The sequence below is a fragment of the Amycolatopsis lexingtonensis genome (genome assembly GCF_014873755.1).
In the GTDB taxonomy this organism is placed as follows: Bacteria; Actinomycetota; Actinomycetes; order Mycobacteriales; family Pseudonocardiaceae; genus Amycolatopsis; species Amycolatopsis lexingtonensis.
Genome location: NZ_JADBEG010000001.1, coordinates 6392611 through 6504617 on the forward strand (window position 1 = coordinate 6392611; position 112007 = coordinate 6504617).

The 112007-nt window shown below is 70.7% G+C and carries 113 protein-coding genes and 1 tRNA gene (2 of these 114 only partly in view); 56 read left to right on the plus strand and 58 right to left on the minus strand.

Annotation, left to right across the window (positions count from 1 at the left end; genetic code table 11):
* A protein-coding gene (locus H4696_RS28890) for an FAD-dependent monooxygenase (RefSeq protein WP_086857146.1) crosses the window boundary here: on the minus strand, nucleotides 1-411 show its beginning. The gene continues 774 nt to the left of window position 1, outside the view; 411 of the gene's 1185 nt are visible here — the first part of the coding sequence; it begins with the start codon at nucleotides 409-411; the stop codon falls past the left edge of the window.
* Between the two features lie 73 nt (nucleotides 412-484).
* Between H4696_RS28890 and H4696_RS28895 the strand changes: the two genes are divergently transcribed.
* Nucleotides 485-1057: a TetR/AcrR family transcriptional regulator gene (locus H4696_RS28895; RefSeq protein ID WP_086857145.1), complete on the plus strand. Its 573-nt coding sequence runs from the start codon at nucleotides 485-487 to the stop codon at nucleotides 1055-1057.
* Here the strand turns inward: H4696_RS28895 and H4696_RS28900 are convergent.
* The gene (locus H4696_RS28900) at nucleotides 1054-1617 is read right to left on the minus strand and encodes a flavodoxin family protein (protein ID WP_086857144.1); all 564 of its coding nucleotides are present in this window, start codon (nucleotides 1615-1617) and stop codon (nucleotides 1054-1056) included. The two genes, H4696_RS28895 and H4696_RS28900, sit on opposite strands and share 4 nt — an antisense overlap.
* Nucleotides 1618-1695: 78 nt before the next feature.
* On the opposite strand from H4696_RS28900, the gene H4696_RS28905 reads away from it, so the two are divergent.
* From H4696_RS28905 to H4696_RS28925, 5 genes are all read left to right on the plus strand, one after another.
* Entirely contained in the window at nucleotides 1696-2112 is a 417-nt protein-coding gene (locus H4696_RS28905; RefSeq protein ID WP_086857143.1) for a MarR family winged helix-turn-helix transcriptional regulator, read from the plus strand.
* A 31-nt stretch (nucleotides 2113-2143) separates the two neighbouring features.
* Nucleotides 2144-2935, plus strand: a complete 792-nt coding sequence (locus tag H4696_RS28910) for an SRPBCC family protein (RefSeq protein WP_086857142.1) — start codon at nucleotides 2144-2146, stop codon at nucleotides 2933-2935.
* Nucleotides 2936-2970: 35 nt separating this feature from the next.
* On the plus strand, nucleotides 2971-4077 hold the full coding sequence (locus tag H4696_RS28915) for a sensor histidine kinase (protein ID WP_086857141.1): 1107 nt from the start codon (nucleotides 2971-2973) through the stop codon (nucleotides 4075-4077).
* The gene (locus tag H4696_RS28920; RefSeq protein WP_086857140.1) at nucleotides 4074-4721 is read left to right on the plus strand and encodes a response regulator; all 648 of its coding nucleotides are present in this window, start codon (nucleotides 4074-4076) and stop codon (nucleotides 4719-4721) included. Before H4696_RS28915 ends, H4696_RS28920 begins: the two co-directional genes overlap by 4 nt.
* An 86-nt stretch (nucleotides 4722-4807) precedes the next feature.
* Nucleotides 4808-5482 (plus strand): hypothetical protein, encoded by a 675-nt coding sequence (locus tag H4696_RS28925; RefSeq protein ID WP_086857139.1) that lies wholly within the window; start codon nucleotides 4808-4810, stop codon nucleotides 5480-5482.
* On the opposite strand, the gene H4696_RS28930 is transcribed toward H4696_RS28925, so the two are convergent.
* The gene (locus H4696_RS28930) at nucleotides 5479-6264 is read right to left on the minus strand and encodes a GNAT family N-acetyltransferase (RefSeq protein ID WP_086857138.1); all 786 of its coding nucleotides are present in this window, start codon (nucleotides 6262-6264) and stop codon (nucleotides 5479-5481) included. The genes H4696_RS28925 and H4696_RS28930 overlap by 4 nt on opposite strands.
* Nucleotides 6265-6319: 55 nt before the next feature.
* Here H4696_RS28930 and H4696_RS28935 point away from each other — a divergent pair, with 55 nt between their 5' ends.
* Both H4696_RS28935 and H4696_RS28940 read left to right on the plus strand, forming a co-directional pair.
* The gene (locus H4696_RS28935; RefSeq protein WP_086857137.1) at nucleotides 6320-7957 is read left to right on the plus strand and encodes an acyl-CoA carboxylase subunit beta; all 1638 of its coding nucleotides are present in this window, start codon (nucleotides 6320-6322) and stop codon (nucleotides 7955-7957) included.
* Nucleotides 7954-8172 carry an acyl-CoA carboxylase epsilon subunit gene (locus H4696_RS28940; protein WP_192782597.1) on the plus strand — a complete coding sequence of 73 codons (219 nt, stop codon included), beginning with the start codon at nucleotides 7954-7956 and terminating at the stop codon, nucleotides 8170-8172. The genes H4696_RS28935 and H4696_RS28940 overlap by 4 nt, the downstream gene beginning before the upstream one ends.
* On the opposite strand, the gene H4696_RS28945 is transcribed toward H4696_RS28940, so the two are convergent.
* The 5 genes from H4696_RS28945 to H4696_RS28965 all read right to left on the minus strand — a co-directional run bounded on the left by H4696_RS28945 (nucleotide 8169) and on the right by H4696_RS28965 (nucleotide 11970).
* Nucleotides 8169-9554 carry a hydrolase gene (locus H4696_RS28945; RefSeq protein WP_086860998.1) on the minus strand — a complete coding sequence of 462 codons (1386 nt, stop codon included), beginning with the start codon at nucleotides 9552-9554 and terminating at the stop codon, nucleotides 8169-8171. The genes H4696_RS28940 and H4696_RS28945 overlap by 4 nt on opposite strands.
* 70 nt (nucleotides 9555-9624) lie before the next feature.
* Nucleotides 9625-10077: a MarR family winged helix-turn-helix transcriptional regulator gene (locus H4696_RS28950; RefSeq protein ID WP_086861000.1), complete on the minus strand. Its 453-nt coding sequence runs from the start codon at nucleotides 10075-10077 to the stop codon at nucleotides 9625-9627.
* A 9-nt stretch (nucleotides 10078-10086) separates the two neighbouring features.
* Nucleotides 10087-10980 carry an LLM class flavin-dependent oxidoreductase gene (locus H4696_RS28955; protein WP_086861001.1) on the minus strand — a complete coding sequence of 298 codons (894 nt, stop codon included), beginning with the start codon at nucleotides 10978-10980 and terminating at the stop codon, nucleotides 10087-10089.
* Between the two features lie 58 nt (nucleotides 10981-11038).
* Entirely contained in the window at nucleotides 11039-11284 is a 246-nt protein-coding gene (locus H4696_RS28960) for a hypothetical protein (protein ID WP_211299694.1), read from the minus strand.
* Nucleotides 11285-11346: 62 nt separating this feature from the next.
* Entirely contained in the window at nucleotides 11347-11970 is a 624-nt protein-coding gene (locus H4696_RS28965; protein ID WP_086861003.1) for a nucleotidyltransferase domain-containing protein, read from the minus strand.
* A 238-nt stretch (nucleotides 11971-12208) separates the two neighbouring features.
* On the opposite strand from H4696_RS28965, the gene H4696_RS28970 reads away from it, so the two are divergent.
* The 6 genes from H4696_RS28970 to H4696_RS28995 all read left to right on the plus strand — a co-directional run bounded on the left by H4696_RS28970 (nucleotide 12209) and on the right by H4696_RS28995 (nucleotide 18688).
* A tRNA-OTHER gene (locus H4696_RS28970) sits at nucleotides 12209-12277 on the plus strand.
* 104 nt (nucleotides 12278-12381) lie between these two features.
* Nucleotides 12382-13965, plus strand: a complete 1584-nt coding sequence (locus H4696_RS28975; RefSeq protein WP_086861004.1) for a TROVE domain-containing protein — start codon at nucleotides 12382-12384, stop codon at nucleotides 13963-13965.
* A gap of 139 nt (nucleotides 13966-14104) precedes the next feature.
* Nucleotides 14105-14731, plus strand: a complete 627-nt coding sequence (locus tag H4696_RS28980) for a PadR family transcriptional regulator (protein WP_086861006.1) — start codon at nucleotides 14105-14107, stop codon at nucleotides 14729-14731.
* Nucleotides 14712-16325 (plus strand): DHA2 family efflux MFS transporter permease subunit, encoded by a 1614-nt coding sequence (locus tag H4696_RS28985; protein ID WP_086861008.1) that lies wholly within the window; start codon nucleotides 14712-14714, stop codon nucleotides 16323-16325. The genes H4696_RS28980 and H4696_RS28985 overlap by 20 nt, the downstream gene beginning before the upstream one ends.
* Before the next feature lie 281 nt (nucleotides 16326-16606).
* Entirely contained in the window at nucleotides 16607-17236 is a 630-nt protein-coding gene (locus H4696_RS28990) for a Maf family protein (protein WP_086861010.1), read from the plus strand.
* A 99-nt stretch (nucleotides 17237-17335) separates the two neighbouring features.
* Nucleotides 17336-18688 (plus strand): dicarboxylate/amino acid:cation symporter, encoded by a 1353-nt coding sequence (locus H4696_RS28995; protein ID WP_169735004.1) that lies wholly within the window; start codon nucleotides 17336-17338, stop codon nucleotides 18686-18688.
* 77 nt (nucleotides 18689-18765) lie between these two features.
* Here the strand turns inward: H4696_RS28995 and H4696_RS29000 are convergent, their stop codons facing one another.
* The gene (locus H4696_RS29000; protein WP_086861014.1) at nucleotides 18766-19500 is read right to left on the minus strand and encodes a hypothetical protein; all 735 of its coding nucleotides are present in this window, start codon (nucleotides 19498-19500) and stop codon (nucleotides 18766-18768) included.
* A gap of 129 nt (nucleotides 19501-19629) precedes the next feature.
* On the opposite strand from H4696_RS29000, the gene H4696_RS29005 reads away from it, so the two are divergent.
* From H4696_RS29005 to H4696_RS29030, 6 genes are all read left to right on the plus strand, one after another.
* Nucleotides 19630-19905 carry an SAV_915 family protein gene (locus H4696_RS29005; protein WP_086673790.1) on the plus strand — a complete coding sequence of 92 codons (276 nt, stop codon included), beginning with the start codon at nucleotides 19630-19632 and terminating at the stop codon, nucleotides 19903-19905.
* A gap of 106 nt (nucleotides 19906-20011) precedes the next feature.
* Nucleotides 20012-21805 carry an acetyl/propionyl/methylcrotonyl-CoA carboxylase subunit alpha gene (locus tag H4696_RS29010; RefSeq protein WP_086861017.1) on the plus strand — a complete coding sequence of 598 codons (1794 nt, stop codon included), beginning with the start codon at nucleotides 20012-20014 and terminating at the stop codon, nucleotides 21803-21805.
* A gap of 58 nt (nucleotides 21806-21863) precedes the next feature.
* Complete coding sequence (locus H4696_RS29015; RefSeq protein ID WP_086861019.1) at nucleotides 21864-22397, plus strand: DUF1707 SHOCT-like domain-containing protein; 534 nt, start codon at nucleotides 21864-21866, stop codon at nucleotides 22395-22397.
* Between the two features lie 7 nt (nucleotides 22398-22404).
* Nucleotides 22405-22791, plus strand: coding sequence for a DUF1707 SHOCT-like domain-containing protein (locus H4696_RS29020; RefSeq protein ID WP_086861021.1), 387 nt, complete (start codon nucleotides 22405-22407; stop codon nucleotides 22789-22791).
* Between the two features lie 74 nt (nucleotides 22792-22865).
* Entirely contained in the window at nucleotides 22866-23885 is a 1020-nt protein-coding gene (locus H4696_RS29025) for a hypothetical protein (protein WP_086861023.1), read from the plus strand.
* A gap of 48 nt (nucleotides 23886-23933) precedes the next feature.
* Nucleotides 23934-24464, plus strand: coding sequence for a GNAT family N-acetyltransferase (locus tag H4696_RS29030; RefSeq protein WP_086861025.1), 531 nt, complete (start codon nucleotides 23934-23936; stop codon nucleotides 24462-24464).
* Nucleotides 24465-24726: 262 nt separating this feature from the next.
* Here the strand turns inward: H4696_RS29030 and H4696_RS29035 are convergent, their stop codons facing one another.
* Nucleotides 24727-26460: a glycerol-3-phosphate dehydrogenase/oxidase gene (locus tag H4696_RS29035; RefSeq protein WP_086861027.1), complete on the minus strand. Its 1734-nt coding sequence runs from the start codon at nucleotides 26458-26460 to the stop codon at nucleotides 24727-24729.
* Nucleotides 26461-26695: 235 nt separating this feature from the next.
* On the opposite strand from H4696_RS29035, the gene H4696_RS29040 reads away from it, so the two are divergent.
* Nucleotides 26696-27445, plus strand: a complete 750-nt coding sequence (locus tag H4696_RS29040) for an MIP/aquaporin family protein (protein ID WP_192782598.1) — start codon at nucleotides 26696-26698, stop codon at nucleotides 27443-27445.
* Nucleotides 27446-27476: 31 nt separating this feature from the next.
* A complete protein-coding gene (gene glpK, locus H4696_RS29045) occupies nucleotides 27477-28991 on the plus strand; it encodes a glycerol kinase GlpK (RefSeq protein ID WP_086861029.1) in 1515 nt (504 codons plus the stop codon).
* A 45-nt stretch (nucleotides 28992-29036) separates the two neighbouring features.
* Here the strand turns inward: glpK and H4696_RS29050 are convergent, their stop codons facing one another.
* The 5 genes from H4696_RS29050 to H4696_RS29070 form a co-directional block, all read right to left on the minus strand.
* On the minus strand, nucleotides 29037-29840 hold the full coding sequence (locus H4696_RS29050; RefSeq protein WP_086861031.1) for a VOC family protein: 804 nt from the start codon (nucleotides 29838-29840) through the stop codon (nucleotides 29037-29039).
* An 86-nt stretch (nucleotides 29841-29926) separates the two neighbouring features.
* Nucleotides 29927-30586 (minus strand): class F sortase, encoded by a 660-nt coding sequence (locus tag H4696_RS29055; protein WP_086861033.1) that lies wholly within the window; start codon nucleotides 30584-30586, stop codon nucleotides 29927-29929.
* A 192-nt stretch (nucleotides 30587-30778) separates the two neighbouring features.
* Nucleotides 30779-31291, minus strand: a complete 513-nt coding sequence (locus H4696_RS29060; protein ID WP_086861035.1) for a hypothetical protein — start codon at nucleotides 31289-31291, stop codon at nucleotides 30779-30781.
* A 142-nt stretch (nucleotides 31292-31433) separates the two neighbouring features.
* Nucleotides 31434-31925, minus strand: coding sequence for a hypothetical protein (locus H4696_RS29065; RefSeq protein WP_249027021.1), 492 nt, complete (start codon nucleotides 31923-31925; stop codon nucleotides 31434-31436).
* 49 nt (nucleotides 31926-31974) lie between these two features.
* Entirely contained in the window at nucleotides 31975-33375 is a 1401-nt protein-coding gene (locus H4696_RS29070) for an NAD(P)H-quinone dehydrogenase (protein ID WP_086861037.1), read from the minus strand.
* Between the two features lie 128 nt (nucleotides 33376-33503).
* Here H4696_RS29070 and H4696_RS29075 point away from each other — a divergent pair, with 128 nt between their 5' ends.
* Nucleotides 33504-33956, plus strand: a complete 453-nt coding sequence (locus tag H4696_RS29075; RefSeq protein WP_191984024.1) for a gamma-glutamylcyclotransferase family protein — start codon at nucleotides 33504-33506, stop codon at nucleotides 33954-33956.
* Between the two features lie 298 nt (nucleotides 33957-34254).
* On the opposite strand, the gene H4696_RS29080 is transcribed toward H4696_RS29075, so the two are convergent.
* The 5 genes from H4696_RS29080 to H4696_RS29100 form a co-directional block, all read right to left on the minus strand.
* Nucleotides 34255-35556, minus strand: coding sequence for an amidohydrolase (locus tag H4696_RS29080; RefSeq protein ID WP_192782599.1), 1302 nt, complete (start codon nucleotides 35554-35556; stop codon nucleotides 34255-34257).
* Between the two features lie 197 nt (nucleotides 35557-35753).
* Nucleotides 35754-36059, minus strand: a complete 306-nt coding sequence (locus H4696_RS29085; protein WP_086865288.1) for a hypothetical protein — start codon at nucleotides 36057-36059, stop codon at nucleotides 35754-35756.
* Nucleotides 36060-36108: 49 nt separating this feature from the next.
* A complete protein-coding gene (meaB, locus tag H4696_RS29090; RefSeq protein ID WP_086865289.1) occupies nucleotides 36109-37104 on the minus strand; it encodes a methylmalonyl Co-A mutase-associated GTPase MeaB in 996 nt (331 codons plus the stop codon).
* Between the two features lie 3 nt (nucleotides 37105-37107).
* Complete coding sequence (gene scpA, locus H4696_RS29095; protein ID WP_086865290.1) at nucleotides 37108-39276, minus strand: methylmalonyl-CoA mutase; 2169 nt, start codon at nucleotides 39274-39276, stop codon at nucleotides 37108-37110.
* The gene (locus H4696_RS29100; RefSeq protein ID WP_192782600.1) at nucleotides 39273-41117 is read right to left on the minus strand and encodes a methylmalonyl-CoA mutase family protein; all 1845 of its coding nucleotides are present in this window, start codon (nucleotides 41115-41117) and stop codon (nucleotides 39273-39275) included. The genes scpA and H4696_RS29100 overlap by 4 nt, the downstream gene beginning before the upstream one ends.
* 139 nt (nucleotides 41118-41256) lie before the next feature.
* Here H4696_RS29100 and H4696_RS29105 point away from each other — a divergent pair, with 139 nt between their 5' ends.
* On the plus strand, nucleotides 41257-42996 hold the full coding sequence (locus H4696_RS29105; protein WP_192783083.1) for a protein kinase domain-containing protein: 1740 nt from the start codon (nucleotides 41257-41259) through the stop codon (nucleotides 42994-42996).
* Here the strand turns inward: H4696_RS29105 and H4696_RS29110 are convergent.
* Nucleotides 42993-43631, minus strand: a complete 639-nt coding sequence (locus H4696_RS29110) for a MerR family transcriptional regulator (RefSeq protein WP_420831517.1) — start codon at nucleotides 43629-43631, stop codon at nucleotides 42993-42995. The genes H4696_RS29105 and H4696_RS29110 overlap by 4 nt on opposite strands.
* 108 nt (nucleotides 43632-43739) lie before the next feature.
* Here H4696_RS29110 and H4696_RS29115 point away from each other — a divergent pair, with 108 nt between their 5' ends.
* Genes H4696_RS29115 through H4696_RS29125 form a run of 3 tightly spaced genes read left to right on the plus strand, consistent with a single transcriptional unit; the run spans nucleotide 43740 to nucleotide 45873 of the window.
* Entirely contained in the window at nucleotides 43740-44681 is a 942-nt protein-coding gene (locus H4696_RS29115; RefSeq protein WP_086858249.1) for a hypothetical protein, read from the plus strand.
* Nucleotides 44678-45097, plus strand: a complete 420-nt coding sequence (locus H4696_RS29120; RefSeq protein WP_086858291.1) for an ABA4-like family protein — start codon at nucleotides 44678-44680, stop codon at nucleotides 45095-45097. The genes H4696_RS29115 and H4696_RS29120 overlap by 4 nt, the downstream gene beginning before the upstream one ends.
* Nucleotides 45094-45873, plus strand: a complete 780-nt coding sequence (locus H4696_RS29125) for a purine-nucleoside phosphorylase (protein ID WP_086858250.1) — start codon at nucleotides 45094-45096, stop codon at nucleotides 45871-45873. The genes H4696_RS29120 and H4696_RS29125 overlap by 4 nt, the downstream gene beginning before the upstream one ends.
* A gap of 59 nt (nucleotides 45874-45932) precedes the next feature.
* Here the strand turns inward: H4696_RS29125 and H4696_RS29130 are convergent, their stop codons facing one another.
* Nucleotides 45933-47093, minus strand: coding sequence for a glycosyltransferase (locus H4696_RS29130; protein ID WP_086858251.1), 1161 nt, complete (start codon nucleotides 47091-47093; stop codon nucleotides 45933-45935).
* A 30-nt stretch (nucleotides 47094-47123) separates the two neighbouring features.
* Between H4696_RS29130 and H4696_RS29135 the strand changes: the two genes are divergently transcribed.
* The 9 genes from H4696_RS29135 to H4696_RS29175 all read left to right on the plus strand — a co-directional run bounded on the left by H4696_RS29135 (nucleotide 47124) and on the right by H4696_RS29175 (nucleotide 55941).
* On the plus strand, nucleotides 47124-48758 hold the full coding sequence (locus H4696_RS29135) for a phospho-sugar mutase (RefSeq protein ID WP_086858252.1): 1635 nt from the start codon (nucleotides 47124-47126) through the stop codon (nucleotides 48756-48758).
* Entirely contained in the window at nucleotides 48758-49210 is a 453-nt protein-coding gene (locus H4696_RS29140; RefSeq protein ID WP_086858253.1) for a flavodoxin family protein, read from the plus strand. Before H4696_RS29135 ends, H4696_RS29140 begins: the two co-directional genes overlap by 1 nt.
* A 304-nt stretch (nucleotides 49211-49514) precedes the next feature.
* A complete protein-coding gene (locus H4696_RS29145) occupies nucleotides 49515-49919 on the plus strand; it encodes a helix-turn-helix domain-containing protein (protein ID WP_086858254.1) in 405 nt (134 codons plus the stop codon).
* A complete protein-coding gene (locus H4696_RS29150; protein WP_086858255.1) occupies nucleotides 49916-50437 on the plus strand; it encodes a hypothetical protein in 522 nt (173 codons plus the stop codon). Before H4696_RS29145 ends, H4696_RS29150 begins: the two co-directional genes overlap by 4 nt.
* Entirely contained in the window at nucleotides 50434-51549 is a 1116-nt protein-coding gene (locus H4696_RS29155; protein WP_086858256.1) for an MAB_1171c family putative transporter, read from the plus strand. The genes H4696_RS29150 and H4696_RS29155 overlap by 4 nt, the downstream gene beginning before the upstream one ends.
* A 1-nt stretch (nucleotide 51550) precedes the next feature.
* Nucleotides 51551-52720: an amidohydrolase family protein gene (locus H4696_RS29160; RefSeq protein ID WP_086858257.1), complete on the plus strand. Its 1170-nt coding sequence runs from the start codon at nucleotides 51551-51553 to the stop codon at nucleotides 52718-52720.
* Between the two features lie 178 nt (nucleotides 52721-52898).
* A complete protein-coding gene (locus H4696_RS29165) occupies nucleotides 52899-53288 on the plus strand; it encodes a hypothetical protein (RefSeq protein ID WP_086858258.1) in 390 nt (129 codons plus the stop codon).
* A 26-nt stretch (nucleotides 53289-53314) separates the two neighbouring features.
* Nucleotides 53315-54604, plus strand: a complete 1290-nt coding sequence (gene hisS, locus H4696_RS29170) for a histidine--tRNA ligase (RefSeq protein ID WP_086858259.1) — start codon at nucleotides 53315-53317, stop codon at nucleotides 54602-54604.
* Nucleotides 54605-54636: 32 nt separating this feature from the next.
* Complete coding sequence (locus H4696_RS29175) at nucleotides 54637-55941, plus strand: hypothetical protein (RefSeq protein ID WP_249026925.1); 1305 nt, start codon at nucleotides 54637-54639, stop codon at nucleotides 55939-55941.
* Here H4696_RS29175 and H4696_RS29180 read toward each other — a convergent pair whose 3' ends face one another.
* The 8 genes from H4696_RS29180 to H4696_RS29215 form a co-directional block, all read right to left on the minus strand.
* Entirely contained in the window at nucleotides 55942-57141 is a 1200-nt protein-coding gene (locus tag H4696_RS29180; protein WP_086858260.1) for a sensor histidine kinase, read from the minus strand.
* Nucleotides 57138-57785 carry a response regulator transcription factor gene (locus H4696_RS29185; protein WP_086858261.1) on the minus strand — a complete coding sequence of 216 codons (648 nt, stop codon included), beginning with the start codon at nucleotides 57783-57785 and terminating at the stop codon, nucleotides 57138-57140. The genes H4696_RS29180 and H4696_RS29185 overlap by 4 nt, the downstream gene beginning before the upstream one ends.
* A 64-nt stretch (nucleotides 57786-57849) precedes the next feature.
* Nucleotides 57850-59130 (minus strand): cation:proton antiporter, encoded by a 1281-nt coding sequence (locus H4696_RS29190; RefSeq protein WP_086858262.1) that lies wholly within the window; start codon nucleotides 59128-59130, stop codon nucleotides 57850-57852.
* Nucleotides 59127-60392, minus strand: a complete 1266-nt coding sequence (locus tag H4696_RS29195; RefSeq protein ID WP_086858263.1) for a cytochrome P450 family protein — start codon at nucleotides 60390-60392, stop codon at nucleotides 59127-59129. Before H4696_RS29195 ends, H4696_RS29190 begins: the two co-directional genes overlap by 4 nt.
* A complete protein-coding gene (locus H4696_RS29200) occupies nucleotides 60389-61459 on the minus strand; it encodes an alpha-hydroxy acid oxidase (RefSeq protein ID WP_086858264.1) in 1071 nt (356 codons plus the stop codon). The genes H4696_RS29195 and H4696_RS29200 overlap by 4 nt, the downstream gene beginning before the upstream one ends.
* Nucleotides 61459-63000, minus strand: a complete 1542-nt coding sequence (locus tag H4696_RS29205) for an NAD(P)-binding domain-containing protein (RefSeq protein ID WP_169734915.1) — start codon at nucleotides 62998-63000, stop codon at nucleotides 61459-61461. The genes H4696_RS29200 and H4696_RS29205 overlap by 1 nt, the downstream gene beginning before the upstream one ends.
* A 79-nt stretch (nucleotides 63001-63079) precedes the next feature.
* On the minus strand, nucleotides 63080-64003 hold the full coding sequence (locus tag H4696_RS29210) for an aldo/keto reductase (RefSeq protein ID WP_225957424.1): 924 nt from the start codon (nucleotides 64001-64003) through the stop codon (nucleotides 63080-63082).
* A gap of 50 nt (nucleotides 64004-64053) precedes the next feature.
* Nucleotides 64054-64455 (minus strand): MerR family transcriptional regulator, encoded by a 402-nt coding sequence (locus H4696_RS29215; protein ID WP_086858267.1) that lies wholly within the window; start codon nucleotides 64453-64455, stop codon nucleotides 64054-64056.
* Nucleotides 64456-64539: 84 nt separating this feature from the next.
* On the opposite strand from H4696_RS29215, the gene H4696_RS29220 reads away from it, so the two are divergent.
* Entirely contained in the window at nucleotides 64540-65157 is a 618-nt protein-coding gene (locus H4696_RS29220; protein ID WP_086858268.1) for a TetR/AcrR family transcriptional regulator, read from the plus strand.
* On the opposite strand, the gene H4696_RS29225 is transcribed toward H4696_RS29220, so the two are convergent.
* From H4696_RS29225 to H4696_RS29245, 5 genes are read right to left on the minus strand one after another with little or no spacing between them, the layout of a single operon-like run.
* A complete protein-coding gene (locus H4696_RS29225; protein WP_086858269.1) occupies nucleotides 65130-66383 on the minus strand; it encodes a hypothetical protein in 1254 nt (417 codons plus the stop codon). The two genes, H4696_RS29220 and H4696_RS29225, sit on opposite strands and share 28 nt — an antisense overlap.
* Nucleotides 66380-66949 (minus strand): RNA polymerase sigma factor, encoded by a 570-nt coding sequence (locus H4696_RS29230; protein ID WP_086858270.1) that lies wholly within the window; start codon nucleotides 66947-66949, stop codon nucleotides 66380-66382. The genes H4696_RS29225 and H4696_RS29230 overlap by 4 nt, the downstream gene beginning before the upstream one ends.
* A 33-nt stretch (nucleotides 66950-66982) precedes the next feature.
* Nucleotides 66983-67891, minus strand: a complete 909-nt coding sequence (locus H4696_RS29235) for a pentapeptide repeat-containing protein (protein ID WP_086858293.1) — start codon at nucleotides 67889-67891, stop codon at nucleotides 66983-66985.
* Nucleotides 67892-67925: 34 nt separating this feature from the next.
* Nucleotides 67926-68549: a uracil phosphoribosyltransferase gene (upp, locus tag H4696_RS29240; protein WP_086858271.1), complete on the minus strand. Its 624-nt coding sequence runs from the start codon at nucleotides 68547-68549 to the stop codon at nucleotides 67926-67928.
* 5 nt (nucleotides 68550-68554) lie between these two features.
* Nucleotides 68555-68977 (minus strand): protein-tyrosine phosphatase family protein, encoded by a 423-nt coding sequence (locus H4696_RS29245; RefSeq protein ID WP_086858272.1) that lies wholly within the window; start codon nucleotides 68975-68977, stop codon nucleotides 68555-68557.
* An 85-nt stretch (nucleotides 68978-69062) separates the two neighbouring features.
* On the opposite strand from H4696_RS29245, the gene H4696_RS29250 reads away from it, so the two are divergent.
* Nucleotides 69063-69677: a DUF1707 SHOCT-like domain-containing protein gene (locus H4696_RS29250; protein ID WP_192783084.1), complete on the plus strand. Its 615-nt coding sequence runs from the start codon at nucleotides 69063-69065 to the stop codon at nucleotides 69675-69677.
* 3 nt (nucleotides 69678-69680) lie between these two features.
* Here the strand turns inward: H4696_RS29250 and H4696_RS29255 are convergent, their stop codons facing one another.
* Nucleotides 69681-70253 (minus strand): Uma2 family endonuclease, encoded by a 573-nt coding sequence (locus H4696_RS29255; protein WP_225955838.1) that lies wholly within the window; start codon nucleotides 70251-70253, stop codon nucleotides 69681-69683.
* A 272-nt stretch (nucleotides 70254-70525) separates the two neighbouring features.
* Between H4696_RS29255 and deoC the strand changes: the two genes are divergently transcribed.
* The 4 genes from deoC (at nucleotide 70526) to H4696_RS29275 (ending at nucleotide 74415) form a co-directional block, all read left to right on the plus strand.
* Nucleotides 70526-71500, plus strand: a complete 975-nt coding sequence (gene deoC / locus H4696_RS29260; protein WP_086858273.1) for a deoxyribose-phosphate aldolase — start codon at nucleotides 70526-70528, stop codon at nucleotides 71498-71500.
* Complete coding sequence (locus H4696_RS29265; protein ID WP_086858274.1) at nucleotides 71500-72933, plus strand: aldehyde dehydrogenase family protein; 1434 nt, start codon at nucleotides 71500-71502, stop codon at nucleotides 72931-72933. The genes deoC and H4696_RS29265 overlap by 1 nt, the downstream gene beginning before the upstream one ends.
* The gene (locus tag H4696_RS29270; RefSeq protein WP_086858275.1) at nucleotides 72926-73792 is read left to right on the plus strand and encodes an aldehyde dehydrogenase family protein; all 867 of its coding nucleotides are present in this window, start codon (nucleotides 72926-72928) and stop codon (nucleotides 73790-73792) included. The genes H4696_RS29265 and H4696_RS29270 overlap by 8 nt, the downstream gene beginning before the upstream one ends.
* An 86-nt stretch (nucleotides 73793-73878) precedes the next feature.
* Complete coding sequence (locus H4696_RS29275; RefSeq protein WP_086858276.1) at nucleotides 73879-74415, plus strand: hypothetical protein; 537 nt, start codon at nucleotides 73879-73881, stop codon at nucleotides 74413-74415.
* On the opposite strand, the gene H4696_RS29280 is transcribed toward H4696_RS29275, so the two are convergent.
* Both H4696_RS29280 and H4696_RS29285 read right to left on the minus strand, forming a co-directional pair.
* Nucleotides 74412-75110, minus strand: coding sequence for a GH12 family glycosyl hydrolase domain-containing protein (locus H4696_RS29280; RefSeq protein WP_249026926.1), 699 nt, complete (start codon nucleotides 75108-75110; stop codon nucleotides 74412-74414). The genes H4696_RS29275 and H4696_RS29280 overlap by 4 nt on opposite strands.
* Nucleotides 75111-75336: 226 nt before the next feature.
* Complete coding sequence (locus H4696_RS29285; protein ID WP_192782601.1) at nucleotides 75337-75975, minus strand: TetR/AcrR family transcriptional regulator; 639 nt, start codon at nucleotides 75973-75975, stop codon at nucleotides 75337-75339.
* Between the two features lie 180 nt (nucleotides 75976-76155).
* Here H4696_RS29285 and H4696_RS29290 point away from each other — a divergent pair, with 180 nt between their 5' ends.
* From H4696_RS29290 to H4696_RS29300, 3 genes are read left to right on the plus strand one after another with little or no spacing between them, the layout of a single operon-like run.
* On the plus strand, nucleotides 76156-77379 hold the full coding sequence (locus tag H4696_RS29290) for a cytochrome P450 (protein WP_086858278.1): 1224 nt from the start codon (nucleotides 76156-76158) through the stop codon (nucleotides 77377-77379).
* 10 nt (nucleotides 77380-77389) lie between these two features.
* Nucleotides 77390-78589 (plus strand): cytochrome P450, encoded by a 1200-nt coding sequence (locus H4696_RS29295; RefSeq protein ID WP_086858279.1) that lies wholly within the window; start codon nucleotides 77390-77392, stop codon nucleotides 78587-78589.
* Between the two features lie 38 nt (nucleotides 78590-78627).
* Entirely contained in the window at nucleotides 78628-78822 is a 195-nt protein-coding gene (locus H4696_RS29300; RefSeq protein ID WP_086858280.1) for a ferredoxin, read from the plus strand.
* Nucleotides 78823-78882: 60 nt separating this feature from the next.
* Here the strand turns inward: H4696_RS29300 and H4696_RS29305 are convergent, their stop codons facing one another.
* Genes H4696_RS29305 through H4696_RS29320 form a run of 4 tightly spaced genes read right to left on the minus strand, consistent with a single transcriptional unit; the run spans nucleotide 78883 to nucleotide 82970 of the window.
* On the minus strand, nucleotides 78883-79710 hold the full coding sequence (locus H4696_RS29305; protein ID WP_086858281.1) for a carbohydrate ABC transporter permease: 828 nt from the start codon (nucleotides 79708-79710) through the stop codon (nucleotides 78883-78885).
* On the minus strand, nucleotides 79707-80639 hold the full coding sequence (locus H4696_RS29310) for a carbohydrate ABC transporter permease (protein WP_086858282.1): 933 nt from the start codon (nucleotides 80637-80639) through the stop codon (nucleotides 79707-79709). The genes H4696_RS29305 and H4696_RS29310 overlap by 4 nt, the downstream gene beginning before the upstream one ends.
* Entirely contained in the window at nucleotides 80639-81973 is a 1335-nt protein-coding gene (locus H4696_RS29315) for an ABC transporter substrate-binding protein (RefSeq protein ID WP_086858283.1), read from the minus strand. The genes H4696_RS29310 and H4696_RS29315 overlap by 1 nt, the downstream gene beginning before the upstream one ends.
* A complete protein-coding gene (locus H4696_RS29320; protein WP_086858284.1) occupies nucleotides 81966-82970 on the minus strand; it encodes a zinc-dependent alcohol dehydrogenase family protein in 1005 nt (334 codons plus the stop codon). The genes H4696_RS29315 and H4696_RS29320 overlap by 8 nt, the downstream gene beginning before the upstream one ends.
* 129 nt (nucleotides 82971-83099) lie before the next feature.
* On the opposite strand from H4696_RS29320, the gene H4696_RS29325 reads away from it, so the two are divergent.
* Both H4696_RS29325 and H4696_RS29330 read left to right on the plus strand, forming a co-directional pair.
* On the plus strand, nucleotides 83100-84086 hold the full coding sequence (locus H4696_RS29325; RefSeq protein WP_086858285.1) for a sugar-binding transcriptional regulator: 987 nt from the start codon (nucleotides 83100-83102) through the stop codon (nucleotides 84084-84086).
* 120 nt (nucleotides 84087-84206) lie between these two features.
* Complete coding sequence (locus H4696_RS29330; RefSeq protein ID WP_249026928.1) at nucleotides 84207-84857, plus strand: hypothetical protein; 651 nt, start codon at nucleotides 84207-84209, stop codon at nucleotides 84855-84857.
* Here H4696_RS29330 and H4696_RS29335 read toward each other — a convergent pair.
* Nucleotides 84748-85071, minus strand: coding sequence for a winged helix-turn-helix transcriptional regulator (locus H4696_RS29335; RefSeq protein ID WP_086858286.1), 324 nt, complete (start codon nucleotides 85069-85071; stop codon nucleotides 84748-84750). The two genes, H4696_RS29330 and H4696_RS29335, sit on opposite strands and share 110 nt — an antisense overlap.
* A gap of 68 nt (nucleotides 85072-85139) precedes the next feature.
* On the opposite strand from H4696_RS29335, the gene H4696_RS29340 reads away from it, so the two are divergent.
* A complete protein-coding gene (locus H4696_RS29340; RefSeq protein WP_086858287.1) occupies nucleotides 85140-85721 on the plus strand; it encodes an NAD(P)-binding domain-containing protein in 582 nt (193 codons plus the stop codon).
* 3 nt (nucleotides 85722-85724) lie between these two features.
* On the opposite strand, the gene H4696_RS29345 is transcribed toward H4696_RS29340, so the two are convergent.
* The 3 genes from H4696_RS29345 to H4696_RS29355 form a co-directional block, all read right to left on the minus strand.
* Nucleotides 85725-85871, minus strand: coding sequence for a hypothetical protein (locus H4696_RS29345; protein ID WP_169734916.1), 147 nt, complete (start codon nucleotides 85869-85871; stop codon nucleotides 85725-85727).
* 69 nt (nucleotides 85872-85940) lie between these two features.
* Nucleotides 85941-86984 carry a C45 family autoproteolytic acyltransferase/hydrolase gene (locus H4696_RS29350; protein WP_086858288.1) on the minus strand — a complete coding sequence of 348 codons (1044 nt, stop codon included), beginning with the start codon at nucleotides 86982-86984 and terminating at the stop codon, nucleotides 85941-85943.
* A gap of 38 nt (nucleotides 86985-87022) precedes the next feature.
* Nucleotides 87023-89527 (minus strand): DEAD/DEAH box helicase, encoded by a 2505-nt coding sequence (locus tag H4696_RS29355; RefSeq protein WP_192782602.1) that lies wholly within the window; start codon nucleotides 89525-89527, stop codon nucleotides 87023-87025.
* Nucleotides 89528-89674: 147 nt separating this feature from the next.
* On the opposite strand from H4696_RS29355, the gene H4696_RS29360 reads away from it, so the two are divergent.
* Entirely contained in the window at nucleotides 89675-90934 is a 1260-nt protein-coding gene (locus tag H4696_RS29360) for a primosomal protein (protein WP_086865651.1), read from the plus strand.
* A gap of 644 nt (nucleotides 90935-91578) precedes the next feature.
* On the opposite strand, the gene H4696_RS29365 is transcribed toward H4696_RS29360, so the two are convergent.
* On the minus strand, nucleotides 91579-92787 hold the full coding sequence (locus H4696_RS29365) for an MFS transporter (protein ID WP_086861793.1): 1209 nt from the start codon (nucleotides 92785-92787) through the stop codon (nucleotides 91579-91581).
* A 111-nt stretch (nucleotides 92788-92898) separates the two neighbouring features.
* Nucleotides 92899-93993 carry an adenosine deaminase gene (locus tag H4696_RS29370; protein ID WP_086861792.1) on the minus strand — a complete coding sequence of 365 codons (1095 nt, stop codon included), beginning with the start codon at nucleotides 93991-93993 and terminating at the stop codon, nucleotides 92899-92901.
* 213 nt (nucleotides 93994-94206) lie between these two features.
* Here H4696_RS29370 and H4696_RS29375 point away from each other — a divergent pair, with 213 nt between their 5' ends.
* Nucleotides 94207-95331 carry a coiled-coil domain-containing protein gene (locus H4696_RS29375; protein WP_086861791.1) on the plus strand — a complete coding sequence of 375 codons (1125 nt, stop codon included), beginning with the start codon at nucleotides 94207-94209 and terminating at the stop codon, nucleotides 95329-95331.
* 132 nt (nucleotides 95332-95463) lie between these two features.
* Here H4696_RS29375 and H4696_RS29380 read toward each other — a convergent pair whose 3' ends face one another.
* The 6 genes from H4696_RS29380 to H4696_RS29405 all read right to left on the minus strand — a co-directional run bounded on the left by H4696_RS29380 (nucleotide 95464) and on the right by H4696_RS29405 (nucleotide 102307).
* Nucleotides 95464-96747: a thymidine phosphorylase gene (locus tag H4696_RS29380; RefSeq protein WP_086861790.1), complete on the minus strand. Its 1284-nt coding sequence runs from the start codon at nucleotides 96745-96747 to the stop codon at nucleotides 95464-95466.
* Complete coding sequence (locus H4696_RS29385; protein ID WP_086861789.1) at nucleotides 96744-97142, minus strand: cytidine deaminase; 399 nt, start codon at nucleotides 97140-97142, stop codon at nucleotides 96744-96746. Before H4696_RS29385 ends, H4696_RS29380 begins: the two co-directional genes overlap by 4 nt.
* Nucleotides 97142-98371, minus strand: a complete 1230-nt coding sequence (locus H4696_RS29390; protein ID WP_420831571.1) for an ABC transporter permease — start codon at nucleotides 98369-98371, stop codon at nucleotides 97142-97144. The genes H4696_RS29385 and H4696_RS29390 overlap by 1 nt, the downstream gene beginning before the upstream one ends.
* 47 nt (nucleotides 98372-98418) lie before the next feature.
* The gene (locus H4696_RS29395) at nucleotides 98419-99516 is read right to left on the minus strand and encodes an ABC transporter permease (RefSeq protein WP_086861787.1); all 1098 of its coding nucleotides are present in this window, start codon (nucleotides 99514-99516) and stop codon (nucleotides 98419-98421) included.
* Nucleotides 99513-101084, minus strand: a complete 1572-nt coding sequence (locus H4696_RS29400; protein WP_086861786.1) for an ABC transporter ATP-binding protein — start codon at nucleotides 101082-101084, stop codon at nucleotides 99513-99515. Before H4696_RS29400 ends, H4696_RS29395 begins: the two co-directional genes overlap by 4 nt.
* Before the next feature lie 80 nt (nucleotides 101085-101164).
* Nucleotides 101165-102307, minus strand: coding sequence for a BMP family lipoprotein (locus tag H4696_RS29405; RefSeq protein ID WP_086861785.1), 1143 nt, complete (start codon nucleotides 102305-102307; stop codon nucleotides 101165-101167).
* A gap of 623 nt (nucleotides 102308-102930) precedes the next feature.
* Between H4696_RS29405 and sdhC the strand changes: the two genes are divergently transcribed.
* From sdhC to H4696_RS29430, 5 genes are all read left to right on the plus strand, one after another.
* On the plus strand, nucleotides 102931-103374 hold the full coding sequence (gene sdhC / locus H4696_RS29410; RefSeq protein ID WP_086861784.1) for a succinate dehydrogenase, cytochrome b556 subunit: 444 nt from the start codon (nucleotides 102931-102933) through the stop codon (nucleotides 103372-103374).
* Between the two features lies 1 nt (nucleotide 103375).
* Entirely contained in the window at nucleotides 103376-103789 is a 414-nt protein-coding gene (locus H4696_RS29415) for a succinate dehydrogenase hydrophobic membrane anchor subunit (RefSeq protein ID WP_086861783.1), read from the plus strand.
* Nucleotides 103790-103808: 19 nt separating this feature from the next.
* Nucleotides 103809-105563: a succinate dehydrogenase flavoprotein subunit gene (gene sdhA, locus H4696_RS29420; RefSeq protein WP_086861782.1), complete on the plus strand. Its 1755-nt coding sequence runs from the start codon at nucleotides 103809-103811 to the stop codon at nucleotides 105561-105563.
* Nucleotides 105563-106333 (plus strand): succinate dehydrogenase iron-sulfur subunit, encoded by a 771-nt coding sequence (locus H4696_RS29425; RefSeq protein WP_086861781.1) that lies wholly within the window; start codon nucleotides 105563-105565, stop codon nucleotides 106331-106333. The genes sdhA and H4696_RS29425 overlap by 1 nt, the downstream gene beginning before the upstream one ends.
* Before the next feature lie 333 nt (nucleotides 106334-106666).
* On the plus strand, nucleotides 106667-107461 hold the full coding sequence (locus H4696_RS29430) for a hypothetical protein (RefSeq protein ID WP_338078705.1): 795 nt from the start codon (nucleotides 106667-106669) through the stop codon (nucleotides 107459-107461).
* A 69-nt stretch (nucleotides 107462-107530) separates the two neighbouring features.
* On the opposite strand, the gene H4696_RS29435 is transcribed toward H4696_RS29430, so the two are convergent.
* Nucleotides 107531-108925, minus strand: a complete 1395-nt coding sequence (locus tag H4696_RS29435) for a S8 family peptidase (RefSeq protein ID WP_169734920.1) — start codon at nucleotides 108923-108925, stop codon at nucleotides 107531-107533.
* Between the two features lie 63 nt (nucleotides 108926-108988).
* Nucleotides 108989-109222 (minus strand): SCO4848 family membrane protein, encoded by a 234-nt coding sequence (locus H4696_RS29440; RefSeq protein WP_086858365.1) that lies wholly within the window; start codon nucleotides 109220-109222, stop codon nucleotides 108989-108991.
* Nucleotides 109223-109265: 43 nt separating this feature from the next.
* Here H4696_RS29440 and H4696_RS29445 point away from each other — a divergent pair, with 43 nt between their 5' ends.
* A complete protein-coding gene (locus tag H4696_RS29445) occupies nucleotides 109266-110513 on the plus strand; it encodes a serine hydrolase (protein ID WP_192782603.1) in 1248 nt (415 codons plus the stop codon).
* Here the strand turns inward: H4696_RS29445 and H4696_RS29450 are convergent.
* Nucleotides 110510-110947, minus strand: coding sequence for a winged helix-turn-helix transcriptional regulator (locus tag H4696_RS29450; RefSeq protein ID WP_086858363.1), 438 nt, complete (start codon nucleotides 110945-110947; stop codon nucleotides 110510-110512). The genes H4696_RS29445 and H4696_RS29450 overlap by 4 nt on opposite strands.
* Nucleotides 110944-112007, minus strand: partial view of an acyl-CoA dehydrogenase family protein gene (locus H4696_RS29455; protein ID WP_192782604.1) — the 3' portion only. 43 nt of this gene lie beyond the right edge of the window; 1064 of the gene's 1107 nt are visible here — the last part of the coding sequence; its start codon lies off the right edge, out of view — the gene reads right to left on this strand; it ends in the stop codon at nucleotides 110944-110946. Before H4696_RS29455 ends, H4696_RS29450 begins: the two co-directional genes overlap by 4 nt.

The following is a 112007-nucleotide window of genomic DNA, read 5'->3' on the forward strand; positions in this document are numbered from 1 at the left end:
GAAGGTCACCGTGATGCCGTCGCCGCGCTCGGTGATGCCGGTGATCGAGTCACCGAAGACGTACTCGACGTCGTCCTTCGTGGCGTCGTACAGGATGCGCGAGAGATCGCCGCGCAGGATCTCGAGTTCGCCGCTCTGGTACGTCGGGGGCGTGACGACCAGCGGCCGGTCTTGACCGTCCACATAGGTCACTTCGCCCATCCGCGTCGCGGCCGCTTCGACCGCGCCGAGCAGGCCCATGCGGTCGAGGACGTCCAGCGACGCACCGCGGAAGTCGACCGCGTAGCCGCCGTCACGCAGTTCGGGTGCGCGTTCGACGACCGTCGGCGTGAAGCCGTACCGGCGGAGCCAGAAGGCGAGGGCGGGGCCGGCGACGCTCGCGCCGGAGATGAGGACTCGGTTGCTCGTCATGACGGGAACGGTAACCCCGATTTGGGCGATCGCGCAAGACGTTCGCCTAAGGCGTTCGTGCTAGGCTCGCGGCATGGGAAACCGGGAAGCGCTCCTGACCGGGGCGAAGCAGTGCCTGAACGAGAAGGGCTACGCCCGCACCACCGTCCGGGACCTGGCCTCGGCGGCGAACGTGAGCATGGCCGCGATCGGGTACCACTTCGGCTCGCGCGAAGCGCTGCTCAACGCGGCGTTGATCGAGGCGAACGAGGAATGGGGCGAGACCCTGGCCAAGACGCTGCGGGTCGAAGCACCCGCGACCGCCTCGCCCGCCGAACGGTTCGAGCTGATCTGGCAGCGCGTCATCGAGTCGTTCCCGGAGCACCGCCGGATGTGGGCGATGACGTTCGAGGCGTACTCGCAGCCGGATCTCGACGAAACCGTCCGCGCCCAGCTGGCCGGCGCGCTCGAACTGGCCCGCCACGGCTTGGCGAACCTCTTCCAGGGCCTCGACGACGGCAGCGCCGAAGCCCGGGCCGCCGGCACGGTGCACCAGGCCCTCCTCTCGGGCGTGATGCTCCAGTGGCTGATCGACCCGGACCACGCGCCGTCGGGCGCCGACCTGCTCGACGGCCTGCGCCGGATAGCGCAGGCCGTCCTCGACTAGGCGGTGACCAGGTCCGCGCCGGTGAAGAACGCCGGTGCGGCCGCCATCGCGGCGTCGTCCAGGAGCACGTCACCGGGGCGGCTGCCGTTGCCGAGGAGCACCCCGCCCCAGTTCATGCCCAGGTACTCGGCGCACAGTTCCAGCGTGCCGATCAGCGGCTGGGCCTCGCGCGCGGTTTCGCTCAGCACGCTGACGCCCCACAACGACTTCCCGCGCATCCGCGGCTTGAACTCCACCGGCAGGCGCATCCACCCGGACCAGTAGTCGAGGTAGAGCTTCACGCTCGCCGCGACCGAGTACCAGTACACCGGGGACACGATCACGATGTCGGTCGCGGCGAAGGTCGCGTCCATCAGCAGCTGCTCGTTCTCCCCCGGCTCGGGGTGCGAACCGGCGCCGTGGCGGCGGTCCTCGAACGGCGGCAGCGGCACCTCCGGCAGCCGGATCCAGCGCTGCTCGACGTCCGCGGGCAGCGCCTTCGCCGCCCGCCGGGCCAGCATCTCCGTGTTGCCGCCGGCCCGCGCGGCACCCACCAGGAACAGGAAGCTGCGGTCACTCATCTCGGAACCCCTCCAGTTACTTGCATGTACATATAAAGACTGCCCATGGACTATCCTGGCGTCAAGAGGAGGCGTGAAATGACCGTCGACGAACAGGCCTGGGGACGCGTACTCGTGCTGCACGCCCGGATCGAGCAGGACCTCGCGAAAGCCCTGCAGCGACGCCACGGGCTCGGCCTGTCCGAGTACCGCGCGCTCGGCAAGCTGGTCGCCGGACCGCGGGGCGGCTTGCGGATGCAGGAGCTCGCCGACGCGATCGGGCTCAACCAGAGCTCGGTCAGCCGGATGTGCGCCCGCCTCGAGGACGCCGGCCTGACCATCCGCGACCTGTGCGAAGACGACCGCCGCGGCGTCTACTCGGTGATCACCGACGCCGGCCGCAAGCGCTACGCCGAAACCGAGCCGACCTACTGCGCGGTGCTGCGGACGGCGCTCGACAAGGCCGCGAGCGACCCGGAGCTCGCCGGCGCGGTCGCCGCCGTCCGCGGCGCTTGACCCTTATATGCCTCAGTGGTTATATACAGGCATGCCCGCGAAACTGCAGACCATCGAGGAACGCCCGGTGCTCAGGCTGGAACGCCGGCTGAAGCACGCACCCGAGCGGGTCTGGCGCGCCATCACGGACCCGGCCGAGCTCGCGCACTGGTTCCCGGCGAAGGTCGACGTCGAGCTGCGCGACGGCGGCGCGATCCGGTTCACCTTCCCCGGCGAGGACACGTCGACGACCGGACAGGTCGTGACCGCCGACCCGCCGCGCGAGTTCACCTTCGTCTGGAACGACGACACCCTGCGCTGGCTGATCTCCCCGGACGGGGAAGGCAGCCTCCTGGAGTTCACGCACACCTTCGGCCGCGGCGACCCGGCGATCGCGAAGCTCGCCGCGGGCCGCAACGCCGCCGGCTGGGACGTCTGCCTCGACGCCCTCGACGCGCGCCTGGCCGGACGGGATTTCGAGCAACCACGGGAATGGCACGACCGGATGGCGTCCTATGTGGACGAATTCGGCCTCGGCGAGGGCGAGGTCCTCGCCGACGGCACCATCCGCTTCCGCCGCGACCTGGTCTGGAAGCCGGTCGACGAGGTCCGGGCGCTGCTGCCGGACGAACCCGGCTGGGACGTCGTCCAGGATCCGGAGGACGGCACCCGCGTCGAGCTCACCGAGGCGGCCGAAGCCGACGTCGCCGCCCAGCTGACCCGGCGGCACGAGCAGCTCGACAAGCTGTTCGCCGCCACCCACGACGTCAAGCTGCCGGACTGGCCGCCGGACCGCGTCGAGGCCGTGCGCAAGCACTACGCGGAGCGTCCGACCCAGGGTTGACGCGCGCCGCCGGGGCCCGGCATTACGTTCGGTTCATGCGCATCCGCGTGGTTCTCGACGTGCTGGCGGTCCTCGTGCTGGCGATCGGCGCCGGCGGCAACCTCGCCGCCGGCGCGTGGGCGCTGCCGCTGTGGCTGCCCACCTGGCTCGGCTGGACGATCCTGCTGACGAGCGTGACGCCGATCCTGCTGCGGCGCTGGTGGCCGCGGCCCGCCTACGTCCTGTCCCTGGTGCTGACCGCGGCGGCGGTGCCGATCGGCGGGCCGGTGCTGGCGGTCGCCGTGGTGGCCGCCGGGTGCGCGCTGTACACGTTCGTCGTGCACCGCGGCAGCCGCGCCTCGCGGATCGGGTTCGCGGCCGGGCTGCTCGGGGTCGGCCTCCTCGGCATCGTGGTGCCGAACCCGAGCACCGCGACGACGGTGAACTTCGGGGCGTCGGCACTGATCGTCGGGTTCGCGCTCGGCATCGCCGTCCACGGCCGCCGCGAGTACGCCGCGATCGAGCGGGAAAACCACGCGCGGGAAGCGGTTTCCGCGGAACGGCTGCGGATCGCGCGCGAGATGCACGACGTCGTCGCGCACAGCATGAGCCTGATCGCGGTGAAGGCCGCGGTCGGCAACCACGTCGCGCTCGAACAGCCCGACCAGGCACGGGAAGCGTTGCGGGTCATCGAAGACACGAGCCGCGAGACGCTGGCCGAACTGCGGCGCGTGCTGGGCGTGCTGCGCGACGGCACCGGCGTCCCGGCGCTGGCGCCCGCGCCGACGCTCGCCGACCTGCGCGCGCTCGCCGACCGCGCGCAGCTGACGGGCCTGTCGGTCGACCTCGCCGTCGAGGACCTCGACGAACTGCCGGCCGGCGCCGGCCAGTCGGTGTACCGGATCGTGCAGGAGGCGCTGACCAACGTGGTCAAGCACGCGGCCGCGACGACGTGCCGCATCCGCGTCACGGGCAGCGACGGCGAAGTGGCCATCGAAGTCCGCGACGACGGCCGCGGCGGCGCCGTCGTGACCCCGGGCCACGGCCTGATCGGGATGCGCGAGCGCGTGGCGGTCTACGGCGGCGAGTTTTCCGCGGGCCCGTCCGACGACGGCTTCCGCGTGTTCGCGCGGCTGCCCTACGAAACGGCGGCGGCCCGGTGACCCGCGTCCTGATCGCCGACGACCAGGCGCTCCTGCGCGGCAGCTTCCGGGTGCTGGTCGACAGCGCACCGGGCCTGGAGGTCGTCGGCGAGGCGTCCGACGGCGTCGAGGCGGTCGCCCTGACCCGGCGCGAACAGCCGGACGTCGTGCTCATGGACGTCCGGATGCCGGAAATGGACGGCATCGAGGCCACCCGCCGGATCTGCGCGGAGACCGCGGTCCGGGTCCTGATGCTGACGACGTTCGACCTGGACGAGTACGTCTACGCGGCCCTGCGCGCGGGCGCGAGCGGCTTCCTGCTGAAGGACACCCGCCCGGCGGACCTCCTGGCGGCGATCGAGGTGGTGGCGTCCGGGGACGCACTGCTGGCGCCTTCGGTGACGCGCCGCCTGGTCGCGGAATTCGCCCGGCTGCCGACGGGCCCGGTGACGCGCTTGGCCGGCGTGACCGCGCGGGAGCAGGAGGTGCTGACGCTGATCGCACGGGGGCTGTCGAACGACGAAATCGCCGCCCGCCTGCACCTGGGGATCGCGACGGTGAAGACCCACATCGGCCGGCTGCTGCACAAACTGGCGGCGCGGGACCGGGCGCAGCTGGTGATCGCGGCTTACGAATCGGGATTGATTCGGCCGTCGGCGCAATAACGGTTCAGGTATCAGCGGCGCGCACACCGTAACCGCGATCGCGCCGCGGGCGACTCACCGGCACACGAGATTCCGAGGTGCCGGCCATGAACAATCCACCGAACAACGAAACCCTGCGGACCTACATCGCCAAGACCTACTACTCCCTCCGCTGGGGAATGGCGGGAATCGCCTTCCTGCTCCCTTTTTTCCTGCTCTTCGTCGGCCCGCTGGCCGACACCGGCCCGCAACCGGACTCGATCAGCGGTTACTACCACACGCCGTTGCGAGACGTGTTCGTCGGCGCCCTCGTCACCACGGGAACGTTCATGGTCCTGTACAAGATCTTCACCCCGCTCGAGAACTGGCTGCTGAACATCGCGGGGGTCAGCACGATCCTGGTCGCCATGCTGCCGTGCGCGGTGCCCGAGGGCAGGCCGCCCGCCGACTTCACCTTCCCGGCCGGCCACGCGGTCTTCGCGATCATCACCTTCGTCGGCATCGGCTTGACCGCGATTTTCTGCGCGAAGAAGACCCTCACCCTGCTCCCGGAAGACAAACAGAAGATCTTCCGCGTCACGTACCGGACGATCGGCTGGCTGATGATCGGGCTCCCCGTCTTGGTCGGCCTTTTCGACTGGGCGGGGTGGGTCAACCTATTCTGGGTGGAAGCCGCCGGGCTGTGGGTGTTCAGCGCCTACTGGATCGTGAAAACGATCGAATTCGGCATCACGGGCGCCGAAAAGAAAGCGATCACGGGAACACCCGAACCGGTTGCCTAACCCACCGCCCGCGTGAACGGGGCGAACCGCTTCCCCGCGTCGCCGGGGAGCGGCCGCCCGCCGAGGACCAGGCGCGGCGCCAAGGCGCCCGGCGCCAGCCCGCGCTCCCGCACCCACGCCGTGAGCGCCGGGAACCGGAACTCCGGGTCCACCCGGACCTCCCCCGGCGCCGTCCGCGCCACCCCGCGGATCAGGGCCTTCGCCTGCTCCTCCGTCTCCGCCACCACCGGGCCGATCACGGTCACGTGGCCGATGTCCACTCCGAACGCGAAGCCGCCATCGACCACGAACGGCGTGCCCAGCCGCTCCAGCAGCGCCCTCCGGTCCACGCCGTGCGCCGCGCGGTCCAGCGGTAAGACGTCCGACAGCGTCCCTGGCGCCGCGCCCGGTCCCCCGTCGTCGACAAATCGACCCACGTGCCCCTGGCAGCCGCCGTCGAGGAGGAAGCCCATCGACTCGTACAGCGGGCGGCCGGCCCGGGACGCGTGGAGCCACACCACCGCCTCGCCCGCCGCCGCGACCGCGTGGGCCGTGATCGCGCGGCCCAGCCCCCGCCGCTCGTAGCGGGACGCGACCAGCACCATCGAGATCGACGCCACCGATCCGAACGCCACCAGCACGGCGGTGGCGGCCAGGCCCGCGCCGTCCGGAGCCGGCACGCCGAACACGCGCCCGACCTGGTGCAGCAGCTTCCACTTCGGCGGCTCGCGCGGCCACGAGCGGGATTCGGCCAGGTCGGAGCACGCGGGCAGGTCGGCCGCGCCGAGGGTCCGGATGTCCATGGACGTTGCCTACGCCACACGCGAAGTGACCGGCAAGTAGCTAAGCTCCCGTGGCATGAGCAGTGCGACGGAGCCGCTCGGGACGCCGCCCGAGGATGAACCGGACATCCACACCACGGCCGGCAAGCTGGCCGACCTGTACCGCCGGTATGACGAGGCGGTGCACGCGGGCTCGGCCCGCGCGGTGGAGAAACAGCACGCCAAGGGCAAGAAGACCGCACGGGAGCGGATCGAGCTGCTGCTCGACGAGAACTCGTTCGTGGAGCTCGACGAGCTGGCCCGGCACCGCTCGACCAACTTCGGCCAGGAGAAGAACCGGCCGTACGGCGACGGCGTCGTCACCGGGTACGGCACCGTCGACGGCCGCCCGGTCTGCGTGTTCAGCCAGGACGTGACCGTCTTCGGCGGCAGCCTCGGCGAGGTCTACGGCGAGAAGATCGTCAAGGTCATGGACCTGGCCATCAAGACCGGCCGCCCGATCATCGGCATCAACGAGGGCGGCGGCGCGCGCATCCAGGAAGGCGTCGTCTCGCTCGGCCTGTACGGCGAGATCTTCAACCGCAACGTCAAGGCGTCCGGCGTGATCCCGCAGATCTCGCTGATCATGGGCGCCAACGCGGGCGGGCACGTCTACTCCCCCGCGCTGACCGACTTCATCGTGATGGTCGACGAGACCTCGCAGATGTTCATCACCGGCCCGGACGTCGTCAAGACGGTCACCGGCGAGGACGTCACCTTCGAGGAGCTCGGCGGCGGCCGCACCCACAACACGAAGTCCGGCGTCGCGCACTACCTCGGTTCCGACGACGAGGACGCCATCGCCTACGTCAAGGAACTGCTGTCCTACCTGCCGCAGAACAACCTGTCGGACGCGCCGGTCTTCGAGCCGTCGGACGCGCCGGCGGGCTTCTTCGACGACGTCACCGACTCGGACCGCGAGCTCGACACGATCATCCCGGACTCGCCGAACACGCCGTACGACATGCACGAGGTCATCAACCGCGTGGTCGACGACGGCGACTTCCTCGAGGTCCACGAGCTGTTCGCGCCGAACATCATCGTCGGCTTCGGCCGAGTCGACGGCCAGAGCGTCGGCGTCGTGGCGAACCAGCCGACGCAGTTCGCCGGCTGCCTCGACATCGACGCGTCCGAGAAGGCCGCGCGGTTCGTGCGCACCTGCGACGCGTTCAACATCCCGGTGCTCACCTTCGTCGACGTCCCGGGCTTCCTCCCGGGCACCGACCAGGAGTGGAACGGCATCATCCGCCGCGGCGCGAAGCTCATCTACGCCTACGCGGAGGCCACGGTCCCACTGGTCACGATCATCACGCGCAAGGCGTACGGCGGCGCGTACGACGTCATGGGCTCCAAGCACCTCGGCGCCGACATCAACCTGGCGTGGCCGACCGCGCAGGTCGCGGTGATGGGCGCCCAGGGCGCGGCGAACATCGTGCACCGCAAGACCCTGGCGAACGCGGCCAATGAGGGTCGCGATGTGGACGCCCTGCGGGCCGAGCTGATCCAGGAGTACGAGGACACGCTGCTGAACCCGTACGCGGCGGCCGAACGCGGTTATGTCGACTCGGTGATCGTCCCCGCGCACACCCGCGGGCACGTGGCGCGGGCGCTGTCGCTGCTGCGGAACAAGCGCGAGTCGCTGCCGCCCAAGAAGCACGGGAACATCCCGCTGTGAGCGACGAAACGCGTCCCCTGCTGCGGGTGGTCCGCGGGAACCCGAGCGACGCCGAGCTGGCGGCGCTGACGGCGGTCGTCGCCGCGGCGTCGGCGGCTCCGCCCGCGAAGAAGCCGAAGCCGCGTACTTCGTGGTGGGGCGATCACGCGGCTTCGCTGCGTAGACCGCTCCACCCCGGCGAAGGTGCTTGGCGCGCTTCGGGCTTCCCCAGCTAGCTCACGGCAACGGCGGTGTCGTCGACGACGAAGGACGTCTGCAGCTGTGAGCCTTCGACGCCGCTGAAGCTGAGCGTCACGGACTGGCCCGCGTACGCGGACAGCGAGAAGCTTCGCTGCTGATAGCCGCTGGCGGCGTTGAGGTTGCTGTACGTCGCCAGCGTCGTGCTGCCCGCCTTGACCGTCAGCTTGTCGTACGCGGTCGTACCCGTCTCCGCCGTGTCGATGTGCAGCCAGAACGAGAACGTGTACGCCGAACACCCGCTCGGCAGCGTCACGGTCTGGCTGACGGTGTCCGTGTGCGCGGAGCCGTAGCCGTCGAGCCAGGCGCTCCACGTCCCGGTGCGGGCGGGTTCGTCGGTGCCGTGCTGGCCGATCACGCTCGTGGACGCCGACCACGCCGTGGCGCCCGACTCGAAGCCCGGGTTGGCGAGCAGCTGCCCGGCCGTGCACCCGCCCGGCGGCGGCGTCGTGGTGCCGCTGCCCGCGAGCCACGCCGTCGCGTTGAGACCGAGGGCCGCGTTGTCGGCCGTCGAGTCCGTCCAGCCGTTGTAGAGCGTGTTGCCGGACTGGCCGGTGCCGTCGTCGGCCGGCGAGCTGTCACCCCAGATCGCGACGCGGCCGGAGCCGAAGGTGCTGGTCACGAAGAAGGCGTTGGAGTTGCCCGGCGACGACGTGCTCAGGTACGCGAGGCCTTTGACGTTCGCGTTGTCGGCCGGCTTGAGGGTGAACGTCGTGCCGTTGGCGATCAGGCTGTGCTTGACCGTGCCGAACGCGCCGTTGAGCACGGGGTTCGTGGAGTCGCTGATGGCCACCGGGTGGTCGCTGGAGATGTTCTTCAGGTCGACCGAAAAGCCGAACGGGTCGGTGTTGTCGACGCCGTTGTTCGTCATCAGGTCGTTGATGATCTCCGGGGAGTCCCAGCCGTCGTTGTTGCGGTCGCTGCCGGTGTGGTCGGAGATGAGGAACAGCCCGCCGCCGTTCTGGACGAACCGCATCACGGCGGTCTTTTCGGACGCGCTCAGCACGACGTTCGGTTCGGGCAGCACGAATTCGTCGAAGTTCTGGAGGTCCAGCGCGCCGCCGGTGCCGTAGGTGATGGTGTTGCCGGCCGGCAGCGTCTTGATGCTGTACTGCCCGGTCTTCTGCAGCGCGACACCCCACGCCGAAAGCGCGCCGGTCCAGTCGGTTTCCTTCTGCGGCGCGGAGTTCTGCACCGTCGGGTCGGGCTGGGCGGTGCCGACGATCCAGTCGGCGTTCCCGGCGGTCTCGGCCTTGGTGTTGTCGAACAGGACGCGGTGGACGGTCGCCGCGTGCGCGGGCGCGGCGGCGAGCAGACCCGCGGCGAGCGCGGCGACGGCAACGGGGATCAGGCGCTTCATGGTGCTCCTCGGCGAAGGGGAACCTGGGCGCTCCCACTGTCACCCGGCCACGGCCCGACGAAAGTCGGGATCAGATGACGTCGAGGAAAACAGTCGGGGCCTCGTTGTCGGCGACGATCCGCCCCAGCAGCCCGGCCAGCCGGTCGCGGTCCGGTGCGGGCAGGCCCGCGGCCAGCTCGTCTACGCGCCGGCACGTCGCCGCGTAGAACTCCTCCACCAGGTCGCGCCCTTCCGCCGTGAGCACGACGTGCACCGCGCGGCGGTCGTCCGGGTCGGGCTCGCGGCGGACGAGCCCGCGCCGGACCGCGCGGTCGACCAGGCCGGTGAGGCTGGACTTCTCCAGGCCGAGCGTCGCGCCGAGCTCGCCCATGCCGTACGGCTGCGCCATCAGCACGCACAGCAGCTGCCCCTGCTGCACGGTCAGCCCGTACTCGCGGGCCGACTCGGCGTAGACGGCGTTCACCAGGAACGACGCCCGCACGAGCCCGGCCACGACACCGAGGTCCTCCCCGCGTTTCCCCATCGCACCAGCCTACTTCGCGACGGCTTCCCGCACGGCGGGCACGATCTCGCCCGCCCAGCGCGCGGCGGACACCGCGTCGGGCGTGCTGCCGCCGGGACCGAACAGGACGAACCCGGCGGCGTCGTGCTCCAGCACCGCGCCGGTCAGCTCCTCGATCCACTGCTCCGGCGAGCCGCCGATCCAGCGTCCGTCTTCGGCGCGCGTCTTCGGCAGCGGCTGCTCGGTGATGCGGCCGGGGAAGTTGTAGACGGTGGCGATGTCGGCGGGATCCCGCCCGGCGTCGACGGCGGCCGCGTCGATCAGCGGCCGCGAGGTGCGAAAGCGCTCGCTGAGCCAGTCCGCGGCGTGGCCGGGCATCCACCCGTCGGCGACCCGCCCGGTGACGGCGAGCGACTTCGGCCCGACGGACCCGGTCCACACCGGCGGCATCTCTTCTTCTGCCGGTGCCAGATCGGTGACCTGGTGGAACTCGCCGTCGAAGGTGACGGGGTCGCCGCCCCCGCCGAGCATCTTTACCAGCCGGATGCCCTCTTCGAAGGCGCGGACGGCCTGCCCGGGGGTCAGTTTGGTGAACCCGAGCCGCGCGATGTCGTCCCAGAGGCCGCCGACCCCCATCCCGAGCACGATCCGGCCGCCGGTGAGCGCGGAGAGGCTCGTGATGGTGCGCGCGAGCATCGGCGCCGGGCGCGTCGGCAAGTTGGTGACGCTGACCAGGCCGGAGATCCGTTCGGTGCGCCCGAGCAGGACGCCGAGTTCGGCGTACGCGTCGAGCCGGTCGGCGTGGTACGGGTGATCGGAGACGGTGAGCAGGTCGAGACCGGCGCGGTCGACCTGGACGGCGAGTTCGAGGGTGCTCGGGACGGCGGCGACCGCGGTGGAGACGCCGATGCCGAAGTGCGTCATGATTCCTCCCAGTGGTAGTTCGTGCTACGAACTTACTATATATAGTTCTTAGCACGAACTACTGTCGGCGTGCTCGCATCACCAACGCTTCGGCACTCCGACCGGCCCGCTTGAAGTCTTCGGCTGTGGCGGACGTGTGGCTGTAGCCCGCCTTGGTCTTCAACGAGAGGAGCGCCCGCAGAGCCCGGCTCGCATCCTTGTCCACCTTGGCGAGAAGCTCGACCGCGTCGCTGTGGTTTTCACCCTGCGCGTGCTCACCCAGCCCCGCGCAGCAGAGCGCGTCGGCGGCGATCCCCGCGTGCACATTGCTCCGCCTTCGCCAAGCGACCGCGCAGGACGTCGGGACTGCATCTTTTCGTTCGCACTTCAGCTCTTTCTCTTCCGGATCTGCCCGGCCAGCCAGGCGTGCCGGCCGGCCACGGTGAGGCCGTCGCGCACCACGTCGCTCAACACCGGCTCGTCGCGGCCGCGAGCCGCGACCTCGGCCACGGTGAATTCGAGGATCCGGGCGTCGTTGCCCGTCCACCGGGAAACATCGGCAGCCAGACCGTCGACCTGAAGGCCCCAACGATCTTCGTCGGCGTCGTCCGGCCGGACCAGCAGGAGATCGATATCGCTCTCGGCGGTCATCGAACCGCGTGCGGCCGAGCCGAACACCGCCGCGTAGCGCGGCCGCGGTTTCCAGGCCGTCAAAGTGGTTTCGATCCGGTCGAGCAGCTTCGCACGCAGACCCGCCAGCCCGGCGATGTGCTCCGCGGCGAGGTGGTCCCGGTTGAACCGGTAGGCGAAAGCGTTGCCCACCCGGTCGGCGTGCACGACACCCTGGCGCACCAGCCGCTGCAGGACTTTCCGGATTCCTTCTTCGGAATGCCTGCCGAGCACCCGGTGCAGCTGACCGGTTGTGAACGTCCCGTCGAAGCCCGCCAGAACAGCGAGCACGTCGCCGTCCAGCGTCGGGGTCACCGTGGCCAGCGGCCGGTTCAACTCCATCGCCGCACCTGTACTTTAGTACGCATACACCAACTATAGTACGCATACTGAAGCCGGTAAAATCGGTTTCCGCTTCTCGTTCCCCTTGCTAACGTCTTCTTCGCCCGGTGCGGCGGTGAGGGTTACTTCTCTGGTATCCCTTGGGTTCGACTCCCGAAAGCCTTCACCACTTCGATCTCGGGCGACCAACGCACTCCCGGTGCGAGCAAGACCTCGGGAGTCACGGCTTCACCGATGCCCGGTGCGCAGGCGAGGGTTACTTCCACTTCTAATGGGCAGGTCGGGGGTTCGAATCCCTCCCGGACCACGTGGTCCGGTAGCTCAGGTGGCAGAGCAGCAACGTACCTTCACCGACTTCGATCTCGGGCATCGCTGAAGCCGTGACTCCCCCACCAAAAATCAGGGGGAGAAATGAGCAAGTTCAACACCGCACGCGCGCCCGCCGCGACCTCTCCGGTCCGTGGTGAGGCCACGCCGTCCGGGGTCACCTACGAGGGTGGCGCCGGTTACGCGCGCGACGCCCGGTCCGAGCTCTTCCTGCTCGCCGTCACCAACATGGTCGGTGAGCACACCTTCTACGAGTCCGCGGGCGCGCGCGACACCCGGTACGCCGAGCTGGTCCGGAAGTCGACCCTCGAGGATCCACAGTGGACCGCGCGGTTCCTGCGCTGGCTGCGCTCCGAGGCGAACCTGCGCACCGCGTCGCTCGTCGGCGCGGCCGAGTTCGCCAAGGCGCGCCTCGACGCCGGGCTCGACGGGCTCGGGCGGCAGGCCGTCGCCGACGTGCTGCAGCGGGCCGACGAGCCCGGGGAGCTGCTCGCCTACTGGACTTCCGTGCACGGCAAGAACATCCCGAAGCCGGTCAAGCGCGGCGTGGCCGACGCGGCGCGGAAGCTCTACGACGAGCGCTCGTACGCCAAGTGGGACTCGGCGGCGCGGGCGTTCCGCTTCGCCGACGTCCTCGAGCTGACGCACCCGGCCAACCGCGACGCGACCCAGGGCGCGCTGTTCAAACACGTCCTCGACGAGCGCCACGACCGCGGCAACCCGCTCCCGGCCGAACTGAACGTGCTGCGCGCCCGCGCCGAGCTGACGGCGTGGGACGCGCCGCGCCGGCGCGAGCTGTTCGCGCGGCCGGACGCGGCGGACGTCCTGCGCGCGGCGGGGATGACGTGGGAGTCGGTCGCCGGCTGGCTGCAGGGTCCCCTGGACGCGCGCGTTTGGGAGGCGCTGATCCCGTCCATGGGCTACATGACGCTCTTGCGGAACTTGAGGAACTTCGACGAGGCCGGTGTCTCGGACGACGTCGCGCAGCGCGTTGCCGCGAAGCTCGCCGATCCCGCGCAGGTCGCGAAGTCGCGGCAGCTGCCGATGCGGTTCCTCTCGGCCTACCGGGCGGCGCCGTCGCTGCGCTGGGCGTGGGCGCTGGAGCAGGCGATCGCGCGCTCGCTGGCGAACGTTCCGCAGCTGCCCGGCCGGACGCTCGTGCTCGTCGACACCTCGACGTCGATGAACATGGGCTTCAGCCGCGACGGCACCCTGATGCGCTGGGACGCCGCCGCGGTCTTCGGGCTCGCGCTCGGGCGGCGGTGCGCCGAGGCCGACGTCGTGACGTTCTCGGACCGGCTGCTCGGCGGCACGCGCACGAAGACGTTCAAGCTGCGGCCCGGCGGGTCGCTGCTGAGCGACGTCGAGCGCTGGAAGTCCGGCGGGTTCTTCCTCGGCGGCGGCACCAACACCGCCGGCGCGGTGCGGAAGCACTTCGCGAAGCACGACCGCGTCGTCATCCTGACCGACGAGCAGGCCGGCTACGGCGACGTCGGGCAGGCGCTGCCCGCGCGCGTTCCGCTGTACACGTGGAACCTGGCGGGCTACCGGTTCGGCCACGCGCCGTCCGGCGGCCCGCACCGGCACACCTTCGGCGACCTGACCGACCAGGCCTTCCGGATGATCCCGCTGCTCGAGGCGGGCGAGAACGCCGACTGGCCGTTTTGAGAGACGCCGTGAAGGCCCCCGTGACGAGATCATGGGGGCCTTCACGCTGTGCACGGACGGTCACAGGAATGGCCGTGGACCAGTCGCTACCCCACGTCGTATAGTCCACGTGGAATAACCGACCTGGAGGGATCTACCCATGGCCTCGGCCAAGCTGACGCCGCTCGGCATCGCCGTGCTGGAGCTGCTGCACGAGAAGCCGATGCACCCGTACGAGATGGCTCAGCTCATGCGTGAGCGGTACGTCAACACGCGGGTCAACGTCAAAGCCGGCTCGCTCTACCACACCGTGGAACGGCTGCGGCGCGACGGATTCATCGAGGTCGTCGACACGCAGCGTGATGGCAAGCGGCCCGAACGGACCGTCTACGGCATGACGCAGACGGGCCTCGACGAGTTCAACCAGCGCGGACGCGAGCTGCTCGGCGACCTCGCCGCGGAGTTCCCCGCCTACCTGACCGGGCTCGCCGTGATCGACGAACTGGGGCGCGAAACCTCGTTGATCGAGCTCGACCACCGGGTCACGCGGCTGCGTGCCGCGGTGGCCGCCGACCAGGCCGTGCTGCAGCGGCTGGCCGACGACGCGACGCCGCCGATCTACTGGCTCGACTGGCGCTACCAGTGCGACCACCGGAAGTTCGAGCTCGAGTGGACCGAGCGGCTCCTCGACGACCTCAAGTCCGGGCGGATCCCGTTCCAGGACTGCGAACAACCCAAGCTCACGCTCATCACCAGGGAAGACGACGATGAACGCCAGACAAGCTAACCCGTGGGCCGCGCTCGGCGCGCTGTGCCTCGGCTTCTTCATGATCCTGCTCGACACGACGATCGTGTCGATCGCGATCCCGACCATGTTGCGCGAACTGAACGCCGGGCTGAACTCGATCGTCTGGGTGATCAGCGTCTACCTGCTCACCTACGCGGTGCCGATGCTGTTCACCAGCCGGCTCGGCGACCGCTTCGGCCCGAAGCGGGTGTTCCTCGCCGGGCTGGTCGTGTTCACCGGCGCGTCGCTGTGGTGCGGCCTGTCCGGCAACGCCGAGATGCTGATCGCCGCGCGGGCCGTGCAGGGGCTCGGAGCCGCGCTGATGACGCCGCAGACGCTGGCGTTCATCACGCACCTGTTCCCGCCGGCCAAGCGCGGCCCGGCGATGGGCATGTGGGGCGGCGTCGCCGGCCTGGCGACGATCGCCGGCCCGCTGCTCGGCGGCGTGCTGGTCGACCACCTCGGCTGGGAGTGGATCTTCTTCGTCAACGTGCCGATCGGCGTGATCGCCATCGTGCTCACGCTGCTGCTGGTCCCGGACTGGCAGCCGAAGCACTCGCATTCGTTCGACCTGCTGGGGATCTTCCTGTCGAGTGCGGCGCTGCTGTGCATCGTGTTCGGCGTCCAGAACGGCCAGCAGTACGACTGGGGCACGGTCTTCGGCGGCGTCACCGTCTTCGAGATCATCGGCGCCGGCGTGATGCTGCTGGCCGCGTTCCTGGTGTGGCAGCGGTACAACAAGCGCGAGCCGCTGCTGCCGCTGCAGGTGTTCTCGAACCGGAACTTCTCCGCGGGGACGCTCACCGCGACCACGGTCGGCTTCGCGATGACCGGCATGTTCCTGCCGCTGGTCATCTACATCCAGTCGGTGCTCGGGCTGACCCCGACCCTGGGCGGCCTGCTGACGGCGCCGATGTCACTGCTGTCCGGGATCGTGGCGCCGTTCGTCGGGCGCGCGTCGGACAAGGTGAACGGCAAGTACCTGGTGGTGTTCGGCCTCGCCGCGCTCGCGGCCGGGCTGGGGATCATCGCGCTGCAGGCGACGCCGACGAGCAGCGCGTGGTCGTTCATCCCGGCACTGCTGGTGTGCGGGCTCGGCATCGGCTGCATCTTCTCGCCGATGAGCAACATGACGATGGGGTCGGTCGAGCCGCGGCTGGCCGGGACGGCGTCCGGCATCTTCAACACCGCCCGCCAGGTCGGCGGCGTGCTGGGCAGCGCGGCGATCGGCGTGCTGCTGCAGGCACGGATCAGCGCGTCCATCGCGGACGAAGCGACGAAGGCGGCTTCGCAGCTGCCGGAGCAATACCGGGCGCCGTTCGCGGAGGGGATCGCGCACGCCGCGGCGAGCACGGGTGAGTTCGGCTCGGCCGGCGGCCCGTCGCCGATGCCGGGGCTGCCGGCGGAAATCGCCGCGCAGGCCGGGAAGCTGGCCACCGACGCGGTCCACAGTGGACTCACGGACGCGGCCCGCGTGACGATGCTGCTGCCGATGGGCGTGCTGCTGCTGGGGATTCTCTCGGCGGCGTTGCTGCGGAAGGTCAAGCCGCACTGGGAAACCCCGGCACCGGCGCCCGAAGCCGCCGCGGCCTGAAAACCGGTCGAGCCCCCGGTGTCGGGTGCCGGGGGCTCGACCGGACCGCGGGAGCGGTGGTCGGAGAAGTCGTCAGCGCGGAGTCAGCTTCGGCTGCGGCCGCCGCGGCGACCGCCGTTTCGCCCACCACGGCGGTCGCGCCGGTGTCGACTCCGTCACGCGCACGGTCATGGCACCTCCCGCACCGGATCCATATGTTGCGAGCCACAACAAAATAACTCTCCCCCGAAGTGGCGCCGGTCACAATTCGGTCACGACAGGCGTCCGGGTACGTTTCCGGGGTGCAGTTCGTCCTCGCCTCCCAGTCCCCCGCCCGGCTCGCCCTCCTGCGTTCCGCGGGCCTCGATCCCGCCGTGTTCGTCTCCGGCGTCGACGAGGACGCCGTCGCCGCCGCGCTGACCGATCCCTCGCCGTCCGAGCTCGTCGCCGCCCTCGCCGCGGCCAAGGCCGAAGCCGTCATCGACAAGGTCGCCGAGGTGCACCCGGACGCCGTCGTCGTCGCCTGCGACTCGATGCTCAACATCGGCGGGCAGATGGTCGGCAAACCGGGTGATCCGGACACCGCGCGGCAGCGCTGGGCCGCGATGGCCGGAACATCCGGTAAACTCCTCACCGGCCACGCGGTCGTCCGGCTCGACGGCGGGACGCGCGCGAAGGACGCCGCGGGCTGGGAGTCGACAACCGTCCGGTTCGGCACGCCGAGCGAGCACGAGATCGACGCCTACGTCGCCAGCGGCGAGCCGCTGAACGTGGCCGGCGGCTTCACGATCGACGGCCGGGGCGGCTGGTTCGTCGAAGGACTCGACGGCGGCCACACAAGCGTCATCGGGATCAGCCTGCCGCTGACGCGCCGGCTGCTGGCCGAGGTCGGGGTGGGTGTCGTGGATCTCTGGGCGCGTCCCGCATCCTGAGAAGGGCGCCACACGAACGGGTGATCCGGAAGAGTGCCCTCTTGCCTAACGTTCTCTTCACGAGGCAAGACAGGAAATTTCGAGCACCGGAGTCGCCCCGTGTCTTTCGTACGGACATACACCAAGCCGCGGGTGTTCGCGGCCGCGGTTCTCGGCTCGCTCGTCGTCGGCGCCGCGCTCGGCGTCGTCGCACGGCAGACCGAAGCCGGCTGGCTGACCGATCTCCTCGACCAGATCGGCACCATCTTCACCACGCTGCTGCAGATCGCGGTGATCCCGCTGGTCTTCACGGCCATCGTGGTCGGCATCAACAGCCTCCGCGGGCTCGGCGGCGGCCGCACTGCCGCGCGCCTCGGCGGCAAGACGGTGCTGTGGTTCGCGATCACGTCGTTCATCGCGTCCCTGATCGGCATCGCGGTCGGCCGGATCTTCGACCCCGGCGCGGGCGGGCTCGGTGGCGTCGCGGCGACGGCGAAGAACGCCGACAAGGCCGCGGCCAGCGTCGACCACTGGGGCTCGTGGGGCGCCTTCGTGAACGGCCTGGTGCCCGAGAACTTCGTGAAAGCGTTTGCCGACGGCGAGACGCTGCAGGTGCTCTTCCTCGCGCTGGTGATCGGCGCGGCCGCGTACAGCCTCGGCGACAAGGCCAAGCCGTTCGTGGACTTCACCACCAGCGTCTTCGAGATCATCCAGCGCTACCTCGGCTGGATCGTCCGGCTGGCCCCGATCGGCATCGTCGGCCTGATCGGCGCGGCCGTCTCCAACTACGGCGACGCGCTGTTCCGGCCGCTGTTCTCCACCACGCTCGCGGTGTACGTCGGCTGCCTGATCGTGCTCTTCGTCGTCTACCCGATCCTGCTGCGGTTCGTGGCGAAGGTCAGCCCGCTGAAGTTCTTCGCCAAGGCGGGCACGGCGATCCAGTTCGCGTTCGCCTCGCAGTCCTCGGCCGCGACCCTGCCGCTGACCCGCCAGTCCGCGGTCAACCTCGGCGTCCAGCCGGCGTACGCGGCCTTCGCGACCCCGCTCGGCAGCGCGACCAAGATGGACGGCTGCGCGGCGGTCTTCCCGGCGATCGCGGCGATCTTCGTCGCCAACCTGGCCGGGGTGTCGCTGAACTTCTGGCAGTACGTGGGCATCGTGGTGGTCGCCGTGGTCGGCGCGCTGGCGACGGCCGGGACCACCGGTTGGCTGACGGCGTTCACGCTGACGACGTCGTTCATCGGCCTCGACGCCAAGCAGGTGGCGATCGGCCTGGCGCTGATCTACTCGGTCAACCCGATCATGGACATGATGCGGACGGCGACGAACGTGGCCGGCCAGATCACGGTCCCGGTGATCGTGGCGCGCGGCGAAGGCCTCCTCGACGACGAGGTCCTCAACGCCCCGACCGACACCCCGCTCCACAGCGACGACGGCACCGAGGCCCGCCACACCGAGCCCGCGCCCGCCTGACCCGTCACTTTCCCCGTGAAAGTGTTGTGGAGGACCGGCCTCCGCAACACTTTCACGGGGAAAGCTGCGGGTTCGGGTCAGGAGGTGGGGCAGGTGCGGAGGTCGGCGCGGGTGAGGCGGATGTCGGGCCAGCCGCGCAGGTCCGAGGGCGCGGTGTAGCGGCGGGTGCAGCCGACCGACTTGCCCGTCAGGTCGTACACCTCGCCCAGCACCGGCGACGCTTCGCACTTCGGGGTGCCGGACGCCGCGCCCGGGCAGTCGTGGCGGACCACGATGACGTCCGCGCGGCCGTCGGCGGTGACGTCGTAGAGCGACAGCGTCCCGGCGTCCGCGTAGTACGGCTTGCCCGGGTCGCGCCACACTCCCCCGCTGCCGACCAGCAGCTCGCCGTACGCGGCCGTGCCGTCGTCGCTGTCGTCGCCGACGTCGCCGCGGACCAGGCACGCCGGGGCGGCGCCGTCGATGCAGCGCAACGAGTCCTGGTCCAGCCGGACGCCCAGCTGCGCGATCGCCAGCTCGAACACGGTGCCCGGCTCGGGCCCGACGCGCAGCCGCGCCGAGCCGCCCGACGTGTCGGTCAGCAGCACCACCGGCGTGCCCCCGACGGTGACCGCCGCGAGCTGGCGGCAGGGGCCTCCGCCGCAGGTCACCGCGGGTGCCACCGGTGCCGCCGCGGGTTCGGCCGCGCCGGCGGGCGCCTCGGGGTGCGGGCGCAGGGCGAACACGGCGCCGATCGCGGCCAGCGTCACCACCGCGGCCAGCACCGCCGTGAGCAGCGCCGACCGGGGCGTCCGCGCTGCCGTAGTCCGCATAAGACAGAGCGTAAGCCGCTTCGCGACGGTGTGTGGGCGACGCCCGGGCCGATGTGGCTGAAATCCCCCGGCGGTGCACCCGATCGGTGAGGTCGCAGCTCGCGCAGCGTGTCCGTCTATGTTGTCCCGGTGACCAACCCCAATCTTCCCCCCGCCCTTTACCTGCCCACCGGCCCGGCCAGCGCCGAGACCGAAGGCGCGTCGATCGAGCTGCGCCGGACGCCGGACGGCCGCACCGCGCTGGTCGCGTTCACCGCGCTCGACCGGCTGATCGACTGCTGCGGCGAGCACCAGCCGTGGGTGCTGGTGAACACCGAGCACCTGCCGAAGGTCCACGCGGCGAACCCGTACGACGTCATCGTGCTCGACTCGCCGCTGCCCCAGGAGCTGCGCCACCACGTCTGAGCGTGGTTCACCTCTCACTCAACTGACTCGCGACGTCATATCCGTAGACTCCCCGTTACCGCGTGGGCGGTCAGCGATGGAGCTGTCGGGACGCAGGAGGTGCGGGGTGGCCGAGCAGGTCGGCGAATCCACCGGTGGTCCGGTGACCAAGATCCTGGTCGCCAACCGGGGCGAGATCGCGGTACGCGTGATCAGAGCGGCCAAGGACGCCGGTTTGGCCAGCGTCGCGGTGTACGCCGATCCGGATCGCGACGCACCGCACGTCCGCCTCGCGGACGAAGCTTTCGCGCTCGGCGGGACCACGGCCGCCGAGAGCTACCTGAACATCGAGAAGCTCCTGGACGCCGCCAAGCGCTCCGGCGCCGACTCGGTGCACCCGGGCTACGGCTTCCTCTCCGAAAACGCGGACTTCGCCCAGGCCGTCATCGACGCCGGGCTGACCTGGATCGGGCCGGGCCCGCAGGCCATCCGCGACCTCGGCGACAAGGTCACCGCCCGCCACATCGCGATGCGCGCCGGCGCGCCGCTGGTGCCGGGCACCAAGGAGCCGGTGCAGGACGCCGCCGAGATCGTCGCGTTCGCCGACGAGCATGGCCTGCCGGTGGCCATCAAGGCCGCGTTCGGCGGCGGCGGCCGCGGCCTCAAGGTCGCGCGCACCCGCGAAGAGATCCCCGAGCTGTTCGAGTCGGCCACCCGCGAGGCGGTCGCCGCGTTCGGCCGCGGCGAGTGCTTCGTCGAGCGCTACCTGGACAAGCCGCGTCACGTCGAGGCGCAGGTGCTGGCCGACATGCACGGCAACGCGATCGTCGTCGGCACCCGCGACTGCTCGCTGCAGCGGCGGCACCAGAAGCTCGTCGAGGAGGCGCCCGCGCCGTTCCTGAGCGACGAGCAGCGGGCACGCATCCACGAATCGGCGAAGGCGATCTGCAAGGAAGCCGGGTACTACGGCGCCGGCACGGTCGAGTACCTCGTCGCCACCGACGGCACGATCTCCTTCCTGGAGGTCAACACCCGCCTGCAGGTCGAGCACCCGGTTTCGGAGGAAACCACCGGGCTCGACCTCGTCCGCGAGATGTTCCGCATCGCGCGCGGCGAGAAGCTGCGGATCACCGAAGACCCCGAGCCGCGCGGCCACTCCATCGAGTTCCGCATCAACGGCGAGGACGCCGGCCGCGGCTTCCTGCCCGCGCCGGGCACGGTGACCAAGTTCGTCGCGCCGAGCGGCCCGGGCATCCGCGTCGACTCCGGTGTCGAGTCCGGCAGCGTCATCGGCGGGCAGTTCGACTCGATGCTGGCCAAGCTGATCGTCACCGGGTCGGACCGGAACAACGCCCTCGAGCGGAGCCGCCGCGCCCTGGCCGAGATGGTCGTCGAGGGCATGGCGACGGTGCTGCCGTTCGACCGCGTGATCGTCGACGACCCCGCGTTCGTCGGCGACGAGAACGGCTTCAGCGTGCACACGCGCTGGATCGAGACGGAGTTCGACAACAAGATCGAGCCGTTCGTGGCGCCGGACGTCGAGGCCGCCGAAGAAGAGCCGCGGCAGAACGTCGTGGTCGAGGTCGGCGGGCGGCGCCTGGAAGTCTCGCTGCCGGGCGGGTTCGCGCTCGAAGGCGGCGGCGGGGGCGGCACCGCCGTCAAGGCGAAGCCGCGCAAGCGGGCCGGCGGCACCAAGGCCGCGGTCAGCGGCGACGCCGTCACCGCGCCGATGCAGGGCACCATCGTCAAGGTCGCCGTCGAAGAGGGCCAGACGGTCGAAGCCGGTGAGCTGATCGTCGTCCTCGAGGCGATGAAGATGGAGAACCCGGTCACCGCACACAAAGCGGGCACCGTGACCGGACTTTCCGTCGAGGTCGGCGCCGCCGTGACGCAGGGCACGCAGCTGCTCGAGCTCAAGTAGGACAGTTCGTTACGGATGTCGTGGTGGGCCGCCCCCGAGGCGGCCTACCATCGACTACGTGACCGAAGTCCCGTCTCCGCAGCTGCGGATCAGCGACCAGAACCGCGAGTCCGCGCTGTCCGCGCTCGGTGAGCACATGACCGCGGGGCGGCTGGACATCGACGAGTACGGCGAGCGCTCGGCCCGGATCACCGCGGCCAAGACGCGCGGCGAGCTCGGCGAGGTCTTCGCGGACCTCCCGGCCCCGCACCCCCGGTACGACGACGTCCCACAGGCCGTGGCGGCGCCCGAGCCGGCGGCCGTACCCGCGCCGCGGCCCTCGGGGACCCCCGACGGCTGGTCACCACCGCAGCGGTTCCTCGCCGCGATCTTCCCGCTGACCCTGATCGCCGCGATCGCGCTGATCGCCACCAGCACGCTCGCGTGGCCGATCATCTTCGTCCCGATCGGCGTCGGCGTCTTCGGCAAGGCGATGTGGGGCCACGGCTGGAACCACGACGAGCACCAGCGCCGCCGCCACGACCGCCACCTGCGCGACCGGGAGCGCCGCCGCGAACTGCGCGACTCCTACCGGCGCGAGCTGGGCCGCTGATCCCGCCGTGGGCGACATGCGCTTGAGCGACGCCGAACGCCAGGACGCGCTGGACGTCCTCGAAGAGCACGTCCGCAGCGGCCGCCTCGACATCGACGAGTACGGGTCCCGGACCGCGAAGGTCACCGCGGCCAAACGGGTCAGCGAACTCGTCCCGCTGTTCGACGACCTGCCGTCCCCGCGGCCGAGCGCGTTGCTGAACGGCGCTTTCGCACCGGTGACGGCACCCGCCGGGGAAACCGCGCTGTCGCAGTTCCTGACGCGCAGCGCGGTGCCGATCGCGATCGTGCTGGCGATCGCGGTGCTCATCCTTTCGCGCGGCAGGCTGCTGATCATCTCGGTCGCGCTGCCGCTCGTGGTCGCGGCGCTCGCGCGGGTCCGCCGCCCGCGCTGACCCTTCCTTTCCCAGGGCAACCGAACCCCCGCACCGGACGTGGTGGGGGTGCAGGTCGGGGACAAGGGAGAGAAATGAAGACCAAGTTCTGGGGGCGGGTCGTGGCGCCCGTCGTCGCCGCGCTTTCCGTGGCGGTACTGGCGCAGCCCGCCGACGCCGCGATCCGCATCGCGTGGAAGCCGACGGTCCTGCCGCTGCCGTCCGGCGGGGGCACCGGCAGGCTGACCGGATCGGACGGCAAGGGCGAATACACCGGCACGTTCGACGTGAACGGCGTGCAGACGGTCGTCAGCTGGCGGAACGGGCAGCCGGTGGTGCGGGGCGTGCCGAGCGGGTACGAAGCCGCGCTCGCCGAGGACGAGAACGCGGCCGGCGTGGTGGCCGGCACGGTGCACGACTATGACACCTTCATCAGCCGGGCGTACACGCTGGACGCGACCGGGTTCCACATCCGGGACGTCCCGGCGGGCTACGACTACGTCTACGGCGTCGCGATCAACGCCCGCGGCGACCTGCTCGGCCGGGCCACGAAGTTCGGCAGCGGCGGCGCCGAGGCCGCGGTCCTGTGGCGCGCCGACGGCAGCGCGCCGGTGCTCATCCCGAGCACGCCGGACACGTACTACGCGCGCGACCTCGACGAGGACGGCACGATCCTGTTCGACTCGGGCAACAGCTCGGCGCTGTGGAAGGACGGCGTTCTCCGGCACCTCTCGCCGGAGCCGTCCCTCCAGGCCTGGGGCTACGCGATCCGCAACGGCGTCGTGGTCGGGACGGCGATCCGGGGCGGCGTCGAGCAGGCCGTGCGCTGGTCCTCCGCGACGAGCCCGTGGGCCGAGCTGCCGGGCGGCGGGCGCGCGCTGAGCGTCAACAAGGCGGGCCTGACGGCCGGGCTGGTGCCGAACCCGTCGGGGCCGGTCATCGTCGGCAACGCGATCGTGTGGCGCACCACGACCCCGGGCGAGGTCCGCGCGCCGAGCGGCTACTCGACGTTCGAGGCCCGGGTGGCGGCGGACGACGGCTCACTGGCGGGCTTCGCGGCGAACAGCCCGGGGGACTCGTACGGCGTGCCGGTGGTCTGGCGCCTGGCTCCTTGATCACCAGGCCGGGAGCGGCGTGCTCCCGGCCTGGCTAGGCTGGGCGGAGTGGAACCGGTGGAGATCAACGCGGGCACCTACTACCTGCGCCAGCTGCGCGCCGACCGGCACCTGGACGACCGCCCGCTGCTGATGGAGGCGTTCGCCGACCCGACGCACCGCAAGTACGTGCTGAACTACCGCCTGCGGACCCTGGCCGAGGCCACGGAGTACGTGGCGCTGCGCGCGGCCCAGTGGGCGGGCGACGAGCGCTGTTCGTGGGCGATCGCCGAGCCGACGTCCGGGCGCCTGCTCGGCGAGGTCGGCCTGCGCGAGCTCGACCTGGACGCGGCGTACGCGGAAGCGACGGTCTGGGTCCACCCGGCGGAGCGGGGCAAGGGGATCGCCACGACGGCGTTGAGCGCGGCCCTGCGGTTCGGTTTCGGCGGGCTGGGGCTGGCCGAGGTGAGCTACCGGTACGAGGAGAGCAACGCGGCTTCGGCGATCGTCGCCGAGCGGTGCGGGTTCACGCCGCTGGGCCCGGAGGACGAGCTCGCCCCGACGGGTGAACGCCTGATCCGCTGGCACCGGACGGCGTGATCACCCGCCCGGGTTGAACACCGGTCAAGGGCGTGGGACCCTCGGAGGGTCTCCACAACTCCACACCGCGCATCGCCGCTCACGGATTTCTCTGCGGGGAAGCCCGGCTCGTCCCGAGCCAGGACCAGGAAATCCCGGGCGGCGCGTTCGCGCGGGCGAGTGGAACTGTCGGAGACGGCCGTCCGGCGGGTGCCGCCGGACCGGTCGCCGTGCGGCTCGTGCGGGCAGCGGACGCAAGCTGCTCACACGGGCCTCACGGGGTTCAGCTCACCGGTTCCACGATGCCGGCCCGCGCCTCCGGGGCCGCCGACCTCAGCGCGTCCGCGGCTTCGTCGCTCGGCTGGGACTGGGACTCCCGCTCCGCCTCGACCCGCGCGTTGTAGACCTCGATCTCGCGCTTGACCGTTTCGGGCGACCAGCCGAGGACCTCGCCGACCAGCGCCGCCACCTGCTCCGCGCAGTCCACCCCGCGGTGGGCGTACTCGATCGAAATGCGCGTCCGGCGGGCCAGGACGTCCTCCAGGTGCAGCGCCCCCTCGTGCGAAGCCGCGTACACTACCTCGACGCCCAGGTAGTCCGGTGCGTGCTCGATCGGCTTCAGCAGCTCCGGGCGGCCGTTCGCCGCCGCCAGGACCTCGTTGACCAGCGAGCCGTAGCGGTCCAGCAGGTGCCGCACGCGGTACGGGTGCAGGCCGTGCTCGGCGGCCACGTGATCGGCCTGGTTGACCAGCGCGTGGTAGCCGTCCGCGCCGAGGAGCGGGACCTTGTCCGTGATCGACGGCTGCGAGCGGCCCGGCAGGTCCACCGCCGCCGCGTCGACGGCGTCGGCCGCCATCACCCGGTACGTCGTGTACTTGCCGCCCGCGATCGCCACCAGGCCGGGCGCCACCCGCGCCACCGCGTGCTCGCGCGAAAGCTTCGACGTCTCTTCGCTCTCCCCCGCCAGCAACGGACGCAGGCCCGCGTACACGCCCTCGATGTCGTCGTGCGTCAACGGGGTCGCCAGCACGCTGTTGACGTGCTCGAGGAGGTAGTCGATGTCGTGCTTCGTCGCCGCCGGGTGGGCGAGGTCGAGGTTCCAGTCCGTGTCCGTCGTGCCGACGATCCAGTGATTGCGCCACGGGATCACGAACAGCACCGACTTCTCGGTGCGCAGGATCATCCCCGACTCCGAGACGATCCGGTCGCGCGGCACGACGATGTGCACGCCCTTGCTGGCGCGCACGCGGAACCGCCCGCGGCCACCGGAGAGCCGTTGCAGCTCGTCGGTCCAGACGCCGGTGCAGTTGATCACCGCGGCCGCCGAAATCTCCGTCTCGCGGCCGTCTTCGACGTCCCGCACGCGCACGCCGGACACCCGGTCCGCCTCGCGCAGGAACCCGACGACCTGCGTCGACGTCCGCACGACCGCGCCGTAGTGCGCCGCCGTCCTGGCCACCGTCATGGTGTGGCGGGCGTCGTCGGACTGGGCGTCGTAGTAGCGGATCCCGCCGATCAGCGCGGACCGCTTGAGCGCCGGCACCATCCGCAGCGCGCCCGCGCGGGTCAGGTGCTTCTGGCCGGGCACGCTGCGGGCGCCGCCCATCGTGTCGTACATCAGCAGGCCGGCCGCGGTGTACGGGCGTTCCCACACGCGGTGCGTCAGCGGGTAGAGGAAGCTCACCGGCTTCACCAGGTGGGGCGCGATCGTCGTCAGCATCAGCTCGCGTTCGCGAAGCGCTTCCCGGACCAGGCCGAACTCGAGCTGTTCGAGGTACCGCAGGCCGCCGTGGAACAGCTTGCTCGACCGGCTCGACGTCCCCGAAGCGAGATCGCGGGCTTCGACCAGCGCGACCCGGAGCCCGCGCGTCGCGGCGTCCAGCGCCGTGCCGGCGCCGACCACGCCGCCGCCGATGACGACCAGGTCGAAGGTCTCCTTGCCGAGGCGCTGCCACGTCTCTTCCCGCTTGACCGGACCCAGTCGAGCCGGGTTCGTCTCCGCTGCGTACTGCGCCACGTGACATTCCTCCTCGTGCCGGCGAGGCTTCCAGCATCGCACGACCCGGTGATCATCCGCCCGTCCACGGATGACACTTGTGGCGTAACCCTCCGCGATCTTGGAGAGATTCGACTACCCGGCGCCTGGAATGATCTTCGACACACCGGTAACGTCGCCCGGACGTGGGTCGGCAACGGTGCCGTGGCACGCCGTGATCGACCCTGCGCAGAGTGTCCAGTGTGGAGGTGCAGCGGTGAGTGCTGGGGCAATAATCGTCTGGGAAATACTGGGAACGGCCGCGCTGATCCTGCTCGGCAACGGTGTGGTCGCGAACCACGTGCTCCGCAAGAACAACGGACACGGCGCGGGCTTCCTGTTCATCAACTTCGGCTGGGCGTTCGCCGTCTTCACCGGCGCCAGCATCGCCGCCCCCAGCGGGGCGCACCTCAACCCGGCGGTGACGCTGGGCCTGGCCATCTCGGGCAAGACCGAGTGGGCCGACGTCCCGTTCTACTTCCTCGGCCAGATGGTCGGCGCCATCCTCGGCGCCGTGCTCTGCTGGGCCGCCTACAAGCTGCAGTTCGACGACCACCCCGAGCCGGAGAACACGCTCGGCATCTTCTCCACCGCACCGCAGATCGCGAACACCGCGTGGAACCTCGTCACCGAGATCATCGGCACCTTCGTGCTCGTCGCGTGGATCCTGCTCAGCCCGGTCTTCGCCGCCGGCGACGGCGGCACGCCGAACTTCGGCAACTCGGCGCTCGGCTACGCGGGCGTCTCGTTCGTCGTCCTCGTGATCGGCACGTCGCTCGGCGGGCCGACGGGCTACGCCATCAACCCGGCCCGCGACCTCGGCCCGCGCATCGCGTACGCCTTCCTGCTGCCGATCAAGAACAAGGCCAACGCCAACTGGGGCTACTCGTGGATCCCGGTCGTCGGCCCGCTCGCCGGCGGCGCGCTGGCCGCGCTGCTCTACCTCCTCGTCCACAACCTGAAGTGATCGCCAGACCTACCGAATTCCTGGAGCGCACATGACTTCGTACGTAGCCGCGATCGACCAGGGCACCACGTCGACCCGCTGCATGATCTTCAACCACGAAGGCCGCGTGGTCTCGGTCGACCAGCGCGAGCACGAGCAGATCTTCCCGAAGGCCGGGTGGGTCGAGCACAACGCCGAGGAGATCTGGGAGAACACCCGCCGGGTCGCCGCGGGCGCGCTGGCCAAGGCCGACCTGACCGCGAAGGACATCGCCGCCGTCGGCATCACCAACCAGCGCGAGACCGCGCTCGTCTGGGACAAGAAGACCGGCAAGCCGGTCTACAACGCGATCGTCTGGCAGGACACCCGCACCGACCGGATCGTCACCGAGCTCGGCAACCTCGGCGGCGGCCAGGAGCGCTACCGCGCCAAGGTCGGCCTCCCGCTCGCGACGTACTTCTCCGGGCCGAAGATCAAGTGGATCCTCGACAACGTCGAAGGCGCGCGCGAGAAAGCCGAAGCCGGCGACCTGATCTTCGGCAACATGGACACCTGGGTGCTGTGGAACATGACCGGCGGCGCCGACGGCGGGGTGCACGTCACCGACCCCACGAACGCGTCACGCACCATGCTGATGGACCTCGACACCCTGCAGTGGGACGCCGAGATCGCCGGCGAGATGGGCATCCCCCTTTCGATGCTGCCGGAGATCCGTTCCTCCTCGGAGGAGTACGGCAAGGTCCGCGAGAAGGGCGCGCTCGCGGGCGTCCCGATCTCGGGCATCCTGGGCGACCAGCAGGCCGCGACGTTCGGCCAGGCCTGCCTTTCGCCCGGCGAGGCCAAGAACACCTACGGCACCGGCAACTTCATGCTGCTCAACACCGGCACCGAGAAGGTGATGTCGCAGAACGGGCTGCTCACCACGGTCTGCTACAAGATCGGCTCGAACGACACGGTGTACGCGCTGGAAGGCTCCATCGCCGTCACCGGTTCGCTGGTGCAGTGGCTGCGCGACAACCTCGGCATGATCGCCACGGCGGCCGAGATCGAGGAGCACGCCCGCAGCGTCGAGGACAACGGCGGCGCGTACTTCGTCCCGGCGTTCTCCGGCTTGTTCGCTCCTTACTGGCGTTCCGACGCCCGCGGCGCGATCGTCGGCCTCACCCGGTTCGTCAACAAGGGCCACCTCGCCCGCGCGGTGCTGGAGGCGACGGCGTTCCAGTCGCGCGAGGTCATCGACGCGATGAACGCCGACTCCGGGGTCGCGCTCACCTCCCTCAAGGTCGACGGCGGCATGGTGGTCAACGAGCTGCTCATGCAGTTCCAGGCCGACATCCTCGGCGTGCCGGTGATCCGCCCGGTGGTCAACGAGACGACCGCGCTGGGCGCCGCGTACGCCGCCGGGCTGGCGGTCGGGTTCTGGAAGTCCGAAGACGACATCCGGACCAACTGGGCGCAGGACAAGCAGTGGGACCCGTCGATGGACGACTCCCGCCGCGAGCGCGAGTACCGGAACTGGAAGAAGGCCGTGACGAAGACCTTCGACTGGGTCTCCGACGACGACTGACCGATCCGGGCCGGGGGCGCGGTGACGCGCCTCCGGCCTGCTCGCTCACTCCTCCCAGCCCTCCGGCTTGCCCGACTGCTCGTTCGGCGCGATCACCAGGAACGGCACGCCCTGGTCGTCCAGCACCCGCACCTGCCGGCCGTACGGTGAGTCGAACGGCTGGTCCAGCACCTGCCCGCCGAGCTCCACGACCTTCGCCGCGCTCGCGTCGGCGTCCGCCACCGAGAAGTACGCCGACCAGTTCGACGGGACCTCCGCCGGGACCGACGCCGGCAGCGCGCCCAGGCCGCCGACCGGGCGGCCGTCGAGCAGCAGGACCGCGTACGTGAAGTCGTCGTTCGACAGGTCCTGGAAGCCGTAGCCGAAGACCTTTTCGTAGAACGCCTTCGCCGCCGGGAAGTCGCGGCTCATGCACTCGTTCCAGGCCAGCGTGCCCGGGGCCGCCGTGACCTGGGTGCCGATGTGGTTCCCCGCCTCCCACAGGCCGAAGACCGCGCCCGCCGGGTCGGCCGCCACGGCCATCCGGCCTTCCTTCATGACCTCCATGACCGGCATCACGACCTGGCCGCCGGCCTCGGTGATCGCCGCGACCGTCTTGTCCACATCGGACACCGCGAGGTACGTCGTCCACACCGCGGGCATTTCCTGACCCGGTGGCGTCTGCCCGATGCCGGCGACGGGACGGCCGCGCAGCTCCGCCATGCCGTAGAAGCCGGTCTCCTCACCGCCCGTCCGCACGTCCCAGCCGAACAGGCCGCTGTAGAAGGCCACCGCTTTCGCCTGGTCCGGCACCATCAGGTCCACCCAACTGGGCGTGCCGTCCGGCCACCGCTCGTCCCGGAACACCATGTCGACTCCCAACCCTCGTGAACGCCGCCGGGGTGACGGCCGACACAGTCTGGCACCCACCACCGACAAAACCAGGGCCGAAGGACTCAGTGCCCGACGAGCTTCGCGTAGACGACGATGTTGTCGACGTAGTTGCGCGCGGTCCGGTCGAAGACGCCGCCGCAGGTGATGAGGCGCAGTTCGGGACCGGGGGTGTCGTCGTAGACGCCTTCGGCCTCGAAGTCCTTCTTCGGCACCTGGTGCACCTTCGTCACCTCGAAGACCGCCGTCGTGCCGTCCTCGCGGGCGATCGACACGCGGTCGCCGGCGGCGAGCTCCTTGAGCCGGAAGAAGATCCCCTTCTGGTGGTTCCCGTCGACGTGCCCGAGCACGACGGCCGGGCCGGTCTCGCCCGGCGTCGGCGCGTAGGTGTACCAGCCGGCCTGCAGCGGGGTGGTCACCGGCGGCACCTCGACGGTGTTGTCGGCGTTGAGCCCGAGCGGGACCAGCGACGAGTGCGCGGCGATCTTCGGGATGTCGATCGAGACGGGGGCGGACTTGGGCAGCGCCGCGACGGCGTTCTGCCCGGCGACGGCGGGTTCGGGGTCGGGTTCGGGCTGCACGGCGACCGGGCGCGCGGGCGGCGGCTGGGCGGTCGGCGGCTCGGACCCGCCGCTGAACACCAGCGCCACGACGACCAGCGCGGCCAGCAACGCGAGGACGAGGGCGATCAGGTAGCCCCGTCTGCTCGTGATCCTCGTCGGCATGTTCTCCCCCGTCGTTCCTCGCCCGCCGTTCACACGTCCGGGTGGTCTCTTCGGTTGAGTCCCGACGGTACCCGGCCGCCCCGCCGACGTCTTGAATGACTCATTCAGGACCTCCGGGAACCTGAATGAGTCATTCAAGACAACCGCGAGCGCCGCCCGGCGCCACTTTGCCGAGGTGCGCGGGCCACGCCGTCAGCGTTGGCGAGACCGGCGGGCGAGCACGAGACCGGTGCCGCCGAGGGCGAGCGCGCCCATGGCGGCCGCCGCCGCGAGCGGGGAGCCCTCGGCCGGGGCGTCAGTGCCGCCCGTCTGCGGTGCGCCCGCGGGCACCTTGACGACCTGCTTCCGCACCGGCAGGACTTCCAGGGTCGCGGTCGAGGTCTCCGGGCCGCAGTGCAGCGTGACGGCGTACTTGCCGGGCTTCACGTCCTTCACGGTGCCGGTGGCCCACATCCCCTTGCCGAACACGAGCGCGGCCGACCGCACGGCGACCTTTTCGGCGGGCTCACGGGTCTGGCAGGCGAAGTCCAGCTTCACGCGCGCGCCCGGCTGCGCCTGGGCGGGGGACACAGTCAGCAGCCGGGTGATCCGCGAGAACGGGCCGTCCGGCGCCGGGCCGGTGGCCGGCGTCGCCGCCAGCGCCGCGCCTGGTGCGAGAACCAGGAAAACGGCGGCGAAACCCGTGGCGACGGCAGTCTTCTTCATTCTTTCTCCCCTGTCGAATGAACGCGCTCGTTACCTCCAAAGACGTCCCCACCTGCGATCGGTTGCACCGGAAGGTCACGAACGCGTCATGAAAAAACCGCCCCGGAGCGCACTCCGGGGCGGTTTCGGAAAAAAGAAAGAATCAGCCTGCCATGCTGCCGTCGCCAGCTTTCGCGGCACCGGCCGGCACCTTCGCCACCTGAGCGGCCGGCACCGTGAACTTCGTGGTGTACGTCTGGCCGCCGCAGGTGACGGTCAGCGGGTACTCCCCCGCGGCCGTGCCCGGCTTGAGGGTGGCGTCCGCGCTGATGTTCGCGTCCGCGCCCATGAACGGGCCCGGGGTGTAGTTGGCGAAGTCCAGCACCGGCGAGGCGAACTTCGGCGAAGCGCCTTCGCACTTGGCCAGCGCGACGTTCGGCGCGTCGCGCACGTACTTGTCCACGAGCGATTGGTTGATCGCGGTGTTCACGTTGAGCTGGACGCTGCCGGCCGGCGCGGGCGCCGTGGGACTGCCGCTCTGCGCCGTCGCGGGCGCCGCCAGCGCCGCCAGCGCCGTCGCCCCGAACACCGCTGCCGCAACGAAAACCACCGTCTTGCGCACCATCGCACCCTTCGCGTCCTTCAGCCTTACCACCGACAAGACGCGACAGGGCGCGACGGGTTGCCTACCGGACCGGCCGTATTCAGTCGAGATCGTCGTGGCGCATGAGCTGGCGCCCGGCCTCGGTGATCGACCCCGACAGCGACGGGTAGACCGAAAATGTCAGTGCCAGGTGGTCCACTGTCAGCTGGTTCTGGACGGCGAGCGCGATGGGGAGGATGAGCTCGCTCGCCTGCGGCGCCACGACGACTCCACCGACGACCACGCCGGTGGCGGGGCGGCAGAACAGCTTCACGAAGCCTCGGCGGAGGCCCTCCATCTTCGCGCGCGCGTTGGTGGCCAGGGGCAGCATGATGGTGCGCGCGGGCACCTCGCCGGAGTCGATCGCCTGCTGGCTGATGCCGACGGTGGCGATCTCCGGGTGGGTGAACACGTTGGCGGCGACGGTCTTGAGCTTGATCGGCGCGACGCCCTCGCCCAGCGCGTGCCACATCGCGATGCGGCCCTGCATGCTCGCCACCGAGGCCAGCATGAGCACGCCGGTGCAGTCGCCGGCGGCGTAGATCCCGGGAACGGAGGTGCGCGAAACGCGGTCGACGGTGATGAACCCGCCGGGGCCGGGCGCGATGCCGACCTTGTCGAGGCCGATGTCCTGGGTGTTCGGGATCGACCCGACGGTCATCAGCGCGTGGCTGGCTTCGATCACGCGGCCGTCGGCGAGGTGGATCTCGACGCCCTTGTCGGTGCGCTCGACGCGGTCGGCGCGCGCCTGCTTCGCCACGGTCGTGCCGCGCTGCGAGAAGACCTCTTCGAGCACCGCGGCGGCGTCGGCGTCCTCGTGCGGGAGGACGCGGTCGCGGCTGGAGACGACGGTGACCTTGACGCCCATCTCGGTGTAGGCGGACGCGAATTCGGCGCCGGTGACGCCCGAGCCGATCACGGCGAGGTGCTCCGGCAGTTCCTGGAGCTCGTAGAGCTGGCGCCAGTCGAGGATGCGCTCGCCGTCCGGCACCGCGCCCGGGAGGACGCGCGGGGTGGCGCCGGTCGCGATCAGGACGACGTCGGCGGGCAGGGCCTCGGTGCCGTCCTTCGTCGTCACGGCGACCTTGTGGGTGGCGAGGCCGGTTTCCTCGTCGCAGAAGCGGGCTTCGCCGATGACGACGCGGACGCCTTCGCGCTGGACGCGGGCGCGGATGTCGGCGGACTGCGCGAGCGCGAGGCCCTTCACGCGGCCGTGCACGGTCGGGAGGTCGACGCTGGTGTCGGCCAGGTCGGTGTTGATGCCCAGCTCGCCGAGGTCGTGCATCTTCGCCAGCGCGCCGGAGCTCGCGATGAACGTCTTCGACGGGACGCAGTCGTAGAGCACGCAGGCGCCGCCCAGGCCGTCCCGTTCGACGATCGTGACGTCGGCGCCGTGCTGGGCCGCGACGAGCGCGGCTTCGTAGCCGGCCGGGCCCCCGCCCATGATCACGATCCTGGTCACCTGAGTCCTCCTCGATGTGCTCGTGTGCGGTGCTCTCACCGTACGCGGCGCAGGTGTCCGGACACTGAAGTGGGCGAACACGGCGAGTGCGTCCACTCGGGAGAGGGAGAGGTCGCTAGGCTGTCGTCGTGCCGTTGTATGCCGCGTACGGATCGAACATGGAGCCCGCCCAGATGCTGGAGCGCGCGCCGCACTCTCCGATGGCCGGCACCGGCTGGCTGGAGGGGTGGCGCCTGACCTTCGGCGGCGAGGACCTCGGCTGGGAAGGTGCCCTGGCCACGATCGTCGAAGACCCGGGATCCCGGGTCTTCGTCGTTCTCTACGACGTGACCCCGCTGGACGAGGACGGGCTGGACCGCTGGGAAGGCGGCGAGCTCGGGATGCACACCAAGATCCGGCTCCGGGTCCAGACCATGGACGGCTCGGCGCTGGCCTGGCTGTACGTCCTGGACGCCTACGAGGGCGGCCTGCCCTCGGCGCGGTACCTGGGCGTGCTGGCCGATGCCGCGGAGGCGGCCGGGGCGCCGGCGGACTACGTCGACGACCTGCGGACCCGGCCCTGTTCGGGCATCAGCGGCTGACTCCACACCCTGTGGACAACTCGGTGGCCTGAGCGCTACCACGAGCCCGCGTGAGATCTCGCGGGCACCCCGTCGAGCGCGCCGGAGGGCGTGTGCGTGTCGCCTCCGGCCCCGGTCCGGGCGAACGCGAATTTCCTTGCGGTACAACGAAAACACCAGGTCGGCGAGCCGGGCACCACGGGCCGTCGACCAGTCTGCCCGCCGGTGCGCGGGCGCGCAAAACGGCCCTTCCCCCGATCGAGGGAAGGGCCGGTTCACGGCCTGTGGACAACTCGGTGAAGCTGTGGACAACTCCCGCTCAGGCGAGCGCCGCCAAAGCGGTGTGGACCAGTGTGCGGACCCCGCAGAGCAGGGCACGCTCGTCGAGGACGAACGTCGGGCGGTGGATGTCCGACTGCGGCGCCGGCGGGCCGGACCAGACACCCAGGCGGGCGAACGCGCCCTGGATGTGCTCGAGGTACCAGCCGAAGTCTTCCCCGCCGGAGGACTGCTCGGTGCCGGCCACCGCGCGCTCGCCGAGGGCCGCTTCGACGCCCGCGCGCATCAGCGCCGTCGAGTCCGCGTCCGAGACCACCGGCGGGACGCCGCGGCGGTAGTCCAGCGAGAAGCCGACGCCGGTCGGGGCCAGCAGGGACTCCACAGAGGACGCCACCAGCGGCTCCAGCGAAGTCCAGACCTCGTGGTCGGCCGTGCGGAGCGTGCCGCGCAGGACGCCGTCCTGGGGCACCGCGTTGGCCGCTTGGCCCGCGTGGACCGCGCCCCACACCAGGACGGTGCCGGAGCGCGGGTCGACCCGGCGCGAGAGCACCGCGGGCAGCGACGTGATCACCGTGCCCAGCGCGTGGACCAGGTCGGCCGTCAGGTGCGGCCGGGACGTGTGGCCGCCCGGCGAGGTGAGCCGCAGCTCGATCAGGTCCGCCGCGGACGTCAGCGCGCCCACGCGCATGCCCACCGAACCCACTTCGAGCCGCGGGTCGACGTGCAGGCCGTAGATCCGCTCGACACCGTCGAGCGCGCCGGCCGCGATCATGTCCAGCGCGCCGCCGGGCATGACCTCCTCGGCCGGCTGGAAGATCAGCCGGACGCGGCCGGGCAGCTCCGGCGCGCCGGCCAGCGCGCGGGCCGCGCCGAGCAGGATCGCCGTGTGGGCGTCGTGGCCGCACATGTGGGCCGCGCCCTCGACCGTCGACGCGTAGGGCAGGTCGGTCGCCTCGGTGAGCGGCAGCGCGTCCATGTCCGCGCGCAGCGCCACGCACCGCTCGCCGCTGCCGATGTCGCAGACGACGCCGGTGCCGCCGGGGAGCACCCACGGCTTGAGCCCGACGGTGCGCAGCAGCGTGACGACCAGCTCCGTGGTCGCGAACTCGTGCCGCGACAGCTCCGGGTGCGCGTGGATGTGCCGGCGCCAGGCGAGCACGTCGGTCGCGTTGGCGCGCAGCCAGTCGTCGAGCCAGAACGGGCCGCGGCCCGCGCCAAGGTCCTCCACGGGAGCCATGCTTACGCCGGCTTCGGAAATGAGCGCCTCAGGCCCCTCCATAGGGGTCATCATGCGCCCATGGGGGTCACCTGGAACGTCCGGCCGTGAGTCCAGCACCGTCACGCCGCACCTCCTCCCGCAACACGGGTAACCCGCGCAGCGGCTGGGGTCACGCTTCGTGCCGATCGATCTGTTGTACGCATTTGCAGACGATCGTGCACCATGCAGGCGGCAAGCCGCGCCTCGAAAAGGGCCGTCCTAGATGGCCGGTAGCGGATCTGCGTTGAACGGCGTGCAGTAGTTCGGCAAAGCCGAAGGCGTCAGGATCCCTTGGTCTTCTTCGAACGGACCCGCCTGCCCCAGATGACGATGCCGAGCAGCACGACCGCGATCAGGCCGGCGACCAGCTTGTTCTTCGTCTTCTGGGTGTTCGCCTTGTCGGTCTGGGCCGGATCCAGCACCGGGCCCGGTGGCTGGGTCTGCGCCGGGGCCGGCGCCACCGCGACGCGCGCCGCGGTCACCGATGCCGTGGTGTGCACCCGCACCGGCCCGGCCAGCGCGGGCGACGCGGTGAACAGCACCGCACCGAGCACCCCGACCAGGACCAGAAGCCGCAGTTTCGCCATGTCATCCCTTCGCCACGACCAGGCATTCTCCCCGCGGAACGCCCGCGCGTCAGCCACCACGCGGTGGACCGAACGCGTCGAGGATCCGCTGTGCACCGAGGGTAGCCGTCAGCTCACCGGCGCGCACCGCCCGTTCGACGTCGGGAACGACCGTTCGCACGGCCGGATGCGCCGCCAGGCGACTGAGCAACTGCTCGCGCACCATCGCCCAGGTCCAGTCGACCTGCTGCCGGCGGCGGCGCGCTTCCAGCTCGCCGGATGCCGAAAGCGTCTCGCGGTGCTTCTCGATCGCGGCCCAGACTTCGTCCAGGCGCAGGTTGTGCAGCCCGCTGCAGGTGAGCACCGGCGGGGTCCACGCGGCCTCGGGGCCGTAGATCATCCGCAGCGCGCCCGCAAGCTCGCGGGCGGCGCGCTTGGCGTCCCGCTCGTGGTCGCCGTCGGCCTTGTTGACGGCGATGACGTCGGCGAGTTCCAGCACGCCCTTCTTGATGCCCTGCAACTGGTCGCCGGTGCGCGCGAGCGTCAGGAACAGGAAGCAGTCCACCATGTTGGCGACGGTCACTTCGGACTGTCCCACCCCGACGGTCTCGACCAGGACGGTGTCGTAGCCGGCGGCCTCCATCAGCACGATCGTCTCGCGCGTCGCCCGCGCCACGCCGCCGAGCGTCCCCGACGTCGGCGACGGCCGGATGAACGCCCGCTCGTCGACCGCCAGGCGCGCCATCCGGGTCTTGTCGCCGAGGATCGACCCGCCGGTCCGCGTGGACGACGGGTCGACCGCGAGCACGGCGACCTTGTGCCCGGCCGCCGTCAGGTCGCTGCCCAGCTGGTCGATGAACGTCGACTTGCCGACACCGGGGACGCCGGTGATGCCGACGCGCCGCCCGCCGCCCGAGTGCGGCAGCAGCTCGATCAGCAGTTCCTGCGCCCGCGCCCGGTGGTCCTCCCGCTGCGACTCGACGAGCGTGATGGCCTTCGACAGCGTCCCGCGGTCCCCCGCGAGGACCCCTTTGGCGTAGGCGCCGACGTCGATCTTGCGCGGCAAGGGTCAGGACTCCTGCGCCGACAGCTGGCCGAGCAGGTCGATGGCCGCGTCCGCGAGCACCGTGCCCGGGCCGAAGATCGCCGCCGCGCCGGCTTCGCGCAGCGCCGGGTAGTCCTGCGGCGGGATGACGCCGCCCACGACCACCATGATGTCTTCGCGGCCCAGCTCGGCGAGCTCGTGGCGCAGCGCCGGCACCAGCGAAAGGTGCCCGGCGGCCAGCGACGAGACGCCGACGACGTGCACGTCCGCCTCGATCGCCTGGCGGGCGACCTCGGCCGGGGTGGAGAACAGCGGGCCGACGTCGACGTCGAAGCCGATGTCGGCGAAGCCGGTGGCGATCACCTTCTGGCCGCGGTCGTGGCCGTCCTGGCCCATCTTCGCGACGAGGATGCGGGGACGGCGGCCCTCCTCCTCGGCGAACTTCTCGACCAGCTCACGGGCCTGCTCGACGTTCTGCGACTTACCCACCTCTTCGCGGTAGACGCCCGAAATCGTCCGGATCTGCCCGGAGTGGCGGCCCCAGAGCTTCTCGAGCGCGTCGGAGATCTCGCCGACGGTGGCCTTCGCGCGGGCGGCGCCGATCGCCAGCTCCAGCAGGTTGCCGCCGTTGCCGGCGCCCTCGGTGAGGCGCCGCAACGCGTCTTCGGTGGCCGAAGAGTCGCGCTCTTCGCGCAGCCGCCGCAGCTTCTCCAGCTGCTGCGTGCGGACGCCGGCGTTGTCGACCTTGAGGACTTCGATGTCCTCATCGCCGGTGACCTGGTACTTGTTCACGCCGATGACGGGCTGGCGACCGGAGTCGATCCGGGCCTGCGTGCGCGCGGCGGCTTCTTCGATGCGCAGCTTGGGGATGCCCGCGTCGATCGCCTTGGCCATGCCGCCGGCCTGCTCGACCTCGCTGATGTGGCCCCACGCCTTGCGCGCGAGGTCGTAGGTCAGCTTCTCGACGAACGCGGACCCGCCCCACGGGTCGATCACGCGCGTGGTGCCGGATTCCTGCTGCAGCAGCAGCTGCGTGTTGCGGGCGATCCGCGCAGAGAAGTCCGTCGGCAGCGCGAGGGCCTCGTCGAGGGCGTTGGTGTGCAGCGACTGCGTGTGCCCCTGGGTCGCGGCCATCGCCTCGACGCACGTGCGGACGACGTTGTTGTAGACGTCCTGCGCGGTCAGCGACCAGCCCGACGTCTGGGAGTGCGTGCGCAGCGAGAGCGACTTCTGCGACTTCGGGTCGAAGCCCTTCACCAGCTTCGCCCACAGCAGCCGCGCGGCGCGCAGCTTCGCGACCTCCATGAAGAAGTTCATGCCGATCGCCCAGAAGAACGACAGGCGCGGCGCGAACTTGTCGACGCTGAGCCCGGCGGCGACGCCGGAGCGGATGTACTCGACGCCGTCGGCGAGGGTGTAGGCCAGCTCCAGGTCGGCGGTCGCCCCGGCTTCCTGCATGTGGTAGCCGGAGATGGAGATCGAGTTGTACTTCGGCATGTGCTGCGAAGTGAAGGAGAAGATGTCGGAGATGATCCGCATCGACGGCTGCGGCGGGTAGATGTAGGTGTTGCGGACCATGAACTCCTTGAGGATGTCGTTCTGGATGGTCCCCGCGAGCTGCTCCGGCTTCACCCCCTGCTCCTCGGCCGCGACGACGTAGAGCGCCAGCACCGGCAGCACCGCGCCGTTCATCGTCATGGACACCGACATCTTGTCGAGCGGGATCCCGTCGAAGAGCTGGCGCATGTCGTAGATCGAGTCGATCGCCACGCCCGCCATGCCGACGTCGCCCGAGACGCGCGGGTGGTCGGAGTCGTAGCCGCGGTGGGTGGCCAGGTCGAAGGCGACCGACAGGCCCTTCTGGCCGGCGGCGAGGTTGCGCCGGTAGAAGGCGTTGGACTCCTCGGCGGTGGAGAACCCGGCGTACTGGCGGATGGTCCAGGGCTGGTTGACGTACATCGTCGGGTACGGCCCGCGCAGGAACGGCGCGATGCCGGGGTACGTGCCCAGGAAGTCCACATCGGACAGGTCGTCGGCGGTGTAGACCGGCTTGACGCCGATGCCCTCCGGCGTCTCCCAGGCCAGGGCGTCCGGGCCCTTGCCGGTGGCGTCCTGCACTGCCTTGGCCCAGGCGTCGCGGTCGCCCGGCGACGGCGTGCCGAGGTCGAGACCGGCGAAGTTCGGGATGCTCATCGGGTGACTCCCAGCTTGGCGTGCAGGCCGTTGAGGACGTCGAGGGCGTCGCAGCCGGCGAAGACGTTGCCGTCCACGCCGTCGAAGGAGCCCTTGCCCGCCAGTAGGACGTGGTCGGCGCCGAGCGACTTGGCGACGTCGGCCGCCTGCGCCGCGTAGGCGTCGTCGGTGCCGCAGAGGCAGGCGATCTTCGCGCCGGACGCGCGGAACGCGCCGGGCAGGTCGTCGGTCGCGCCCGGGTTGACGGCTTCGATCCCGCCGGCCTGGAACAGGTTGGCGGCGAACCCGGCCCGCGCGGTGTGCGCGGCGACCGGGCCGAGGGTGGCGAGGAAGACCTTGGGCCGCTCGCCGTGCGAAGCGAGGTACGCGTCCGAAGCGTCCCGCAGGGCTTCGAAGCCTTCGGCGTACCGGTGCCGCGGCAGCCCGCCTTCTTCCGCGGTGGCCAGGGGTTCCCGGGTCACCGGCTTCTCGGCCAGGTTCGGGAACTCGCTGACGCCGGTGAGCGGGTCGCGGCGGGTGGCGATCCGCTTCGACCGCTTCTCCCACGTCTCGGCCAGCCGCCCGGCCAGCGCACCGGACTCGAGTTCGGTGACCAGGCCGCCCGCGCCTTCGATGGCGGTGAACTCGGCCCAGGCCGCGTGCGCGAGGTCGTCGGTCAGCTTCTCGACGTACCAGGAGCCGCCCGCCGGGTCGACCACGCCGGCCAGCTTGGACTCCTCCAGCAGCACGGCGTGGGTGTTGCGGGCGATCCGCGCGGAGAACGCGTCGGGCTTGCCGATCGCGGCGTCGAACGGCAGCACCGTGACCGCGTCCGCGCCGCCGACGCCGGCCCCGAAGCAGGCGACGGTCGTGCGCAGCATGTTCACCCACGGGTCGCGCCTGGTCAGCATGGCCGGCGACGTCACGGCGTGCTGGCGCATCGGCGAGGAGAAGCCGCAGACCTCGGCGACGCGCGCCCACAGGCGGCGGGCCGCGCGCAGCTTCGCGATGGTGGAGAACTGGTCGGCGGTGGCGGCGATCCGGAACTCGAGCTGGGCGGCCGCGGCTTCGGCGTCGAGGCCCGCGTCGGTGAGCGCGCGCAGGTAGGAGACGCCGGCGGCGACCAGCGCGCCCAGCTCCTGGGCGTCCGACCCGCCCGCTTCGTGGAACGGCAGGCCGTCGGCGACGATCGTGCGCACCTTCGGGTACTTCGCGGCGACACGCGCGGCGAGCGCGGCGGCCGGTCCGAGGTCGGCGGCCGCGCCGGACCGGGCGGCCAGCCCGATCGGGTCGGCGCCCAGCACGGCGGTGGCCTCGCTGGCTGGGATCTCGCGCTCGTCGAACAGCTCGAACAGCGCGTCCGCGGCGGCTTCGAAGTCGGCACCGGCGTCGAGGACGACCGGGGCGAGGTCGAGGTAGACCTCGTTGAGCGCGTCGGCCAGCGCCGCGGGCGGCACGGTCAGCCAGATCGACGTCACGCCGCCTTCGAGGTCGGCGAGAATGGCCTTGTTGACCGCGCGGCCGTCGTCGCCGGCGAACCGGGCCCGGACGTCCCAGCCGGTGCTGACCTGGCCTTCCGGCCGCGCGCCGCGCACGTAGGGCGGCAGGCCCGGGAAGCCGGTTTCGCCGGGGACGTCGTCCGCGGTGTACAGCGGCTGGATCTCGATCCCGTCGTAGGTCCGCGTGACGAGCTTGCTCTCCGGGGCACCCGTGAAGTCTGCGGGGTTTTCGGGGAGCTTGCCGCTCTTGCGCAGGACACCCGCGACGAGCTCCTGCCACTGCTCGCGCGTCGCCTGGGGGAACTCGGCCGCCAGGTCGAGTTCGGAGATCGGCACTGACTCCGGACCGGCCACTTCAGTCATACCCAGTGATGGTAGAGGCACTCGCCGCGCTCGCCCTGTGAGTCTGGTCGCGCTAGGGGGACGGCCCGGGCAGGTTAGGGGCCGGTGGCGCGGGTACGACACAATTGGGTGCGTGCCCCCCTCCAGCGAAGAGACACGAGTGGTCGCCGGTCGCTACCGGCTGCGTTCGGTGCTCGGCTCCGGGTCGATGGGCACGGTCTGGTCGGCCTACGACGAGTTCCTGCACCGCCAGGTGGCCGTCAAGGAGATGAAGGTGCCGCCGGGCATCCCGGCGTCGCAGGCGGACGAGCTGCGGGAGCGGACGCTGCGCGAGGCCCGCGCGATCGCCGTCCTGTCCCACCCGAACGTGATCATCCTGCACGACGTCGCCCGCGAGGACGACCAGCCGTTCGTGGTCATGGAGCTGCTGCCCTCGCGCAGCCTGGCGCACATCCTGCGCGACCACGGGCCGCTGACCGTCGGGCAGGCCGCCGCGGTCGGCATCGCCGTGGCGTCCGCGCTGGAGGCCGCGCACGCCGCCGGGATCACGCACCGCGACGTCAAGCCGGGCAACGTCCTGGTCGCCAGCGACGGCCGGATCAAGCTGACCGACTTCGGCATCGCCCGCAACGTCTCCGAGGCGACCATGACCCGCACCGGGATCATGCTCGGCTCCCCCGCCTACATCGCGCCGGAGGTCGCTTCCGGCGGCGCGGTCGTCCCGGCCGCCGACCTCTGGGGCCTCGGCGCCACCCTGTTCGCCGCGGTCGAGGGCGCGCCGCCGTACGACGCCGACGGCGACCCGCTGGAGACCGTCGGCAAGGTCGTCAACGGCAAGGTCCCCAAGCCGAAGGCCGGCCCGCTCGCCGAGGTCATCTCCGCGCTGATGAAGAAGGAGCCCGGCGACCGGATCACCCTGCGCGAGGTCCGGCACCGGCTCTACCCGCTGCAGTCGAAGACGCCGCTCGACCTGTTCGGGCCTGAGCTGTTCCGCACCCCGGACGGCAAGAAGACGTCCGCGCAGCCGGACGCGACGGACACGCAGGTGATCAAGACCGTCCTGCCCGAGAAGGACAAGGACAAGGCCGAGAAGAGGGCCGAGGGGTCGAGCAGCGAGCTCGCCACCGACCCGGGCCCGCTGCCGTTCCTGCGCCCGCCCACCCCGGCCGCCCCGAACGCGGGCCCGGCGCCGACGGTGTTCGTCGCCCCGCCCCGGCCCGCCCGCCGCGGGGCACGGGCCACCGCCGTGCTCATCGCGCTGGCGATCCTGCTCTTCCTCATCGCCGCGGGCGGCGGGTTCGCGCTGGCCAGGGCGGTCGGCGGCCAGTCGCTGCTGCCACCGGCGGCCGAGCCGCGCGGCACATCGAACGGGCTCACCGACGTCCCGCCGCCGTCGCTGGTCCGCCAGTCCGGCGACGCGAGCTACGCGACCGGCGAGGGCGGCCAGTTCGGCCTCGACGTCCCGCAGGGCTGGCAGAAGTTCGTCGCGCCCCACAACACGACGAAGTTCGGGGCGAGCACCGCCGTCCAGTACGTCTCACCGGACGGCCGCCGCTCGATCCGCGTCGAACGGCTGGCGAACTACTACGGCAAGTTCCCGGACGACGCCGAGTACGTCAACTGGCTGAAGCAGACGTACTCCGGCGACGGGTTCGAGCTGTTCGGCCCGTCTCCGGGCCCGGGCGGCAAGGGCACCGCGTTCACCTACCGCACGCTGGAGAGCGGCCTGCTCCCGGGCAACTCCGACGACGGCCGCGTCACGCGGGTGACGTTCATGGACCTGGTCCAGGCGGGCGACAGCCTGTGGGTGCTGTCGGTGACGGCCCCGGTCGAGCAGGAGGACGCGACGCGGCGGGATGTTTTCGACCGCGTCTCGCCCACGTTGAGCGTTTCGGACTAAGGCGCCCGGCCCAGCACCTCCCGGGAAACCGACTCCTGCGCGAGGTGGCGCAGCCCGGTGAAGATCCGGTCGCCCAGGACGGTCGCGATCAACCCGGCCTCGATGATCTTGTCGAACGACGTCAGCCCGGTCACCACCTCGACGTCCAGCTCCGCCACACGCAGTGCCAGCTCGAAGTACTCGTCGAGGCGGTCGGCGAGCTTCCCGTGCCCGAGTTCCTTCGCCGTGGCCAGCGCCGCGATCAGGTTGGCGACCGTGCGGTCCTCGGCGCCGTGCCACTTCCAGCCGTGGCGGCGGGCGAGTTCCTGGAGCCGCTCCGACGCCCACGCCGCGGCCTCCTCCGACACCTTCGGCGGCTCGCCGGCCAGCTCCTCCTGGACGACGCCCATCGTCTCGTGCGGGGTCCGGTCTTCGTCGATCGCGCTCAGCACCGCGCCGACCGAGGCCAGCGGGAGGCCGCCGACGTCGGTGAGCGCCTTGATCAGCCGCAGGCGCTGGACGTGCGCCGGGGAGTAGCGGGCCTGGTTCGGGCTGGTGCGCTCCCCCGCCGGGAGCAGGCCTTCGCGCAGGTAGTACTTGACGGTCGCGACCGGCACCCCCGACTCGGCGCTCAGTTCGGCCATCCGCATGCGCATCCGCTCCGATCCCAGGGTCGGCCTCCGGGGCAACCCTGAAGACTTCTCAGCATGGAGAGTTTAACTTCCCATAACGGAGAGCTTGACTATCCATTCTGGGAGGGAACCATGACCATCCTCGCCGACGTCCGGAGCAGAACGCGCGGGTGGCACCGGCCGGCCGCGGTCTTCGCCGCCGTGCTCGGGGCCATCGCCGTGCTGTGCGTCGCCGCGATGCTCGTCGACCAGCGAACTCTCGCCGGGGCGCCGATCTGGGCCAAGCCGTTCAAGTTCGCCGTGTCCGGCGCGCTCTACTTCGCCACCTGGAGCTGGCTCGTCTCGCTGCTGCCGCGGTTCCGGCGCACGGCGGGGTGGCTGACGAACTTCCTGGTGCTGATCTTCGCCGCCGAGTACGTCCTGCTCACGTTCCAGGCCGCGCGCGGCCGCGCGAGCCACTTCAACATCGCGACCCCGCAGGACGAGCTGATCTACAACGTCATGGGCAAGATGATCATCGGGCTGCAGGCCGCCACGCTGGTGCTGACCGTGCTCGTGATGTTCACGAAGCTCGAAGACCGGGCGAGCTTCTGGGCCGTGCGCGCCGGCGCTCTGCTGTCGCTGGTCGGCATTTCGCTGGGCATCCTGATGACGAACCCGACCGCGCGGCAGCTCGCGCAGTGGCGGACCGGCGGACACCCGGACATGGTCGGCGCGCACACCGTCGGGCTCGACGACGGCGGGCCCGGCCTGCCCGTCCTCGGCTGGAGCACGGTGGGCGGCGACCTGCGGATCCCGCACTTCGTCGGGATGCACGCGCTGCAGGCGCTGCCGCTGCTGGCCATCGGGCTCCTGGCGCTGGCCGCCCGCTTCCCGCGGCTGCGCGACGACGTCGTCCGCGCGCGGCTCGTCCTGATCGGGGCCGCCGCGTACGCGGGGCTGATCGCGCTGGTGACGTGGCAGGCGCTGCGGGCGCAGTCGATCGTGCACCCGGACGCGACGACGTTGGCCGCGGCCGCGGCGCTGGTCGGGGCGGCCGGGCTGGGCTCGTGGGCGGCGGTGCGTGCCCGATGATCCCCTTCGACCTGGCGTTCCCGCTGGCGGCGCCGTTCTGGGCGCTGCTGATCCTGGCGCCGAAGTGGCGGTGGACGGCCCGGATCATGGCGTCGCCGTGGGTGCCGCTGCTGCCGCTGGCCTGCTACTTCGCGCTCGAACTGCCGCACTTCGGCGAGTGGGGCCGGGCGATGCTCCGGCCCGACCTCGGCGTGCTCCAGACGCTGTTGGCGACGCCGTGGGGCGCCGGGCTGGTCTGGGCGCACCTGATCGCGTTCGACCTGTTCATCGCGCGGTGGATGTACTTCGAGGCGCGGTCGCGGGACATCTCGCCGTGGCTCGTCAGCCCGATCCTGGTGGTGACGATCTTCCTGTCGCCGTTCGGGCTGGTGGCGTTCCTGGTGGTCCGGAGCGTCCGGATACGCTCGCGGGCATGAGTGAACACGAAGCCGCGAGCGCCATCGCCAAGCGCACCGGTGTGGACGCGCACGACATCGCGGTGGTCCTGGGGTCGGGCTGGCGCCCGGCGGCGGACGTCATCGGGGAGTGCGAGACGGAGATCCCGTTCGCCGAACTGCCCGGCTTCACCACGCCCGGCGCGGTGGGCCACGGCGGCACCATCCGCTCGCTGAAGATCGGCGGCAAGAACGTCCTGGTCATGCTGGGGCGGACGCACTTCTACGAGGGCAAGGGCATCGACCCGGTGGTGCACAACGTGCGCACCGCCGCGGCGGCCGGCGTCCGGACGGTGCTGCTGACGAACGCGGCGGGCGGCCTGCGCGAGGGCTTCCAGGTGGGGCAGCCGGTGCTGATCGCCGACCACCTGAACCTGACCGCGCGCTCGCCGATCGTCGGCGCGAACTTCGTCGACCTGACGGACCTGTACTCGGCGCGGCTGCGAAAGATCGCGCGGGAGATCGACCCGGCGCTCGAAGAAGGCGTCTACGCGGGCCTGACCGGGCCGCACTTCGAGACGCCGGCGGAGATCCGGATGCTGCGCACGCTGGGCGCGGACCTGGTCGGCATGTCGACGGTGCTGGAAGCCATCGCCGCCCGCGCGGCCGGCGTCGAGGTCTTCGGCCTCTCCTTGGTGACGAACCTCGCGGCCGGCATGACCGGCGAACCGCTCAACCACCAGGAAGTCCTCGAAGCGGGCCGCGCCGCGGCCACGAAGATGGGCTCCCTGCTGCGGGACCTCATCACCCGCGCTTGACGAAATCCGTGAAGGCCTCCTTCCCGGTCATAAAAGCCGGTAAGGAGGCCTTCACGGCTTTAGACGAAAGTGGGGAGCTGGGCGGCGACGTCGGCTGGGGAGGGCATGGCCGCGACTTCGGTGGCCAGGGCGCGGGTCGCGTCGGCGACGGCGGAGTCCGTGAGCAGGTGACGGGCCTTCGCGGCCACGGCTTCGGCGGTGACGTCGGGGCCGAGCAGGCGGTCGCCGACGCCGGCCGCGAGGACCGCGTCCGCGTTGCTGAACTGGTCCGCGCCCTGCGGCAGCAGCAGCTGCGGGAGACCCGCGCCGAACGCGCCGAGCGTCGTGCCGCTGCCGCCGTGGTGGACCACCAGGTCGACGTGCGGGAGCAGCTCCGACTGCGGCACCCAGGCCTCGAGCCGGACGTTGTCCGGGACTTCGCCGAGCACGGCCGGGTCGACCGTCGGGCCGGTGGCGACCAGGACGTCGACGTCCAAACCGGACAGACCGGCGATCGCCGCGCCCAGCACGCCCGCGTGGCCCATCGCCGTGCCGAGGGTCAGGTAGACCAGCGGCCGCCGCTTGTCCAGCACGCCCGCGGGCAGGTCACCCGGCTCGCTCCAGCCGACCGGCCGCAGCGGCACGCGGTGCGCCCGCGCCAGGAAACCGGGCTCCTGCACGGACTCCGGGCAGATGTCGACGAACGGCCCGCTGAACGCCAGGTCCTCGCCGACCTCGATCCCGAGCGTCGCGCCGTGCGCGCGGATGGCGTCGCGGATCCGCGTCACCATCGGGTCTTCGCTCGACACTCGGCCGAACCCGTGCGCCACCACCGGGATCCCGGCCTTCAGCGCGGCGAACGCGCCGCCGGAGTTGCCGGCTTCGCTCACCACCAGGTCCGGCCGGACGTGCCCGAACAACGGCAGCAGGTCGGCGACGAACCGCTTCGGCATGACCTCGCCGAACACCTTCGCCACGATCGGCCCGAGCACCTCGGGCGGGATCTCGCCGGGCGGCCGCCGCGGGCCGGGCGGCCCGGACTCGGCGAAGGCCTGCGCGAACGCGTCCTTGATGGCGAGCCCGGCGGCGGCCGTCTCGAGCCCGGCTTTCGTCAGCTGTGGCAGGAAGTCTTCCGAGGTGGCGAAGACGACGTCGTGGCCCGCGTCGCGCGCGGCGACCGCCAGCGGCACCAGCGGGAACGTGTGACCGAAGGACCCCAGTGAGGTGAAGAGCAAGCGCACTCACCCGACCCTAGCCCGTAGGCTGGCGCGGTGACAGTGAATTCCACCCTGCGTGACGCCGCCTTCCGCTGGATTGCCGACGACCCGGACGACGGCTCGCGCGCCGAGTTGCAGGGCGTCCTCGCGAAGGCGATGGGCGGTGACACCGGTGCCGCCGCCGAGCTGGCCGACCGGATGGCCGGACCGCTCGAGTTCGGCACCGCCGGCCTGCGCGGGCCGGTGCGCGCCGGGCCGAACGGGATGAACGTCGCCGTCGTCACCCGCACGACGGCCGGGGTGGCCGAATGGCTGAAGGCGCAGGGGCACGCGGGCGCGCTGGTCGTCGTCGGCCGTGACGCGCGCCACGGCTCGGAGGCGTTCGCGACCGCGGCCGCCGAGGTGCTCACCGCGGCGGGCTTCGACGTCAAGGTGTTCCCCCGTCCGCTGCCGACGCCGGTGCTCGCGTTCGCCGTCGGGCGGCTCGGCGCGGTGGCCGGGATCCAGATCACCGCGTCGCACAACCCCCCGGCGGACAACGGGTACAAGCTCTACGACGCCACCGGCGGCCAGATCGTGCCGCCGTCCGACGGCGAGATCGAGCACGCCATCCAGGCCGCGCCCGCCGCCGTCAACGTGGCTCGGGCCGCCGGTGCCGAGGTCGTCGACGTCGTCGACCGCTACCTCGACGAGGTCGCGACGCTGCCGCTCGGCGCGGGGCGCGCGGTGCGGGTGGCCGCGACGGCGTTGCACGGCGTCGGCGCCGAGACGCTGCGCGCGGCGTTCGAGCGGGCCGGGTTCACCGACCTGCACCTGGTCACCGCCCAGTCCACCCCGGACCCGGACTTCCCCACGGTTTCCTTCCCGAACCCGGAGGAACCGGGCGCGACGGACCTGCTGCTGGCGCTGGCGTCCGATGTGGACGCCGACCTGGCGATCGCGCTCGACCCCGACGCCGATCGCTGCGCCCTCGGCGTGCGCGAGCGCGACGGGTCGTGGCGGATGCTGCGCGGCGACGAAACCGGCGTCCTGCTCGGCTCGTACGTGCTGTCCACAGTGGACCGCACCCAGCTGCCGGACCCGCTGGTGGCCACGACGATCGTGTCGTCGTCGATGCTCGGCGAGATCGCGAAGGCCGAAGGCGCCCGCTACGCCGAGACGCTGACCGGGTTCAAGTGGCTGGTGCGCGCCGGCGAAGGCCTGGTGTTCGCCTACGAAGAGGCGCTCGGCCTGTGCGTGAACCCGGGCTTCGTGCGCGACAAGGACGGCATCGCCGCCGCGACGCTGGCCGCCGGGCTCGCCGCGCAGCTCAAGGCGCAGGGCCGCACGCCGCTGGACGTGCTCGACGAGCTGGCGCAGCGCCACGGCGTCCACCTGACCGACCAGGTTTCCCTGCGCGTCACCGACCTCGCCGTCCGCGGGCAGCTGATGGCGAAGGTGCGGAAGGCACCGCCGTCGCGGCTCGGCGGTGCCGAGGTCGGTATCGAGGACCTGCTGCCGGACGCGGACGTCGTGCGCCTGGCCGGCGACGGCGTGCGCGTGGTGATCCGACCGTCGGGGACCGAGCCGAAGCTGAAGGCGTACCTGCAGGTGGTGGCCCCGGTCACCGGCTCGCTCGCGGACGCGCGCGCGGCGGCGCAGGAGCGGCTGGCGGCGGTGCGGGCCGACGTCGAGGAGCTGCTCGCCTGATGCCGCGGCTGCTGATCGTGCACCACACGCCGTCGCCGTCGACGCAGGCGCTGTTCGAGGCCGTGCTCGCCGGGGCGACGCACCCGGACATCGAAGGGGTGGAGGTCGTCCGCCGCGCGGCACTGGCGGCGACCGTCCCCGACGTCCTCGAGGCGGACGGCTACCTGCTGGGCACGCCGGCGAACCTCGGCAGCATGAGCGGCGCGCTGAAGCACTTCTTCGACACCGTCTACTACCCCTGCCTGGACGCGACGCGGGGTCGCCCGTTCGGGTACTGGATCCACGGCGGCAGCGACACGTCGGGGACGGAACGGCAGCTGCGGGCCATCACCACGGGCCTGGCGTGGACCCAGGCGGCGGCGCCGGTGATTAGCACGGGCGAGCCGGGCAAGAAGACCCTGGACGCGTGCGCGGAACTGGGCGGCACGCTGGCCGCGACCCTGCTGAGCTGAGGGAACGGAAAATAAGAGGGCCTGTCACCGGAAGCCCTGGGGGTCGACCTCCGGCAACAGGCCGTGGCCAAGGGATCCTCCCGAGGGCGATCGACCTTGGCCTGTGCAGCGTACTACAGACCGCCGATCATGACGAGCCGGAGGCGCGACAAGCCCCTCGCCCGGCCGTTCCGTACACCCCCAGGGCACGGACCGCCAGGCGAGAGGCGTGCCAACTGTAAACCACTGCATACGATAGCTGTCAACGTGTGCGTACAGTGGTTTCCCGGCTAGAATTTTCACGGCGGAAACCTAGGGGGCGGGGATGGCACGGGAACGCACCTTCGCGGAACGGCTGAGTGCCCTGATCGACGCGGCCCGGCTGGACGGCCGCGCGCCGCACAGCTACCGGGAGATCTCCGCGGCCGTCGAGCGTGCGGGCGGGCCGGCGATGTCGCCCGCCTACCTGCAGCAGCTGGCGACCGGGAAGCGGGTCAACCCGAAGATCCACTACGTCGAAGCGCTGGCGCGGCTGTTCGGCGTGCCGGTCACGTACTTCTTCGACGAAGAGGCGGCCGCGCCCCCGGCGGGCGAGGCCCAGCTGATGGCGATGCGGGCGCAGGAGCTGTCGCCGCAGGGCCGCCGTCAGGTGATGGACCTCCTCGACCTCGTCGAACGCTACGAGCGGGCCGAGCGCGAAGGCCGGAATCCCGAGGACACCGCGCGATGAAGGAGCGCGAGCTGCGCCGCCGGTGCCGGAAACTGCTGAAAGACCTCGACATCGGCCCGCCGCTCGACGTCGAGGTGCTGTGCGCGCGGCTGGGCGAACAGCGCGGCAAGCCGATCCGGCTGATGGCGTACCCGCTCGAAGTGCCGGGCCCGTTCGGCTGCTGGATCGCGACGTCGGCCGCGGACTACATCTTCTACCAGGCCGAAACGACGAAATCGCACCAGGACCACATCATCCTGCACGAGCTCGGCCACATGCTGGCCGACCACCACCCGCACGGCGACGCCGAGCCGGCGGACTTCCTGCGCGGCCCCGCTCCGGATCTTGACCCGGATGCCGTACACCGCGCGCTGCGCCGGTCGTCCTACGATGACGCGCACGAGTGGGAAGCCGAAACGGTCGCGACGATCATCCTCGAATGGGCGTCGGTCCTGAACTACACGATCCCCCGGCGCGCCGCGGACCGGGATCTTCGCCGGATCCAGGGGGCGCTCGGCGATCACCAAGGGTGGTTGTGAGCACACTGTTCAGCCCCGTGAACTTGATCGCTATGGTGCTGTTCGCCGCCGCGCTCGCGTGGCGGATCTACCAGGTGCAGCGCGCGCCGACGGTGCCGAACTGGGCCGTGACGGCGTGCGTGGCCGGCTTCGCCGCGGCGTTCCTGCTGCAGCAGACGGCGATTTCCGACGAGGTTGACGCCCTCCTCGGCCGCGGTGCGGCGCGGGTGGCGAACAACGCGCTGCTGGCGTGCGGCATCTGCGCGCTGGTGATCTTCTTCCTCGGCTCCGCGCTGGGCCCCCGCCGGTACCGCCGGGTGGCGGCCGAGCTGGCGCCGCTGGTGGCGGCGATCGCGCTGATGATCGTCGCGATGGCCGTGACGCCGCCCGAGCTGCGCGGCCTCCCGCTGGGGCCCTCGACGGTGCACGACAGCGGGGTCGCGCTGTTCTACCTGGGCGCCGGGCTGTACCTGATCTACGGCCTGATCGCGTGCTCGGCGTGGATCGTGCGGTACCTGCGGGTGGCCGACCGGAACCTGCGGATCGGGCTCAAGCTGAGCGCGATCGGCATGGGCCTCGCGGCCGTGGGCAGCATCTTCCGCGCGCTGTACATCGTGGTGGCGTGGGCGTTCGGGCCGGTGGTGAAGCTCCTGTTGCTGCTCGGCGTGCCGTTCGTGATCATCGGCGGCATGCTGTTCCTGGCCGGCGTCACCTACCCGGGCGTGCGGGCGCGGCTTTCGGCGTTGCGCCGGCGGCGGCAGCACCGGCGCGAGCACCAGGCTCTCGCTCCACTGTGGACGGCGCTGGTCCACACGTTCCCCAGCATCGTCCTGCGCACGCCGCCGCGGCGCGACCGGTTCTCGCCGCGCAGCATCCACCGCGTGCACTACCGGCGGGTGATCGAGATCCGGGACGGGCTGGTCCAGCTGTCGCCGTACCTGGCGGCGGACTTCGGCGAGACCGTGGCGACCGACCCGGGCGCCGCGGCGGCCGCGTTGAAGGCGGCGCTGGCGCGGCACGCGGCGGGCGAGGAGAACGACGGCCGCGCCAAGCAGGTCCTGCCCGCCCACGCGGACGACATCGAATCCGACGTCCGGCCGCTGCTCGCGCTGTCGGCCGCATTGGAGTCGTGACGTGGACACGCTGATCACGGCAGGCCGGGTCCTGCCCCGGCCGTCGGCCCCGGTGCTCGACGGCGCCGTCCTGATCCGCGACGGCGTGATCGTGGCGGCGGGCGCGCGGGCGGACGTCGTCGCGCAGGCGGCCCCGGACGCGGCTCGGCACGACTTCCCGACCGGGACCGCGCTGGCCGGGTTGTTCAACGTCCACGTGCACCTGGCTTTCGATGCTTCGCGGGAGATGCTGGCGCATTTTTCTTCTGCCTCGGATCCGCTGGAAGACGCGCGTTCGCGGCTGACGTCGATGCTGCGCAGCGGCGTGACCACGGTCCGGGACCTCGGCGACCGCGGTCACCTGGGTGCGGCCGTCAGGTCGTCGTTCTCGGGTTCGGTGGCTCCGCGGCTGCTGGTGTCGGGCCCGCCGATCACGGTGCCGGACGGCCATTGCCACTTCTTCGGCGGCGCGGTCTCGTCGGATGCGGCGATCCGCGCGCTGATCGACGAGAACGCGGCGGCGGGCGCGGACGTGATCAAGGTGATGGCGAGCGGCGGCCAGATCACCGAGGGCGGCGCGGACATGTGGGAGTCGCAGTTCTCCGCGCGGGAGCTTTCGGTGGTGGTCTCGCACGCGGCTTCGCACGGGTTGCCGGTGGCGGCCCACGCACACGGCGCGGACGCGATCGCTGCGGCGGTTTCGGCCGGGGTGTCGACGGTGGAGCACTGCAGTTTCCTGACCGGGCCGCGGACGTTCGACCGGCGTGACTCGGTGGCCGCGCAGATGGCTCTTGCCGGGATATCGGCGTGCTCGACGAGCAGCCGGAACTGGCGGGTGATCGTCGAGAAGCTGGGCGAGACCGCGGCGGAGGCGATGTACGGGCGGTTGCCGTGGCTGGAGGAGCACGGGGTCCGGTTGCTGGCCGGGACGGACGCGGGGCTGCCGGGGTCGGTGTTCGACGATCCGGTGGGGGCGTTGGAGTTGTACGAGTGGCTGGGGTTTTCGCGGCGGCGGATCCTGGAGATCGCGACTTGTGATTCCGCGGATGGGCTCGGGCTGTCGGCGGTGACCGGGCGGCTTGAGGCGGGGCTGGAGGCGGACGTGCTCGTGGTCGAGGGGGATCCGCTGGCGTCGCTCTCCGCGCTTCGCAACCCGCTGCTGGTGCTGGCTCGGGGGCGCGCCGCCGCGTAGGTCGGGGCGGGTGGGGCGACCGATCGTTCTGCGCTCGGCATGACCGGTCGTTCTCCCGGCACGGCACGAACGGACCGTTCGCGCCACCTCATCTCCCCGATCGGGGAATGCCCAGTTTGGTGACAGCGTTTTAAAACAGTGTTACAGTCAGCGCCACCCCAACCCGAGGAGTCCCCCGATGCACGGACCCACCCAGCTCTTCACGGTGATCGCCCTGATCTCGCTCCCGACCGTCATGTACGGCGGCTACGCCCTCATGGGCGTCATGAGAGACCGCAAACTCACCGAACACCAGCGAGCGATGTTCCGCGCAGGCCACGCCCACGCCGGCGTCCTCCTGATCCTCGCCCTGGTCGCCCTGCAGATCCTGAGCCGCACGACACTGTCCGACACCACGGTCTGGATCACGTGCTTCCTGCTCCTCTTCGGCATCCTCGCCCAGTCCGGCGGCTTCTTCCTCCACCTCCTGCCCAACCGCGGCAAGCTCCCCGGCCGGGTCACGAGCGTCGGCGCGGTCCTCCTCGCCGCCGCGGTGCTGCTCACCGCCTATGGGGTCGCCTTCGCCTGACGAAGCCGGTCGTTAAGCTTGAGGACGTGCCTGAATACCTGCCGACCGCGCCCTACAAGGGGACCCGGGACTTCCTGCCCGCCGAAATGTCCGTGCGGACCCAGGTGTTCGGTCATCTCTACGACGTCCTCGAGCGCCGCGGCTTCCTCCGCTACGACGGCCCGATCCTCGAGTCGGCCGAGATCTACGAGCGGAAGTCCGGGCAGGAGATCGCGGACAAGCAGCTCTACACCCTCACCGACAAGGGCGGGCGGCGGCTGGCGCTGCGGCCGGAGATGACGCCGTCGGTGGCGCGGATGATCGCCGGGAGCGCCAAGTCGCTCTCCTTCCCCGTGCGCTGGTACAGCCACCCGAACTGCCACCGGTACGAGGCGCCGCAGCGCGGCCGCGTGCGGGAGCACTGGCAGATCAACGCCGACATCTTCGGGTCGGACAGCGCCAACTGCGAGATCGAGATCTTCGAGCTGGTGCACGACCTGATGGCCGCGGTCGGGGCGACGCCGGACATGTTCGTGCTGCGCGTCAACGACCGGAACCTGCTGACGTCGGCGCTCACCGACGTCGCCGGGGTGTCCGAGGACCACCTCTCGCAGGTGTTCGCGCTGGTCGACCGGTGGGAGAAGTATCCGCGCGAAAAGCTCGCCGAGAGCGCCGGCGAGATCGGGTTGTCGGACAAGCAGTTCGAGAAGCTGGCCGAGACGCTCGACATGGGCGAGGCGCTGCTCGACGAGCTGCCCGCCGAGGTGCGGGAGCAGTCGAACCTCGTGAAGGTGCTCAACAGCGGCGCCAAGGACCTGGTGAAGTACGAGCCGATGATCGTGCGCGGGCTGGCGTACTACACGTCGACCGTGTTCGAGGTCTTCGACACCTCGCCGGAGAACCGGCGCGCGCTGTTCGGCGGCGGGCGGTACAGCGACCTCGCGTCGATGTTCACGCCGCAGCAGATCCCGGGCATCGGTTTCGGCATGGGCGACGTCACGCTGATCGACTTCCTCGCCACCCACGGCCTGACCCCGGCGCCGCGCAGCGAGGTCGACGTCATGGTCATCCCGGTGACGGAGGACCTCGCGGACGAGGCTCGGACGGTCGCGCGCTCGCTGCGCGCGGCAGGCCTGCGGACGTCGACGCCGATCGAGCACCGCAAGCTCGGCAAGGAGCTGACCCGCGCGGACAAGGCGGGCGCGGCCGCGGTCGTGATCGTCGGCCAGGAGGACTGGGCAGCCGGCAACGTGACGGTCCGCAGCCTGGCCACGCGCGAGCAGAACCCGGTCGCGATCGCGGACGCCCCCGCGGCGGTCCAGGCGCTGCTGGCCTGAAACCCGCTCGACACCCCTGTCACGCTGAGGGGGTGTTCGATACGCCGCTTTCGTTCCAGGAACTGGAGTCGCTCGCCGGGGGTGACGTCCGCCGGTGGGTGGACTTCGACCTCGCCGTGCGGCGCTGGTGGCGGCCGAACCTCGCCTTCCGCACGGCCGGCCTCGGCCGCCGGCCGCCGCGCGAGGTGCTGGCGGAAGCCGCCTGCTACGCCGACGGGCGGGTGCGGGAGGCCGCGGTCGAGCGGCTGGCGGCCGGCGACGACCCGGAAGCGCTGCCGCTGCTGCTGATCCGCTGCGTCGACTGGGTGGCGCCGGTCCGGGAGGCGGCGCGGAAAGCCGCACTGTCCAAACTGGACGAACCCGCCCTCCGCGCGATGCTGCCGCTCATCGCCGTCCTGGGGCGGCGGCAGGTCGACGCCTGGATGCCCACGCTCTTCCGCGACAACCTGCCCCGCGTGCTCGACACCGCACTGGCGCTGGAAGATCGCGCGAGCCGCCGCTGGGCGCATACGGAAGCACTCGACCTGCTCCCCCGCGAGCGGCTGCTGGACATCGCCCGGCGGGACCACGACCTCGTCGTCCGGACGCTGTGCGGCACCGCACTGCTCGACCGCGGTGAGTTCGTCGGCGAACTCCTCGCCGCCGGGTCGCCGAAGATCCGCATGCGCGCGCTGACGCTCGTCGACGAGGCCACCGTCGAAGCCCACCTGGCGGACCGCTCGTCCCTGGTCCGCTCGATGGCCCAGGCCCTCGTCCTCAAGGCGGGTGGTGACCCCGCCGCGCACTACCGGACGCTGCCCGCCTCCCCCGGCGCGATCGCCGGGCTCGGCGAGACCGGCACCGCCGAAGACGCGTGGCGGCTCGAACAACACCTCGCGGACGAACGGCCCCGGGTCCGCGCGCTCGCGGTCCGCGGCCTGCGCCGGATCGCGCCGGAATCGGCGGCGGTGCGGCCGTTGCTGACCGACCCGTCGCCCGCGGTCGCCCGCCAGGCGGTGGCGTTCCTGCGCGGCAAGCCCGCGCTCGTCGGCGTGCCCGCGCTGCGAGCGCTGCTGGCACCGGGGCTCCCGCGCCACACCCGGCGGACCGGCGCGAACTTGCTCCGCGACCGCGACACCTGGCTGCGCTTGCACACGAACCTGACGCTGCTGCCCGACGCGGACCTGGGCGCCGACGCCGAGCAGGACCTGCGGTCGTGTCACCAGCACCTGGCCGGTGTCTACACCAGACCGCCGGCCGGGCTCAGAACCGAGATCGAGGCCGCCTGCACCGGCCTCGACCCGGCCACGGCCCGCTGGATCCGCTCGATACTCGGCTCCGCCCGGTTCCGCCCCTGATCACGTGGCCGCGTCGGCGCGGAGCAACGTCAAGGTGAACGTCGCTCCCGCGCCCGGCCGGCCCACCGCCGCGATGGTGCCGCCGTGGCCCGTCACCACTTCGCGCACCAACGCCAGTCCCAACCCGAAGCGGCGGCCGTCGCCGTCGGAGCCGCGGGCGAAGCGCTCGAAGATGCGGTCCGCGTCGGCCGCCGGGAAGCCGACGCCGGTGTCGTGGACGCGCAGCTCCACGTGCCGTTCGTCCGGGACGCCCAGCCGCACCTCGATCGAGCCGCCCGGTGGGGTGTGGCCGAGTGCGTTGTCCAGCAACGCCGACAGCACCCGCCGCAACGCCGTCGGCACGCCCTGGACCACGTACGGCCGCCGCTCGCGGGTCACCGCCAGGCGGACCTGGCCCTGTCCCGCGCGGACCGTCTCCGCCGCGACCGCCTCCTCCGCGAGCGATCCCAGGTCCACCAGCTCCAGCGACGGCCGGTCGCCCGCCTGCGCCGACAGCAGCAGGTCTTCGACGACTTCGCCGAGCTCCCGGGTGCCGCGGACCAGCTGGCCGAGGTCCTCCGCGTCCCGGCCCGACGCGCGCCGGGCCAGCAGCTGCGCGCGGGTGTGCAGGCGGGTCAGCGGGGCCCGGAGTTCGTGGGACGCGTCCGCGACGAACGTCCGCTGCCGCCGCAGGGCGTCGGCCAGGGGACGGATCGCCCGGCCGGCCAGCACCCGGCCGCACAGCACCGCCGCGAGCAGCGCGAGCACCTCCGCGACGCCGAGGCCGAACACCAGCGACGAGCGGTCCTGGATCTGGTAGACCTCCTCGAAGTACGCCTGCGACACGACACCGCCGCGGTTCTCGACGCGGATCGTGTACGTCATGCCGCCGATCGGGCGCCGTTCCGTGTGGACGTCGCCGGGCGCGGGCACGGTCGAGGCCAGTGAAGCCACCGGCATCCCGGCCGGCGGCGGTCCCGCGGGCGCGTGCAGCACCGGCGTGAACAGCCAGACGCAGCCCGGCGGGGTCGCCGTGGGGCCGAGCTGGATCGTGCGGGCCAGCACCCGATCGGCGTCGGCGTGCTGCCCGGACAGCATGATCCCGTACGCGATCGCGCCCGCGACCGCCACGAGCAGCGACACCACCACGGAGATCTGCGCGGTGATCGCCCACCGCGCCCGCCGCAGGGCCCCGTCCTCGGGGTCGCCGCGGGGGCTCACACCGCGCCGATCTGGTAGCCGAGGCCGTGCACGGTCCGCACGACGTCCCGGCCGAGCTTGCGCCGCAGGTAGTACACATACGTGTCCACAATGGACTCCCCGGTCGAGTCGGCGAAGACGGCTCCCCGCAGCGACGCCCGCGGGTGGATCGCCTTCGGCCGCTGCGCCAGCGTCCGCAGCAGCTCGAACTCCCGCCCGGACAGCGTGATCCGCTCGCCGCGCGGCAGCACGACCTCGTGCCGCCGCAGGTCGAGGGCCGCGGTGCCGAGCGGGAGGCACTCCGCGCCTTCGAGGTCACGCCGTCCCAGCGCGCGCAAGCGGGCCAGCAGCTCCTCGGCCTCGAACGGCTTGACGAGGTAGTCGTCGGAGCCGGCGTCGAGCCCGCCGACGCGGTCGGCCAGCTCGCCGAGCGCCGAAAGCACCAGGACCCGCGTGGTCACCGCCCTGGCCCGCAGCTGCCGCACCAGCTCCAGGCCGTCGAGCACCGGGAGGCGGCGATCGATGATCATCACGTCGTACCGCCCGGTGAGCCCGAGGTGCAGGCCGCGCTGACCGTCGTGCGCGGCCTCGGTTTCGTAGCCTTCGTCGGTGAGCAGCTCCGCGAGCATGCCCGCGAGCTCGCGGTCGTCCTCGACCACGAGCACCCGCGGTTTCGTCGCCCCATCGTGCACGAGTCCATACTGGCAGTGATTTTCTAAGTTTGAACTATCAACTTTTCCCGGTCACCGGGACCGGTTCCGCCGTCAGGAGCACTTCACTGCTCCCCTTGCGGGCATCGCGCCGGTCGAGCCACGCGAGCACCGGCGCGGTCATGATCGTGGTGACGAGTGCGACGAGCACCAGCACCGTGAACAACGCCGGCGAGACGATGCCGGCGGCGAGCCCGACGTTGAGCGCGATCAGCTGCATCAGCCCGCGGGCGTTGATCAGCGTGCCGACGCGCAACGCGATCGGCTGCGGCTCCCCCACCAGCCGCGCCGCTCCCCAGCAGGCTCCGAGCTTGCCGACGATCGCGACGACCACGCAGAGCACCGCGAACAGCAGCAGCTTCGGATCGGCGAGCAGCGCGAACCGCGTGTTCAGGCCGGAATAGGTGAAGAACAGCGGGAGGAACACGATCCGCCCGATCGGCATGATCTTCGCGAGCACGGCGTCCGCGGCGGGCACGCGGGGGAACACGATGCCGACGCAGAAGGCGCCGAACACCGCGTACAGCCCGATGATGTCGGTGAACCAGGCGGCCGCGAACAGCGTCAACGCCGTGATCAGCATCTTCTGGTCGGCGGAGACCCGTTCGCTGCCCATCGCCTTCGCGAGCACCCGGCGTCCGACGAGCACCAGCAGCAACGCGAACAGCAGGCCGCCGCCCACGGCCAGCGCGACCGGCCCGGCCGAGTCGCCGTGCATGCCCAGCACAACGGCCAGCAGGACCCACGCCAGGACGTCGTCGAGGGCGCCGCAGGCCAGTGCGAGCGAGCCGAACCGGGTGCCGCCGAGACCGCGTTCGGTGATGATCCGGGCGAGCATCGGGAACGCGGTGATGGCCAGCGCGACCCCGACGAACGCCGCCGACGTCGCGAGCGAGACGCCGTCCTTGGCGATGCCGGCCCAGCTCGTGCCGAACACGGCGACGCCGACACCGAGCGCGAGCGGCACCACCGTGCCCGCGGCCGAGATCACGCCGACCGACTTCGCCGAGCCGCGGATGCTGCGGAGGCTGAACTCGTACCCCGCGCCGAACATGTAGATGACCAGGCCGATCTGCCCGCCGACGTAGAGCAGCGGGCGGATGCCGTCCGGGAACAGCGCCGTCTGCACGTCGGGGAGGACCAGCCCCAGCAGTGACGGGCCGAGCAGCACGCCGGAGATCATCTCGCCGACCACCGGCGGCTGACCCAGCCGCACCGCGACCAGGCAGACCAGCCGGCACACGACGAGGATCGCCGCGACGGCGAGGAAGAAAGCCGGTGCCGCTTCGGTGGGGCTCACGAGTTACCTCCGGCGAAGTAGGTGGTGCACAAGGCTTGGCGACGGGCGTCGAGGACCATGTACGTGCCGAACACGAGCTGGGCGAAGCTGCGCCAGACGTCTTCCCAGCGGTCGCGCACCGCGAGCCACAGCAGCGGCAAGCGCTTTCGCCGGGCCCCGTGCGGGGTGAGCAGCGCCGGGCCGCGGTTGGGGATCGACCGCGTGTGCCCGGCCGTGGAGGCGAGGCTGAACCGGCGCAGCACCTCGCGCGTCACCACGCGCATCGTCGGCGGGGCCAGCCCACGGGCCGGGCAGGCGCGGTTCTGCGTGACGCCGAACGGGATGAAAGCGTCCTTTTCGGACTGGGCGGCGAACTCCGGGTAGCTGAAGCACAGCACCGTGCCCGCCGGGATGGTCAGGTCCGCCAGCTCGATGTCGGCGGTCGAGATCCGGTGCGCGATGCCGAACAGCGGGTACCGGCGCAGGCCGTCGTCGATGACTCGGTCGAGGTAGGCGTCGTCGTCCGGGTGCTCGGCGAGGCGCCGCTGGGTGTCCGGGGACTTCGCGATGATCATCAGCAGGTGCGCCATCGCCTCCGACATCTGCACGACGGCCGTGTTGAAGAACGTGCCCTGCAGGTAGTAGGCCTGCTCCTCGGGGGTCAGGGACGCCGGCAGCGGGTGCGGGACGTCGGCGAGGCGCCGCCGCAGGTACTTCGTCAGCCGGGCCCGGCGGCGCATGTTCCGCGGCCGCACGCACTTCAGCGCCGAGACGACGTCGTCGGCGTGCGCCACGATGAGGTCCCGCGCCTCGGGCGGGCACGGCTCCTCGAAGACCAGCTCGTAGTACAGCTCGGCCCAGATCGGCATCATCTCGTCACGCAGCCGGACGAGCCCGGGCTCGACGCCGTCGAGGACGTGCGCGGCCACCCGCCGGGCCAGCTCCTCGGAGTCCTTTTTGGACCGGATCAGGATGTGCCGGGTGCACTTGGCGACTTCGTCGTAGCGCGGCCCGGGTTCCAGGTGCTCCTGGTGCACCTCGGGGCCGGGCGCGAGCCAGTACCAGAACAGGTCGGACAGCGCGGCCCCGCGGCTGCGGCCGTTCGCCGCCGGGTCGGCGTAGACGCGCCGGAAGTCCTCGACGCCGACCCGCTCGCCGGGGATGGTCACCGCTTCCTGGCCGTTGACCAGCGCGAAGATCTTCATCCGCAGCGCCACGACCCGGCTGGGCAGCCACACGGGCGCGGTCAGCGCGGCGCCCGCCGCCAGCACCTTGCCGATCATCGCCGCACCTGGTCCGGGGTCAGGTCGGCCGGGTGCCGGCCGCCGCAAAGGGCGAGCGCCTGGTCGAAGTCCTCCCGCAGCAGCTCCAGGACCTCCGTGACGCCTTCGCGCCCGCCCGCGGCGAGGCCCCAGACGATCGGGCGGCCGACCGCGACCGCGTCCGCACCCAGCGCCAGCGCCTTGACGACGTCGGTGCCGCGGCGGATCCCGCCGTCCACCAGCACCGGGATCGCCCCGCCGACAGCGGTCGCGATGTCGGGCAGTACGTCGATGGTGGCGGGCACGGTGTCGAGCTGGCGGCCGCCGTGGTTGGACACGACGATCCCGGCGACGCCGTGGTGCACGGCCAGCCGCGCGTCCTCGGCGTGCAGCACGCCCTTGATCAGCACCGGCAGCTTCGTCTTGCCCCGCAGCCACGCGATGTGGTCCCAGTTCAGCCCGGCCGACATGACGATCTCGCGGACATGGCTGGCGTTGCCGCCGCTGCGGTTCTCGCCGATGTTCCGGAGGTTCTCCACGACCAGCCCCGGCGGCAGGTCGTGGAAGTCGTTGCGGTCGTCGCGTTCGCGGCGGCCGAGCACCGGCGAGTCGACGGTGACGACGAACGCCTTCACCCCGGCCGCTTCCGCCCGGCGCACGATCGCTTCGGTGAACTCCAGATCCGGTTGCAGGTAGAGCTGGAACCACAGGCCCGGATCCGGCGCGACCTCGCGGGCCGCCGCGGCGACGTCCTCGATCGCCGTGGTGGCGGCCATGCTGACGACCATGATCGTGCCCGCCCGCGCCGCCGCCCGCGCCGTGGCGAGTTCGCCGTCGGCGTGCGCGAGCCGGTGGAACGCCGTGGGCGCGACCAGGATCGGCATCGACGACGACGTCCCGAGCAGCTCGATGCTCAGGTCCCGCTTGTCGCTGCCGCGCAGGACCCGCGGCAGCAGCCGCAGCTTCTTGAACGCGGTTTCGTTCTCCCGCACGGTGATCTCGTCCTGCGCGCCGCCCGCGAAGTAGTCGTAGTGCGCCGGGTCGAGGCGCTCGCGGGCCGCGGCCTCGAACTCCGCGATCGTGCGCATCAGAGCTCCCGCGAGAAGAACGCGGTCAGCGGTTCGACGTGCACCTCTTTGTCCCACTCGTTCTCGAGGTTCTCGGTGACGTGGTGGGTGGCGACCAGCTCGCCGCGGCGGTAGTGCCGGACGATCGGGTGCAGGTAGTGGCCCTCGCCGTGGTCGTTCGCCTTGTCCTGCGCGGCCCGCGCGACGAAGTCGAACGGGTCGATCTTGTCGTGGTCGGGGCCGTAGTCGAGGGTGACGACGTAAGCGTCCTCGGGCGGGTCGGCCAGCACGCGGTCCACCGGCACCTCCTCGAGGTAGCGTGCGGTGTCGCCGTCGACGACCACGACGTCGCCGAGGAAGCCGAACTGCTGGTACAGCGCGGAAGTCCGGTTGATCCGGGTGATCACGGCGTCGGTCAGCGTGTCCGGTTTGGCGGGCAGTTCGGTGCTCGGCCACGGTGTGCCGTGGTAGCGCTCGTTCAGCACCTTGGCCAGCGCGCGGGCGCCGTAGCGGAAGCCGTGGATGAACGCGCTGGTGGCCTTCTTGAAGTCGCGGACCTGCGTGATCGTGCCGGCGAAGTAGAGGTCCGGCACGTTCACCGACTCCCAGCTCGGCGTCTGCGCCGGGAAGCGGTCGTTGATCGTGAGCTCCGGGCGGCAGTCCTCGTCGAAGAGTTCCGCGTCGAAGCGGAAGCCGGTGCAGCAGATCACGCGGTCGTAGCGGACCTCCTTGATCACCTCGTCGGCGCGGGCGAAGGCGAACTTGACGTGGTAGCCGTCGGCGTCCTTGCGGACCTCGCGCACGTCGCCGTCGAGGATCGCGTGCTGCAGCTTCAGCTGGTACATGTCGAGGATGCCCGCGTTGTAGGCACGCAGGTGGCCGACGAAGTGCGTGCGCCAGGCCAGTTTCACCGGCCGCGGGCCGCCGACGTGCACAACAGCGGCCTTCTCGATGAGGTTGTCCGCGGTCTCGAACGCGGAGTTCCCCTTGCCGAGCACCAGGACGCGCTGGTCGGTGAACTCGTCCGGGTCGACGCTGACGTCGACGTACTGGTCGATCAGCTCGACGCCGGGGAACCGCGGGATGTACGGCTTCGTGACGCCGGTGGCCATGATCAGCCGCTTCGCGCGGAACTCGTCGTCACCCGCGGTGAGAACGAAGAGAGCGCTTTCCGGATCGCGGTGGATGCGCGTCACCCGGGTGTCGTAGCGGATGTTCACCCGGTACTTCGCCGCGTAATCGGCGAGATAGCGCAGCAGGTCCGGAGCGTCCGGGAAGAGCAGTTCGCTGTAGTTCGTGAACAGCACCGGGTCGTCGTCGCCGTCGGCGAGGATCGAGTTCCAGTCCATCCGGAGGTTGAGCTCCGGGTCGGTGTAGCCGGTGTGCTTCTTGTTGATGGAGATGAGGGTCCGGTGCCGCGGGAAGGTCTCGAAGAAGTGGCCGGGCGCGGAGCCGGCCTCCAGCACCAGGTACCGGTGCCCGGCGCGGCCGAGGAACTGCCCCAGCTGCAACCCGGCCGGCCCGGCCCCGACCACCAGATAATCGAGCACTTCCTCCGCCACGACGACCTCCTGAGGCTCGGCACCGACCACTTGATCGGCGCCGAGCCTGCTCCGGAGATCTCAGAAAAGCCTCAGAAGATCAGCGGCCGGCGGCGCGGGCGAGGCGTTCGGGGTAGCGCTCCCCGGCGATCGCGTCCGCGGGGGCGGCCGCCTCGATCGCGGCCAGGTCGCCGTCCGTCAGCTCCAGCGAAGCTGCCGCCACGTTCTCCTCGAGGTACTTGCGGCGCTTGGTGCCCGGGATCGGCACGACGTCCTCGCCGTGCGACTGCACCCAGGCGAGCGCGAGCTGCCCGGCGGTGACGCCCTTCTCCTCCGCCAGCTTCCGCAGCGCGTCGACGATCGCCATGTTGCGCTCGAAGTTGCCCTCGGCGAAGCGCGGCAGGCCGCGGCGCATGTCGTCGTCCGGCAGGTCCTGCACCGACTTCACCGCACCGGTCAGGAAACCCCGGCCCAGCGGCGAGAACGGCACCACGCCGACGCCGAGCTCCCGGCACGTGTCCAGGATTTCGCCCTCGATCCCCCGGGTCCACAGCGACCATTCGCTCTGCAGCGCCGTCACCGGGTGCACGGCGTGGGCGGCGCGGATCGTCGCGGCGCTCGCCTCGGAAATCCCGGCGTACCGGATCTTCCCGGCGGCCACCAGTTCGCCCAGCGCGCCCCAGGTCTCCTCGATCGGGGTGTCCGGGTCGACGCGGTGCTGGTAGTAGAGGTCGATGTGGTCGACGCCCAGCCGCCGCAGCGACTCGTCGCAGCTCTGCTTGACGTACGCCGCGTCGCCGCGGGCCCCCATCACGCCGTCGGTCCACACGATGCCGAACTTCGTCGCCAGCACGACCTCGTCGCGGCGGCCGGCGATGGCGCGGCCGACCAGTTCTTCGTTGTCGCCGTTCGCGTAGACGTTCGCCGTGTCCAGCAGCGTCACGCCGAGGTCGAGCGCCCGGTGGATCGTCGCGATCGACTCCTCGTCGTTGTCGCGGACGCCGTAGGCGTGGCTCATCCCCATGCAGCCCAGCCCCTGGGCACCGACTTCCAGTCCGCCGAGCTTCCTGGTCTTCACGCGGAAATTTCCTCCCTGCCGGGTTCGATGCCGAGCACGCTGCGCTCGACCTGTGCGTAGTTGTCGATCTTGTAGTCGAGGACGTCGAGACAGCCCTGCAGCTCGGCGATCCGCTCGGCGACCGACCGCCGCTGCTCCACCAGCAGAGCCTTGCGGCGGCCCGCGCTGGCGACGCCGTGGCGGCGCAGCGACGCGTACTCGCGCATGCTCTTGATGGGCATCCCCGTGGTGCGCAGCTTGGTCAGGAAACCGAGCCAGTTCAGGTCTTCGTCCGAGTAGGCCCGGCGGCCCGCGGTGTCACGGGCGGGCGGGTCGAGCAGTTTGATGCGCTCGTAGTACCGGAGGGTGTCGATGGACAGTCCGCTACGTCGAGCGGCTTCCGCTATCGAGTAGCTCATGACCTCGACACTACGACCTGGAGTGCACTCCAGGTCAACTCTTCACCCTGGTCTTTCATAACACCGTTCCGATACGCTGCGTACATGGCTCGACCCCGTACGCACGACGAAGCGCTCCGGCTGAAGCTCCTCGACCGCGCCGGTGAGCTCATCGCCGCCGACGGGCCGAAGGCGCTTTCCCTGCGAAAGCTCGCCGCCGACGCCGGGACGTCGACCACCGCCGTGTACTCCCTCTTCGGCAGCAAACCCGATCTGGTGAACGCCCTCTACACCGAGGGCTTCCGCCGCTTCGGCGCCCGGATGGCGGGTACCGCGCTGACCGGCGACGCCGTCGACGACCTGGTCGCGCTCGGCAGCGCCTACCGCGCCAGCGCGCTCGCCGACCCGAACCTGTACGGGATCATGTTCAGCCGGTCCGTGCCGGGGTTCGAACCCAACGAAGACGCCGAAAAACTGGCCCGCAAGACGCTGGAGCCCCTGGAGGCGGTCATCCGCCGGGCGATCGCCGACGGCGTCTTCGTCGACGTCCCGCCCGAGACGATCGCGGTCGGCTGCTGGGCCATCGTGCACGGGCTGGTGTCGCTGGAGCTGACCGGCAACCTGCCGGAGGAGTTCGACGTGACCGGCTCGTACGAGCGGGCCCTGCGCGCGAACGCCTCCGGCTGGCTGCGGCCTCAGAACAGCGGCAACGACCCCTCGTAGACGAGCTCGTTCTTCGCGTTCCACGCCCGCACGCGCACCTTCGTCTCCGGCGTCAAGGCGATCTTCCGCGGCAGCCAGGCCAGCGCCATGCCGTCGGTGACCACCAGGTCGGCGCCGTTGGCGGCGTCGAATTCGAAGCCCGCCGAGGTCGCCGTGGCCGGCAGCGCCACCGCGACCGGCTGACGGGCTTCGCCTGCCGGGGCGCCCGACTCGGCGCCGCCGAGCGTGTTCACCTCGAGGAGCCGCGCCGGGACTCCCCGGGCCGCCACCAGATCGGGGTACGCGCGGGCCTGCGTCTTCCCCGGCCGCCGGTAGTCCGGCTCGCGCGTGCAGACGATCACGCGGTCGCCGCGGCGGCCCATGACCACCTGCTTGTCGCCCTCGCTCAGCAGCGGTCCCGGCCGGTAGGCGGCGGCGTCCGGGATCACCTCTTCGGCGTCGGCGAGGCAGTCGCCGAGAGCACGGCCCGCCGCCGACGTCCGGTTGGCGGGCTCCGGGCGGTCGGTCACCGCGAGCAGGGGCGCCGGGGCGGCCGGGAGGTCCACCTTCCGGGGTTGTCCCGGGCCGCCGTCGATGAGCGCGACCGCCGTCCGGTCCGGCGCGGTCCGGGTGTGGGCCACGAACTGGCGGCTGACCGGCGAGAACTCGACGTCGCTCCCGCTGGACCCGCCGGGGGTCGACGTCGCGAGGGTCGCCTTCGGCCACGCCGGGTCCAGCACCCCGCCGACCAGCCCGGTCGCGCTGTGCAGCAGCAGCCCGGACCGGCTGCCCGGCGCGTACGCGGGCGTGGCGCCCGGGTCCGACAGCGTCACGGTGGTCGCGGTCGTCTCGCAGAACATCGGCTTGCCCGCGGCGGTGGCCGCGACCACGGCGTCCCCTTCGAGCTCCTCGGTGAGCAGCGGGACCCACTCCGCGCGCGTCGGCACCCGGTCGGTCTTGCCGGCCGCCGCTACCGCGGCCCAGCACCGGTCGAGCGCCGTCGTCGCGAGCTTGCCGTCGAGCGTCGGGCCACCGGTCACCGCGGGCGCCACTTCGGCGGGCTGCCGCAGCTGCCGCGTCACGACGACCGCGCCGGCGGCCAGGACGAGCACCGCGGCCGCGGCGGCGTACCAGACGTGCTTGGACCGCGCGGGTTTCCCGGTGCCCGCGCGGACTTCCGCACGCAGCCGGTCGCGGACGTCGGCGGGCAGCGCGCGCCGCGGCGGCAGGCCGAGGTCGTCGCTCATTTCTCCTCCAGCAGGGTGCGCAGCCGGGCACGGGCCCGGGACAGGTGGGCGCGGACGGTCACTTCCGCGACGGCGAGCAACGCGGCGGCGTCGGCGGTGCCGAGGTCGCCGAGCAGGCACAGCTCGACGACCGTGCGCTGCGCCTTCGGCAGCGTCCGCACGGCTTCGACGACCTCGCGCAGCCGCCGCTCGCCGTCGAGCCGCTCGGCCACGGCGTCGGCGTGGTCGGACACCACCGGCGGGTCCGGGATCTTCCGGAGCAGCAGCCGCCGCCGTCTCGCGCCGCGGTACTCGTCGCGGGCGGCGTTGCCGGCCACCGTGTAGAGCCAGGGCAAGGCGCTGTCCCGCACGAGCGTGACGTCGGCACGGCGGCGCCACGCGGTCAGGAACGTGTTCGAGGTCAGGTCTTCGGCGGCGGCCCAGGAGCCGGTCAGCCGGTAGGCGTGGTTCCAGACGGCTTCCGCGTGCCGCTCGAAGAGCTCGCCGAAAGCCGTTTCGTCGCCGTCGGCCGCCCGGCCCCACAGGGCCCGATCACCCACCGGTACCCCCGTCGTATGGCTGGTCACACCCTTCAGTGGCCGGCACCGGACGGGACGTTGCTATTCGTTCTCCGGGAACCGGGCATCCGTCAGGTCGATGTCCTGGTGTTCGCCGCCCTCGAAGTCGGTTTCGCCCTCGAACCGCGCGCGGGTCAGCTCGAACCGGCCGCCCGAGCGGACCCGGGTGAACCGGGCGAACGCGCCGAAGCGCGCCCAGGTGAAGAACGCGCCCTCCGCGAAAACCGACTGGTCGAAGTTCACCGCCGAGGTGAACTCCGCGCCGAAGAACCCCGCCCGGCGGGTGAAGGTCGTGCCGCGGATGTGCACCGCGCCGACGAACCTGGCCCGGCTGAAGTCCGCGGCGGCCAGCGTGCAGCCGCTGAGCCGGAAGTCGACGAGGGTGGCCCGCTGCAGGTCGATCGCCATCCCGGCCCAGTAGGCGGGTTCGTCGTGGGTCAGGTGGGTCTTGAGCAGTTCCTGCGCGGCCAGGCGGACCTGCAGCTCGCTCTCGTCGTAGTCGGCCGGCCCGAGGTCGGCGGTGCCCTTCAGGCCTCTTTCCGGGCTGTCGAACGGCATCCGCAGGTAGGCGCACAGGACGTTGACGATCGTCTGGCGCTGCCTCGGGTTGTCCTGCCCCAGCCGCTCCAGCGCGTACAGCCCGCCGAGCCGGACCGGCGCCTTGTCGCTGCCGAGCTGTTCGACGGCCTTCGTGTACAGCTCGGTGACCCGCCGCTCCTCGAGGTCCCGCTCGGTCACGGCGGCGACGCGGGTGGTCTCGGCCAGCTGCAGTTCCAGGGTGCGCTGGCGGCGCGTCGCGAGCCACAGCGCGAACACGCCGCCCGCGCCCGCGCCGACGCCGAACGCCGTCTTGACCGCGTCGATGCGCACCGGCGCGGTCGGCTCCCCGGACCAGGCTAGGAACAGCCACAGCAGCCCGGCGGTGACGGCCGCGACCGCGACCGCGGTCACGGCGATCCACCGCCACTTCAGGACCGGCAACGGCTCAGACGGCGCCGTACTGGCGGTCACCGGCGTCGCCGAGACCCGGCACGATGAAGCCCGAGTCGTTGAGGCGCTCGTCGATGCTGGCGGTGACGACGCGGACCGGCAGGCCGGTCTTTTCCAGGTGCGCCAGGCCTTCCGGCGCGGCGAGCGCGCAGATGGCCGTGACGTCGTCGGCGCCGCGGTCGGTGAGCAGCCGGATCGTGTACTCCATCGAGCCGCCGGTGGCGAGCATCGGGTCGAGCACCAGGACCGGCCGGTCGGCGAGCGACTCCGGCAGCGACTCGAGGTACGGCGTCGGCTTGAGCGTCTCCTCGTCGCGCGCGAGGCCGACGAAGCCCATCTGCGCGTCCGGGATCAGCTTGTGCGCCTGGTCGGCCATGCCCAGCCCGGCCCGCAGCACCGGCACCAGCAGCGGCGGCTTCGCCAGCTTGAAGCCGTCGGTGCGCGCGACCGGCGTGTGGATCCGCTCGGTCTTCACCGGGACGTCGCGCGTGGCTTCGTAGACCAGCATGACGGTCAGCTCGTGCAGCGCGGCCCGGAACGCGGCGCTGTCGGTGCGCGCGTCGCGCATCGTGGAGAGCCGGGCCTTCGCGAGGGGGTGGTCGACGACGTGCACATCCATGCGGGTCAATCTAGCCGTTTCGCGAAGCTCTTCACCCAGCCGCGCTGCCAGGGAGTTTCGACGGCTCGTTCGTTGTAGTGCTCACGCACCCAGGCGACGGCTTCGCCGGCGGGGACGCCGGAGAGGATCGCCAGGCAGGCCATCACGGTGCCGGTGCGGCCCGCGCCGCCGTAACAGGCAACCTCGACGGTTTCGGTCTTGGCTCGTTCGTGGAGGGCCTTGATCTTTTCGCGGGCGTCCTGTGGGTTCGCCGGCAGCAGGAAGTCGGGCCAGGTGACCCATTCGTGCGGCCAGGTGATGCCCCCGCCGTACTTGCGCCGCAGCCGGCTCGTCCCCAGGTAGAGACCGAAATCCGGGTCGGGCCCGTCGGGTTTCGGGCGGCCGAGCCCGCGGCCGCGGACCTCGACGCCGTCGGGAAAACGCACCATCGGAGCAGTGTCCTCCAGAAGGTGGACACGGAGGGTGGTTTTCGCCGATAAGCTGCGCCGGGTGAGCGAACTGACGCCCGACCAGATGCGGGCCTCCGACGCCGACCGCGAGCGCGTCGCCCAGGTGCTGCACAACGCCCTCGCGGAAGGGCGGATCACGGTGAACGAACTCGAAGAACGCCTGTCGACGGTCTACGCGGCGAAGACCGTCGGCGACCTCAAACCGGTGACGGTGGACCTGCCCACGTCGTCGGGCGTCATCGAGCCGGCCACTTCCCGCGCGCTGGGCTTCCCGGACCAGCGCATCGGCGGCTACGCGGGCTCCCCGGTGTCGATCGGCGTGATGTCGGGAGCGGTCCGCAAGGGCAGCTGGGTCCTGCCCCCGCAGCACACGAGCTTCGCCTTCTGGGGCGGCGCGGAGATCGACCTGCGCCAGGCGAGGTTCGCGGACAAGCACTGCACGATCACGGCGATCGCGATCATGGGCGGCATCCAGATCACGGTCCCGGACGACATCAACGTCGACGTGACGGGCATCGGCTTCATGGGCGGGTTCGTGCTGGAGGACAAGTCGGGCGCGCCACCGGCACCCCCGACGGCACCTACGGTGAAGATCAACGGGCTGGGGTTCTGGGGCGGGGTCGTGGTGTACCGGCGGCCGGCCCAGCGGGTGGACCCACCGCGGATCGAGCAGGGCTGACGTTCAGAGCAGCTTGGCGAGGTCGACGTTCACCGTGAAGGGATCGGTCACGGTGAACGGCCCGTCGTGCACGGCCGCGGACGCGTAGGTCTTAGTGGTGGGGTCGAGCTGGTAGCGGAAGACGCGGAGCTTGTCCGGGTCGTCGGTGTTTTCGACGCGCCAGAAGTGCTGGATGCCGCCGGCCGCGTACTCGCCGGGCTTGTCGATCTGGTCAGCGGTGACCGAGCCGGGTGACATGACCTCGACCACGAGGGCACAGTGTTCGGACTTGAGCACCGCGTCGCTCGGCAAAGCCGAGCTGTAGACCACAACGTCCGGGCGGCGGTTCAGCAAAGGCACGTCACGTAGCCGGAGATCGACGTCGGTGGCCACTTCCAGGCCGGGCCCGCATGCCGCCTCGAGCACGTTCGCCAGCCTCCTGGCGAAGATCTGGTGCGGGCGGCGAGGTGCCGGGTTCACGACGATTGCTCCATCAACGATCTCGATACGACGACAGACTTCTTCTGGCAACGCATCGTAATCATCAGCGCTCAACCCTGCGGACGGCAAGTCCATCCAGTCCGGCAGAGCGGTCATCCCAACTCCTCTGTGAGTACCTCTAATCGTCCGCCGAATTGTGCCACAAATACCGCCACACTTGTTGCGTTTCACCCTCGCCACCTCACATGAGCTGGGGTTTCGCGACACTCACCCGGTGGCCGTCCAACGACAGACATGATGCCGGGCCACTCCCCCGATCGACTTTGAAATCGTCACGCCTGCGTGACACAGCCGACCAATTACGTCACACCGGGTGACCGTCAGTCGGGCGCCGCGCGCTGTCGTACCCGCCGCCTAGACTCAGGCGCATGACAGCCACGACCAGCACGTCAGCGGCGCCGGCCACCCCGGCACCGCTGGCGGACGCGACTCGCGACGACGCGAGCCTGCGCCGCTTCCTGCTCGGGCTGCCCGGTGTCGACCAGGTCGGCGTCGAGCAGCGCGCGGCGGGCCTCGGCACGCGCAGCATCAAGAAGGACGCCAAGCGGTGGGCCATCGACACCGCCATCTCCATGGTCGACCTGACCACGCTGGAGGGCGCCGACACCCGCGGCAAGGTCCGGGCGCTGGCCGCGAAGGCCGTCCGCCCCGACCCGGAACGCCAGGACACCCCGCGCGTCGCCGCCGTCTGCGTGTACCCGGACATGGTCGCCACCGCCGTCGAGGCGCTCCAGGGCAGCGGCGTGCACGTCGCGAGCGTCGCCACCGGCTTCCCCGCCGGGCGCACCAGCCGCGAGATCAAGCTGGCCGACACCAAGATCGCCGTCGACGCGGGCGCGCACGAGGTCGACATGGTGATCGACCGCGGCGCCTTCCTCGAAGGCCGCTACATGGCCGTCTTCGAAGAGATCCAGGCCATCAAACAGGCCTGCGGCGACGCCCACCTCAAGGTCATCCTCGAGACCGGCGAGCTGGCGACCTACGACAACGTGCGGCGCGCGTCGTGGCTGGCGCTGCTGGCCGGCGGCGACTTCATCAAGACCTCCACCGGCAAGGTCTCCCCCGCGGCGACGCTGCCGGTCACCCACATCATGCTGCAGGCCGTCCACGACTGGCACGCGCAGACCGGCGAGCTGCGCGGCGTCAAGCCCGCCGGCGGCATCCGGACCACGAAGGACGCGATCAAGTACCTCGTCGCCGTGCACGAGGTCGCCGGCGAGCAGTGGCTGGTCCCGGACCTGTTCCGCTTCGGCGCGTCCAGCCTGCTCAACGACCTGCTGCTGCAGCGCCGCACCCAGGTGGACGGCCACTACAGCGGCCCCGACTACGTGACGGTGGACTGATGCCCGTTTTCGAGTACGCACCGGCGCCGGAGTCGCGCGCCATCGCGAACCTCAAGGACCACTACAAGCCCTTCGTCAACGGCGAATTCGTCGACGGCTCGGGCGAGCCGCTCAAGACGATCAACCCGGCCACCGAAGAGATCCTCGCCGAAGTCGGCACCGCGTCGAAGTCCGATGTGGACACCGCGGTCAAGGCCGCGCGCAAGGCGTACACCGGCGTCTGGTCCAAGATGCCGGGCACCGAGCGCGCGAAGTACCTCTTCCGCATCGCGCGGCTGATCCAGGAGCGCTCGCGCGAGCTGGCCGTGCTGGAGAGCCTCGACAACGGCAAGCCGATCAAGGAGTCGCGCGACTCCGACGTCCCGACGGCGGCGGCGCACTTCTTCTACCACGCGGGCTGGGCGGACAAGCTGGAGTACGCGGGCTACGGCCCCGATCCGCGGCCGCTGGGTGTCGCGGGCCAGATCATCCCGTGGAACTTCCCGCTGCTGATGCTGGCCTGGAAGATCGCGCCGGCGCTGGCCACCGGCAACACCGTGGTGCTGAAGCCGGCCGAGACGACGCCGTTGACCGCGCTGGTCTTCGCGGAGATCTGCCAGCAGGCCGAACTGCCGCCTGGCGTGGTCAACATCCTGCCGGGCGCGGGCGACATCGGTGCGTCCATTGTGGAGCACGCCGACGTGAACAAGATCGCCTTCACCGGCTCGACCGAGGTCGGCAAGGCGATCCAGCGCCAGGTCGCGGGCACGCCGAAGAAGCTGACGCTGGAACTGGGCGGCAAGGCCGCGAACATCGTGTTCGAGGACGCCCCGCTGGACCAGGCGATCGAGGGCATCGTCAACGGCATCTTCTTCAACCAGGGCCACGTCTGCTGCGCGGGCTCGCGGCTGCTGGTCCAGGAGTCCATCGCCGAAGAGGTGCTGGAGAAGCTGCGCTACCGCGTCTCGACGCTGCGCATCGGCGACCCGCTGGACAAGAACACCGACATCGGCGCGATCAACTCGGCCGAGCAGCTGGCCAAGATCCGCGGGCTCGTCGAAGCCGGCGACGCCGAAGGCGCGGAGCGCTGGACCAGCCCGTGCCCGGTGCCGGACCGCGGGTTCTTCTTCGCCCCGACGGTGTTCGCGAACGTCCACCAGTCGATGCGGATCGCGCGCGAGGAGATCTTTGGCCCGGTGCTGTCGGTGCTGACGTTCCGCACGCCGGACGAGGCCGTGGCGAAGGCGAACAACACGCCGTACGGGCTTTCGGCGGGCATCTGGACCGAAAAGGGCTCCCGGATCCTGTGGATGGCGAACCAGCTGCGCGCCGGCGTGGTCTGGGCCAACACCTTCAACCGCTTCGACCCCGCCGCCCCGTTCGGCGGCTACCAGGAATCCGGCTTCGGGCGCGAAGGCGGCCGCACCGGGCTGGAGGCGTACCTGAATGTCTGACCGGATTTCCGTCGCGAAGACGTACAAGCTCTACATCGGCGGCAAGTTCCCGCGTTCGGAGTCCGGCCGGGTGTACCCGGTGACGGACACCAAGGGCAAGTTCCTGGCGAACGCGGCACACGCGTCCCGCAAGGACGTCCGCGACGCGGTGGTGGCGGCCCGCAAGGCGTTCCCGGGCTGGTCTGCGGCGACGGCGTACAACCGCGGCCAGGTGCTCTACCGGGTGGCCGAGGTCCTGGAGGGCCGCCGCGACCAGTTCGTCGCGGAGGTCTCGGCGTCCGAAGGCCTGGCAGCGAAGAAGGCGGAGTCCATTGTGGACGCGGCCATCGACCGCTGGGTCTGGTACGCGGGCTGGACGGACAAGATCGCGACGGTCCTCGGTGCGGCGAACCCGGTGGCGGGCCCGTACTTCTCGTTCACCGTCCCGGAGCCGACCGGCGTGGTGGGCATCCTGGCCCCGCAGGGCTCGTCCCTGCTGGGCCTGGTGGAGGTCCTGGCCCCGGTCCTGGCCACCGGCTCGACGGCGGTGGTGGTCTCCAGCGCGGAGCGGCCGTTGCCGGCGATCACGCTGTCGGAGGTCCTGGCAACCTCGGACGTCCCGGGCGGCGTGGCGAACATCCTGACGGGCCACGCGTCGGAGCTGGGCCCGTGGCTGGCTTCGCACGGCGACGTGAACGCCCTGGACCCGACGGGTGCGGCCCCGGCGGACCGCCCGGGCCTGGCCCGCGAAGCGGCGAACACGGTGAAGCGGGTCCTGACGGTCCCGGAGGCCGAGCCGGACTGGACGGCGGCGCCGGACCTGACCCGGCTGCGGCGGTACTTGGAGGCGAAGACGGTCTGGCACACGCTGGGCGTCTGAGTTCCCACAGGGAGGCCACCACCCGGTCCGGGTGGTGGCCTTCCGACGCTATGCTCCCGAGCGAGTACTCAGAGTAGGGGGAGCGCGTGAACGGCCCGATCCTGATTCCCCCGCGGATGGCCGCGCGCTTCCGCGGCCGTTGCCTGGTCTTGGGCGCGGTCACGGTGGCCGCGGGCGTGCTGGTCGGGCTCGGGATCGCGGTCGGCGGCCTCCTGCTGCCGGGCGGCTCCGGCCCGATGTTCGCGATGACGGCCGCCACGGGCGTCTTCCTCGGCCTGTTCCTGCTGGTCTCCGGCGTGACGATGACCCTGGCCCGGCAGTGGGTGACGACGATCCCCCAGGGCCACGTCCTGGACCGGCAGAAGTCGGGCTTGGCCCTCTACCCGCTCGCCGTACCGGCCGGCGCCGGCCTCTTCACGTCGCTCTTCTTCTACGTGACCTTCATGGGCCGCTTCACGTGGTCAGCCGAGAACGTGACCCGCACCGTCCACCTCGTGACGCCGGGAGTCGTGGCCTATCTGGCGCTCCCGGCCGTCGCGGTCGCGCTGTGCGTGGTCAACCTGCTGGTCGGCCAGCCACTCTTCCGCCCGTCCCAGCGGACCATCCAGCGCTACGCCCGCTAGCTCATCGACACCGAGAAGTCCGTCAGCGTGAACCGCGCCTTACCCCCACCCGTCGAGCAGAACTCGATCCCGTACCCGATCTGGTTCACCGTCGGGTTGGGCGGGATCAAGCCCTTCCCGATCGCCCACGCGATCATCGCCTTCAGGTCCGCCGTGCCCGAGTACTGCGTCGTCCGCGAAACGAACGCCACGTAGCCCTCGTCCTCCGCCCAGACGTCGTACGTGAAGCCGCCCGCGGTGTACGTCGTCAGCTTGTCGCCCGCCGGGACCTGTTTGCGGTTCTCCGTCCAGACCATCAGCTCGCTGACGCCCTTGCCGTCGCCCACGCCGTTCAGCCACAGGTCGTACGCCACGTCGTAGACGCCGATGCCCGGGCCGCGGCCCCCGAACGACGACCTGATCACCGAGTAGTCGTTGAACGGTTTCCCGTTCTGGTCGTTGATGTCCTTGTGCACATTCGGATAGGTTTTCACCGACGTGGAATCGGGCTGGACGGAATCGACGTACCAGTTGTCGTACGCGCAGGCGCGCAGCGTTTCCGGGCCCGCTTCGCCCGCGTTCCACATGTTGTTGTGCACGTAGTACCCGCCGTCGGACCAGCCGCCGTCCGGGTCGCTCGTCGTGAACTCCGGGGAGCCGCAGTTCCGGGCCGGGGTCACCGACGGCGCGGTCGGCGTCGGCGCAGGTGGCGGCACGGATCGGGACGTACTCAAAGGCACCGAAGTCGCGGGCGCGAGCGACGCGCTGGAGGTCGACGGCACCGATGGAAGCGGCCCGGCGACCGGCGCCGCGCCGTCGCGACCGCACCCGGCGAGCAGCAGCAAGGGAATGACCAACAACGCGGATCTTCGACGCATTTTCCCGCCTCACGGCCAGAATCAGGCAGAACGAGGCGGAACATTAACACGGAAATCCGGGAAATCAGCCGGGGTCGAGGTCACGGGATGTGATCGGACGGCCGGGGAGCTCGGTTCCCGGCCGCGCGCTGAGGCCGTCGATCATGATGCCCACGCAGCGGCGCGCCGCCATCTCCGCGACGTCCGGGGACTTCGCGCGCATCTGGCGCAGCAGCGTCGCGAACAGGATCGCGATGTCGCCGGCGGCGACGTCCTGGCGGAGCTTGCCCTCGGCCTGCGCGCCGTCGACGAAGCCGTCGAGGACGGCGAGGATCTCGTCGCGCAGGCGGCGGACCTCCGGGTCGCTCTTCAGGATCACCAGCGCCCGCGGCGACACCATCGCCAGCTGGACGCTCAGCTGCAGCTCCACCGACTGCCGCAGCAGGCGCTCCAGCGCGCGCCACGACGACGTCTCCTCGGCCGCGATCACCTTGGCGTCGATCAGCACGCGCTCGAAGTTGTCCATCGCGACGGCGCGGATCAGCGCGTCCCGGTCCGGGAAGCGGCGGTAGAGCGTGCCGACGCCGACGCCGGCCGCCCGGGCGATCTCCTCCATCGGCACCTCGGCACCGGACGTGGCGAAGATGCTCTTCGCCGCCGCGAGGATCTGGTCGCGGTTGCGCCGCGCGTCCGCTCGCAGGGTGGTCTCGGGGTCTGCCGTCATGCCGTTTCGCTCCTCGCTGAATCGCGCGGGGTGATTCTCGCATGGTCAGGCGGCCACACAATGGATCCGCACCGAGTCACCCGTTAGCTAGTGGACGACTTCCTTCCGCTTCGGTACCTTGGGTCGAAGAACCGGAATGTAATCCTCCGCATACTGTACGTCCGATTTAGGGGGCCCGAAATGACCGAAGTCGCCGAACCCACCACGAGGGGCGACGTGTTCCCGATGGTGCGGAGCTGTCCGTTCGCCCCGCCGCCGGCCTACGAGAAGCTCCGCGAGGCCGGCCCCGTGCACCGCGTCGAGCTGCAGTCCGGCCAGGAGGCGTGGGCGATCACCCGGCTCGAGGACGTCCGGCAGATGCTCACCGACCCGCGGTTCAGCTCCGACCGGTTCAACCCCGGCTTCCCGTTCCTGACCAAGCAGGGCCGGCCGGTCCGGCGGACCAACTTCACCGCGTCGCTGATCAACATGGACCCGCCGCGGCACGGCGCGGCCCGCCGTGAGGTCGTCGGCGAATTCACCGTCCGCCGGATGAAGGCGCTGGAGCCGCGCATCCAGCAGATCGTCGACGAGCACATCGACGCGATCCTGGCCGGGCCGAAGCCCGCCGACCTGGTCTCGGCGCTGTCGCTGCCGGTGCCGTCGCTGGTCATCTGCGAGCTGCTCGGCGTGCCCTACGAGGACCACGAGTTCTTCCAGGTCCGCAGCTCGACGCTGCTCAACCGGGACGTCGACCAGGAAGTCCGGGTCAAGGCCGTCGACGAGCTGCAGGAGTACCTCGACCGGCTGGTCGCGAAGAAGGAAGCCGACCCGACCGACGACCTGCTCGGCCGCCAGATCCTCAAGCAGCGCGAAGAACACGGCGACGTCGACCACGACTCGCTGGTTTCGCTCGCGTTCCTGCTGCTCATCGCCGGGCACGAGACGACGGCGAACATGATCTCGCTGGGTACGGTCGCCCTGCTGGAGAACCCGGACCAGCTCGCCATCATCAAGAACGACCCGGGCAAGACGCTCGACGCCGTCGAGGAGCTGCTGCGGTACTTCACCATCGCGGAGTTCGCGACCTCGCGCGTCGCCACCGAAGACGTCGAGATCGGCGGGCAGCTGATCCGCGCGGGCGAAGGCGTGCTCGGCCTCAGCTACTCCGGCAACCGCGACGACGCCGCGTTCGAAAACCCCGACGAGCTCGACCTCGAGCGCGGTGCCCGCCACCACGTCGCGTTCGGCTTCGGGCCGCACCAGTGCCTCGGCCAGAACCTCGCCCGGATGGAGCTGCAGATCGTCTTCGACACGCTCTTCCGGCGCATCCCGGAGCTCAAGCTGGCCGCGCCCGTCGACCAGCTGCCGTTCAAGCACGACTCGTCGATCTTCGGTCTCTACTGCCTGCCCGTGACCTGGTGAGGGGGACGCCATGACCACCGTCGAGAAGCACGAGTTCCCGATGACCCGCACGTGCCCGTTCGCGCCGCCGCCGGCGTACGAGGAGATCCGCGAGGAGTCCGCCGTCGAGCGGGTCCGGCTGCCCGACGGCGGCACGGCCTGGGTGGTCACCCGGCTCGAGGACGTCCGCACCGTGCTGAACGACCGGCGCTTCAGCGCCGACCGGCAGCACCCGGACTTCCCGCAGCTGGTCAAGGGCGGGTTCCGGCGCCAGGGCGACGAGCGCACCATGATCACCATGGACGCGCCCGAGCACGGGCCGGCCCGCAAGGCCGTGCTCGGCGAGTTCACCGTGCGCCGGATGGAGGCGCTGCGGCCGCGGATCCAGCAGATCGTCGACGAGCGGATCGACGCGCTGCTGGCCGGGCCGAAGCCGGGCGACCTGGTAGAGGCGCTGTCGCTGCCGGTGCCGTCGCTGGTGATCTGCGAGATGCTCGGCGTCCCCTACGGCGACCACGACTTCTTCCAGACCCACACGGCGAAGCTGATCAAGCGCGCGACACCGGCCGAAGAGCGGCGGGCGGCGTTCGACACCATCCGCGGCTACATGGCCGACCTCATCGCCACGAAGGAGGCGAACCCGCCGGACGACCTGCTCGGGCGGCAGATCGCCAAGCTCCGCGAAGACGGCACGTACCGGCGGGAGCAGCTGGCCGCGACCGGGTTCCTGCTGCTGGTGGCCGGGCACGAGACGACGGCGAACATGATCTCGCTGTCCACCGTGGCGTTCCTGCGCAACCCCGAGCAGCTCGCGCTGATCAAGGCCGACCCGGGCAAGACGCTCGACGCGGTCGAGGAGATGCTGCGCTACTGGACGATCGTCGACGCGGCCACGGCCCGCCTGTGCGTCGAGGACGTCGAGATCGGCGGACAGCTGATCCGGGCGGGCGAAGGCGTGCTGGCGCTGGGTTACTCGGCCAACCGCGACCCGCGGGCGTTCGAAAACGCCGACGAGCTCGACATCGAGCGCGGCGCCCGCCACCACGTCGCGTTCGGCTTCGGGCCGCACCAGTGCCTCGGGCAGAACCTGGCGCGCATGGAGCTGCAGATCGTGTTCGACACGCTGTTCCGCCGCGTGCCTTCGCTGGCGCTGGGCGCCCCGGTGGACGATCTGCCGTTCAAGGACGACGCGAACATCTACGGCCTGTACCGGCTGCCGGTGACCTGGTAGAGATCGAACCTGCCATCCCACCACAGGAAAGAAGGACCATGAAGATCATCGCGGACACCGGCAAGTGCGTCGGCGCCGGCCAGTGCGTGCTGACCGAGCCCGAGCTGTTCGACCAGAGCGAGGACGACGGCACGGTCATCGTGCTGAACGAGACGCCGGAGGGCGAGCTGGTCGAGAAGGCCCGCGAAGCGGTGCACGTCTGCCCCAGCCAGGCCCTCTCCCTGCAGGAGTAGCCCGAAGTCCGTGAATGCCACATTGAGGGACACTTGGTCCCTCAATGTGGCATTCACGGACTACTTGACCGCGCCCATCGACAGGCCGCGGACGAGGTGGTTCTGCGCGATCCAGCCGACGATCATCACCGGCAGCGAAGCCAGCAGCGCCGCGGCGGACAGCTGGGCCCAGTACAGGCCCTCGCTGGTGATGAACCCGACGAGGAACACCGGCACCGTGCCGGCCCGCGCCGCCGTCAGGTTGACCGCGTAGAAGAACTCGGTCCAGGAGAAGATCACGCAGATCAGCGCGGTCGCCGCGATCCCGGGCGCGACCACCGGCATGATGATCTTGCGCAGCAGCGTCGGCAGGTTGGCGCCGTCGATCCGGCCCGCTTCGATCATCTCGTGCGGCACCTCCAGGAAGAACGACCGCATCATCCAGATGGCCAGCGGAAGGTTCATCGACGTGTAGAGGATGACCAGCGCCCACACCGTGTCCAGCAGCTCGGTGTTCTGGGAAATGATGTACAGCGGGATGATCGCCGCCACGATCGGCAGCATCTTCGTCGAGAGGAAGAAGCCGAGCGCGTTCGACGTCTTCTTCACCGGCGCCAGCGAAAGCGCGTACGCCGCCGGGATGCCGAGGACGAGCACCAGCAGCGTCGAGAGCACCGTGACGAACGCCGAGTTCGACAGGTAGGGCAGGAACCCGCCCTTCAGCACGTTGGCGATCTGGTCGAACGTCGGGCTGAAGAACAGCCTGGGCGGGTCGGTGTAGGCGTCGGCCTCCTGCTTGAACGCCGTGAGGATGAGCCACAGCAACGGGAAGACGAAGAGGATCGCGACGACCCACGTGACGGCGGTGAGCGAGCGGGCGCCGGCTTTGCGGCGAGCGAGCGTGGTCACTTGACGCCTCCGTCCACCGAGAACGTGCGGAACATCAAGCGCAGCGCGAAGGTCGCGACGATCATCGTCAGGATCACCACGACCACGCCCATCGCCGACGACTGGCCGACGTCGAAGCCTTCGAACGCGCGCTGGTAGATGTAGTACGGCAGGTTGGTGCTCGCGGTTCCCGGCCCGCCCTGGGTCATCAGGAAGATCGCGTCGAAGCTGTTCACGATGTAGATCGCGCCCAGCAGCGTCGCCAGCTGCAGGAACCGGGACAGGTGCGGCAGGGTGATGGAGACGAACGTCCGCCAGCGGCCGGCACCGTCCACATTGGCCGCTTCGAGGACGTCCTTGGGCTGGCTCTGCAGGCCCGCGAGGATGAGCAGCATCATGAACGGCGTCCACTGCCACACGATCTGCGCCATCACCGACGCCAGCGGGAACTCCGAGAGCCAGTCGACGTCGGTGCCGAAGACGAAGTGCAGCAGCCCGTAGGTCGGGTCGAACATCGTCGTCTTCCACAGCAGCGCGCCGGCCGCCGGCAGGATGAGGAACGGCGTGATCAGCAGCGTCCGGACGACGCCGCGGCCGAAGAACTTCCGGTCGAGCAGGATCGCCAGGCCGAGGCCCAGCAGCAGCGCGACCAGCACGCACACCACCGTCAGCAGCACGGTGTTGAGCAGCGCGACGAGGAACGTCGTGTCGCTGAAGACGTCGATGTAGTTGTCGAGCCCGACGAAGTGCCGCGAACCCGGCCGGACCAGGTTCCACGACTGGAACGAGTAGAACACGGTGAGCAGGAACGGCAGCTGAGTCACCGCGATGACGAAGACGAGCGCGGGCAGCAGCGGCAGCCGTCGCTTGGCCGCGGTGCTCAGGCCGCGTTTCTCCACGGCCTTGGCGCGTGCCTGGGGCTTGGGCGTGTCGACCGAGAGCGTGGACATCACTGCACCGCCTTGTAGGAGTCGCCCACCGTCTGGGCGTAGTCCTGGGACTGCTTCAGTGCGTCGTCGACGGACTCGCGCCCGGCGATCGCCGCCGACAGCTGCTGGCTCACCCGGGTGCCGAGGTCCTGGAACTCGGGGATGCCGACGAACTGGATGCCGGGGTAGGGCACCGGGTTCGCCATGGCCTTCTGCTGGTTCGCGTCCGCGATCCCGGCCAGCGTGGGCTTCGCGTAGGCCGCCGCGGCCTTGGCGTAGTCGGGAATGTCGTAAGTGGACTGCCGCACGCCCGGCGGGACTCGGTTCCAGCCGTAGGTCGCCCCGACCTTCCGCACGTACGCCTTGTCGGTCATCCAGGCCATGAACTTCCAGGCCGCGTCCTTGTCCTTGGTGACCTTCGGGATGCCCAGCGCCCAGGTGTAGAGCCAGCCGCTGGCCTGCGTCCTGACGACCGGCGCCGGCGCGTACCCGGACTTGCCGACGATCTTGCTGCTCGACGGGTCCTCGTTGGTGCCCGCCATGACCGTGGCGTCGTACCACATCGCGGCCTGGCCCTGGGTGTAGCGCGTGCCGCACTCGGAGAACCCGGCGCTGGAGGCGCCGACCTCGCCGTGTTCGCGGATCAGGTTCACGTAGAAGTCCGCGGCCGCCTTGAACTCCGGCGACGTCAGCTTGGCGTTCCAGTCCTTGTCGAAGTACTGGGCACCGAAGGTGTTGGCGACCGTGCTGAACGGCGCGAGGCTCTCGCCCCAGCCCGGCTTGCCGCGCAGGCAGATGCCCGCGACGCCGTTCGCCTTGTCGTCGAGCTTCGCGGCGAACTCGGCGACCTGCTGCCACGTCGGCTTGGCCGGCATGGTGAGCCCGGCCTTGTCGAAGAGGTCCTTGCGGTAGGCCAGGAACGACGATTCGCCGTAGAACGGCACCGCGTACATCTGGTTCTGGTACGACAGCGACTGCTTGATGCTGGGGATGAAGTCGCCTTCGTCGTAGCCCGGGGTGGCCGCCATGTGCGGCTCGAGGTTTTCGAGCCAGCCGTTGGCGGCCCACTGCGGGGCCTCGTAGTTGCTGATCATGACGACGTCGAACTCGCCACCCTCGGTGGCGGTCGACGCGGTGATCTTCGCGCGGGCCTGGTTTTCCGGCAGCGACACGAACTTCAGGGTGATGCCGGTGGCTTTCTCGAACTCCGGGGCGAGGGAGATCGCGTCCTTCATCTGCGGGTTGGACACGATCGCGATGACGAGCGTCGAGCCACCCTGGCCGACCGAGCCGGCGCCCGCGCACCCCGTGGCCACCAGCGACGTCGCGGCGAGGAGGCTGAGCAGCTTACGCACGGCCGCCTCCCGGGAGCACCTGCACCTTGAGGCCCGCGCCGCTGCGCATCTTGGCCAGCGCGTCGGGGTACTGCTCCAGCGGCAGCCGGTCGGTGAGCAGCTCTTCGGTGTCGATGGCACCGCTGCCGACCAGGTCGAGCGCGGCGCCGTAGCTGTTCAGCACGGCCATCGAGCCGACGACGGTGATCTCGTCGTTGTAGATGCGGAACGGCGAGAGCGCGACGCGGGCTTCGGCCGGCGCGACGCCGAAGACGAGCAGCCGGCCACCGCGGCGGGTGGCGTCGAAGGCCGCTTCGATGGCGGGCGCGGCGCCGGTGCAGTCGACGGCGGCGTCGAACTTCTCGTCGTTCAGCTCGGCGGCGTCCGCCGCGGTGGCGACGGCGCCGAGCCGGGCCGCCCGGGGCAGCCGGTCGGCGTTCCGGTCGACGACGGTGACGTGCGCGCCGGCCCGCTGCAGCAACTGCTGCATGATCAGGCCCATCGTGCCGGCGCCGACGACGAGGAAGCGCTCTCCCGCCTCGACCCCGACGCGGCGCACGCCGTGCACCGCGCAGGAGACGGGTTCGACCAGCGCCCCTTGTTCCCAGGTCATCGAGTCGGGCATGCGGTAGCAGTTCGCCGACGGGACGGCGACGTACTCGGCGAAGGCGCCGTCGACCGTGTCGCCGGTGGCGTTCCAGTTGGCGCAGAGGTTGCCGTGGCCGGAGCGGCACGGACCGCAGTAGCCGCAGAACAGGGACGGGTCGACGGCGACGCGGTCGCCGACCTGCCAGCCGCCCGGCACGTCGGAGCCGAGCTCGACGATCTCCCCGGCGAACTCGTGGCCCGGGACGATCGGGTACGGGGTGGGCGGGAAGTGCCCGTCCGCGATGTGCAGATCGGTCCCGCAGATCCCGCAGGCGCCGACCTCGACAACCACCTCGCGTTCCCGCGGCTTCGGATCGGGCACGTCACCCACCCTGATCTCGCCGGGCCGGTCGATGATGGCGGCACGCATGCCTAGCCCCTTTCCTCGCGCTCATATGAGCGGCATTGGCCATTGGCGTCGAGAACATGTGCAGGCATTACAGGTCTGACGTGTGTGATTCGTCAACCTTTCGCCGGTATTTTTGGTTATAGTGCTCATATGAGCACGTCGAAAAAGGCGGCTTCACTGACCGAAGCCATGCTGCTCGCGACCGTCGCCCGGCGCTTCTACGTGCAGGGACGCTCCAAGCTGGAGATCGCCGACGAGTTCGGCGTCAGCCGGTTCAAGGTCGCGCGGATGCTCGACACCGCGATGGAGTCCGGGCTCGTCCGAGTGGAGTTCGCGCTGCCCGCGCCGGTCGACCTCGCGCTGTCCGACGAGGTGCGGTCGGCGTACGGCCTGCAGCGGGCCCTCGTGCTCGAACGCTCAACCGAGCGAGAACCCCGGGAAGTCGTCCGGGCGAAGATCGGGGCGCTGGCCGCCCGGCTGCTGGAGGAGATCGCGACCCCGTCGGACGTCATCGGGCTGTCGTGGGCGCGCTCGGTGAACGCGATGACCGAGGCGATCCGGACGCTGCCGCGCTGCCCGGTCGTCCAGCTGTGCGGGGTGCAGGCGGGGATGGACATGCGCGGGCGCTCGGTGGAGACGGTCAGCCGAGTGACGGCGGTGTCCGGCGGCGACGCCTACCCGATCTTCGGCCCGCTGGTGCTGCCCGACCGCCGCACGACCGAGACGCTGCGACGGCAGCCGGGGATCGCGGAAACGTTCGGGCAGTTCAAGAACCTGACCAAGGCGGTGGTCAGCATCGGCGCGTGGCAGCCGGGCGAGTCGACGGTGTACGACGCGCTGGACGAAGCCGAGCGCGCGGCGATCGCGGCCCGCGGGGCGACCGCGGAGGTGGCGGCGCGACTGTTCGACGCGGCCGGGAACGCGCTGTCGACCGGGCTCGCGCACCACGTGCTGGCGATCAGCCACGAAGAGCTCATGGCGGTGCCGGAGGTGATCGCGCTGGGCTACAGCAAGCCGAAGGCGGCGGCGGTGGACGCGGTGCTGCGTTCGGGCATGGTCTCGACGCTGATCACCGACGCGTCCGCCGCGGTCCCCCTCCTGGCCCTGGCCGCGAAGAACCCGGTCGCGACCACCTGAGGCGTACGGCCGCCGCGGGTTCGTACTCCGCCGGGAGTACGCGCGGCCTCCCGGGCTCCGGGGCGAAACCCGGGTCGCGCCCGATGTGCCGTGGTCGCCGGTTCGGCGAGCCTGAACGGCGTGAAGACTTCTCCCCGCTGGCGCCAGGCCGTCGTCTGGCTGCACGTCGTGTCGTCCGTCGCCTGGATGAGCCAGGCCCTCGCCTTGGTCGTGCTGACCGCCACGGGCGCGCCCGCGATGGCCGAGCGGCTCGACACCGTGCTGCTCGCGCCGATGGCGAACGTCTCCGCGTTCACCGGCCTCCTGCTCGCCGGCGCGACCGCGTGGGGCTACTTCCGGCACTGGTGGGTGCTCACGAAGTTCGTCCTGACACTGGTGCAGCTCTACGCCGGGATCTTCCTGCTCTCCCCCGCGCTGCACGAATCCGCGGACACCGGCGCGGTCGCCTGGCCGCAGATCGCGGGGGCAGCTTCGATGGCGAGCGCGCTGGCGTTCCAGGCGTGGCTCTCGGTCGCGAAGCCGGGCCGCAAGACGCCGTGGTCGCCGGCCGCGAAACCGCCGACCGCGCCGACGTGGGTGTTCGTGGCCGGGGTCGCCGCGCCGGTTTTCGATGTCGTCGCGGGGCTCTTGCTCGGCTACCCGTTGCCTGCGTTGTCCCTGGTCACGCTGATCGTGCTCGGTTTTGAGCGGCGACGACGGCGTCGCCGTGCTCGGCGGCCCACCGCCCGAAGCCCTCGATCGGCTCCAGGAAGCTTGAACCCAACGGCGTGAGCGCGTACGCGCCTTCGCGGCGCTCGAGGAGCCCGTCGGACTCCAGGCGCCGCACGGTTTCCGTGAGCACCTTGGCGCTGATCCCGCCGATCTCGCGCCGCAGGTCGACGTGGCGCCGCGGGCCGTGGCGCAGGGCCCAGAGCACCACCGGGTTCCAGGTGTTGGCGACCAGGTCGAACGCGAGCCGCGTCCGGCAGTCGGCGAGGAAGTCCATGGTTACCGTTCGGTTCCTTCCCGGGTTCCTACCGTCGTAGCTGGTACAGCCAAGCACAAGGAGGACGTATGCGGATCGGGATCTTCGGCACGGGCGGGATGGCGGACGCGCTCGGCACGCAGTGGGCGCGGGCGGGTCACGAGCTTCGAGTGAGCGGCCGGTCCGACCCCGCGGCTTTGGCCGCCCGGCTCGGCGCTTCGCACGGATCTTGGCGCTCGACGGCGGAGTTCGCGGACGTGCTGCTCCTGGCGGTGCCGTCGTCCGCGATCGCCGAGGTCGTCGCGGCGGCGGGACCGCTCGCGGGGAAGGTGCTGGTGGACTGCACCAACGACCCGGCGCTCACCGGCGCGCCGGTGGCGTCGCGGATCGCCACGGACGCCCACGTGGTCAAGGCGTTCAACCTCGCCCACGTCGACGTCTGGCGGCTGCGGCCCCCGGTGTTCGGCGGCCGCCCGTTGTCGGTCCCGCTGTGCGGCGACGACCCGGCGGCGCTGGCCGCGGTGAGCACGCTGGTGCGGGACATCGGCGCGAAGCCGGTCCTCGCGGGCGGCCTGGACCGCGCGGCCCTGCTGGAGGCCACGGCGGCGTTCGTCATCGGGCTGTGGTTCGCGGGCGAAGACGCCCAGGCGATCCTGACCCCGGCGGGCTGAGCGTCAGACGCCGTATTCGATGGCGGTGGCGTCGGGGCTCGCCAGCAGCGCGTACTCCACCATCGATGCGGCCGACGCCGCCGGGGCGAGTGCCATCGCCATCGCCGCGGCGACGAAGATCCCGGCCAGCAAGCGCTTCACGTTCCCCATGGTCCCTCCCAGGCTCGGAGCGTTCCACGCTACCGCCGCAACCGCGCCCGCCGAAGCAGGTTGCGCCGTTCAGCCCACCGCGTCGACGTTCCCCGCGGCCAGGTCCACCGCCCGGGCGGTCAACGGTTCGCCGCCGCGGGGTACCAGCGTCACCTCGCCCGAACCGAGGTCCGTCACCAGCGTGCTCAACGTCATCAGCTCGTCGCCGCCGGTCGCGTCGCGGTGGACGTCGTTCGTCAACGTCGAAACCAGCCACTTCGCGTCCGGGGACGTCGGGGCCAGGTGCGCGCACACCTCCGCCCGGTCCAGGCTCTCCTCCGGCGCGACGTCCAGGTGCGGGGGCAGCTGGCGGAAGTGGTTGGTGTGCCAGGAAAGCCCACTGGCCACAGTGGACACCGCGGTCTCGTGCCCCGCCTTCTCGACCACCGTCACCGCCGGGGAACCGAGGGCGCCCATCGTGTACGCGAAGCCGCCCGCCGAAGCGTGGGAACGCAGCACGGACACCGCTTCGGCCACGGAAGTCGCGCGCTGGGCCGTGCGCGCCAGGAAGTGCCGCCCGGCGCACGGCGAAGGCGCCGCCACGCTCACGCTGTCGATCCCCCACACCAGACCGTGCGTCGTCAGCGTGAACGTGTTCGCGGGCAGGAAACCCGGGTACCACCAGACGCAGACGCCGGGTTCGCCGTCGATCAGCAACGTCAGCAGCCGCCCGATGCCGTCGAAGACCGGGGCGCCGTCCTCGTTGTGGCCGAGCAGCGAAGGCGAACCCGCCCACGCGAGGTCCGTGCAGCCGGTGCCGTCGCCCGCGCCGAGGTCGCCGCGCAGGTTGGCCAGCAGCAGGTCGTCGAACGGGACGCCGGCGCCCTCGGCCAGTGCCGTCAGCTCGGCGTAGGCGTCCGGGTGCTCGACCTGCGACGCCGATTCGACCGCCCGGAACCGCACCGGCGAGCGCCGGGCCCGCGCGGTGACCGGCCACGACGGCAAGCCCGCCAGCACGGTCCGGATGTCGGCGGCGGCGTACGCCCCCAGCTCGCGGAAAGCGCCTTCCCGCGGCCCGCGGACGATCGTCCAGCGCACGTCGCCGATCCGGTGCTCCCGGACTGTCGCCACCATGGGATCACGATGACTGACCAGTCAGGAATCCGCAACGATCAGTGCGCGCCGACCGCCGTCACCCGGATCACCGCGGCCCCCGCCTCGTCCGACGCGGCCAAGTCCACTTCGGCGCTGATGCCCCAGTCGTGGTCGCCCGCGGGGTCGTCGAAGATCTGCCGCACCTTCCAGACGTCCGGCTGCTGGTCGATCATCAGCAGCGCCGGGCCGCGCGCGTCCGGGCCGGTGCCGAGCGAGTCGTACTCCTCGAAGTAGTCCTCGATGGCTTCCTGCCACGCGTCGGCGTCCCAGCCCGAGGCCGCGTCCAGCTCCCCGAGCGGGAACCACGCCCGCCGCGCGAACAGCTCGACCCGGCGGAACAGCTCGTTGCGCACCAGGACGCGGAACGCGCGCTCGTTGCGCGTGACGGCCGGCGGCAGCTCCGGCGGCCGGTGCGACACCGGCCCTTCTTCCGAGGGGTGCCGCAGCGCCTCCCACTCGTCCAGGAGGCTGGAGTCGACCTGCCGGACCAGCTCGCCGAGCCACTCGATGAGGTCCTGCAGCGGTTCGGTCTTCGCCTCGTCCGGCACCGTGTGGCGCAGCGCGTCGTAGACGTCGGCGAGGTAGCGCAGCACCAGGCCTTCGGACCGGGCGAGCTGGTAGAAGCCGATGTACTCGACGAAGTTCATCGCGCGCTCGTACATGTCGCGCACCACGGACTTCGGCGAAAGCTCGTAGTCGTCGACCCACGGGTGACCCTGGCGGTAGCTGTGGAACGCGCCCTGCAGCAGCTCTTCGAGCGGCTTCGGGTAGGTGACGTTCTCGAGCAGCTCCATCCGCTCGTCGTACTCGATGCCCTCGGCCTTCATGGCGTTCACGGCCTCGCCGCGTGCCTTGAACTGCTGCTGCGACAGCACCGGCCGCGGGTTGTCCACCGTGGCTTCCACAGTGGACACGACGTCGAGCGCGTAACTCGGCGACTCGAGGTCGAACAGCTCGATCGCGGCCAGCGCGAACGGCGAAAGCGGCTGGTTGAGCGCGAAGTCGAACTGCAGGTCGACGGTCAGGCGGATGATCCGGCCCTGCTCGTCCGGTTCGGACAGTCGTTCGACGACGCCGGCGGCGAGCAGCGCGCGGTAGATCGCGATGGCGCGCAGAATGAGCTTGCGCTGCGACGCGCGGTCCTCGTGGTTGTCCTCCAGCAGGTGACGCATCGAGTCGAAGGCGTTGCCCGGCCGCGAGATCACGTTGAGCAGCATCGAGTGCGTGACCTTGAAGCTGGACGTCAGCGGCTCGGGGTCGGCCGCGATCAGCCGGTCGAACGTGCTCTCGGTCCAGTTGACGAACCCTTCCGGGGCCTTCTTCCGGACGATCTTCTTTTTCTTCTTCGGGTCGTCGCCCGCCTTCTCGAGCGCCTTGGCGTTCTCGACGACGTGGTCGGGCGCCTGCACGACGACGTAGCCGTCGGTGTCGTAGCCCGCGCGCCCGGCGCGGCCGGCGATCTGGTGGAACTCGCGCGCCTTGAGGTGGCGCTGGCGGACGCCGTCGTACTTGGTCAGCGCCGAGAAGACGACCGTCCGGATCGGCACGTTGATGCCGACGCCGAGGGTGTCGGTCCCGCAGATCACCTTCAGCAGCCCCGACTGGGCCAAGGTCTCGACCAGTCGGCGGTACTTGGGCAGCATGCCGGCGTGGTGGACGCCGATGCCGTGGCGGACCAGCCGCGAGAGCGTCTTGCCGAAGCCGGCGGAGAACCGGAAGTCGCCGATCAGCTCGGCGATGGACTCCTTTTCGGCCTTGGTGGTGACGTTGATGCTCATCAGCGTCTGCGCCCGTTCGATGGCCGCGGCCTGCGAGAAGTGCACGACGTAGACCGGCGCCTGACCGCCGTTGAGCAGCTCCGACATGGTCTCGTGCAACGGCGTCAGCGCGTACCGGAAGGTCAGCGGCACCGGGCGCTGCGCCGACGTGACGACCGCGGTCGGCTTGCCGGTGCGGCGCGTCAGGTCCTTCTCGAAGAAGGACACGTCGCCCAAGGTCGCCGACATCAGGACGAACTGGGCCTTCGGCAGTTCCAGCAGCGGCACCTGCCACGCCCAGCCGCGGTCGGGCTCGGAGTAGAAGTGGAACTCGTCGGCGACGACCTGCCCGACCGGCGCCTCGGCGCCGAACCGCAACGCGATGTTCGCCAGGATTTCGGCCGTGCAGCAGATGATCGGGGCGTCCGGGTTGACGCTGGAGTCACCCGTCATCATCCCGACGTTGTCGGCCCCGAAGATCTCGATGAGCTGGAAGAACTTCTCCGAGACGAGGGCTTTGATGGGCGCGGTGTAGTAGCTGCGGCGGCCCTGGGCGAGCGCGGTGAAGTGCGCGCCGACGGCGACGAGGCTCTTCCCGGAGCCGGTCGGCGTCGAGAGGATGACGTTCGATCCGGAGACGACCTCCATCACCGCCTCCTCCTGCGCCGGGTACAGCTCGATGCCCCGGTCGGCCGTCCAGGTCGTGAACGCTTCGAAGAGGGCGTCGGGGTCGGGATCCGCAGGCAGGAGGTCTGTGAGAGTCATCAGGCGTCCATCGTGCCATCCGCTCGTCGCAAAGTCGGCAGGGGCGATCGCATCGCGCGTGGTAAACCCGTAGGCTTCGCGTTACCGCGCATCGACCGGGAGATACGGTGTCGCGCGCACACGGGCGGTACTCCGGAGGGCTTAGGAATGGCACAGGACATCATCCCGATCGAACTCGGGCTGCCGCAGGGCGACGTCGTCACCCTGTGGGCCCCGCGCTGGCGGGAAGACGGCGAGGAGTGGGAAGCGTTCCTCGGCGACGAGGACGACCTGTACGCCTTCCCGGACGCCGCACACCTGGCCGCCTTCGTCCGCACGTCGGAGCGGCACGACCTGATCGACCACCCGGCGTGGGACGCGGTGCCGTCGCTGAACGTGCCCGAGCTGATCCCGGACGAGGACCACACGTACGACCTCGTCGGCGTGCCCGAGCTCGTCGCCGAGGAGCCGGACGTCTGGCACATCGCCGAGCTGGCCGAGATCGTCGGCATCGTGCGCTCGCTCGCCGACGTCTGCGACCTCGAAGAGGTCCACGAGATCCTCGACTCGACCGAAGGCTTCTCGCTGCTCGACCAGGGCACCCTCCCGTTCACCGGGAGCGTCGGCGTCCAGGTCTGGAACGACCTGTCCGAGACGGTGTCGACGAAGTGGGACACCGTCCTGGACGCGATCGACGGCCTGGTGACGGTGCCGGACGTCGACGAGAAGGTCCTCGAGCAGACCGCCGAGGAGCTGGCGGCGTTCCACGAGGAGTCCGCCGAGGCCGAGGCCGGCGCGGAGGGTGAAGAGGACCTCGAGGCGATCTCCTCGGACGACGACGAGGACGACGAAGACGAGGAAGAGGGCCCGGTCGGCTTCTGGGCCGAGGTCGGCATCGACCCGATCAAGATCATCACGTCCGGCGCGGAGTACTACACGCTGCGCTGCTACCTCGACGACACCCCGGTGTTCCTCGGCAGCGAGGGCGAGATCGACGTGTTCACGTCGGAGAAGGCGCTGGCGCGGGCCCTGGCCGACGGCAAGGACCTGGCCGAGACCGACCTCGCCGACGTGTCCACGTGGGACGAGGTGCTGGCGAAGGCCACCGCGGGCGAGCTCGAGATCGAGGTCGACGCGGAGAACACGTACGTGCTGACCGGCCTCGACGCGGACATCGCGGAGGGCCCGGAGGCGATCGACCCGACGCAGCTGGAGCTGGCGGTCGAGCTGATCACGGACGCGGCCGACTGGGCGGGCGACGAGAGCGTCGAAACGGCGCTGGCGTCGAACGAAAGCCTGGGCTGGCTGGTGTCGTTCGTGCTCCGCCCGGACCCGACGCGCCTCGAGCCGAGCGCGCCGTTCGACGCCGAGCAGAGCGCTTGGCGGAAGCTGGTGGAGACGTTCGAGAACCGCCTGACGGTGGCTTGAGTTTTTCGGAGGCCGCTGCCCCGCTGGTCGGGACAGCGGCCTTCGTCGTGTCCGGGGTCGCGGTGGTTCGCTCTCGATCGCCGTGGCTTCGGAGTCGCGAATGAGTCATTGGGGGCCTGGGAAGTCCCGAATGAGTCATTCGCGGCACCACAGCGGCAGCCAGCACCACCCGACCCACCGGCGACACCGGCCCGAAAACGTCATGAACGGGTCGTTCACCGCACCCGACGTCAGGGCTCCGGCAAAGTCGCGTCGGTGCAGCCCGCAGCGGTGTGCCAGCGTCTTGAATGACTCATTCAGGACCTCCGAAGACCTGAATGAGTCATTCAAGACGTCGGGCGAGCGGGTCACCGGCGGCAGAGCGGCCCAGCCGCGTGACTTTGCCGGGACCCCGGCCGTGATGTCGTGAACGAGTCGTTCAGGTCGTCTGGTGAGGTGAACGACCTGTTCATGACGTGCGGGCAGCCGGATCGGCCGTGCTGAGCCGACTTTGCCGGGGCCCTGGGGTCGCCGCCCAGGCGTACGCAACAGTCCACAGGCCCGGCCGGTTGTGGACAACCGGGCCGCCGGGGGCCGACGGCGGCCGGTTTCCGTCAGTGGCCGCCGATACGCTGGAGACGGGGGGCGCCCCCGCGGCCAGGTGCTCAGTCCCGCTCGTGCTCCGCGCGGACCGGGACCACCGCCACCGCCAGTGCCGGGAAGATCGCCGCCACGCAGAACGCCAGTGCGTAGCGGCTGTCGCCGATCACCAGGCCCAGCAGCGGCGGGGTCAGCGAGGCCGCGATGTTCTGGCCGGTGTTCTGCGTGCCCATCGCGCGGCCCGACCAGGCCAGGCCCGCCAGCTCCGCCGACGCCGTGAAGCCGAGGCCGTTGTCGGCCACCGTGATGATCCCCGCCAGCGCCAGTGCCAGCAGCACCAGCCATAGCCACGACACGTCCCCCAGCGCCACCAGCAGCATCACGAAGCAGCTCAGCACGGCCAGCTGCCGCATCGGGCGCAGGCGGCTGCCGACGCGGTCGGACCACCAGCCCGAGCCGAGGCGGCCCAGCGCGCCCAGCACCTGGACCACCGCCAGGTACCAGCCCGCCGACAGCGCGCTCCAGTGCTGCACCGACACCAGGTACACCGGCGCGAACGCCGACACCGCGAACTGCGGCACCACCAGCAGCGCGCTCGCCCCGTGCACCCGCCACAGCGCCGCGTGCCGGTACGGCGACGGCGGCTTCTCGCCCGACGGCGCCTGCGGCGGCCGGGGCGGGTCCGTCACCAGCCACGCCACCAGCAGCGCGACGGCGATCGCCAGCCCGGCCGGCAGCAGCACGGCCGCGCGGAACCCGAAGTGCGCGGCCAGCGGCGGCAGCCCCAGCGCCGCGACGCCGACGCCGAGCGGCTGGGCCGTCTGCCGGATCCCCATCGCGACGCCGCGCTCGGACTTCGCGAACCAGCCCATCACCACGCGGCCGCTCGCCGCGTTCACCGAAGCCGTGCACGCACCGGCCGCCAGGAACACCCCAAAGAGGAGCCCGACCGAGTGATCACCGACTCCGGCGTACACCAGGAGTAACCCCGAGGCCCCCAGTCCGAGGGCCATGATCAGGCGCTCTCCGTAACGGTCCGCAGCCGCGCCCCACACGATCAGGGTGAACAACAGCCCGATGCTCGGCGCCGCGACGACCGTGCCGGCCTCGGCCAGCGTCAGCCCCTCCCCGGCCCGCATGGCCGGGACCAGGAACGGGAGCCCGTACAGGAACGAGCAGCTCGCGGTCTGCGCGGCGAGGCCGAGCGCGAGGATGAGCCACCGCCGTGAACTCGCCTGCACCCGCTCCACCGAGCCGTCCGCGACCTGCGCCATCGTCGTCACCGTCTCAAATATTGAGAAACAATTCCTACATGGTGAACGATAGTTGGCATGGCTAAGGACCGCAACCACCGTTCGGTGGCCGCGGTCCCCGTGCCGGCCGGCTCAGGCCAGTGCGGCGTACCCGGGCTTGATCACGTCGTCGATCAGCGCGATCCGCGCGTCGAAATCGAGGAACGCGGATTTCATCGCGTTGATGGTGAACCAGCGGAAGTCGTCCAGGCCATAGCCGAAGGTCTCGTGCAGCGCGGCGAATTCGCTGGTCATCGTGCATCCGCTCATCAGGCGGTTGTCCGTGTTCACCGTCACGCGGAAGTGCAGCTTGGCGAGCAGGCCGATCGGGTGCTCGGCGATCGAGCGGACCGTGCCTGTTTGGACGTTCGACGTCGGGCAGATCTCCAGGGGGATGCGGCGGTCGCGGACATACGCGGCCAACCGTCCAAGGTGGACCGTGCCGTCCGCGTCGGTCTTGATGTCCTCGATGATGCGCACGCCGTGCCCGAGCCGCTCGGCGCCGCAGTGCTGAATCGCCTCCCAAATGGACGGCAAACCGAAGGCTTCGCCGGCGTGAATGGTGAAATGCGCATTGTTCTGCCGCAGGTATTCGAACGCGTCGAGATTGCGGGTCGGCGGAAATCCGTCCTCCGGGCCCGCGATGTCGAACCCGGCGACGCCGGCGTCGCGGTACCGGACGGCGAGGTCGGCGATCTCGAGGGCGCGGGCGTGCTGCCGCATCGCGCAGAGCAACGTCCCGACGCGGATGCTGCCGCCGTTCGCGGCCACGCGGCGAGTGCCCTCCGTGAACCCCGCTTGGACGGCCTCGACCACCGCATCGAGTGACAGACCGCGTTCGACGAACAACTCCGGTGCGTAGCGCACCTCGGCGTAGACGACGCCGTCGGCGGCCAGGTCCTCCACCGCTTCCGCGGCGACCCTGACCAGCGCATCCTCGGTCTGCATCACCCCGCAGGTGTGCGCGAAGGTCTCGAGGTAGGACACGAGCGAGCCGGAATCGGCCGCCCGGCGGAACCAACCGCCCAGCTCGGCCGGATCACTGGTGGGCAGTCCGCCGTAGCCGGTCTCCTCGGCGAGTTCGGCGACGGTCGCCGGCCGGAGGCCGCCGTCGAGGTGGTCGTGCAGCAGCACCTTGGGCGCGCGGCGGAGCGTCTCGCCGGTCAGAACAGGGCTTTCGTCAGGCATCCCCCAACGGTAACCTCGCTGTCATTCCCCTACATGGCCGTAAGTCTCAGCCTCGGGCTAACCCTGAGCGTCGAGGATCAAGGAACGAATCGGCCATCCGGGGGCAGCCTCCGCAATAGGCTCTTCACGGGGGCCATACAGACAGCAATTTTTGCAATCGATAAGCTTCGTGGCACGTCCCTCCATTTCCCCGCCGACGAAGGACACACAGCAGTGACCACTGACAACCACATTGCCGCCCCGTCCTTCGACCGGATGCGCAACATGCTGGTGCGCGCGGCCGAAGTGCGTGAGAGCGAGCAGCAGCAGATCTTCGACGCGCTCGACGACATCTACGCCCGCCTCGCGCCGGTGGACTCGCTGGGCGCGGTCCGCAAGCGGCTGTCCGAGCTCCCCGACCGCACCGAGGTCGGCGTGCTGGCCGAGCGCCTCGACGAGGCGATGTCCCGCCTCGAGGCCCAGGACAACGCCATCGCGGCGCTGACCCGGGCGATCGAGAGCCTCCCGGACAAGCTCGCCAAGCCCTTCGCGCAGCTGGACGGCCGCCTCGACGGCGTCGCCGCGCGCTTCGAGGGTGTCGCCGGGCGGATGGACGGGCTCGAGGACAAGCTCCAGAACATCCACCGCCGGCTCGACGAGCTGGGCGGGCACCTGGACAAGCAGGACGCCAAGCTCGAGTCGATCCCGCAGTCGGTGACCGGCCCGGTCCGCGAGCGGATCGAGCAGGCCGAGCACACGCTGCGCGAGCGCGTCGACAGCACCGACCACGAACTGCGGGGCAAGGTCGACGAGCTCAGCCGTGTCACGCAGGAGCGCGTCGGCGAGCTGGGCCGCACCACGCACGAGCGGATCGATGCGAACACCGAGGCGCTCAAGGTGGCGCTGACCGAGACCGGCGAGATGATCGACGCCTCGGACCGCCTGGAGAACCTGGGCAACCGCCTCGAAACGGTCACCACCCGCCTCGACGAGCTGGCCGGCCGCCTCGACAAGGTGGAGGACGGCTTCCTCTCCGGCATCGGCGACCTCGACGGCGCGCTCAAGGCCGGGCTGTCCAAGGTCGAGGGCACGCTGTCGAAGCAGCCGGACACCGACTCGGTGGACTCGCTGGTGCGCAAGAGCAACGACGAGAGCGTCCGCCGCATCGGCGGCCAGCTCGACGAGGCGATGGCGACGTTCGCGGAGCTGATGCTCGGCGGCGGCCCGGCCGTCCAGCAGATCGCCCCGCCCCCGCCGGCCCCGCGCCAGCCGCGCCGCAGCTCCCGCAACGGCCGCGCCCCGAAGCCGGCCGACGCCAAGGCCAAGACGGGCGAAGGCGCCGAAGAGCCCACGGAATAACCCAGCCCCACAAAGAGGCCCCCGCCGGGATCCGGCGGGGGCCTCTTCACGTTCCGGCGTTGTAGGGCGGAGCTTTCGTAGGGAAAGATGCGCGGGGGTCACTCGGGTGGGTGATCATCTCGGCGATGATCATCACACCGTGCCGCGGATCGTCTCCCGGACGATCGGGCCCGGAGCGGGCGCTGACGAAGCGACCGTGAAGCCGCCCTCGAGCGCGGCCAACGCGGCCGGGACCGCGTCCGGGGTGTCCGTGTGCAGCTCCAGCAACGGCTCACCCTCCGTCACCGACTCCCCGGGCTTGGCGAGACACAGCACGCCCGCCGCGGCCTGGACCGGGTCCTCCTTGCGGGCCCGGCCCGCGCCCAGCCGCCACGCCGCGACGCCCACCGCGTACGCGTCCAGCGAAGCCAGCACGCCCGAAGCCGGCGCGACGACCGTGTGGACGTGCGACGGCGTCGGCAGCGGCGCCGATGGGTCACCGCCCTGGGCAGCGATCATCCGGCACCAGACCTCGTAAGCCTCCCCCGAAGCCAGCACCGCGGCCGGGTCCGTCGAGATCCCCGCCAGCGCCAGCATCTCGCGCGCCAGCGCCACCGTCAGCGAAACCACGTCCGACGGGCCACCGCCCTGCAACACGTCGACCGACTCCGCGACCTCCACCGCGTTGCCGACCGCCCGTCCCAAAGGGACGTTCATGTCGGTCAGCAACGCCGTCGTCGGGACGCCGTGGTCGACGCCGATCGAGGTCAGCGTCGAGGCCAGCTCCCGGGCCTGCTCGAGCGTCTTCATGAACGCGCCCGACCCGAACTTCACGTCCAGGACCAGCCCGGACGCGCCTTCCGCGATCTTCTTGCTCATGATCGAGCTGGCGATCAGCGGGATCGACTCCACGGTCGAGGTGACGTCCCGCAGCGCGTACAGCTTCTTGTCCGCCGGCGCGAGCCCGGACGTCGCCGCGCAGACCACCGCGCCGACGTCTTCGAGCTGCCGGGTGATCTCCGCGGTGGTCAGCGAAGCCCGCCAGCCGGGGATCGACTCCAGCTTGTCGAGCGTGCCGCCGGTGTGCCCGAGCCCGCGCCCGGACAGCTGCGGCACCGCCGCCCCGCACGCGGCCACCAGCGGCGCCAGCGGGAGCGTGATCTTGTCGCCGACCCCGCCCGTCGAGTGCTTGTCGACGGTCGGCCGGGACACGTTCAAAGAGAGCCGCTCACCCGACGAGATCATCGCGCCGGTCCACCGCGAGATCTCGCCGGAGTCCATGCCCCGCAAGAAGATCGCCATGGCCAGCGCCGACATCTGCTCTTCGGCGACGTCCCCGCGCGTGTACGCGTCGACGACCCAGTCGATCTGCTCGTCCGAAAGCCGGCCGCCGTCCCGCTTGGTGCGGATGACGTCGACCGCGGCGAAGGCGGTCACGGCAGGTCGTCCGGACCGAACGCGTCCGGCAGGACGGCCGACATCGGCAGGATCCCGCTGGGTGTGTCCACCAGGCACGCGGATCCGCCCAGCTCGAAGAGGATCTGCCGGCAGCGCCCGCACGGCATCAGCAGGTCACCCGCGCCGCTGCGGCACGCGACCGCGACGAGCCGCCCGCCGCCGGACAGCCGCAGCTGCCCGGCCATCGTGCACTCGGCGCACAGCCCGAGCCCGTAGGACGCGTTCTCGACGTTGCACCCGGTGACCACGCGGCCGTCGTCGACGATCCCCGCGACCCCCACGTGCAGGCCCGAATAAGGCGCGTACGCATGGGAAGCGGCTTCGATCGCCTGAGCACGCAGCGCGTCCCAGTCCACAGTGGACACAGTGGTCATCAGTCCTCACCCCGCCGGTACGGCTGGCCGTCGGCCTTCGGCGGCCGCAGCCGCTGCGAAGCCACCGCCAGCACGATCAGCGTCACGAAGTGCGCGGTGTACGGGATCAGGTCCGACGGCAGCGTGTCGTTGGCCCAGTAGATCGCGTACAGCACGCCGGCGCCGACGACGCCGAGCCCGGCCGCGATCCACTGCCGCCGGAACAGCTGCACGACGACGATCACGCCGACCAGGATGACCGCGCCGTACAGCAGCGCGAGCACCGCTTCGCCGCCGCCGGAAAGCTGCAGGCCGTCCGCGTAGCCGAACAGCGCCGCGCCGCCGAGCAGGCCGCCCGGCCGCCAGTTGCCGAAGATCATCGCCGCGAGGCCGATGTACCCGCGGCCGTTCGTCTGGTTCTCCAGGTAGTCCGCGCCGCCGCGCAGCAGCACCAGCGACGCGCCGCCCATCCCGGCGAAGGCACCGGAGATCAGCATCGCGATGTACTTGTGCCGGTAGACGTTGACGCCCAGGGACTCCGCGGCCACCGGGTTCTCGCCGCACGAGCGCAGCCGCAGGCCGAAGCGGGTCTTCCAGAGCACCCAGAAGCTGACCGGGACCAGGATGATCGCGATCATCGTCAGCGGCGCCACCTCGGTGACCAGGCCGCGCAGGATGCCGGCGACGTCGGAGATGCCGACGCGCTGCTCCTTCTCCAGGTCGCCGAGCCAGTCGGAGAGGAACGTCGCCGAGTAGGTGTCGAACTTCGGCACCACCGGCGACTGCCGCGGGTTGCCCGACAGTGGCTCGAAGATCAGGTTCGCCAGGTACTTCGTCACGCCGAGGCCGAGCAGGTTGATCGCGACGCCGGAGACGATGTGGTTGACGTTGAACGTCACCGTCGCCACCGCGTGCAGCAGGCCGCCGAGCGCGCCGAAGACGAGCGCGGCCAGCAGCCCGGCCCACACCCCGCCGTAGTACGCGCCCCAGGCGGCGCCCCACGTCCCGAGGATCATCATGCCCTCGAGGCCGATGTTGACCACGCCCGCGCGTTCGGCCCAGAGCCCGCCGAGCGCGCAGAGCAGGATCGGCAGGGCCAGGCGCAACGCCGTCTGCGCGGTGTTCGACGACGTCAGCGCCGCGACACCGGTGGAGTACGACGCCGTCGAGAGGACGGCGATGGCGATGACCGCCCAGATGACCCCGCGCAGCCAGCCCGGGATCCGGGACCGCTTGCGGCGCACCGGCATCGTGCCGGGGCTGCCCGCGTCGGGCCGGGAAATGTCGGTGACGGCCATCAGACGGCACCCCCTTCGGCGACCGAAGCACCCTTGCGGCCGTTGGCAGCGAGCGCCCGGCCGACGCGGTGCTGCTGCGAGCGCAGTTCGGCGCGCTTCACGATCTCGTACGCCACGACGACCGACAGCACGATGATGCCCTGCATGATCGTCGCGATCTCCTTGGACACGTTGATCTGCTCCAGCGACACCGCGGAGGTGTCGAGGAACGCCCACAGCAGCGCGCCGAGCGCGATGCCGCCGGGGTGGTTGCGGCCCAGCAGCGCGACCGCGATGCCGGTGAAGCCGTACATCTGGGTCGAGGTGATGCCGTAGCTGAAGTCGCGGCCGAGCAGTTCCGGCATCGCGACCAGGCCGGCGACCCCGCCGGAGAGCAGCATCGCGATCAGCGTCATCTTCTTGGCGTTGACACCGCCCGCGGCGGCCGCGGTGGTGGATTCGCCGGACGCCTTGAGCTCGAAGCCGAACCGGGTGCGGTTGAGCATGAACCAGTAGGCGCCGCCGATGATCGCCGCGATGAAGACGAACCCGAACAGCGTCCCCGAACCGAGCGGGATGCCCGGGATCCGGCCGGACGGCTCGATCACGCGGGTGCCGATGTTGTTGCCGGTCTGCACGCCGAACTGGTCGGCGTTGATGAGGAAGGCGATGATGCCGCCGACGATCGCGTTGAGCATGATCGTCGCGATCACCTCGCTGACGCCGCGGGTGACCTTGAGGATCGCCGGGATCGCCGCGTACGCCGCACCGGCGACGACGGCCACGATCAGGATGACGAGCGTGTGGATCACCGGTGGCAGCTTCAGGGCGCCGCCGATGATGGCCGCGACGACCGCGGCGAACCGGTACTGGCCCTCGACCCCGATGTTGAAGAGGTTCATCTGGAAGCCGATGGCCACCGCGAGCCCGGACAGGTAGTAGACCGTCGCCAGGTTCACCGTGTCGACCGAGGTGGAGCCCTTGAACATCTGGCCGATCATCGTGCCGTACGCGTTCAGCGGGTCGGCCCCGGAGATGATCAGCGCGATCGCCGACAGCAGCACGGCGAAGACGATCGCCAGCAGCGGTGGCAGCAGTTTCGTGCGCCAGGACGTCATTCTTCGTCACCCTCCCCAGCGCCGGTCATCGCGGAGCCCAGTTCCTGCGGGGTCACGGTGGCGGGGTCGGCCTCGCTGACGAGGCGCCCGCGCAGCATGACCCGGATCGTGTCGGACAGGCCGATCAGCTCGTCGAGGTCGGCGGAGATCAGCAGCACCGCGAGCCCGGCGGCGCGGGCCTGGCGGATCTGCTCCCAGATCAGCGCCTGCGCGCCGACGTCGACGCCGCGCGTGGGGTGCGAAGCCACCAGCAGCACCGGGTTGCCGGACAGCTCGCGCCCGACGATCAGCTTCTGCTGGTTGCCGCCCGAGAGCGCCGCGGCCGGGACGTCGATGCCCGGCGTGCGGACGTCGTAGTCGCGGACGATCCGCTCGGTGTCGGCGCGGGCGCCGGCGATGTCGAGCAACTGTCCTTTCGAGACCGGTTCGCGGGTCTGGTACCCCAGGATCCGGTTGACCCACAACGGTTGCTGCAGCAGCAGGCTGTGCCGCGTGCGGTCTTCGGCGATGTAGCCGATGCCGGCCTCGCGCCGCGCCAGCGTGCCCGCCTTCGTCAGGTCGCGGGCTTTTCCTTCGGCATCGACCAGCTCGATCGTGCCGCCGGACGGCTTGCGCATGCCCATGATCGTCTCGACGAGCTCGGTCTGCCCGTTGCCCTCGACGCCGGCGATGCCGAGCACCTCGCCCGCGCGCACGGTGAAGGTGACGTCGTCGAGCGCGTTGCGGTCGGAGCCCTCGGCGCCGAGCGTCAGGCCGGTCAGCCGCAGCACGTCCCGGTCGGTGACCGTGGACTCGCGGGTCTCCGGGCTGGGCAGCTCCGAGCCGACCATCATCTCCGCGAGCTGCCGGGAGGTGATCGTCTTCGGGTCGGCGGTCCCGACGGTCGTGCCGCGCCGGATCACCGTGACGGTGTCGGCGATCGCGCGCACCTCGTCGAGCTTGTGCGAGATGAAGAGGAAGGTGTAGCCGTCGGCCTTCATCTCCCGGACGGTCGCGAACAGCGCGTCGACCTCCTGCGGCACCAGCACCGCGGTCGGCTCGTCCAGGATGATGATCTTCGCCCCGCGGTAGAGCACCTTGACGATCTCGACGCGCTGGCGGTCGGCGACGCCGAGCTCCTCCAGCAGCGTGTCCGGCTTGGCGTGCAGGCCGGTCCGCTCCGCGAGCTCGGCCAGCCGCGCGCGGGCGGCGCGGCCGATGCCGTGCAGGGCCTCGGCGCCGAGGAAGACGTTCTCGCCGACGGTGAGGTTGTCGGCGAGCATGAAGTGCTGGTGCACCATGCCGATGCCGGCGCGGATGGCGTCCTGCGGGTTGCGCAGCCGCACCTCTTCGCCGTTGATCGCGATGGTGCCCTCGTCCGGCGGCTGCATGCCGTACAGGATCTTCATCAGGGTGGACTTGCCGGCGCCGTTCTCGCCACAGATGGCGTGCACCTCGCCGGCGGTGACGGTGAGGTTGACGTCGGAGTTGGCCACCACGCCGGGAAAGCGCTTGGTGATCCCGGTCAGCTGGACGGCGGGGGCGCCCCGGTCGGGGACGGCCTCGGCCGGGGCCTCGGCTGTGCTCATGGGCGGGAGAATTCCATATCTCGTCCAAACGCGTGAGGGGCCCGGAGGAAAAGTTCCTCCGAGCCCCGACGCGTTGTCAGTTACTTCTGCGGCTTGTCCGAGACGGTGATCGCGCCCGAGATGATCTGGGCCTTGTAGCCGTCGAGGACGTCCTTGATGTCGTCGACCTTGCCACCGGAGGTGGCGTAGCCGACGCCGTCGACCTTGAGGTCGAACCGCTTCGGCAGGGTCGTCAGGTCGCCCTTGGCGAGCGCGGTGACGTAGTCGAAGACGGCGACGTCGACGCGCTTGAGCATGGACGTGATGATGACGTCCTTGTCGGCGGCGACGGTCTTCTGGTTGTACTGGTCGGAGTCGACACCGATGGCCAGCGCGTTGCCCGCCTTGGCGGCGTCGAACACGCCCTTGCCGGAGGCGCCGGCGGCGTGGTAGATCACGTCCGCGCCCTTGGCGATCTCGGCCGCGGCCTTGACGTTGCCCTTCGCCGGGTCCTGGAACCCGGAGAAGTCACCGGCCGGGGTCAGGTAGTCGTCCTCGATCTTGATCTTGGACGAAACCGTCTTCGCGCCCTGCAGGAAGCCGGCCTCGAACTTCTGGATCAGCGGGGTGTTGACCCCGCCGACGAAGCCGACGTGGCAGTTCTTGCTCTTGTACGCGGCGGCGACGCCGGCCAGGAACGAGCCCTGCTCCTCGGCGAAGACCAGCGGCGTCACGTTCGGGAGCTGGATCGAGTCGTCGTCGACGATCGCGAACTTGGTGTTCGGGTACTTGGCCGCGACGACCTTGACCGACGGCGCGTAGGCGAAGCCGACCGCGATGATCGGGTTCAGGCCCGAGGCGGCCATCTGGTCGAGGCGCTGCTGCTTGGCCGACTCGGCCTCGCTGGCGGACGCGGTGCTCTCGTTGACCGTGGTCACGCCGAGCTCGGACTTCGCCTTGTCAGTGCCCGCGGCGGCGGCGTCGTTGAAGGACGCGTCACCCCGGCCGCCGACGTCGAACGCCAGGCCGATCTTCAGCTTGCTGCCGTCGACCTTCGCCCCGGCGGCGGTCGAGCTGCTCGCCGCGGCGGGTGCGGCGGGCGGCTTCTGCGCGGTGACGCAGTCGGAACCGCCCGAAGAGGCCGCGGTGTTGTTCGAGCTGCTACCACCGCTGGAGTCCTTGGCGCACCCGGCCAGGGCGAGCACCCCGGCCATGGCCGCGGCGGCCAGCGCGGTTCCACGCATGCGACGCAACGTGTTTCTCCCTCCCCGCTGATCCAGCGGATGTCCAGGGCACGACCGGGCCCACTGCCGGGTCGACTGGTGGACCGTACCCAACGGACAGGAATGCGCCATAGGAACGGCACGCTACGTAACACAAACGTTTACTCACGCATCGCACGCGCGACGAGTCGTGCACCCAAAGTGATCAAAGACGTCACGGGGTGCCGCTTTCGGCGGAATCCCGGGCTGGCGGGACGGCCGAATTACCGTTTGCTGTGACTCAGTGTGCCAGGCCGACCGAGGAGTGGACCAGTCCGATCACCCTGTGAGACGCAGGCGGGCAAGGCGCCTTCCGAATCGTTTCAGCTGCTCGCCGCCCGATCGGGCGTCAGCCGGACGAGCGAGTCGACGCGGTGCGTCCACAGTGGACCCCCCATTCTGTGACGGCGGACACAACCGGTGCGCACCCAGGTGTCTGGTCCATCACAGAGAGGAACCCGGAGGTGAGCCGTCCGTCCGGGGCGGGTCTAGCATCCGATTCATCCACGCTCGATGACGTTGACTTCGGCAAGCTCGTACGCACACGGCGACTGCGGACCTCACGGCCACCGGGCACACAGTCAGACGTTGGAGGCCGTTCACCGATGTCCACCACGGCGAGCACTGCCACCGAGGCAGGGGCGAGCGATCGGGCGGGTGCCTCACGCCGGCAGGGAACCTTCTACCGGGGCGACCCCGGCATGTGGTCCTGGGTGCTGCACCGCATCACCGGCGTGCTCACATTCTTCTTCCTGTTCGTGCACGTGCTCGACACCGCGCTCGTGCGCGTGTCGCCGAACACCTACGACCAGGTCATCGAGACCTACAAGACCCCGATCGTCAACCTCCTCGAGGTCGGCCTCGTCGGCGCGGTCCTCTTCCACGCGCTCAACGGCATCCGCGTCATGCTGGTCGACTTCTGGTCGAAGGGCCCGAAGCTGCAGAAGGCGATGCTGTGGGTCATCGGCGTGGTCTGGGTCGTCGTGATGGTCCCCGGTGCCTTCTTCATGCTGAAGCGCACCGTCGAAACGCTCTTCGGGGGTAACTGACATGGCCGACCTCGCCCTCGCGAACCCCCGCGCGCCGAAGCGTCCGGCCGCGCGCCGGAGCAACTTCGAGCTCTACAGCTGGCTGTTCATGCGGATCTCCGGCCTGGCGCTGGTCATCCTGGTGCTCGGCCACCTGCTGATCATGAACATCCTCGACGGCGGTGTGCACCGGATCAACTGGGGCTTCGTCGCCGGCCGCTGGGCTTCGCCGTTCTGGCAGTTCTGGGACCTGGCCATGCTCTGGCTCGCCGAGATCCACGGCGGCAACGGCCTGCGCACCATCATCGACGACTACGCGCGCAAGGACAGCACGCGGTTCTGGCTGAAGATCGTGCTGTACGTCTCGATGGTGCTGATCCTGGCCGTCGGCACGATGGTGATCTTCACCTTCGACCCGAACATGCCCGCGAACTGACCCACGGAGACCTCCCACCATGCAGTTCCACAAGTACGACGTGGTGATCGTCGGCGCCGGCGGCGCCGGGATGCGCGCGGCCATCGAGTCCGGCCAGCGCGCCCGCACCGCGGTCCTCACCAAGCTCTACCCGACCCGGTCCCACACCGGCGCGGCCCAGGGCGGCATGTGCGCCGCGCTGGCGAACGTCGAAGAGGACAACTGGGAGTGGCACACCTTCGACACGGTCAAGGGCGGCGACTACCTCGTCGACCAGGACGCCGCGGAGATCATGGCCAAGGAGGCCATCGACGCGGTGCTCGACCTGGAGAAGATGGGCCTGCCGTTCAACCGCACGCCCGAGGGCAAGATCGACCAGCGCCGCTTCGGCGGGCACACACGTGACCACGGCAAGGCCGCGGTGCGCCGCGCCTGCTACGCCGCGGACCGCACCGGCCACATGATCCTGCAGACGCTGTACCAAAACTGCGTCAAGTACGGCACGGAGTTCTTCAACGAGTTCTACGTGCTCGACCTGATCCTGTCCGAGGACGAGAACGGCAACCCGGTCGCCTCCGGCGTCGTCGCCTACGAGCTGGCCACCGGCGAACTGCACGTCTTCCAGGCGAAGTCGATCGTGTTCGCCACCGGCGGCGCGGGCAAGATCTTCAAGACGACGTCGAACGCGCACACCCTCACCGGTGACGGCCTCGGCATCATCTTCCGCAAGGGCCTCCCGCTGGAGGACATGGAGTTCTTCCAGTTCCACCCGACCGGCCTCGCGGGCCTGGGCATCCTGATCTCCGAAGCCGTCCGCGGCGAGGGCGGGATCCTGCGCAACGCGTCCGGCGAGCGGTTCATGGAGCGCTACGCCCCCACCATCAAGGACCTCGCGCCGCGCGACATCGTGGCGCGCTCGATGGTGCAGGAAGTGCTGCAGGGCCGGGGTTGCGGCCCGAACAAGGACTACGTCGTCCTCGACGTCACGCACCTGCCGGTCGAGGTCCTCGAGACCAAGCTGCCGGACATCACCGAGTTCTCCCGCACCTACCTGGGCGTCGACCCGGTGAAGGAGCCGGTGCCGGTGTTCCCCACCTGCCACTACGTGATGGGCGGCATCCCGACCAACGTCCACGGTGAAGCGCTGCGGGACAACGAGAACGTCATCCCGGGTCTCTATGCGGCGGGCGAGGTCGCGTGCGTGTCCGTGCACGGTTCCAACCGCCTGGGCACGAACTCGCTGCTGGACATCAACGTGTTCGGCCGCCGCGCCGGCATCGCGGCCGCGGAGTACGCGCTGGCGCACGAGCACATCGAGCTGCCGGAGAACCCGACCAAGCTGGTGGAAGAGCAGCTGTCGGGCCTGCTGTCGGAGCACGGCGACGAGCGCGTCGCCGACATCCGCAAGGAAATGCAGCAGACGATGGACTCGCACGCGTCGGTGTACCGGACCGAGGACACGCTGAAGCAGGCGCTGACCGACGTCCAGGCGCTGAAGGAGCGGTACCAGCGGATCACCGTGTCGGACAAGGGCAAGCGCTACAACACCGACCTCCTCGAGGCCGTCGAGCTGGGCTTCCTGCTGGAGCTGGCCGAGGTCCTGGTCGTGGGTGCGCTGGCCCGCAAGGAGTCCCGCGGCGGCCACGCCCGCGAGGACTACCCGACCCGCGACGACACGAACTTCATGCGGCACACCATGGCCTACAAGCAGGGCACGGGTCTGTCGTCCGACATCCGGCTGGACTACAAGCCGGTCACCTTCACCCGCTACGAGCCGATGGAGCGGAAGTACTGATGACTAGCGTTGCTGAAGCTCCTGCTGCTTCTTCGGACTCGGACCACACCCCGATCACGGTCACGCTGAAGATCCTCCGGTTCAACCCGGAGGTGGACAGCGAGCCGCACTGGGAGTCCTACGACGTCCCGGCCCAGCGCACCGACCGCCTGCTGAACCTGCTGTTCTACGTCAAGGACTACATCGACGGCACGTTCTCGTTCCGCCGCTCGTGCGCCCACGGCGTGTGCGGCTCGGACGCGATGCAGATCAACGGCATCAACCGCCTGGCCTGCAAGGTCCTGATGAAGGACCTGCTGTCGAAGGACGGCAAGCAGACGACGATCACGATCGCCCCGATCAAGGGCCTGACGACGTTGAAGGACCTCTACGTCGACATGGACCCGTTCTTCGAGGCGTACCGGGCGATCAAGCCGTACCTGATCACGTACGGCAACGAGCCGACCCGCGAGCGGATCCAGTCCCAGGCGGACCGGGACCGGTTCGACGACACGACGAAGTGCATCCTTTGCGCGTGCTGCACTTCTTCGTGCCCGGTGTACTGGAACGACGGGTCGTACTTCGGGCCGGCGGCGATCGTGAACGCCCACCGGTTCATCTTCGACTCCCGTGACGAGGGGGCAGAGGAGCGGCTGGACATCCTGAACGACGGCGAGGGTGTCTGGCGCTGCCGGACGACGTTCAACTGCACGGACGCCTGCCCGCGAGGGATCCAGGTGACAAAGGCGATCCAGGAAGTGAAGCGCGCACTGCTGTTCAAGCGCGTCTGACGCTCTCTCCGCTCCGCCTCCGGCTCAAAGGCCGTGAATGCCACATTGAGGGACTAAGTGTCCCTCAATGTGGCATTCACGGCCTTTCTGGTTATCCACAGGGGGTTGGTTGTCCACAGGTGGGCGTAGTGGGGGCTGGTCGGCGGGGGCGGGCGGCCGCACGATCGGACCATGCCGAGACGAGCGCGGTGCGACGAGCACCCGGAACTGCTGAGGGGACGTAGCCGCGAGGGCGTGATCAGGGTCCTCGAACTGGAGTCATTGGACCTGAGCAGCAAGGTCGTATACCGGAGGTGCCTGCCCGGCGGCCCTTGGCAGCGTCTCCTGCCCGGCGTGATCCTCCTGCACAAGGCAACTCCGACAAGACGAGAACTGCTGATCGCCGCATTGGTGTATGCCGGACCGAATGCCATGGTCACGGGTTTGGCAGCCTGTCACGAGTACGGCTTGCGCGTGCCCGCGGGGCTGCTCGACGACGTCGTCCACGTACTGGTCCCCGATGGACGCAAGCTTCTGAGCAGTGAATACGTGACGATCGAGCGCACCTGGCGGCTACCGACCCCATATGTGCGTAACGGAATTCCGCTGTCGCCACCCGTGCGAGCCGTCACTGACGCTCTCCGTCGCTTGCGTACCGAGGAGCCGGTCAACGAGCTCCTGGTCGAAGCGGTGCAGCACGGTAGGTGTTCGTTGGAGGCACTCACCCGTGAGCTGGACACGGGGACCAAGCGCGGAACCGCTCTGCCACGCCGTATTCTCGCCGACTGGGTCGATCTCCGGTCCGTCGCCGAAACGCGGGCCAAGCGGCTCAGCGAGCGACTGTCACCGCCTCCGACGCATTGGAACCGCGAGATCCGGGACGCGGCCGGTTCCTACGTCGGCCGGCCCGACGCGTGGTGGGACGACGTGGCTCTGGCGTGGGAGATCGACTCGTTCGACTTCCACTTTTCGCGAGATGACTACGCGCGGACGTTACGGCGCAACAGCCGATACGCCGCTGCCGGGATCACCGTCGTTCCGACCCTTCCGTCCCGCTTGACAAACGATCCGGAAGGGGTGTTGCACGACATCGAGGCCGCTTACCGGGCCGCCTCGAACCGGCCCCGTCCGCCGGTCTTCCTGGCCTGACAGCAGAAAGTCCGTGAATGCCACATTGAGGGACGTTAGGTCTCTCAATGTGGCATTCACGGCTTTTGGCTAGCGGACCGCGTCCAGGGCGTTGACCAGGCCGTGGCCGTAGTACGAGTTGTTCTTCGCCGGGCCCGTGCACTCCGTCTCCGTCGACGCGCACTTCACCACGTCCGCTTCGCCCGTCAGGACGCGGGCCAGCAGTGAAGGCGGTAGTCCGCGGAAACGGGACGCCAGCAGCGCTGCCACGCCCGCCGCGTGCGGTGAAGCCATCGACGTGCCGCACTTCGAGCCGTACTGCCCGCCGACCACCGTCGACAGCGGGCAAGCCGGGCCGGCGCCGTCGGGAGGGAGCTGCGAGAAGTCGCCGCCCGGAGCCGTCACGTCGATCTCGCCGTAGTTGCTGAACGACGACTTCGTGCCCGCGTAGCCCACCGAAGACACCGTCACCACGCCGTCGATCGCCTTCGGCAGGATGCCGCACGTCGAGTCCACCGGGTGCGGGCGGTTGGGGTCCGTCGTCTGGGTGCGGGTGTCGAAGCCCGAGTTGCCCGCCGCCGACACGTTCAAGACGCCGTGGTGGGTCGAGAACTCGATCGCGCGCCGGACTGCCTCGTACGCGGCCGCGTCGCCCGGCTCGCGGGAGCAGAAGAACATGCCCGGGTCGATGTAGTAGCTGTTGTTCGTCACCTGGAAGCCGTGCTTGGCCGCCCACACGAAGCCGCAGACCGCCGACTCCGGGAAGATGTAGCCCTCGTCGTTCACGACCTTCACCGAGGCCAGCTTGACGCCCGGGGCGATGCCCGTGAAGCCCGCCGCCGGGTCCTTGCCCGCGATCGTGCCCGCCACGTGCGTTCCGTGGTCCGACGTCGTCGGGGCCCACGACGCCGGCGTGAGGTCCGGGGCGCCCGTGATACAGCCCGCCGAAGCCGAAGGAGAAACGGCCGCCTTGAGAGCGGGGTGCGTCGCGTCGATGCCCGAGTCGAGCACGCCGACGGTCACCGAAGAGCTGCCCTGGGAGATCTTGTTCGCCTCGGGCGCGTGGATCGCCTTCATGTCCCACTGCTGCGCCGACAGGTCACCCGCGGCAGCGACCGAACGCGTGTCCTCCAGCGTCTTCACCGCACCGAGTGAACGGGCCGTGGCACCCGAAGTGGAAGCCACGTCCTTGCCACCCGAATAGGCCCGGTAGACGCCGATCTTCTGCTGGAAGTCCGCGTTGCGCGAGCTGGCGATCGCGACGCCGATCTCGCCGTAGTACGCCACCTTCGTGCCGCACTTGGCCGCCAGTTCCTTGTCGACGGCCGACGCGCGCGTGCCCGGCTGGTACGTCACCACGTAGGTGTACGGCGTGCTCGTCGTGTCGCAGGTGACCGGCGCGGCCTCCGCGGCCGGCGCCGCCGCGAACAGGCCGCCCCCGACGGCGAGCACGAGCGGGGCCGCCATTCGGCGTAAACGGGACATTCCACCTCCAGAGTCGGTGGCGTCAACCTAAACCGGCCCCGGAGCGCGCGCCACCGACCAAAGTCAGGAGGCGGCGCGCGTGCGCACCCCGCGCCAGCCCAGCACGCCGATGATCGTGCCCAGCACGAACGAGACGACGGTCAGCACGGCGTGCACGATGAAGTACGCCGTCGGCGAGCCGTCGGGTGCCCAGGCGCGGTCGCTCTCCCACAGGTTCTTGGCGAACGTGATCCAGATGATCCACGACCACACGCCGAAGGCCAGCAGGAACAGCGAGGTTCGTCGGGAGAGGCGCATGCCCCTGAGTATGCGCCGACGGCATCGGCGCTAGATTGCGTGGGTGCACTCCGCTGTCTCCCGGTCGCTCAAGGTCTTCACGACGACGCTCGCCGCCGCCCTCCTGGCCCTGAGCACCCCCGTCGCCGCGGGTGCGGCGCCGCAGCAGGGCCAGTGCGCGAACCACCTCGCTCCCCCGCCGCCGGTCGACACGTCGGAGAAGCCCGCGCCCGGCAAGCAGGCCCCGCCGCCGCTGGCAGTGCCCGCCGCCCCGGTCGGCGGCCCGCGGATGGCCGAGTGCGGCCTGATCACCCCGGACGGCGCGCTCAACCCGCCGGACGGCAACACCGCGGCGTCCTGGCTGGTGCAGGACCTCGACAGCGGCGCGGTCGTCGCGGCGAAGGACCCGCACTCCCGGCAGCGGCCGGCGTCGCTCATCAAGACGCTGCTCGCGCTCGTCGTCGTCACCCAGCTGAACCCGCAGCAGGTGCTCGTGGTGACCAAGGAGGACGCCGAGCAGGAGTGCACCTGCGTCGGCCTCGTCGCCGGCGGCCAGTACACGGTCGACCAGCTGCTCCACGGCCTGCTGATGCACTCGGGCAACGACGTCGCGCATGCGCTCGCCACGGCGCTCGGCGGCGTCGACGCCACGGTGGCCAAGATGAACGCGCTGGCGGCCCGCATCGGCGCGCTGGACACGCGGGCCGCGACGCCGTCGGGGCTCGACGGGCCGGGCATGTCGACCTCGGCCTACGACCTCAGCCTGATCTTCCACTACGCGATGAAGCAGCCCGAGTTCGCGAAGGTTGTCGCGACGAAGAACTTCGAGATCCCGGCGGCCGGCGGCAAGCCCGCGATCCCGGTGTTCAACGACAACAAGCTGCTCGGCGTCTACCCCGGCTTCCTCGGCGGCAAGACCGGCTTCACCGACGACGCCCGCCACACCTACGTCGGCGCCGCGCAGCGCAAGGGCAAGCGGCTCGCGGTCGTGATGCTGCGCGCCGAGCAGAAGCCGACGAAGGTGGTCGACCAGGCGGCGAAGCTGCTCGACTACGGCTTCGCGCTGGAAGAGGACCGCGCCGAGCAGGTCGGGCAGATGACCTACCAGGCGCCGTCGACCGGCGTGCCCGGCAGTGACCCGTCGGTGCTGGGCGACGGCGGTACCAGCAACAGCGGAACGTCGTCCTCGGCCGCCGCGGCCAAGGAAGACCCGTTCGGCGTCACCGGCTGGATCATCACGCTGGTCGTGTTCCTGATCATCGTCGGCGGGTTCGCCGTCGGGCACCAGCGCAAGAAGGCCGCGGCCGGCTAGCGGAACCCGGGCCCGGGTTCCGGGGTCACCTTGTCGGTCGCGATCGCGCCGCCGCAGTGCCCGCAGGCGACGAACGTCTCGGCGATCTCGCCGCAGTCGTTGTGCCGCAACAGGATCGGCGGCCCCTCCGGCCCGGCGAGGTGCCGGTCGCCCCACTGCATCAGCGTGACGACGGCGCCGAAGAGGTCGCGCCCGGCCGGGGTCAGCCGGTATTCGGGCACCGGGTCGACGCGGTCGAGCACGCCCGCGTCGACGAGGGTCTTCAGCCGGGCGGACAGCGTCGGGCGCGGGATCGAGAGCGTGCGCGCGAACTCGCCGTAGCGGCGCACCCCGAAGAACGCCTCCCGCAGGATGAGCAGGCTCCACCGCTCGCCGACCAGGTCGAGCGCGCGCCCGACGGAGTCCGCGGTGAACCGGTGGCCGAGGTCGGTCACAGCTGCTCCGTCCGGGCCGGGACGCCCAGCAGCAGCTTGCCCGGCAGCTCGAAGCTGGCCGGGTTCACCTGGAAGTGGGCGGTGGCGGTGTGCGCGTCGCGGAACCGGCGCTGCAGCGGCGAAGTCTCGTAGATCGCGGCGCCGCCGCCGAGGTCGTACATGCTTTCGGCGACCTTCGCGGCCGTGCGCGTCACGTGCGTGGCGGCGAGCCGGAGGCCCACTTTGAGCGCGTCCGGCACCGGTTCGGTGCCCTGCGCGGCCTGCCAGGCGTCGTCGATGCTGGCGTAGAAGAACAGCCGCGCCGCGCGCAGCGCCGCTTCGGCCTCCGCGACGGACGCCTGGGTCTGCGCCCGCTCGGCCAGCGACCGGCTCGAGCCGAGCGGCCTCCGCGTCGCGGCCAGCTCGACGAGGTCGTCGATGGCGCCGCGCGCGTTGCCCAGCGCGGCCGCGGCGACGGACAGCGCGAAGAAGCCGAAGAGCGGGAACCGGTGCAGCGCAACGGCTTCCGGCGGCGGGCCGCCCATGACCGAGAAGACGCGGTGATCCGGGACGAACAGCGCGTCGGCGACGCAGTCGTGGCTGCCGGTGCCGCGCAAGCCGTTCGTGTGCCAGGTGTCGAGCACGGTGATCTCGGCCTTCGGCAGCGCGGCGACGAAGAGCTGTCCTTCGTGGACGAACCCGGCGAAAAGCCAGTCGCAGTGCGGGATTCCGCTGCAGAACGCCCACCGGCCGGACACGACGTACCCGCCGTCGACCCGCTCGCCGGTGCCGCGCGGCGCCCAGACCCCGGCGGCGACGGTGCGCGGGTCGCCGAAGACCTCTTCGGCGCACTGCCGCGGGGCGTACGCCGAGAGCAGGCTGCTCGTCACGGCGATCGAGACGCACCAGCCGGCCGACGCGTCGCCGCGCGCGATCGTCTCCGCGGTCTCGAGGCTGACGGCGGGCGGCGCTTCGGGCCCGCCGAGGTAGCCGGGGACGCCGCTGCGCAGGAGCTGGGCGTCGGTCAGCTTCGCGACGAGCTCGGCCGGCAGCGCGCGGTCCCGCTCGGTGACCGGCGCGA

Excerpts from the sequence above, each read along its gene's own strand:
- H4696_RS28895 (WP_086857145.1), top strand. The coding sequence starts at position 485 with ATGGGAAACCGGGAAGCGCTCCTGACCGGGGCGAAGCAGTGCCTGAAC.
- H4696_RS28900 (WP_086857144.1), bottom strand. The coding sequence starts at position 1,617 with ATGAGTGACCGCAGCTTCCTGTTCCTGGTGGGTGCCGCGCGGGCCGGC.
- H4696_RS28905 (WP_086857143.1), top strand. The coding sequence starts at position 1,696 with ATGACCGTCGACGAACAGGCCTGGGGACGCGTACTCGTGCTGCACGCC.
- H4696_RS28910 (WP_086857142.1), top strand. The coding sequence starts at position 2,144 with ATGCCCGCGAAACTGCAGACCATCGAGGAACGCCCGGTGCTCAGGCTG.
- H4696_RS28915 (WP_086857141.1), top strand. The coding sequence starts at position 2,971 with ATGCGCATCCGCGTGGTTCTCGACGTGCTGGCGGTCCTCGTGCTGGCG.
- H4696_RS28925 (WP_086857139.1), top strand. The coding sequence starts at position 4,808 with ATGAACAATCCACCGAACAACGAAACCCTGCGGACCTACATCGCCAAG.
- H4696_RS28930 (WP_086857138.1), bottom strand. The coding sequence starts at position 6,264 with ATGGACATCCGGACCCTCGGCGCGGCCGACCTGCCCGCGTGCTCCGAC.
- H4696_RS28935 (WP_086857137.1), top strand. The coding sequence starts at position 6,320 with ATGAGCAGTGCGACGGAGCCGCTCGGGACGCCGCCCGAGGATGAACCG.
- H4696_RS28945 (WP_086860998.1), bottom strand. The coding sequence starts at position 9,554 with ATGAAGCGCCTGATCCCCGTTGCCGTCGCCGCGCTCGCCGCGGGTCTG.
- H4696_RS28950 (WP_086861000.1), bottom strand. The coding sequence starts at position 10,077 with ATGGGGAAACGCGGGGAGGACCTCGGTGTCGTGGCCGGGCTCGTGCGG.
- H4696_RS28955 (WP_086861001.1), bottom strand. The coding sequence starts at position 10,980 with ATGACGCACTTCGGCATCGGCGTCTCCACCGCGGTCGCCGCCGTCCCG.
- H4696_RS28965 (WP_086861003.1), bottom strand. The coding sequence starts at position 11,970 with ATGGAGTTGAACCGGCCGCTGGCCACGGTGACCCCGACGCTGGACGGC.
- H4696_RS28975 (WP_086861004.1), top strand. The coding sequence starts at position 12,382 with ATGAGCAAGTTCAACACCGCACGCGCGCCCGCCGCGACCTCTCCGGTC.
- H4696_RS28980 (WP_086861006.1), top strand. The coding sequence starts at position 14,105 with ATGGCCTCGGCCAAGCTGACGCCGCTCGGCATCGCCGTGCTGGAGCTG.
- H4696_RS28985 (WP_086861008.1), top strand. The coding sequence starts at position 14,712 with ATGAACGCCAGACAAGCTAACCCGTGGGCCGCGCTCGGCGCGCTGTGC.
- H4696_RS29000 (WP_086861014.1), bottom strand. The coding sequence starts at position 19,500 with ATGCGGACTACGGCAGCGCGGACGCCCCGGTCGGCGCTGCTCACGGCG.
- H4696_RS29025 (WP_086861023.1), top strand. The coding sequence starts at position 22,866 with ATGAAGACCAAGTTCTGGGGGCGGGTCGTGGCGCCCGTCGTCGCCGCG.
- glpK (WP_086861029.1), top strand. The coding sequence starts at position 27,477 with ATGACTTCGTACGTAGCCGCGATCGACCAGGGCACCACGTCGACCCGC.
- H4696_RS29050 (WP_086861031.1), bottom strand. The coding sequence starts at position 29,840 with ATGGTGTTCCGGGACGAGCGGTGGCCGGACGGCACGCCCAGTTGGGTG.
- H4696_RS29055 (WP_086861033.1), bottom strand. The coding sequence starts at position 30,586 with ATGCCGACGAGGATCACGAGCAGACGGGGCTACCTGATCGCCCTCGTC.
- H4696_RS29060 (WP_086861035.1), bottom strand. The coding sequence starts at position 31,291 with ATGAAGAAGACTGCCGTCGCCACGGGTTTCGCCGCCGTTTTCCTGGTT.
- H4696_RS29085 (WP_086865288.1), bottom strand. The coding sequence starts at position 36,059 with ATGGCGAAACTGCGGCTTCTGGTCCTGGTCGGGGTGCTCGGTGCGGTG.
- scpA (WP_086865290.1), bottom strand. The coding sequence starts at position 39,276 with ATGAGCATCCCGAACTTCGCCGGTCTCGACCTCGGCACGCCGTCGCCG.
- H4696_RS29100 (WP_192782600.1), bottom strand. The coding sequence starts at position 41,117 with ATGACTGAAGTGGCCGGTCCGGAGTCAGTGCCGATCTCCGAACTCGAC.
- H4696_RS29110 (WP_420831517.1), bottom strand. The coding sequence starts at position 43,631 with ATGCGCATGCGGATGGCCGAACTGAGCGCCGAGTCGGGGGTGCCGGTC.
- H4696_RS29115 (WP_086858249.1), top strand. The coding sequence starts at position 43,740 with ATGACCATCCTCGCCGACGTCCGGAGCAGAACGCGCGGGTGGCACCGG.
- H4696_RS29120 (WP_086858291.1), top strand. The coding sequence starts at position 44,678 with ATGATCCCCTTCGACCTGGCGTTCCCGCTGGCGGCGCCGTTCTGGGCG.
- H4696_RS29125 (WP_086858250.1), top strand. The coding sequence starts at position 45,094 with ATGAGTGAACACGAAGCCGCGAGCGCCATCGCCAAGCGCACCGGTGTG.
- H4696_RS29140 (WP_086858253.1), top strand. The coding sequence starts at position 48,758 with ATGCCGCGGCTGCTGATCGTGCACCACACGCCGTCGCCGTCGACGCAG.
- H4696_RS29145 (WP_086858254.1), top strand. The coding sequence starts at position 49,515 with ATGGCACGGGAACGCACCTTCGCGGAACGGCTGAGTGCCCTGATCGAC.
- H4696_RS29150 (WP_086858255.1), top strand. The coding sequence starts at position 49,916 with ATGAAGGAGCGCGAGCTGCGCCGCCGGTGCCGGAAACTGCTGAAAGAC.
- H4696_RS29165 (WP_086858258.1), top strand. The coding sequence starts at position 52,899 with ATGCACGGACCCACCCAGCTCTTCACGGTGATCGCCCTGATCTCGCTC.
- H4696_RS29195 (WP_086858263.1), bottom strand. The coding sequence starts at position 60,392 with ATGATCGGCAAGGTGCTGGCGGCGGGCGCCGCGCTGACCGCGCCCGTG.
- H4696_RS29200 (WP_086858264.1), bottom strand. The coding sequence starts at position 61,459 with ATGCGCACGATCGCGGAGTTCGAGGCCGCGGCCCGCGAGCGCCTCGAC.
- H4696_RS29210 (WP_225957424.1), bottom strand. The coding sequence starts at position 64,003 with ATGGGGATGAGCCACGCCTACGGCGTCCGCGACAACGACGAGGAGTCG.
- H4696_RS29215 (WP_086858267.1), bottom strand. The coding sequence starts at position 64,455 with ATGAGCTACTCGATAGCGGAAGCCGCTCGACGTAGCGGACTGTCCATC.
- H4696_RS29220 (WP_086858268.1), top strand. The coding sequence starts at position 64,540 with ATGGCTCGACCCCGTACGCACGACGAAGCGCTCCGGCTGAAGCTCCTC.
- H4696_RS29225 (WP_086858269.1), bottom strand. The coding sequence starts at position 66,383 with ATGAGCGACGACCTCGGCCTGCCGCCGCGGCGCGCGCTGCCCGCCGAC.
- upp (WP_086858271.1), bottom strand. The coding sequence starts at position 68,549 with ATGGATGTGCACGTCGTCGACCACCCCCTCGCGAAGGCCCGGCTCTCC.
- H4696_RS29245 (WP_086858272.1), bottom strand. The coding sequence starts at position 68,977 with ATGGTGCGTTTTCCCGACGGCGTCGAGGTCCGCGGCCGCGGGCTCGGC.
- H4696_RS29250 (WP_192783084.1), top strand. The coding sequence starts at position 69,063 with ATGCGGGCCTCCGACGCCGACCGCGAGCGCGTCGCCCAGGTGCTGCAC.
- H4696_RS29255 (WP_225955838.1), bottom strand. The coding sequence starts at position 70,253 with ATGACCGCTCTGCCGGACTGGATGGACTTGCCGTCCGCAGGGTTGAGC.
- deoC (WP_086858273.1), top strand. The coding sequence starts at position 70,526 with ATGACAGCCACGACCAGCACGTCAGCGGCGCCGGCCACCCCGGCACCG.
- H4696_RS29265 (WP_086858274.1), top strand. The coding sequence starts at position 71,500 with ATGCCCGTTTTCGAGTACGCACCGGCGCCGGAGTCGCGCGCCATCGCG.
- H4696_RS29270 (WP_086858275.1), top strand. The coding sequence starts at position 72,926 with ATGTCTGACCGGATTTCCGTCGCGAAGACGTACAAGCTCTACATCGGC.
- H4696_RS29285 (WP_192782601.1), bottom strand. The coding sequence starts at position 75,975 with ATGACGGCAGACCCCGAGACCACCCTGCGAGCGGACGCGCGGCGCAAC.
- H4696_RS29290 (WP_086858278.1), top strand. The coding sequence starts at position 76,156 with ATGACCGAAGTCGCCGAACCCACCACGAGGGGCGACGTGTTCCCGATG.
- H4696_RS29295 (WP_086858279.1), top strand. The coding sequence starts at position 77,390 with ATGACCACCGTCGAGAAGCACGAGTTCCCGATGACCCGCACGTGCCCG.
- H4696_RS29300 (WP_086858280.1), top strand. The coding sequence starts at position 78,628 with ATGAAGATCATCGCGGACACCGGCAAGTGCGTCGGCGCCGGCCAGTGC.
- H4696_RS29310 (WP_086858282.1), bottom strand. The coding sequence starts at position 80,639 with ATGTCCACGCTCTCGGTCGACACGCCCAAGCCCCAGGCACGCGCCAAG.
- H4696_RS29320 (WP_086858284.1), bottom strand. The coding sequence starts at position 82,970 with ATGCGTGCCGCCATCATCGACCGGCCCGGCGAGATCAGGGTGGGTGAC.
- H4696_RS29325 (WP_086858285.1), top strand. The coding sequence starts at position 83,100 with ATGAGCACGTCGAAAAAGGCGGCTTCACTGACCGAAGCCATGCTGCTC.
- H4696_RS29335 (WP_086858286.1), bottom strand. The coding sequence starts at position 85,071 with ATGGACTTCCTCGCCGACTGCCGGACGCGGCTCGCGTTCGACCTGGTC.
- H4696_RS29340 (WP_086858287.1), top strand. The coding sequence starts at position 85,140 with ATGCGGATCGGGATCTTCGGCACGGGCGGGATGGCGGACGCGCTCGGC.
- H4696_RS29345 (WP_169734916.1), bottom strand. The coding sequence starts at position 85,871 with ATGGGGAACGTGAAGCGCTTGCTGGCCGGGATCTTCGTCGCCGCGGCG.
- H4696_RS29350 (WP_086858288.1), bottom strand. The coding sequence starts at position 86,984 with ATGGTGGCGACAGTCCGGGAGCACCGGATCGGCGACGTGCGCTGGACG.
- H4696_RS29355 (WP_192782602.1), bottom strand. The coding sequence starts at position 89,527 with ATGACTCTCACAGACCTCCTGCCTGCGGATCCCGACCCCGACGCCCTC.
- H4696_RS29360 (WP_086865651.1), top strand. The coding sequence starts at position 89,675 with ATGGCACAGGACATCATCCCGATCGAACTCGGGCTGCCGCAGGGCGAC.
- H4696_RS29365 (WP_086861793.1), bottom strand. The coding sequence starts at position 92,787 with ATGGCGCAGGTCGCGGACGGCTCGGTGGAGCGGGTGCAGGCGAGTTCA.
- H4696_RS29370 (WP_086861792.1), bottom strand. The coding sequence starts at position 93,993 with ATGCCTGACGAAAGCCCTGTTCTGACCGGCGAGACGCTCCGCCGCGCG.
- H4696_RS29385 (WP_086861789.1), bottom strand. The coding sequence starts at position 97,142 with ATGACCACTGTGTCCACTGTGGACTGGGACGCGCTGCGTGCTCAGGCG.
- H4696_RS29390 (WP_420831571.1), bottom strand. The coding sequence starts at position 98,371 with ATGCCGGTGCGCCGCAAGCGGTCCCGGATCCCGGGCTGGCTGCGCGGG.
- H4696_RS29395 (WP_086861787.1), bottom strand. The coding sequence starts at position 99,516 with ATGACGTCCTGGCGCACGAAACTGCTGCCACCGCTGCTGGCGATCGTC.
- H4696_RS29400 (WP_086861786.1), bottom strand. The coding sequence starts at position 101,084 with ATGAGCACAGCCGAGGCCCCGGCCGAGGCCGTCCCCGACCGGGGCGCC.
- H4696_RS29405 (WP_086861785.1), bottom strand. The coding sequence starts at position 102,307 with ATGCGTGGAACCGCGCTGGCCGCCGCGGCCATGGCCGGGGTGCTCGCC.
- sdhC (WP_086861784.1), top strand. The coding sequence starts at position 102,931 with ATGTCCACCACGGCGAGCACTGCCACCGAGGCAGGGGCGAGCGATCGG.
- H4696_RS29415 (WP_086861783.1), top strand. The coding sequence starts at position 103,376 with ATGGCCGACCTCGCCCTCGCGAACCCCCGCGCGCCGAAGCGTCCGGCC.
- sdhA (WP_086861782.1), top strand. The coding sequence starts at position 103,809 with ATGCAGTTCCACAAGTACGACGTGGTGATCGTCGGCGCCGGCGGCGCC.
- H4696_RS29425 (WP_086861781.1), top strand. The coding sequence starts at position 105,563 with ATGACTAGCGTTGCTGAAGCTCCTGCTGCTTCTTCGGACTCGGACCAC.
- H4696_RS29435 (WP_169734920.1), bottom strand. The coding sequence starts at position 108,925 with ATGTCCCGTTTACGCCGAATGGCGGCCCCGCTCGTGCTCGCCGTCGGG.
- H4696_RS29440 (WP_086858365.1), bottom strand. The coding sequence starts at position 109,222 with ATGCGCCTCTCCCGACGAACCTCGCTGTTCCTGCTGGCCTTCGGCGTG.